105 protein-coding genes and 2 pseudogenes (2 of these 107 cut by a window edge) are annotated in these 114,859 nt (G+C 59.2%); 41 read left to right on the forward strand and 66 right to left on the reverse strand.

Annotated features, from left to right (window positions below):
- Positions 1-622, reverse strand: the 5' portion of a protein-coding gene (locus K4O48_RS11335) for a putative 2-dehydropantoate 2-reductase (RefSeq protein ID WP_222908324.1). The gene continues 329 nt to the left of window position 1, outside the view; the window shows 622 of its 951 coding nt (coding positions 1-622); the start codon lies at positions 620-622; the stop codon falls past the left edge of the window.
- A gap of 274 nt (positions 623-896) precedes the next feature.
- Between K4O48_RS11335 and K4O48_RS11340 the strand changes: the two genes are divergently transcribed.
- Positions 897-1,973, forward strand: a complete 1,077-nt coding sequence (locus tag K4O48_RS11340; RefSeq protein ID WP_222908325.1) for a 3-deoxy-7-phosphoheptulonate synthase — start codon at positions 897-899, stop codon at positions 1,971-1,973.
- Positions 1,974-2,014: 41 nt separating this feature from the next.
- Here the strand turns inward: K4O48_RS11340 and K4O48_RS11345 are convergent, their stop codons facing one another.
- On the reverse strand, positions 2,015-2,305 hold the full coding sequence (locus K4O48_RS11345) for a GNAT family N-acetyltransferase (RefSeq protein WP_222908326.1): 291 nt from the start codon (positions 2,303-2,305) through the stop codon (positions 2,015-2,017).
- 417 nt (positions 2,306-2,722) lie between these two features.
- Between K4O48_RS11345 and K4O48_RS11350 the strand changes: the two genes are divergently transcribed.
- Positions 2,723-2,977, forward strand: coding sequence for an Lpp/OprI family alanine-zipper lipoprotein (locus K4O48_RS11350; RefSeq protein ID WP_168424042.1), 255 nt, complete (start codon positions 2,723-2,725; stop codon positions 2,975-2,977).
- A gap of 79 nt (positions 2,978-3,056) precedes the next feature.
- Here the strand turns inward: K4O48_RS11350 and K4O48_RS11355 are convergent, their stop codons facing one another.
- The 3 genes from K4O48_RS11355 to K4O48_RS11365 all read right to left on the reverse strand — a co-directional run bounded on the left by K4O48_RS11355 (position 3,057) and on the right by K4O48_RS11365 (position 5,018).
- Positions 3,057-4,019 (reverse strand): L,D-transpeptidase family protein, encoded by a 963-nt coding sequence (locus K4O48_RS11355; protein WP_222908327.1) that lies wholly within the window; start codon positions 4,017-4,019, stop codon positions 3,057-3,059.
- 67 nt (positions 4,020-4,086) lie between these two features.
- The gene (locus tag K4O48_RS11360) at positions 4,087-4,368 is read right to left on the reverse strand and encodes a hypothetical protein (protein ID WP_222908328.1); all 282 of its coding nucleotides are present in this window, start codon (positions 4,366-4,368) and stop codon (positions 4,087-4,089) included.
- A gap of 44 nt (positions 4,369-4,412) precedes the next feature.
- Positions 4,413-5,018: an arylesterase gene (locus K4O48_RS11365; RefSeq protein WP_222908329.1), complete on the reverse strand. Its 606-nt coding sequence runs from the start codon at positions 5,016-5,018 to the stop codon at positions 4,413-4,415.
- Positions 5,019-5,028: 10 nt separating this feature from the next.
- Here K4O48_RS11365 and K4O48_RS11370 point away from each other — a divergent pair, with 10 nt between their 5' ends.
- The 5 genes from K4O48_RS11370 to K4O48_RS11390 all read left to right on the forward strand — a co-directional run bounded on the left by K4O48_RS11370 (position 5,029) and on the right by K4O48_RS11390 (position 11,082).
- Positions 5,029-5,715 carry an ABC transporter ATP-binding protein gene (locus K4O48_RS11370; RefSeq protein ID WP_222908330.1) on the forward strand — a complete coding sequence of 229 codons (687 nt, stop codon included), beginning with the start codon at positions 5,029-5,031 and terminating at the stop codon, positions 5,713-5,715.
- The gene (locus K4O48_RS11375; RefSeq protein ID WP_222908331.1) at positions 5,712-8,213 is read left to right on the forward strand and encodes an ABC transporter permease; all 2,502 of its coding nucleotides are present in this window, start codon (positions 5,712-5,714) and stop codon (positions 8,211-8,213) included. Before K4O48_RS11370 ends, K4O48_RS11375 begins: the two co-directional genes overlap by 4 nt.
- 58 nt (positions 8,214-8,271) lie before the next feature.
- Complete coding sequence (gene greB, locus K4O48_RS11380) at positions 8,272-8,784, forward strand: transcription elongation factor GreB (RefSeq protein WP_222908332.1); 513 nt, start codon at positions 8,272-8,274, stop codon at positions 8,782-8,784.
- 287 nt (positions 8,785-9,071) lie between these two features.
- Complete coding sequence (locus K4O48_RS11385; protein WP_222908333.1) at positions 9,072-10,013, forward strand: triacylglycerol lipase; 942 nt, start codon at positions 9,072-9,074, stop codon at positions 10,011-10,013.
- A gap of 49 nt (positions 10,014-10,062) precedes the next feature.
- Positions 10,063-11,082 carry a lipase secretion chaperone gene (locus tag K4O48_RS11390; RefSeq protein ID WP_222908334.1) on the forward strand — a complete coding sequence of 340 codons (1,020 nt, stop codon included), beginning with the start codon at positions 10,063-10,065 and terminating at the stop codon, positions 11,080-11,082.
- Positions 11,083-11,086: 4 nt separating this feature from the next.
- Here the strand turns inward: K4O48_RS11390 and K4O48_RS11395 are convergent, their stop codons facing one another.
- Entirely contained in the window at positions 11,087-12,496 is a 1,410-nt protein-coding gene (locus K4O48_RS11395) for a transglycosylase SLT domain-containing protein (protein WP_222908335.1), read from the reverse strand.
- 174 nt (positions 12,497-12,670) lie between these two features.
- Here K4O48_RS11395 and K4O48_RS11400 point away from each other — a divergent pair, with 174 nt between their 5' ends.
- A complete protein-coding gene (locus K4O48_RS11400; protein WP_222908336.1) occupies positions 12,671-13,483 on the forward strand; it encodes a TatD family hydrolase in 813 nt (270 codons plus the stop codon).
- A gap of 106 nt (positions 13,484-13,589) precedes the next feature.
- Positions 13,590-15,062: a methyl-accepting chemotaxis protein gene (locus K4O48_RS11405; RefSeq protein WP_222908337.1), complete on the forward strand. Its 1,473-nt coding sequence runs from the start codon at positions 13,590-13,592 to the stop codon at positions 15,060-15,062.
- A 56-nt stretch (positions 15,063-15,118) separates the two neighbouring features.
- Here the strand turns inward: K4O48_RS11405 and K4O48_RS11410 are convergent, their stop codons facing one another.
- The 7 genes from K4O48_RS11410 to selD all read right to left on the reverse strand — a co-directional run bounded on the left by K4O48_RS11410 (position 15,119) and on the right by selD (position 22,736).
- Positions 15,119-15,916 carry an acyl-CoA thioesterase gene (locus tag K4O48_RS11410; protein WP_222908338.1) on the reverse strand — a complete coding sequence of 266 codons (798 nt, stop codon included), beginning with the start codon at positions 15,914-15,916 and terminating at the stop codon, positions 15,119-15,121.
- Positions 15,917-16,014: 98 nt separating this feature from the next.
- Positions 16,015-18,036, reverse strand: coding sequence for a DUF3488 and DUF4129 domain-containing transglutaminase family protein (locus K4O48_RS11415; protein ID WP_222908339.1), 2,022 nt, complete (start codon positions 18,034-18,036; stop codon positions 16,015-16,017).
- Positions 18,029-18,994: a DUF58 domain-containing protein gene (locus tag K4O48_RS11420; protein ID WP_222908340.1), complete on the reverse strand. Its 966-nt coding sequence runs from the start codon at positions 18,992-18,994 to the stop codon at positions 18,029-18,031. Before K4O48_RS11420 ends, K4O48_RS11415 begins: the two co-directional genes overlap by 8 nt.
- 34 nt (positions 18,995-19,028) lie before the next feature.
- On the reverse strand, positions 19,029-19,946 hold the full coding sequence (locus K4O48_RS11425; protein WP_222908341.1) for a MoxR family ATPase: 918 nt from the start codon (positions 19,944-19,946) through the stop codon (positions 19,029-19,031).
- Between the two features lie 342 nt (positions 19,947-20,288).
- Positions 20,289-20,567, reverse strand: a complete 279-nt coding sequence (locus tag K4O48_RS11430; RefSeq protein WP_222908342.1) for a hypothetical protein — start codon at positions 20,565-20,567, stop codon at positions 20,289-20,291.
- Between the two features lie 28 nt (positions 20,568-20,595).
- Positions 20,596-21,702, reverse strand: coding sequence for a tRNA 2-selenouridine(34) synthase MnmH (gene mnmH / locus K4O48_RS11435; protein WP_222908343.1), 1,107 nt, complete (start codon positions 21,700-21,702; stop codon positions 20,596-20,598).
- Entirely contained in the window at positions 21,702-22,736 is a 1,035-nt protein-coding gene (gene selD, locus K4O48_RS11440) for a selenide, water dikinase SelD (RefSeq protein ID WP_222908344.1), read from the reverse strand. Before selD ends, mnmH begins: the two co-directional genes overlap by 1 nt.
- A gap of 193 nt (positions 22,737-22,929) precedes the next feature.
- Here selD and K4O48_RS11445 point away from each other — a divergent pair, with 193 nt between their 5' ends.
- On the forward strand, positions 22,930-23,916 hold the full coding sequence (locus tag K4O48_RS11445) for a patatin-like phospholipase family protein (RefSeq protein ID WP_222908345.1): 987 nt from the start codon (positions 22,930-22,932) through the stop codon (positions 23,914-23,916).
- A gap of 16 nt (positions 23,917-23,932) precedes the next feature.
- On the opposite strand, the gene K4O48_RS11450 is transcribed toward K4O48_RS11445, so the two are convergent.
- The 8 genes from K4O48_RS11450 to K4O48_RS11485 form a co-directional block, all read right to left on the reverse strand.
- On the reverse strand, positions 23,933-25,024 hold the full coding sequence (locus tag K4O48_RS11450; protein ID WP_222908346.1) for an AI-2E family transporter: 1,092 nt from the start codon (positions 25,022-25,024) through the stop codon (positions 23,933-23,935).
- 84 nt (positions 25,025-25,108) lie between these two features.
- Positions 25,109-25,912 carry a DUF4892 domain-containing protein gene (locus K4O48_RS11455; RefSeq protein WP_222908347.1) on the reverse strand — a complete coding sequence of 268 codons (804 nt, stop codon included), beginning with the start codon at positions 25,910-25,912 and terminating at the stop codon, positions 25,109-25,111.
- Between the two features lie 168 nt (positions 25,913-26,080).
- Positions 26,081-26,938 carry an alpha/beta fold hydrolase gene (locus K4O48_RS11460; RefSeq protein ID WP_222908348.1) on the reverse strand — a complete coding sequence of 286 codons (858 nt, stop codon included), beginning with the start codon at positions 26,936-26,938 and terminating at the stop codon, positions 26,081-26,083.
- A complete protein-coding gene (locus tag K4O48_RS11465; protein ID WP_222908349.1) occupies positions 26,935-27,741 on the reverse strand; it encodes an alpha/beta fold hydrolase in 807 nt (268 codons plus the stop codon). The genes K4O48_RS11460 and K4O48_RS11465 overlap by 4 nt, the downstream gene beginning before the upstream one ends.
- 104 nt (positions 27,742-27,845) lie before the next feature.
- Positions 27,846-28,301, reverse strand: a complete 456-nt coding sequence (locus tag K4O48_RS11470) for a hotdog fold thioesterase (protein WP_222908350.1) — start codon at positions 28,299-28,301, stop codon at positions 27,846-27,848.
- 37 nt (positions 28,302-28,338) lie between these two features.
- The gene (gene sixA / locus K4O48_RS11475; RefSeq protein WP_222908351.1) at positions 28,339-28,830 is read right to left on the reverse strand and encodes a phosphohistidine phosphatase SixA; all 492 of its coding nucleotides are present in this window, start codon (positions 28,828-28,830) and stop codon (positions 28,339-28,341) included.
- Positions 28,827-29,165, reverse strand: a complete 339-nt coding sequence (locus K4O48_RS11480; RefSeq protein ID WP_222908352.1) for a DUF4389 domain-containing protein — start codon at positions 29,163-29,165, stop codon at positions 28,827-28,829. Before K4O48_RS11480 ends, sixA begins: the two co-directional genes overlap by 4 nt.
- Before the next feature lie 19 nt (positions 29,166-29,184).
- Positions 29,185-30,207 (reverse strand): NAD(P)H-dependent glycerol-3-phosphate dehydrogenase, encoded by a 1,023-nt coding sequence (locus K4O48_RS11485; protein ID WP_222908353.1) that lies wholly within the window; start codon positions 30,205-30,207, stop codon positions 29,185-29,187.
- A 425-nt stretch (positions 30,208-30,632) separates the two neighbouring features.
- Between K4O48_RS11485 and fabA the strand changes: the two genes are divergently transcribed.
- Positions 30,633-31,148 (forward strand): 3-hydroxyacyl-[acyl-carrier-protein] dehydratase FabA, encoded by a 516-nt coding sequence (fabA, locus tag K4O48_RS11490; protein WP_045426348.1) that lies wholly within the window; start codon positions 30,633-30,635, stop codon positions 31,146-31,148.
- An 11-nt stretch (positions 31,149-31,159) separates the two neighbouring features.
- Positions 31,160-32,377 (forward strand): beta-ketoacyl-ACP synthase I, encoded by a 1,218-nt coding sequence (gene fabB / locus K4O48_RS11495; protein WP_222908354.1) that lies wholly within the window; start codon positions 31,160-31,162, stop codon positions 32,375-32,377.
- A 160-nt stretch (positions 32,378-32,537) separates the two neighbouring features.
- On the opposite strand, the gene sstT is transcribed toward fabB, so the two are convergent.
- The 19 genes from sstT to sdhC form a co-directional block, all read right to left on the reverse strand.
- The gene (gene sstT, locus K4O48_RS11500; RefSeq protein WP_222908355.1) at positions 32,538-33,773 is read right to left on the reverse strand and encodes a serine/threonine transporter SstT; all 1,236 of its coding nucleotides are present in this window, start codon (positions 33,771-33,773) and stop codon (positions 32,538-32,540) included.
- A 198-nt stretch (positions 33,774-33,971) separates the two neighbouring features.
- Positions 33,972-35,030 carry a methyl-accepting chemotaxis protein gene (locus K4O48_RS11505; RefSeq protein ID WP_409518948.1) on the reverse strand — a complete coding sequence of 353 codons (1,059 nt, stop codon included), beginning with the start codon at positions 35,028-35,030 and terminating at the stop codon, positions 33,972-33,974.
- A gap of 222 nt (positions 35,031-35,252) precedes the next feature.
- The gene (locus K4O48_RS20740; RefSeq protein ID WP_409518901.1) at positions 35,253-35,594 is read right to left on the reverse strand and encodes an MCP four helix bundle domain-containing protein; all 342 of its coding nucleotides are present in this window, start codon (positions 35,592-35,594) and stop codon (positions 35,253-35,255) included.
- Between the two features lie 170 nt (positions 35,595-35,764).
- Positions 35,765-36,787: an amidohydrolase family protein gene (locus K4O48_RS11510; RefSeq protein WP_222908356.1), complete on the reverse strand. Its 1,023-nt coding sequence runs from the start codon at positions 36,785-36,787 to the stop codon at positions 35,765-35,767.
- 219 nt (positions 36,788-37,006) lie between these two features.
- Entirely contained in the window at positions 37,007-38,914 is a 1,908-nt protein-coding gene (htpG, locus tag K4O48_RS11515; RefSeq protein ID WP_222908357.1) for a molecular chaperone HtpG, read from the reverse strand.
- A gap of 140 nt (positions 38,915-39,054) precedes the next feature.
- A complete protein-coding gene (locus K4O48_RS11520) occupies positions 39,055-40,305 on the reverse strand; it encodes an MFS transporter (protein ID WP_222908358.1) in 1,251 nt (416 codons plus the stop codon).
- 41 nt (positions 40,306-40,346) lie between these two features.
- On the reverse strand, positions 40,347-40,793 hold the full coding sequence (locus tag K4O48_RS11525) for a PaaI family thioesterase (protein WP_222908359.1): 447 nt from the start codon (positions 40,791-40,793) through the stop codon (positions 40,347-40,349).
- Entirely contained in the window at positions 40,790-41,251 is a 462-nt protein-coding gene (locus tag K4O48_RS11530) for a PaaI family thioesterase (protein ID WP_222908360.1), read from the reverse strand. Before K4O48_RS11530 ends, K4O48_RS11525 begins: the two co-directional genes overlap by 4 nt.
- A gap of 54 nt (positions 41,252-41,305) precedes the next feature.
- Positions 41,306-42,031 (reverse strand): DUF599 domain-containing protein, encoded by a 726-nt coding sequence (locus K4O48_RS11535; RefSeq protein WP_222908361.1) that lies wholly within the window; start codon positions 42,029-42,031, stop codon positions 41,306-41,308.
- Positions 42,032-42,104: 73 nt separating this feature from the next.
- Positions 42,105-43,415 (reverse strand): branched-chain amino acid transport system II carrier protein, encoded by a 1,311-nt coding sequence (gene brnQ / locus K4O48_RS11540; RefSeq protein WP_222908362.1) that lies wholly within the window; start codon positions 43,413-43,415, stop codon positions 42,105-42,107.
- A 247-nt stretch (positions 43,416-43,662) separates the two neighbouring features.
- Positions 43,663-44,550, reverse strand: coding sequence for a succinate--CoA ligase subunit alpha (gene sucD, locus K4O48_RS11545; RefSeq protein ID WP_222908363.1), 888 nt, complete (start codon positions 44,548-44,550; stop codon positions 43,663-43,665).
- Positions 44,550-45,716, reverse strand: a complete 1,167-nt coding sequence (gene sucC, locus K4O48_RS11550; protein WP_222908364.1) for an ADP-forming succinate--CoA ligase subunit beta — start codon at positions 45,714-45,716, stop codon at positions 44,550-44,552. The genes sucD and sucC overlap by 1 nt, the downstream gene beginning before the upstream one ends.
- A gap of 178 nt (positions 45,717-45,894) precedes the next feature.
- The gene (gene lpdA, locus K4O48_RS11555; RefSeq protein WP_222908365.1) at positions 45,895-47,331 is read right to left on the reverse strand and encodes a dihydrolipoyl dehydrogenase; all 1,437 of its coding nucleotides are present in this window, start codon (positions 47,329-47,331) and stop codon (positions 45,895-45,897) included.
- 95 nt (positions 47,332-47,426) lie between these two features.
- Complete coding sequence (odhB, locus tag K4O48_RS11560; protein ID WP_222908366.1) at positions 47,427-48,650, reverse strand: 2-oxoglutarate dehydrogenase complex dihydrolipoyllysine-residue succinyltransferase; 1,224 nt, start codon at positions 48,648-48,650, stop codon at positions 47,427-47,429.
- Positions 48,651-48,718: 68 nt separating this feature from the next.
- Entirely contained in the window at positions 48,719-51,550 is a 2,832-nt protein-coding gene (locus tag K4O48_RS11565; protein WP_222908367.1) for a 2-oxoglutarate dehydrogenase E1 component, read from the reverse strand.
- A gap of 290 nt (positions 51,551-51,840) precedes the next feature.
- On the reverse strand, positions 51,841-52,545 hold the full coding sequence (locus tag K4O48_RS11570; RefSeq protein WP_168423915.1) for a succinate dehydrogenase iron-sulfur subunit: 705 nt from the start codon (positions 52,543-52,545) through the stop codon (positions 51,841-51,843).
- 10 nt (positions 52,546-52,555) lie between these two features.
- On the reverse strand, positions 52,556-54,328 hold the full coding sequence (sdhA, locus tag K4O48_RS11575) for a succinate dehydrogenase flavoprotein subunit (protein ID WP_222908368.1): 1,773 nt from the start codon (positions 54,326-54,328) through the stop codon (positions 52,556-52,558).
- 3 nt (positions 54,329-54,331) lie between these two features.
- The gene (sdhD, locus tag K4O48_RS11580; RefSeq protein ID WP_222908369.1) at positions 54,332-54,700 is read right to left on the reverse strand and encodes a succinate dehydrogenase, hydrophobic membrane anchor protein; all 369 of its coding nucleotides are present in this window, start codon (positions 54,698-54,700) and stop codon (positions 54,332-54,334) included.
- Complete coding sequence (sdhC, locus tag K4O48_RS11585; RefSeq protein ID WP_222908371.1) at positions 54,694-55,068, reverse strand: succinate dehydrogenase, cytochrome b556 subunit; 375 nt, start codon at positions 55,066-55,068, stop codon at positions 54,694-54,696. Before sdhC ends, sdhD begins: the two co-directional genes overlap by 7 nt.
- Before the next feature lie 363 nt (positions 55,069-55,431).
- Here sdhC and gltA point away from each other — a divergent pair, with 363 nt between their 5' ends.
- Positions 55,432-56,703 (forward strand): citrate synthase, encoded by a 1,272-nt coding sequence (gltA, locus tag K4O48_RS11590; protein WP_222908373.1) that lies wholly within the window; start codon positions 55,432-55,434, stop codon positions 56,701-56,703.
- A 545-nt stretch (positions 56,704-57,248) separates the two neighbouring features.
- Here gltA and K4O48_RS20490 read toward each other — a convergent pair.
- Complete coding sequence (locus tag K4O48_RS20490; protein ID WP_090519741.1) at positions 57,249-57,500, reverse strand: YkgJ family cysteine cluster protein; 252 nt, start codon at positions 57,498-57,500, stop codon at positions 57,249-57,251.
- 143 nt (positions 57,501-57,643) lie between these two features.
- Here K4O48_RS20490 and K4O48_RS11595 point away from each other — a divergent pair, with 143 nt between their 5' ends.
- Positions 57,644-57,985, forward strand: a complete 342-nt coding sequence (locus tag K4O48_RS11595) for a DMT family protein (protein WP_090519739.1) — start codon at positions 57,644-57,646, stop codon at positions 57,983-57,985.
- A gap of 118 nt (positions 57,986-58,103) precedes the next feature.
- Positions 58,104-58,385 carry a pyrimidine/purine nucleoside phosphorylase gene (locus K4O48_RS11600; RefSeq protein ID WP_222908375.1) on the forward strand — a complete coding sequence of 94 codons (282 nt, stop codon included), beginning with the start codon at positions 58,104-58,106 and terminating at the stop codon, positions 58,383-58,385.
- Positions 58,386-58,595: 210 nt separating this feature from the next.
- Here K4O48_RS11600 and K4O48_RS11605 read toward each other — a convergent pair whose 3' ends face one another.
- From K4O48_RS11605 to moaA, 9 genes are all read right to left on the reverse strand, one after another.
- A complete protein-coding gene (locus tag K4O48_RS11605; RefSeq protein WP_222908377.1) occupies positions 58,596-58,889 on the reverse strand; it encodes a flagellar protein FliT in 294 nt (97 codons plus the stop codon).
- A 68-nt stretch (positions 58,890-58,957) separates the two neighbouring features.
- Positions 58,958-59,344, reverse strand: a complete 387-nt coding sequence (gene fliS / locus K4O48_RS11610) for a flagellar export chaperone FliS (RefSeq protein ID WP_222908378.1) — start codon at positions 59,342-59,344, stop codon at positions 58,958-58,960.
- A gap of 405 nt (positions 59,345-59,749) precedes the next feature.
- Complete coding sequence (fliD, locus tag K4O48_RS11615; protein WP_222908379.1) at positions 59,750-61,237, reverse strand: flagellar filament capping protein FliD; 1,488 nt, start codon at positions 61,235-61,237, stop codon at positions 59,750-59,752.
- 56 nt (positions 61,238-61,293) lie between these two features.
- Complete coding sequence (locus K4O48_RS11620) at positions 61,294-61,656, reverse strand: flagellar protein FlaG (RefSeq protein WP_260523614.1); 363 nt, start codon at positions 61,654-61,656, stop codon at positions 61,294-61,296.
- A gap of 69 nt (positions 61,657-61,725) precedes the next feature.
- On the reverse strand, positions 61,726-63,102 hold the full coding sequence (locus tag K4O48_RS11625; RefSeq protein ID WP_222908380.1) for a flagellin: 1,377 nt from the start codon (positions 63,100-63,102) through the stop codon (positions 61,726-61,728).
- A gap of 522 nt (positions 63,103-63,624) precedes the next feature.
- Positions 63,625-65,991, reverse strand: a complete 2,367-nt coding sequence (ligA, locus tag K4O48_RS11630) for an NAD-dependent DNA ligase LigA (RefSeq protein ID WP_222912077.1) — start codon at positions 65,989-65,991, stop codon at positions 63,625-63,627.
- Between the two features lie 440 nt (positions 65,992-66,431).
- On the reverse strand, positions 66,432-67,256 hold the full coding sequence (gene zipA / locus K4O48_RS11635; protein WP_222908381.1) for a cell division protein ZipA: 825 nt from the start codon (positions 67,254-67,256) through the stop codon (positions 66,432-66,434).
- Between the two features lie 181 nt (positions 67,257-67,437).
- Entirely contained in the window at positions 67,438-70,923 is a 3,486-nt protein-coding gene (gene smc / locus K4O48_RS11640; RefSeq protein WP_222908382.1) for a chromosome segregation protein SMC, read from the reverse strand.
- A 469-nt stretch (positions 70,924-71,392) separates the two neighbouring features.
- Entirely contained in the window at positions 71,393-72,388 is a 996-nt protein-coding gene (moaA, locus tag K4O48_RS11645; protein WP_222908383.1) for a GTP 3',8-cyclase MoaA, read from the reverse strand.
- A gap of 242 nt (positions 72,389-72,630) precedes the next feature.
- Between moaA and K4O48_RS11650 the strand changes: the two genes are divergently transcribed.
- Positions 72,631-73,482 (forward strand): ion transporter, encoded by an 852-nt coding sequence (locus K4O48_RS11650; RefSeq protein ID WP_222908385.1) that lies wholly within the window; start codon positions 72,631-72,633, stop codon positions 73,480-73,482.
- A 121-nt stretch (positions 73,483-73,603) separates the two neighbouring features.
- Positions 73,604-74,017, forward strand: coding sequence for a CopD family protein (locus tag K4O48_RS11655; RefSeq protein WP_222908387.1), 414 nt, complete (start codon positions 73,604-73,606; stop codon positions 74,015-74,017).
- A gap of 70 nt (positions 74,018-74,087) precedes the next feature.
- Here K4O48_RS11655 and K4O48_RS11660 read toward each other — a convergent pair whose 3' ends face one another.
- Positions 74,088-74,552, reverse strand: coding sequence for a DUF2231 domain-containing protein (locus K4O48_RS11660; protein ID WP_222908389.1), 465 nt, complete (start codon positions 74,550-74,552; stop codon positions 74,088-74,090).
- A gap of 147 nt (positions 74,553-74,699) precedes the next feature.
- On the opposite strand from K4O48_RS11660, the gene coxB reads away from it, so the two are divergent.
- Genes coxB through K4O48_RS11675 form a run of 3 tightly spaced genes read left to right on the forward strand, consistent with a single transcriptional unit; the run spans position 74,700 to position 78,480 of the window.
- The gene (gene coxB, locus K4O48_RS11665) at positions 74,700-75,593 is read left to right on the forward strand and encodes a cytochrome c oxidase subunit II (RefSeq protein ID WP_222912078.1); all 894 of its coding nucleotides are present in this window, start codon (positions 74,700-74,702) and stop codon (positions 75,591-75,593) included.
- On the forward strand, positions 75,590-78,121 hold the full coding sequence (ctaD, locus tag K4O48_RS11670; RefSeq protein ID WP_222908391.1) for a cytochrome c oxidase subunit I: 2,532 nt from the start codon (positions 75,590-75,592) through the stop codon (positions 78,119-78,121). The genes coxB and ctaD overlap by 4 nt, the downstream gene beginning before the upstream one ends.
- Positions 78,121-78,480, forward strand: coding sequence for a hypothetical protein (locus K4O48_RS11675; protein ID WP_222908392.1), 360 nt, complete (start codon positions 78,121-78,123; stop codon positions 78,478-78,480). The genes ctaD and K4O48_RS11675 overlap by 1 nt, the downstream gene beginning before the upstream one ends.
- Positions 78,481-78,541: 61 nt before the next feature.
- Here the strand turns inward: K4O48_RS11675 and tusA are convergent, their stop codons facing one another.
- Together tusA and rlmM are read right to left on the reverse strand one after the other, a co-directional pair.
- Complete coding sequence (gene tusA / locus K4O48_RS11680) at positions 78,542-78,793, reverse strand: sulfurtransferase TusA (protein WP_222908393.1); 252 nt, start codon at positions 78,791-78,793, stop codon at positions 78,542-78,544.
- A gap of 65 nt (positions 78,794-78,858) precedes the next feature.
- The gene (gene rlmM / locus K4O48_RS11685; RefSeq protein ID WP_222908394.1) at positions 78,859-79,908 is read right to left on the reverse strand and encodes a 23S rRNA (cytidine(2498)-2'-O)-methyltransferase RlmM; all 1,050 of its coding nucleotides are present in this window, start codon (positions 79,906-79,908) and stop codon (positions 78,859-78,861) included.
- Between the two features lie 286 nt (positions 79,909-80,194).
- Here rlmM and acnA point away from each other — a divergent pair, with 286 nt between their 5' ends.
- The 3 genes and pseudogenes from acnA to K4O48_RS20750 all read left to right on the forward strand — a co-directional run.
- The gene (gene acnA, locus K4O48_RS11690; RefSeq protein WP_222908395.1) at positions 80,195-82,870 is read left to right on the forward strand and encodes an aconitate hydratase AcnA; all 2,676 of its coding nucleotides are present in this window, start codon (positions 80,195-80,197) and stop codon (positions 82,868-82,870) included.
- A gap of 188 nt (positions 82,871-83,058) precedes the next feature.
- A pseudogene (locus tag K4O48_RS20745) lies at positions 83,059-83,343 on the forward strand (PAS domain-containing protein); the annotation flags it as partial.
- A 744-nt stretch (positions 83,344-84,087) separates the two neighbouring features.
- Positions 84,088-84,627: pseudogene (locus K4O48_RS20750) on the forward strand (methyl-accepting chemotaxis protein); the annotation flags it as partial.
- A gap of 78 nt (positions 84,628-84,705) precedes the next feature.
- Here K4O48_RS20750 and K4O48_RS11700 read toward each other — a convergent pair.
- Positions 84,706-85,389, reverse strand: coding sequence for an alpha/beta family hydrolase (locus K4O48_RS11700; protein ID WP_222908398.1), 684 nt, complete (start codon positions 85,387-85,389; stop codon positions 84,706-84,708).
- Positions 85,390-85,472: 83 nt separating this feature from the next.
- Between K4O48_RS11700 and ccoN (K4O48_RS11705) the strand changes: the two genes are divergently transcribed.
- The 12 genes from ccoN (K4O48_RS11705) (at position 85,473) to K4O48_RS11760 (ending at position 97,556) form a co-directional block, all read left to right on the forward strand.
- Complete coding sequence (gene ccoN / locus K4O48_RS11705) at positions 85,473-86,897, forward strand: cytochrome-c oxidase, cbb3-type subunit I (RefSeq protein ID WP_222908400.1); 1,425 nt, start codon at positions 85,473-85,475, stop codon at positions 86,895-86,897.
- A gap of 11 nt (positions 86,898-86,908) precedes the next feature.
- Positions 86,909-87,520 (forward strand): cytochrome-c oxidase, cbb3-type subunit II, encoded by a 612-nt coding sequence (gene ccoO, locus K4O48_RS11710; RefSeq protein ID WP_222908402.1) that lies wholly within the window; start codon positions 86,909-86,911, stop codon positions 87,518-87,520.
- A gap of 99 nt (positions 87,521-87,619) precedes the next feature.
- Positions 87,620-88,555 (forward strand): cytochrome-c oxidase, cbb3-type subunit III, encoded by a 936-nt coding sequence (gene ccoP, locus K4O48_RS11715; RefSeq protein WP_222908404.1) that lies wholly within the window; start codon positions 87,620-87,622, stop codon positions 88,553-88,555.
- Between the two features lie 346 nt (positions 88,556-88,901).
- The gene (gene ccoN, locus K4O48_RS11720) at positions 88,902-90,329 is read left to right on the forward strand and encodes a cytochrome-c oxidase, cbb3-type subunit I (protein WP_073300109.1); all 1,428 of its coding nucleotides are present in this window, start codon (positions 88,902-88,904) and stop codon (positions 90,327-90,329) included.
- A 12-nt stretch (positions 90,330-90,341) separates the two neighbouring features.
- Positions 90,342-90,953, forward strand: a complete 612-nt coding sequence (ccoO, locus tag K4O48_RS11725) for a cytochrome-c oxidase, cbb3-type subunit II (RefSeq protein ID WP_222908406.1) — start codon at positions 90,342-90,344, stop codon at positions 90,951-90,953.
- A gap of 6 nt (positions 90,954-90,959) precedes the next feature.
- The gene (locus tag K4O48_RS11730; protein WP_222908407.1) at positions 90,960-91,142 is read left to right on the forward strand and encodes a cbb3-type cytochrome oxidase subunit 3; all 183 of its coding nucleotides are present in this window, start codon (positions 90,960-90,962) and stop codon (positions 91,140-91,142) included.
- Positions 91,143-92,060 carry a cytochrome-c oxidase, cbb3-type subunit III gene (gene ccoP / locus K4O48_RS11735; protein ID WP_222908409.1) on the forward strand — a complete coding sequence of 306 codons (918 nt, stop codon included), beginning with the start codon at positions 91,143-91,145 and terminating at the stop codon, positions 92,058-92,060. It begins immediately after the preceding gene.
- A 137-nt stretch (positions 92,061-92,197) separates the two neighbouring features.
- On the forward strand, positions 92,198-93,610 hold the full coding sequence (gene ccoG, locus K4O48_RS11740; RefSeq protein ID WP_222908411.1) for a cytochrome c oxidase accessory protein CcoG: 1,413 nt from the start codon (positions 92,198-92,200) through the stop codon (positions 93,608-93,610).
- Positions 93,611-93,621: 11 nt separating this feature from the next.
- Positions 93,622-94,125 (forward strand): FixH family protein, encoded by a 504-nt coding sequence (locus K4O48_RS11745; RefSeq protein ID WP_222908412.1) that lies wholly within the window; start codon positions 93,622-93,624, stop codon positions 94,123-94,125.
- Between the two features lie 7 nt (positions 94,126-94,132).
- Positions 94,133-96,577, forward strand: coding sequence for a heavy metal translocating P-type ATPase (locus tag K4O48_RS11750; RefSeq protein ID WP_222908413.1), 2,445 nt, complete (start codon positions 94,133-94,135; stop codon positions 96,575-96,577).
- Between the two features lie 51 nt (positions 96,578-96,628).
- Positions 96,629-96,838 carry a cbb3-type cytochrome oxidase assembly protein CcoS gene (ccoS, locus tag K4O48_RS11755; RefSeq protein WP_222908414.1) on the forward strand — a complete coding sequence of 70 codons (210 nt, stop codon included), beginning with the start codon at positions 96,629-96,631 and terminating at the stop codon, positions 96,836-96,838.
- Positions 96,831-97,556 carry a sulfite exporter TauE/SafE family protein gene (locus K4O48_RS11760; RefSeq protein WP_222908415.1) on the forward strand — a complete coding sequence of 242 codons (726 nt, stop codon included), beginning with the start codon at positions 96,831-96,833 and terminating at the stop codon, positions 97,554-97,556. The genes ccoS and K4O48_RS11760 overlap by 8 nt, the downstream gene beginning before the upstream one ends.
- 61 nt (positions 97,557-97,617) lie before the next feature.
- On the opposite strand, the gene nadE is transcribed toward K4O48_RS11760, so the two are convergent.
- Positions 97,618-98,445 (reverse strand): ammonia-dependent NAD(+) synthetase, encoded by an 828-nt coding sequence (gene nadE / locus K4O48_RS11765; protein WP_222908423.1) that lies wholly within the window; start codon positions 98,443-98,445, stop codon positions 97,618-97,620.
- A gap of 205 nt (positions 98,446-98,650) precedes the next feature.
- Here nadE and hemN point away from each other — a divergent pair, with 205 nt between their 5' ends.
- The 4 genes from hemN (at position 98,651) to K4O48_RS11785 (ending at position 102,069) form a co-directional block, all read left to right on the forward strand.
- Complete coding sequence (gene hemN / locus K4O48_RS11770; RefSeq protein ID WP_222908425.1) at positions 98,651-100,033, forward strand: oxygen-independent coproporphyrinogen III oxidase; 1,383 nt, start codon at positions 98,651-98,653, stop codon at positions 100,031-100,033.
- Between the two features lie 106 nt (positions 100,034-100,139).
- Complete coding sequence (fnr, locus tag K4O48_RS11775; protein ID WP_222908426.1) at positions 100,140-100,874, forward strand: fumarate/nitrate reduction transcriptional regulator Fnr; 735 nt, start codon at positions 100,140-100,142, stop codon at positions 100,872-100,874.
- A gap of 17 nt (positions 100,875-100,891) precedes the next feature.
- Positions 100,892-101,440, forward strand: coding sequence for an adenine phosphoribosyltransferase (locus tag K4O48_RS11780; RefSeq protein ID WP_222908431.1), 549 nt, complete (start codon positions 100,892-100,894; stop codon positions 101,438-101,440).
- Positions 101,441-101,487: 47 nt separating this feature from the next.
- The gene (locus tag K4O48_RS11785; RefSeq protein ID WP_222912079.1) at positions 101,488-102,069 is read left to right on the forward strand and encodes an SCO family protein; all 582 of its coding nucleotides are present in this window, start codon (positions 101,488-101,490) and stop codon (positions 102,067-102,069) included.
- Between the two features lie 51 nt (positions 102,070-102,120).
- On the opposite strand, the gene K4O48_RS11790 is transcribed toward K4O48_RS11785, so the two are convergent.
- The 8 genes from K4O48_RS11790 to pdxB all read right to left on the reverse strand — a co-directional run bounded on the left by K4O48_RS11790 (position 102,121) and on the right by pdxB (position 110,042).
- Positions 102,121-102,825, reverse strand: a complete 705-nt coding sequence (locus K4O48_RS11790) for a transporter substrate-binding domain-containing protein (protein WP_222908433.1) — start codon at positions 102,823-102,825, stop codon at positions 102,121-102,123.
- A 13-nt stretch (positions 102,826-102,838) separates the two neighbouring features.
- Entirely contained in the window at positions 102,839-103,612 is a 774-nt protein-coding gene (locus K4O48_RS11795; protein WP_222908435.1) for an ABC transporter permease, read from the reverse strand.
- Complete coding sequence (locus K4O48_RS11800; protein WP_222908438.1) at positions 103,612-104,355, reverse strand: ABC transporter ATP-binding protein; 744 nt, start codon at positions 104,353-104,355, stop codon at positions 103,612-103,614. Before K4O48_RS11800 ends, K4O48_RS11795 begins: the two co-directional genes overlap by 1 nt.
- 97 nt (positions 104,356-104,452) lie before the next feature.
- A complete protein-coding gene (locus K4O48_RS11805; RefSeq protein WP_222908440.1) occupies positions 104,453-105,442 on the reverse strand; it encodes an ABC transporter substrate-binding protein in 990 nt (329 codons plus the stop codon).
- A 190-nt stretch (positions 105,443-105,632) separates the two neighbouring features.
- A complete protein-coding gene (gene recR, locus K4O48_RS11810) occupies positions 105,633-106,232 on the reverse strand; it encodes a recombination mediator RecR (RefSeq protein ID WP_222908442.1) in 600 nt (199 codons plus the stop codon).
- Positions 106,233-106,376: 144 nt separating this feature from the next.
- Complete coding sequence (locus K4O48_RS11815; RefSeq protein WP_025241324.1) at positions 106,377-106,703, reverse strand: YbaB/EbfC family nucleoid-associated protein; 327 nt, start codon at positions 106,701-106,703, stop codon at positions 106,377-106,379.
- A gap of 15 nt (positions 106,704-106,718) precedes the next feature.
- Positions 106,719-108,782, reverse strand: a complete 2,064-nt coding sequence (gene dnaX, locus K4O48_RS11820; protein WP_222908443.1) for a DNA polymerase III subunit gamma/tau — start codon at positions 108,780-108,782, stop codon at positions 106,719-106,721.
- 114 nt (positions 108,783-108,896) lie between these two features.
- Positions 108,897-110,042 carry a 4-phosphoerythronate dehydrogenase PdxB gene (pdxB, locus tag K4O48_RS11825; protein WP_222908444.1) on the reverse strand — a complete coding sequence of 382 codons (1,146 nt, stop codon included), beginning with the start codon at positions 110,040-110,042 and terminating at the stop codon, positions 108,897-108,899.
- Between the two features lie 122 nt (positions 110,043-110,164).
- Between pdxB and K4O48_RS11830 the strand changes: the two genes are divergently transcribed.
- A complete protein-coding gene (locus K4O48_RS11830; RefSeq protein WP_222908446.1) occupies positions 110,165-111,553 on the forward strand; it encodes an MATE family efflux transporter in 1,389 nt (462 codons plus the stop codon).
- A gap of 19 nt (positions 111,554-111,572) precedes the next feature.
- Here K4O48_RS11830 and K4O48_RS11835 read toward each other — a convergent pair whose 3' ends face one another.
- Positions 111,573-112,328, reverse strand: coding sequence for a sulfite exporter TauE/SafE family protein (locus tag K4O48_RS11835; RefSeq protein ID WP_222908448.1), 756 nt, complete (start codon positions 112,326-112,328; stop codon positions 111,573-111,575).
- A 104-nt stretch (positions 112,329-112,432) separates the two neighbouring features.
- Between K4O48_RS11835 and K4O48_RS11840 the strand changes: the two genes are divergently transcribed.
- The gene (locus tag K4O48_RS11840) at positions 112,433-113,389 is read left to right on the forward strand and encodes a LysR family transcriptional regulator (protein WP_222908450.1); all 957 of its coding nucleotides are present in this window, start codon (positions 112,433-112,435) and stop codon (positions 113,387-113,389) included.
- 10 nt (positions 113,390-113,399) lie between these two features.
- On the opposite strand, the gene K4O48_RS11845 is transcribed toward K4O48_RS11840, so the two are convergent.
- Entirely contained in the window at positions 113,400-113,741 is a 342-nt protein-coding gene (locus K4O48_RS11845) for a ribonuclease E inhibitor RraB (RefSeq protein ID WP_222908452.1), read from the reverse strand.
- A 381-nt stretch (positions 113,742-114,122) separates the two neighbouring features.
- Positions 114,123-114,859, reverse strand: the 3' portion of a protein-coding gene (speE, locus tag K4O48_RS11850; protein WP_222908454.1) for a polyamine aminopropyltransferase. Its footprint extends 124 nt past the window's final position; only the last 737 of its 861 coding nucleotides appear in the window; its start codon lies beyond the right edge, outside the window; the stop codon is at positions 114,123-114,125.

Below are 114,859 nucleotides of genomic sequence, written 5' to 3' on the forward strand. Positions count from 1 at the left end.
ATAGCCCGTTGTACGGCATATTCCACACCAGCTTTTGCCAACGTGCCTGGGCGAGATTGGCAGCCGCGCTTGAGTCGACGCCCGCCGCGCGAAACATCGCAACGCCCTCCTCAACCAGCGCTTGCTGCTGTTCCGACGTCTCTGCCGAGCCCGAGTGATAGCCAAGGTTGACGCCTCCCAGCGCCTGATGCTCGACCACACCCAGCGCCGAACGGTGCGCGCAGATGAAACAGAGCCCACCAAGCAAATGAAGGGTGTCTGGGAGTACCTGTCGCAGGTCCTCCTCAATGCCCAAGCCGTTCTGCAACACCACGACTTTGGCGTTATCTCCCGCCGCCTCGGCGATCAGCGGGGCCAGGTCCGAGTTGCTCGTGCTCTTGGCACCTACCAGCAACCAATCACACTTCGGCATGTCCGCGGCACTGTGATAAGCCTGCACCTCATTGAGATGCAGTGGGCCGTGCACTGCACTGTTGACTTGCAGCCCATTGCGCTTGACCGCCTCGTACTCGCTGCGAAGAAGAAAATGCACATCGTAGCCGGCCCGCGCGAGCATCAGCCCATAAAAGCCGCCGATAGCGCCACTGCCAATGACTCCGATACGAGGGTTAGGTGCGGTCATGCAAGAACTCCAGCTTCAGATCAGTAAACGCCGCGTGAGGGCGCGCTCGAAGCGCCACATTAGCAGCGTCCCAAGGCGGCGCCCAGCCACCACGCCCCCTTGGATCGTGGACGTTACCTGTGTTGTGCCGCGCGATGCCGGCATCCGGCTTTATGGTCATTGTGGAGGCCACGCAATACACGATAAGGTTCCGCTTTCCCGCTGCGCCCTCAAGCCCTGCTCCGCCGCACCGGGATGGCTGGCGGACGGCATCCGTGACCCTGACGAGAACACGATGGCTGATTTACCGATCGATGACCTTAACGTTGCTTCCAACGAGACACTTATCACGCCGGAACAGCTGAAGCGCGAGATACCGCTGACGCCTACCGCACTGAAAACCGTCTCAGAAGGACGCCAGGTAGTACGCAACATTCTCGACGGCAAGGACCATCGCTTGTTTGTGGTGATAGGCCCCTGCTCGATTCACGATCTGAAGGCTGCTCATGAATATGCCGAGCGTCTGAAGGTCCTGGCCGAACAGGTTTCGGACAGCCTGTATCTCGTCATGCGCGTGTATTTCGAGAAGCCCCGTACAACCGTAGGCTGGAAGGGTCTGATCAACGACCCGTTCATGGACGACTCATTCAAGATCCAGGACGGACTGCATATTGGCCGGCAGCTTCTGCTGGATCTGGCCGAGATGGGCCTGCCGACAGCCACCGAGGCACTGGACCCTATCTCGCCGCAATATCTACAGGATTTGATCAGCTGGTCGGCCATTGGCGCGCGCACGACTGAATCCCAAACACATCGGGAGATGGCATCGGGTCTGTCGTCCGCCGTCGGATTCAAAAATGGTACCGACGGCAGCCTCACCGTAGCCATCAACGCACTGCAATCGGTTTCCAGCCCGCACCGTTTCCTCGGTATCAACCAATCGGGTGGCGTCTCGATCGTCACCACCAAGGGCAATGCGTATGGCCATGTCGTACTGCGCGGCGGCAACGGCAAGCCCAACTACGACTCGGTCAGCGTGGCGGTATGCGAACAGGAACTGAACAAAGCCGGCATCTCCCCGAACATCATGGTCGACTGCAGCCACGCGAACTCCAATAAGGACCCAGCGCTGCAGCCGTTGGTGATGGACAACGTGGCGAATCAGATACTGGAGGGCAACAACTCTATCGTCGGCTTGATGGTGGAAAGCCACTTGGGGTGGGGCAGCCAACCGATTCCCAAGGATCTCGCGGACCTGAAATATGGTGTGTCCATCACCGATGCCTGTATCGATTGGGATGCGACGGAAAAAGCTATTCTCAACATGCATGGCAAGCTGAAGGACGTACTACCCAGGCGCGCTCGCGGTTGATCGCGAACTGAAAAAGAAACGCCGCTCGCGGCGTTTCTTTTTTATTCGCTGTCGATACCGCCCGTGGTCTTGCCTTGTCGCTCGATATACCGCTCGACATAGGAACATGATGGAATCACGGTGTAGCCTTCACGCTCGGCGTAGTCCAATGCATGCTGAGCCAACACAGCCGCCACACCCCGACCGCGCAGTGCATCCGGAACAAAGGTCCGGTAAAAATCCAAGGTCTGTTTACCTAGATCCACATAAGCCAGATAGGCGCGATAGCCGTCCACGGTAGTTTCGAACTGATGCCCCGTTCGATCATGGTGAATGGTTAGCTTGTCGGTCATCTCGCCTCCTCAGCAGGCTTGCCCTGCCCCTTCGACTTGGAGGGTTCATGCGGAGCCCGCACATTCCCCATTTTTCTTGTTAGTGGACAGTGCATGCTACCGCTATGTAAGACTCCGCTTCAATTGCTTAAAAGTTGGCCAGCCGGACTGCAGGTGCGCCTGCTACTGCATCGCCTTCGTAAACGTCCGAAGTGCAACTTTTCGACGTTGGCGTTGGTCCATGTAGCGAGTGCAACGGCTGGCCCTGATTGTTTTTTAATCAACCTGTCCAGCGGGCGCCATGAAGAGAATGAGCGTGCAGAAAAATGTGGTAGCAGCTGCTCGCCTCAGTTTACTTAGCGCAACTAATCGGTAGTATGTGCGCGCCAACTTTCCATAACGGAAGTTGCCATGGATTTCATCCTTAAGGGGAACACGATGAACAACGTTCTGAAATTTTCTGCTCTGGCTTTCGCCGCAGTTCTGGCTACTGGTTGCAGCAACAGCATGACCAAGGAAAGCGAAGCTCGCCTGACCGCGACCGAAGATTCCGCTGCCCGCGCCCAGGCTCGCGCTGACGAAGCGTACAGCAAGGCCGATGAGGCTCTGCAGGCTGCTCAGAAGGCTCAGCAAACTGCTGACGAAGCCAACGAGCGTGCACTGCGTATGCTGGAACGCGCCAGCCGCAAGTAAGCTTCAGGCGATAAAAAAAGCCGACCTACAGGTCGGCTTTTTTGTGGGTGCTTAATAGCTGCCATGTATCGGGCAGGTGTTAAAAGATGTGCTCTTCCTGACTGGCCAGCGCCTGCCCTTGCTCAGCGATCTGAATCGGCAAGCCATCTTCCCCGGCGATGATCTCCCGGATCATTTCCCAGTCCAACTGTAAGACACCCGCCGCCTCGTCACGCTTGAGCAATGTATTGATCACAACGGCATGCTTGTCCATCAGCGTCATGTGCTTGTCTTCGTCCTGCAGCGGCGTATGCGCCTCCAGGTAGATCTTGCCTTCGCTGACACCAAACTTATAAGGCTCATCGATAATCCGTACCGGGGTGCCGACTTTGACCAGCCCCGACAATTCCAGCACGTTGTGATTGAGCATCCGGAAACACCCGTGACTCACACGCATGCCAATACCAAACTTCTTGTTCGAGCCATGGATGAGATAACCGGGCAATGCCAGGGTCATTTTGTAAGGGCCAAGCGGGTTATCCGGTCCTGGCGGCACGACCTTCGGGAGCGGATCACCCTCGGCGGCGTGCTCATCTCGAATCGATTGCGGTGGGTACCAAGCCGGATTGTTGGTCATGGCCGTGATCCGGGTGTTGCCCACCGGTGACCCCCACCCCTCACGCCCGATTCCAAGCGGAAAGGTATGCACAACATCCTTACCCTCAGGGAAATAGTACAGGCGATACTCAGCCAAGTTGATCACGACGCCCTCGCGTGGTCCCGGCGGCAGAATGTAGCGTGTCGGCAGGATGATGTCCGTGCCTTCGCCGGGCAGCCAGGGATCCACGCCAGGGTTGGCTGCAACCAGCTCCAGATAACCCAGATCATGCGTCTCGCCTAGCGCTGCGAATGTGTCCTCGTACTTGGCCTTGATTACCTGGATCTGCCCAACCACGTCCTCGTCTTCCGGGGGTAGCGGTAGTTCCAGCGCCGCGGCCTGACCAGCCAATATCAAAGCAGCGAATGACGCACAGGAGGCGACTGCAGACGCACGCGAGAGCATTCAAGGTTTCCTTGGAAATAGAGGATCAAGTTGAGCGATTGTACGCGAAGCAACTGCGCCCGCCGAGCTACCAGGCGTTGACGGCAGACGGAAGGCCTTTGCGTTGCGCGCTAAGCGCGTCGCGACACGCCGGACAGAGCCGGCGATCCTTGAGCGCGGTACGTTCAAGGTCCTGCCAGCGCGGTTGGGCAGGCAAAAATCCGCCACAGAGGGTGCGGTCGCCTCGGCTATTGAGCTCCAGTTGCCGTAGCGCCAGATGCAGACGATTTTCGCGGCAGGCGAACAGGTCGAACTGCTCGTCCGGCACGATAAGGCGATAGGCAAATAGGGTCCAGGCTGGGCGCGGCATCGGAGGCTCCAATCGAGGGGCGCGACAGTAGCGGTGGGCACTGCTCAAAGCAAGGGTTCGAGCACGGGCCAGACGTTGTCGAGCAGCCTTTGCTGCGCACCGGCGGTGGGATGGATGCGATCGGGCTGCATCATACCCTCGACCCCGCCAACACCCTCCAGAAAGAACGGTACGTACGGCAGCTTGTTATCCTCGGCAAGGGTATCGAATACCTGAGCAAACGCCGTCGTGTAGCGCTGCCCCAGGTTCGGCGGCAGCCGCATGCCAAGCAACACCACCTCAGCGCCCGCCTCGCGGGATTGCTCAATCATCGCCTCAAGATTGTCTTTGAGCTGCGCCGGCGACTGGCCGCGCAAACCATCATTGCCACCGAGTTCGAGAATGACCACCTCGGGCGCATGCTCCTCCAAAAGCATAGGCAACCTGGCAAGCCCACCGGCGCTCGTGTCGCCACTGATCGAGGCATTCACGACCTGATGATCGATCCCTTCTGTATCAAGGCGTTGCTGGAGCAGGTGTACCCACCCCTGGCTGGTTTCCAGGCCGAAAGCGGCGCTGATACTATCCCCAACGACCAGCAACGTCCCCGCCGCGGCTCCCTGAGTCCAGCAAAGCAGTACCAGGACCCCACTTCTTAGCCACTTTCGCATCGGAATCTCCATGACCGCCAGCATTCTGTACGCCCGGAACCTTAGCAAAGCGGTACCCAGCGCGGAAGGCGAGCTGGCGATTCTCGACGATGTATCGCTGGAATTGAACAAGGGCGAGAGCCTGGCCATCATCGGCACCTCTGGTTCTGGCAAGTCGACCCTGCTCGGCCTGCTGGCCGGCCTAGACCTGCCGAGCGCGGGCGAGGTGCACCTAGCCGGTCATCTGCTCGGCGCATTGGATGAAGACCAGCGCGCCAGGGTCAGGGCGGAACACGTAGGCTTCGTCTTCCAGTCATTCCAGCTACTCGACAGTCTCAATGCGCTGGAAAACGTCATGCTGCCGCTCGAGCTGCATGGCCGTCGTGATGCGCAGGCGAAAGCCACCGAACTGCTTGGACGCGTTGGTCTGGGTGCTCGCTTGCATCACTATCCACGACAGCTCTCGGGCGGCGAACAACAGCGTGTCGCGGTCGCACGTGCGTTCGCCGCCGAACCTTCAGTGCTCTTCGCCGATGAACCCACCGGCAATCTCGATAGCCATACCGGTGCAAACATCACGGAACTGCTGTTTGAACTTAACCGTGAACGCGGCACGACCCTGGTACTGGTCACGCATGACGAGCGGCTGGCCCAGCGCTGCCAACACCTGCTTCGCCTGGAAGGCGGTCGCCAACTTCTAGATGAGCAGACCCGATGAAGCGCGTGCCCTTCCCCCGTCTGGCTAGCCTGGCGCTGCGCCAGCTGCTGCGCGATGCGCGCGGCGGCGAGCTCCGCGTTCTGTTTGGTGCACTGTTGATTGCCGTAGCGGCCAGTACAGCCATCGGCTATTTCGGTGCACGTCTAAACGATGCCATGTTGCTGCGGGCCACCGAATTTCTCGGAGCCGATCTTGTGTTGCGTGGCAGCGCACCCGCCGAGTCCGAACAGATCGCGGCAGGCGCCCGATTACAGCTTGATCATGCCCGGGTTGTTGAATTTTCCAGCGTCGTCGCCACGGACGAAAATCTGCAACTAACGAGTGTCAAGGCAGCCGACGACCATTACCCGCTGCGTGGTGAGTTGCGTAGCGCTCCCGCCCCGTACCAGCCAGAACACGCCGGACCGGGACCAAAACCTGGCGAAGCCTGGGCCGAAGCCCGCCTCTTCGCCGCGCTCGATCTTCAAGTCGGCGATCACATCGAAGTGGGTAACAAGCGGCTGCAGTTGACCCGCGTATTGACCTACGAGCCCGATCGGGTGGGCGATTTCTACAGCCTGACGCCACGGGTACTGATGCATCTCGATGATCTGGACGCCACCGGCGTGGTGCAGCCTGGCAGTCGTGTGCGCTATCGAGAACTTTGGCGTGGGGAACCGGCGCAACTGCAGGCTTATGAAGAAGCCATCAAACCCAACCTGCAACCGCATCAGCGCATCGAAACCGCCAAGGACGGCAATCGCCAGATTGGCGGTGCGCTTGGGCGCGCCGAACGCTACCTCAACCTTGCCAGCCTGGCCGCAGTGCTTCTCGCGGGCGTTGCGGTGGCGCTTTCAGCCGCGCGTTTCGCCGCACGCCGCTTCGATGCCAGCGCTCTGCTGCGCTGCCTGGGACTGTCACGACGCGAGGCACTGCTGCTTTACACGTTGCAGCTCGGCTGCCTGGGCATAGCAGCGAGCGTGGTGGGCGCACTGTTGGGCTGGGCAGCACAACACGGGCTGTTCTTCCTGCTGCGCGAGTTGGTTGTGAGCGAGGTCCCGCCGGCCACCCTCTGGCCTGCATTGGCAGGCATCGCAACCGGGCTCGTGGCGCTGGCCGGCTTTGCGTTGCCGCCATTGGCTGCATTGGGGCGCGTACCGCCACTACGGGTACTACGCCGAGATATCCTACCGGTCCCGCCAAGCACCTGGCTGGTATACGGCACCGCGGTGGCCGCCCTTGGCCTGATCATGTGGCGCCTTAGCCTGGACTTGAAAATCACGCTTGCGCTGCTGGGTGGAGGCCTGATCGCGACCCTGGTCCTCGGCGGGCTCTTGTTGCTGGCACTGCGGGGCTTGCGCCGCGCGCTATCGGGCGCTTCGCTGACATGGCGCTTGGGTCTTGGCCAGCTGCTTCGTCACCCGCTTGCGGCCGCAGGTCAGTCGCTGGCCTTCGGCCTGATATTACTGGCGATGGCCCTGATTGCGCTGCTGCGCGGCGAGTTGCTGGATACCTGGCAGAACCAGCTCCCGGACGATGCACCTAACCATTTCGTGCTCAACGTGTTACCCGCTGATCGGGACGCTTTTGCGCAGCGTATCGAGGCATTGTCGGATCATGCCGCGCCGCTGTACCCCGTCGTACCGGGACGGCTGGTCGCCATCAATGGGGAGCCGGTACGTCAGGCGGTCAGCAAGGATAGTCAAGGCGAGCGGGCGATACGCCGTGACCTGAGCCTGACCTGGGCGCAGGATATCCCTTCCGACAATCGCCTCACCGCTGGCCAGTGGTGGGACGACGCGCCAAGCGAATTACCGGGCGTATCGGTGGAAGCCGAGTTGGCCGAGAGCCTTCAGGTCAAACTGGGCGACCAACTTAGCTTCACGGTCGGCGGGCTGACCCGCGATGTCAGCGTGACCAGTCTGCGTGAGGTGAACTGGGACAGTTTCCAGCCGAACTTCTACATGATCTTCGAGCCTGAAACCCTACAAGACGTGCCGACTACCTACATGACCAGCTTCCACCTGCCCGACGGCAAGGATCGCGAACTGGTGCAACTGGCGCGAGACTTCCCATCCGCAACGATACTGCAGGTCGAGGCCTTGCTCAGCCAGCTGCGTAGCATCCTGGCGCAGGTCTCGCTAGCGGTCGAGTACGTGCTGATGTTCGTGCTGGCCGCTGGTCTGACCGTATTGTTTGCTGGTCTCCAGGCGACACTGGACGAGCGCATCCGCCAAGGCGCTCTGTTGCGGGCATTGGGCGCTGAGCGCAATTTGTTACTCAAGGCCAGGCGGGCAGAATTCGGTGTGCTCGGCGCGGCCAGCGGCCTGCTCGCCGCGCTAGGCTGCGAACTGGTCAGCGCGCTGCTCTATCACTTTGTCTTCGACTTACGCTGGCAACCGCACCCTTGGCTGCTCCTGCTGCCGCTGATCGGCGCGCTGCTGGTTGGAGCCGCGGGGGTAATCGGTACGCGCCGAGCGCTCAATGCCAGCCCGCTCAATGTACTCCGCGAGAACTGAAGCCAGATCAAGACAAGTAACTTTAGAATAGGCACCCTTCAGCCACCTCGGATGATTCATGAGCCGTTATCGCCCGCCCCGCCCCGCTGGTACACCCCTGATAACACCGGAAGGTGAGGCACGGCTGCGCGCGGAGCTACACGAGTTGTGGCATGTCAGGCGCCCGCAGGTCACCCAGTCGGTCAGCGAAGCCGCCGCGCAAGGCGATCGTTCTGAAAACGCCGAGTACACCTACGGTAAGAAAATGCTGCGAGAGATTGATAGCCGTGTCCGATTTCTCACCAAGCGGCTGGAGAAGCTCAAGGTCGTCAGCGACAAACCGACCGATCCGGGCAAGGTGTACTTTGGCGCATGGGTGACGGTCGAAGACGAAGACGGTGATCAAGCTCGCTATCGCATCGTTGGGCCCGACGAACTTGACCTTCGCCAAGGCCTGATCAGTATCGACTCGCCGCTGGCCAGAGCATTGGTCGGCAAACCGCTGGATGCGGAAGTTCAGGTTCAAACGCCCACTGGGGCAAAGCTGTGGTACATCGTGGCGATTGAGTACATTGACCCAGCGGTTGCTTAGTGACCAATAAGTCACCATCGTCGCCGATCAGGTTGCTAACGTTGCGGATCACGCGGGGCTAGCACTTTCCTTCCCACCACCCTGTTCCGTCCGGTAACAAGGGCTTACCCAGCAGCCGCTCATGTAGAGCGCAAAGCCGCAGGCGATACGGCGGGCTAGAGCATCCGCTTATCCGCTGTACGGGGCTTGGCACGAATGCTGCGCTGATTGAAGCCGTTGTACGCGCAGCGCGCGGTGAATGGCGATGGACTGCCAACGTCCTGTTCACCCTTTGAACGAGTGCATACATGAATAACAACAAAACAATGCTGGCCCTTTGCGTCGGTGCTGCCCTGGTGTTTTCTAGCCAGGTACAGGCCGGATTATTCAGCTCCAATGGCTATACCCAGACGCGTTACCCCATCGTGCTGGCGCACGGCATGCTTGGCTTCGACAGCATGCTTGGCATCGATTACTGGTACGGCATTCCGCAGGCACTGAGACGGGATGGCGCTCAGGTCTATGTGACGGAGGTAAGCCAGCTCAACACCTCAGAGTTGCGCGGCGAAGAGCTGTTGCAGCAGGTCGAGGAGATTGTGGCAATCAGCGGAAAGCCGAAGGTCAACCTGATCGGCCATAGCCATGGTGGGCCAACCGTGCGCTATGTCGCTGCCGTTCGTCCCGATCTGATCGCGTCTGTCACCAGTGTCGGCGCGCCCCATAAGGGCTCTGACGTGGCCGATCTCATCCGTAAGATACCGGAGGGCTCCGGTGGGGAGGCCATCGTTTCTGGCCTCGTCAATGGGATGGGCGCGTTGATCCATTTCCTGTCGGGGAGTCCGAGCACCGAGCCGCAGAACTCTCTCGGTTCGCTTGAATCACTCAACAGTGAAGGCGCGGCGCGATTCAACGCGAAATATCCACAGGGCGTCCCCACCAGCGCATGCGGCGAGGGCGCGTACAAGGTCAACGGCGTTCGCTACTACTCATGGAGCGGCACCAGCCCTCTCACCAACCCGCTGGACGTGAGCGATGCCATGATGGGGGCCGGCTCGCTTGCATTTGACGAGGCCAATGACGGGTTGGTCGGGCGTTGCAGTTCGCACCTGGGGATGGTCATCCGTGACAACTACCGGATGAATCACCTGGACGAGGTCAATCAGGTGCTTGGTCTGACCAGCCTGTTCGAAACGGATCCCGTAACTGTTTACCGCCAGCACGCCAACCGGCTCAAAAACGCGGGCCTCTGAGATTCAGGCGGGGCCAGCAGGCCCCGCTTTCTGACCATAAGGCACCCCAATGAAACTGATCGCCGCCCTCTTCCTGCTGAGCGCCACCGTTAGCATTGCCCTGTACTGGCGTGGCCTGTCCGACCCCACACCAGCGGCGACGCACGCAACCGAGCCCCAAGCACATACGGGTCCCGTCCATGCAGACCTGCAAAAAGTGACCACAGTCAAGCGACCTCCGCGCAACGGCAATCTTAGCCACCTGCCGGCCTCCTTCACGGGCACCCAGGTAGACGGTCGCCTACATGCAGATGCGGCTGGAAACCTTGTGATCGACGCAGGTGTTCGCCACCTCTTCGATTATTTTCTCGCCTCCATCGGCGAGGAGTCTCTGGAGACGAGTATCGCTCGGCTGCACCGCTACATCGAAACGCAACTTCCCCAGCCTGCTGAGGGCCATGCCATTCGATTATTGAGCCAGTACCTGGATTACAAACGCCAGCTCCTGGTGCTCGAACAGGACCATACGCGTCAACCGGACCTCGATGCGATGCGCGCCCGCTTAGCGGCCGTTCAGGAGCTGCGTGCCGGTCTGTTCGATGACATGACCCGTCGAGCCTTCTTCGGCCTGGATGAAGCAGCTGACCGCTTCACGCTGGATCGACTGGTGATACGTCATAACTCATCGCTCAACGCTTCAGAGAAGGGAGCGGCGCTGGACAGATTGCGCAACAACCTGCCACCGGAGCTGCAGGATTCGCTGGCAGCCCAGCTGCAAATCGAACTGCGCGAGCAGACGAAAGCACTGCAGGCCAGCGGCGGCAGCCTTTCAGACCTGAAGCAATTACGTCAGCAGTTGGTAGGCAACGCAGCCGCCGCCCGCTTGGAAAACCTCGATGCCAGACGCCAGGAATGGGAAGCGCGCGTCATGGCCTATCGAGAGGAGAAGACTCGCATTGAGGCAAGTCGTGGTCTAGGCGAGGCGGACAAACGCGCCGCGATTGCGCGGCTGAGCGCCGAACGCTTTGACGAAAGTGAACGGCAACGCCTGGATGCCGCCGAGCAGTTACTCGCGGCCACAAAGCGTTAGGCGTTCAATTGGCGGCACTCTGCGGACCACCTTCGAGCAGGTAACGTTCGCGGGTGTACGCCAGGTAATACTTGTTTACGGCATTGACGTAGCTGACCACGCCCATTCCCATGGTCGACATCGCGACGCGCTCTACTTGGAAGAACCACTGATCCGGATTGAGGCCCCGACGGCGCGCCTCTGCACGAAGGCTCTGAACGCGCTGCGGCCCGAGGTTATAAGCGGCTAATACAAACGCCATGCGTTCGCGCTCATTCAGCCTAGGGCTGGCGAAAAACGTGCGGCGGATGCTCGTCAGGTACTTCGCACTGGCAAGAACATTGTTATCCAACCGCCCGATGTCGCTCACGCCCATGCTGCGAGCAGTGGCTGGCGTCACTTGCATGAGACCGGTGGCACCGGACGCCCCCCGAGCCGCCGGGTTGAGCGTCGACTCCTTGAACGCCAGCGCTGCGAGGTTGAGCCAGTCGATATCCTGCTGCTGTGCATGTCGCTGCAGGGTCGGTCTCACTTTCTCCAGGCGCTGCCGCCCGATGCGATCCAGCGGATATTGCACGCGGTAAAGCCTACGGTAGACGCGGACAAACGCTGCATCCTGGTCATCCGGCGCGCTGTAGTTCTGCAGAAAACGATCGACGCTCGCACGCAGCATGCTGGCGTCCTTTCGGGTAAACCAATGCATGTCCGCGGAATCGCCCAAGGTTAGCTGCGGCTCGATACGTAGTTTGGGCAACACCTTTGCCCAACGTTCCGCAATGGTTCGCTCGACCACAGTCGCTGGGTAAACACCGGCTTGCACCATCTCCAGCACGTCTTCCACGGCCAACGTCGGGTCGACCCATTCGACCGCAATCGGCGCGCGTCCAGCCTGCATCAGCCCTCGATTGATTTCTTCCAAGGCGGAGCCCGCCGCGCTACCTGCAGATAACGCCACGCTGCGACCGGATAGTTGCTGGTAGTTTTTATAACGCACGCCACCCTGGCGGCTTACCAGCACCATCGCGACCTGAGGGACCACCGCGCGGCTGCGACTTATCTGGCGCGTCGCGCCCTGTGGCAATAGCTCTCCAGGCGCAACCAGATCGCCCTCGCCTCTCTGCAACGCACCAAGCAACTGGTCCTTCGCTTTTGGAATCAGCTTCAGCGTGATCGGAGGGCCTTTGGAGCCGCGATTAAGGAACTGCTCAAATGCCCGCAAGCGAACGGACTCCACACCGATGGCTTCGCCTTTCACTTCCCCCGAACTGTTGCGGCTCTGATTGACCAACACTCTCAGGACACCACTTCGGCGCACCTCTGCCAGATCACGGACGGCATCCCCTGACTGCCACGCTTGAGGTCCCATCACCCGCGCAGCGGCTGGCCAGGCGGCAAACATCAGCACACTCAGCAGCAAGGAGATTAGTCGGATCATTTACGGGTATCGGCTCGAATGAGACAAAATGCAGCGCGGTCACGCGGCTGCAGGGTGGCGAAGATTCTCACAGCCAATATTTAACCGCCAGCGAGTCTTCCAGACTTACATTAGATAACAACGCCATATCGCTGATTATTAACGTTATATTTTGATTTCATAAGCGAGACCTCCATGCAGCTAATCGACATTGGCGTGAACCTGACCCACCCAACATTTGCGCGCGACCCACGCGCGGTATTGGATCGCGCCTACGCAGCAGGCGTTGCTCAACTGTTACTGACCGGCACCAGCCTCAATGAAAGCGAAGCTGCGCTCGCCCTCTGCCGCGAGCTGGATGAAACCGGAAAACGACTGTTTTGCACCGCGGGCATTCACCCGCATGACGCGCGCCAATGGACGTCCGAGACAGCGGCTCAGCTCAAGGGCTTGCTTGCCGAGCCCGAGGTTCGCGCAGTCGGCGAATGCGGACTGGATTTCAACCGGGACCTGTCTCCGCGCGCCCAGCAAGAACGCGTGCTTGAAGAGCATTTGCAGTTGGCAGTGGAAACGGGGCTTCCTGTGTTTCTTCATGAACGCGACGCTGACCAGCGCATGGTGGAGATACTGAAGCCGTTCCGTGACCGGCTCAGCGCTGCGGTCGTGCACTGTTTCACCGGGGAAAAGCGTGCCCTTTATGCTTACCTGGACCTCGACCTGCATATCGGCATCACTGGCTGGATCTGCGATGAGCGACGCGGCACGCACCTCCAATCGCTCGTTCGGGAGATCCCCGCGTCACGATTGATGCTCGAAAGCGATGCGCCCTATCTACTGCCGCGCACGCTGCGACCCAAGCCAAAAGGAGGCCAAAACGAGCCGGCTTTCCTTCCAGAAGTCCTGCGCGAAGTCGCGAAACACCGCGAGATAAACGAAGAGGCGCTTGCACAGAGCACGACGCGCTGTGCTCAGGCGTTTTTTCGAATCGAACCGTTGATGCAATCCTGATTCACTCAAGCCGCGCAGCCTGCTGCCGTTAAACCGATCACGTTCACAAAAAACGCGAACTACCACCCTGACGACCCCTTCGTAAACGGCTTAAGAAGATCACTTAATGGCTTTATGGATTCGCGACTTGTCCCTGAAATACAAGTTCTGGGCGCTGAATATGGTGGCCTTCGCTACCACGTTGCTGTTAGTGCTTTTCGCACTGCAGCTCGAACAGCAATCGCGAAGCCAGGACGCCCAGAGCAAAGCGCAGCAGCTGGGCTCACTGCTCCAAGCCTGGCCCACGAGTATTCCACTGCCTCACCATCCGGATATCCAGACGTTTCCATCCGGCGAGGCGCTGGTGATCGACGGCCGCTCTGTCACGGCACGCCAAGGATGGGTGGCATTGGACCACAACCGGTTGCTGGACTCGCACCCTGCGGTGGGTGCCCAGATTGTCCCCAATTCTGACGGTGAACACCTGGCCATCCTGGCCCGAGCGCCAAGTGTCCGAGAACTGCTCATCGAACATTTCTTCAGCTACGCGATTGCCGTAGCCGTGTTGATGCTGATGTTGCTGGGCGCGTCTCAGCTATTGATACGTTTTCTGCTCAGCCATCTCAATACCCTCAAAGACGTGATGGTCCACGTCGAGCACAGCGGTGACCTGACCCGCCGGGTGCCGCTTGATAGCCGCGATGAAGTCGGCCAGATGGCCTCAGCGTTCAATGCCATGCAGGCCGGTTACCAGCGCATCGTCGGCACCGTCACCGAGGCTGCAGCTCGGCTGGACGTAGACGCTGGCCGATTGGCCTCCAGCATGAGCAACGTCCGTCAGGGCATGCTCGATCAGCAGAGTGAAACCGATCAGGCTGCGACTGCGATCAATGAAATGACGGCTACGGTCCATCACATCGCCGAACATGCCAGGGAGACCCGTGATCAATCGCAGCAGGCCGACCGCCTGGCGAGCGAGGGGCATAACGTCGTTGCCCGAGTGGAGCGCTCGATCGCCAATCTTTCGCTGGGCGTTCAGCAAACGTCCGAGACGATCGGCAAGCTTGCCGAGGATAGCCAGAAGATCAACGGTGTTGTTGGCGTTATCCATGGCATCGCCGAACAAACCAATTTGCTGGCGTTGAACGCGGCGATCGAAGCCGCGCGCGCTGGCGAAATGGGCAGAGGCTTTGCGGTGGTTGCGGATGAGGTGCGCAATCTCGCCAAACGTGTACAGCTATCGACCGACGAGATCACCCAGATGGTCACTGGCCTGCAAGCGATGACCCGGGACGCAGTCGAGTTCATGCAGGACAGCTCGCTCAAGGCTGATGATTGCGTACATGAAGCAGGCGAGGCGCGGGCTGCTCTGGAGGCCATTACAACGGCGGTTGCGCAGATGCGCGAGAGCAACACGCAGATCGCGGTCGCCGCTGATCAACAGAGCGCGGTAGCCGAGGAGCTTAATCGGTCGGTTACCGGCATTCGCGATGTCACCGAGCAGACCGTCCAGCAAACCGGCGCATCGGCAACCACCAGTGCAGCGCTGGCCGCGCTTTCCGGCGAGCTCAGCAAGGCAATCCATCAGTTCAAGCTGTGATAAAGCCTGCATGAGCGAGACATGGCTACGCGCTACGCGTAGCCATGTCGGTTCGGTTAGCCGAAGACCGTCACCGTCTGGCGACTCAGTGCGACGAGCTCTCCCCCGCCAGTCCATAGCGCGGCAGCGCAGTGACCGTAACCATCCTGAGCATGTTCGATAATCGCCCGATACCGGCACCATTCATGTGTGTCCAGCAACGGCAGCGGCTGCACGAACTCAATCGTCCAGGTGAGCGAGCTTCCCGGGGCGAAACTGTTCAGATGCGGCAATACTGCCGGCGGCCAGGCATCTACCAGCGCCAAGAGATGCGAAACGGTCACTGGCTCTCGGTCAACGTCCCCACGCTGGCGAACCCAGCCGCCCATCTCACGCGACGTATTGCCGGAGAACGGAAGGCCACCGATTCCCCAGCGCATGGACAAGTGCTGCGTAAACTCGGGCGTGGCACCGCGGATATAAGGCAGCTCCTGGCACACCTCCACCGGCGGAAGCTCAGGCGCCGGTTCGGCCTCCACCCGAACGGCGGAGACACGCGATGCACCGAAGCTGCCCTGTACCAAGGTCACCACCTGGCCGTTCTGAACGGCGCGACCGAGCACCTGGCTAACGGCCTTACCCTCACGCAGCACCTCTGCCTCGAAGCTGACCGGCGTATCGGTCGCAAGCGGCCCGACAAACGTAATGGCCAGCGACCGAACGGGACGGTCACTCGGCACCTTGGCCTGCATTGCCTCGAACACCAGCGCTGCGGCCAGTCCGCCAAAACCGGCCCGCCCTTGGCCCCAGCTTGACGGGACTACGACCTGCTCGGGGTTGTCACGCACGGCTTGTATCAATTCGGACAGGGTCATGCCCACCTCGACTTCGTTGGATAGCGGTTGATCTTATCGCTGCGCAACGCGTTAACGTCCTGCTTAGTCCTTTGGTGATAACTCGCTATCGCGCGCAGCTATGGGTGGTCGGCCTTGTTGTCATCCCTGGAAGCGATGGCAACGCCGCGCCACGGCAGCTGGCGTCGCAAGTTGGCCAAAGCTGTCTGCACTGCCGCCCGGTCCAGCGGCTGGCCCGCATAGCGCGCCCGTTCGTAAAGATCGGCAAAATGCGTAATGGCGTCCGCTGCGGCCGGTAGCGCTTGTGCCGCGCGCTGAGCGAAATCTCGAGCGCCTTCGCCCGATTGCCGAACGATACCGTGACGCACCAGTAGCCGCTCAAAGCGATGGAACTGACGCAGCTGTGAGTCCCGTTCACGACGCCAAGGCTTGAGCAGAACAATCGCCAGCAGCGCAATCAGGAAGCCGCCGACGCCAACCATCAGCAAACCAAGCTTACGACCGTCGAGTTTCCCAAACAGCCCTTGCAACACCTCCAGCTGACGCTCGCCCTGGTAGTTCAGGACCCACCGCTGCCAGCCGTAATTGAGGCTATCCCAGCCAAGACGCAAATCGTTTAGCCAGCCAACATCTCGATAGCTTCTCAGATCCATCATGTTGCCTTCGATCAGGTCCTGCTCGTCCGCCAGCGCCTCTTCCAGCCCCAACTCGATACGCTCCGGTGCGACCTGAAAAGTCGGGTCCACGCTGATCCAGCCCCTTTCAGCGTCCCAGTATTCGATCCAGGCGTGCGCGTCGAGCTGGCGCACTGACAGATAATTGCCGGACGGATTGAACTCACCACCCTGATAGCCGGCAACGACCCGAGCCGGGATCCCGGCGGAGCGGAGCACGAAGGTCATTGCGCCCGCGTAGTGAATGCAGAATCCTTTGAGCGTCTCGAACAGAAAATCGTCGACGATATCGGCGCCGACCGGTGGTGGGCGCAAGGTGTATCCATAGGGCTGTTGGTTGAAATGACTCAGCAGTGCCTGCACGGTCGCCTCGGGCGTTCGATGCTCGCGACGCAAGGCCCTCGCCCACGCCCGGCTGCGGGGATTGCCGTCCTCCGGCAGCTGCAACGCACGCTCCAGTGTTGCCGCTGCTGCGCCAGGCTCGCGCAACGATTCGGTCCAAGACGTCGCCTGGTACATGAGTGGCTTGTCGACAGGGCGAGACCGCTCCAGGTGGAAGTCAGCCATCAGCCGGACGTCACCGGCCTCGACTTGCGCTACATCCAACGCGTACAACCAGGGCCTGCCACTGGGCTGCATAACGATGCTGTATTCGATCGGCTCGCCCCGTGGCGTCCATTCAGGTGCGCGAGGCAGCTGCGACGAAAGTGACTGGGACCAACGTCTGCCGTCGAAACGCTCAAAGGTGACTGCGCGCCAATACAACTGGTCACGCGCTGGAATCGGCCCGTCGAAACTGGCGCGGAAGGCCAGTGCACTCGAGCGGCTCAACTCCGCTATGTCGCCGGGCGTCATGCTGTCCGCCAGCCCGGTCACGCCGCGATCACTTGGCTGAGGCAAGGACCAGAGCGGCCCAAGCCGCGGAAACAGGACGAAAAGCACCAGCATCAGCGGTATCGCCTGTAGCAGTAACGATCCGGCCAGCCGTAGCGTGGGCCAGGGATGGGTATCGGTGGCGCTCTGTTGCAAACCGATCATCGCCGCGAGTAACGCAATGATGGGCGCCAAGCTGTAAAGCCCAGCGAGCAGACTGTCATTGAACAGGTAGCTGGTTACCACCGCAAAAAAGCCGAGGAAGACCAGAACCAGCGCATCTCGACGGCTGCGCATTTCAACCAGCTTGAGGATGAACGCGGCGATCAACAGCACCACTCCGGCGTCGAGCCCGATGAGTCCGCCCCGCGAGAAATAGACGCCAATGGCAGCGCCTAACATCATCAACGCTTTTGCCCAAGCCCGCGGATACCGAGCGCGCATGCGGAAAATCTGCACGCGCCAGGCTGCACAACCAAGCCAGAGCCCAACGATCCACAGCGGCAGATGGCTCAAATGCGGCAGGATGACCAGCACCTGCGCGACCAGCAGCCAGACCAAGCCATTGCGCGGGATGGGTTGGACGCTACTCATCGCCCACCTCAGGCGGAAGCCCGAAGAGCGCGAGCGCTTTCAGGCAGCGGCTGCGATGTTCGTCGCCCGTCGCCACGTCTATGGTCGTTCCCGCGAGCGACATGGCAAAGGACTGTTGACCGGCCGATAACGTCACGGCCCAGTAGCAGAGCAAGGACAACCGGGATTCGAGATCGCCATCTAGCGCATCGAAATCCAGCAATGGATCGTCGCCCGCGAGCGCTCTGAAATCCTTCACCAGCAAACCCTGCCCTCGCGAGTAGGCTTTCCAGTTCAACCGTTTAGTTGAGTCACCCGGCTGCCACGGTTTCAAGCCCTGATAATCGTCGATGCCGCTGCCCTGCGCGCGGGTCCCGTTGTCACCGGCTTCGGCGAAACCACTAGCAAGTGGTAGTTCGCCCTCAAGCGGACGGGGATATACGAGCGCCGATAGCTGCAGATCGATCCAGCTCCAGGCGACGAGAATACCCAGAGGGAACCGGCTTTCGACCCGTAACCGCCCCGGCCGCAGCCAGCCGCGCCGCTCGGCGGGCAGACTCAGTTCAACCTCGCAGGTGCCACCTGCAGGCACGTCGACTTGTTGCAAACCACTCTGCGGCCAGCCAACCGAAACGGCCTGATACAGACGCCCTCTACTCTCCAGGCGCACACGCAAACGCGCCCGCTCACCGACGAAGGCCGCGTCCGCACCGCCAGCTTGTAGCTCAAGACCGGCTAGATTTCGCCAGGTATGTAGAATCGCCACGACGAATACCGATCCCAGCAGGAACGTCAGCGCGTACGCCAAGCTGTTCTGGTAGTTGATCGCCGCAAGCAGCATCAACAACAGCGCAAGCAAAAAGCTCATCCCCACGGCCGTTGGCATGATGAAGATGCGCCGTTGATCGAGCCGCACGCTGGGGCCTGGCGGTATGCGCTTGAGCAGCCAGCGATCGCGCAACCTGGGTAGCAGTCGCATGGAGGTTTCTCCCGTCAGCCCAAGCGAGGCAGTGTCATAGCGCTGGGACTTCGCGCAGCAACCACTGCACCAGTGCGCCACCGCCATGCCCCGTCGCATCGGAGCGCTCGCGCAACCGATGGCCAACCACGGAAGGCAGTACCGCCTGCACGTCCTCTGGAATGACATAGTCGCGCCCATCGAGGAATGCCCAGGCGCGGGCTGCTGCAAGCAATGCCAGACTGCCACGTGGCGACAATCCCCACGCGAACTGCGGTTGCGTACGGGTGGCCTCGACCAGTCGCAGCACGTAGTCGACCAATGCGTCACTGACCCGAACCTGAGCCACTGCATCCTGGATTTCAGACAGCGCGGAGCGATCGAGCAATGGCTCCAGGCGCACCAGCAACTGGCGGCGCGAATCGCCCATCAACAGGGCTTTCTCGGCAGCTTTCGCTGGATAGCCGAGTGATAACCGCATAAGGAAGCGATCCAGCTGTGATTCCGGCAGGGAAAACGTGCCCCCGGAGCTGACCGGGTTCTGTGTAGCGACCACGAAAAATGGATCGGGCAAAGGTCGGGTAGCGCCCTCTATGGTGACCTGCCCTTCCTCCATGGCTTCTAGCAGTGCGCTCTGGCTCTTTGGCGTAGCCCGGTTAATTTCGTCCGCCAGGACTAGCTCCGCGAAGATTGGGCCTGGATGGAAGACGAACTGACCGCTGTCCTTGTCGAATACCGACGTACCCAGGATATCGCCGGGCAAAAGATCCGAGGTGAACTGGACCCGCTGAAAATCCAACCCCATGACCTTCGCTAGCGCATGACTTAGGGTGGTCTTGCCCATGCCCGGCAGATCCTCAATGAGCAAATGCCCTCTCGCCAGCAGGCAAGCCATGGCCAATCGCACCTGTGATTGCTTGCCGAGCAGAACTTCATTAACCGCTCGCAGACAGACATCCAATCTTGCACGCATGCGACTCTCCTTCGCTGGAATCGCTCGATCCTACTGATCCGTAAGCGTCGGGCAAAGCACTAAGACGTTGAGACGTATCGGTTGATTGAAGTGTGGCTGTCGACCTGTGGTCTTTGTCGCAATGTTCTCGCTCGACCAATGAAGCAAAAAGGCACATACAACATCGCCCCACAAAACCCTCAGTGCTGAGATGAGCTGACTGTGAGCAGCCCTTACATTCGGGGAAGGCGGAGCTGCGCTAGATGCTTATCGCAAAGGGCATGATGGCCAGGAGGTCTGCGGCCAGACGGCCTAAGCCAGTGTGGGACGGCAGCACCCGGGCGGGCGCTGCCGGAGGGGCTATCAACGGCCGGCACGCGACTCGCGCAGGTAAAAACGAGCCTTCTTGGCCTTCTCGACGCAGCCCTGATAAGCCTCAAATTGCTGCTGTGTTTTAGCACCTGTCAGCAGCGCCATCGCCTTGGAATAGCTAACGGTTCCCGCAAATCCCTCAGCTTCAGCGAGGCTCTGCTCCTCCCACGCGGCATTCAACTGCGACGCACAGCTGTCTCGGTAAGCGGTTTTCGCGGCGCAGCCTGTCAAAACCAGCGCCAGCATGGACAAACAGATCAGACTTTTCATCGATACATCCCTCTTTTTCGAGACCTGCTTAGTGTTGCTTGCCTGAGGCACGTTCGCGCAGGAATTCGACCACGGCGTTCTGCTCACCCGCGAACTCGATACGGGATGCCTTGCTCTCCCGCTGATACGCATACATCGGATCGTAATACTGCTTGAGCAACGCCTCGATCCAACCGCGGTGCAGGTCGACCGAGCCGGTGTTTTCCTGCTCGGTCAGCGCCTGATCCATGATCGCAGCCAGGCGCGCATAACACTCGCCACCGAGCCGCTTGCTGATATTGACCAGACTTTGCTGCAAACGCTCAGAGAACGCCGCAAAACCATTCTCGCCTTGCTCCGCGCTGAACTCGGCGGCGAGATCAATCACGTAATCCTTGAGAATGCGATCGACACGGCCCTCGAAGCTATCTTCCAGCCAGACCAGCGGATAATGCTGCATGCCCTGAAACAATGGCAGCGGAATCGAGCAGCGACCCACTAGTCGCGCTTCATCTTCAAGCACGAACTGACGAGCGCCGGCATGCTGCATTTTCAGCAATCGAATCGCCAACGCATTCTCAAAGTCGATCTGTACCGGCTGTGGTGTGGCGCGCTTGCCGAAGCTTGAGCCTCGGTGGTTGGCTATGCCCTCCAGATCGACACTGTCGTCCAGACGCGCCAGCACCTCGGTTTTACCCGTGCCGGTCATGCCGCCAACCAACACGAAGTCATCCTGCGCTGCCGCGTGCTCGATGATTTCCAGCAAGAAATGGCGCATGGCCTTGTATCCGCCGGTCACGCGCCGATAGTCGATCCCCGCTTCTGTCTTCAGCCACTGCTGAACCAGTTGAGACCGTAGCCCACCGCGAAAACAGTAGATGTAGCCGTGCGGGTGGTTCCGCGCGAAATCAGCCCAAGCCTGGATACGTTCGGCCTTGAGCTGGCCGCTGACCAGCCGGTGACCCAGCTCAATGGCTGCTTGCTGCCCGTGCTGCTTGTAGCACGTACCCACCTTCTGCCGCTCGAGATCATCCATCAGTGGCAGGTTGACCACGCCAGGAAACGCGCCCTTGGCGAACTCGACAGGTGCGCGGGCATCCATCATCGGAACGTCGTTGAGAAACAGCTCACGGTACTGCTCGGTATCACCGCGCATCAACGGACCTCGACAGCAAAGGCACCGGCTTCGACCAGTTCGCCGATCGGCTCGAGCGTCAGACCAAGTTCGGCCGCGACCGCGAGAAATTCCGCTTCGCCCTCTGGCGCTACCGCCACCAGCAAGCCACCACTGGTTTGCGGGTCGCAAAGCAATTGTTTGTGGGCCTCATCGAGCGAAGCGATACGTTCACCGTAGCTTTCGAAGTTTCGTACGGTACCGCCGGGTACGCAGCCCAGCTCCAGGTAATATTCCACGCCGTCCAGGCGCGGCACGCGGGCGTAATCGATGCGCGCGGTCACTTTGCTACCGTCCGCCATTTCCACCAGATGCCCGAGCAACCCAAAGCCGGTTACATCGGTCATCGCACGCACGCCTTCAAGCTTGCCGAAGCGGCTACCGGGCGTGTTCAAGGTACACATCCAGTCCCGAGCCCGACCGACGTCCTCAGCCCGCAGCTTGGCCTTCTTTTCGGCCGTCGTGAAAATTCCGATACCCAGTGGCTTGGTCAGGTAGAGCGTGCAGCCCACTGTCGCCGTATCGTTCCGTTTCATCTGGGCTTTGCTCACCAGACCAGTCACCGCCAGGCCGAAAATGGGCTCGGGCGCATCGATCGAATGGCCACCAGCCAGCGGAATGCCCGCCGCATCGCATACTGCCCGCCCGCCCGCAATGACCTCGCGCGCTACTTCCGGCGGCAGCACATTGACGGGCCAACCCAGAATGGCGATCGCCATCAACGGATCGCCGCCCATGGCGTAGATGTCACTGATGGCATTGGTCGCAGCAATGCGTCCGAAATCGAACGGATCGTCGACGATGGGCATGAAGAAATCGGTGGTCGATACTACGCCACGCTCGTCATCGATACCGTATACCGCCGCATCATCACGCGAGGCATTGCCGACCCACAGGCGCGGGTCGAGATTCTGTGCACCGCTGCCGGCGAGGATGACATCCAGCACCTTAGGTGAAATCTTGCAGCCGCAACCGGCACCGTGGCTGTATTGGGTGAGGCGGATGGGTTCGCTCATCTGATAGCTCTCGTGACGCAGGCAAAACGGGCGCCGATTGTAGCAAGGCTGACGCCTGGCGGCATCGCGCTGCCTGCTCAGATTCAGCGACGCAGGGCGCGGCAGGCGCAAGGTTGCCACGTTATACCCATGCAGGGCTTGAAGCCGGCCGCGTGAGGCTTGAAGCTATCGCCCCTGCCAAAGGGAGAATCGCATGGGCAACAAGGTCGCATTGGTATTAGGCTCAGGGGGGGCGCGTGGTTATGCGCACATCGGAGTCATCGAGGAACTCACCGCTCGCGGCTACGAGATCAACTGCATCGCAGGCTGCTCCATGGGCGCCGTTGTCGGCGGAATCTACGCTGCAGGTAAGCTGGAAGAGTACCGGGAGTGGATTGAGAGTCTGGATTACTTCGACATGCTGCGGCTGGTGGACCCGAGCTTCAGTCTCGGCGCGATTCGCGGTGAAAAGATCTTCGGCCGCATCCGTGACATGTTGGGCTCAATCAATATTGAAGATTTGCCGATTCCCTTCACGGCCGTTGCGGCCGACCTCACGAACCAGCAGGAAATCTGGTTTCAGGAAGGCAACCTGGAACTGGCCATGCGTGCTTCCGCCGCCATTCCCAGTTTGTTCACGCCTGTCATGCAAGGTAACCGGATGCTGGTCGACGGCGGCATTCTCAACCCATTGCCGATAGTGCCCGTCGTGTCCAGCCACAGCGACATCATCATCGCGGTCAACCTCAACGCCAATAATCACCGGCAATATCCGCTGCCCGAGGTACTTCGGCCCGGCCGCTTCGATGCCATGGTCAGTTCGATCAGCTCGCACATACCGTTCTGGCGCAACAAGGGACTGGAAGAACACATCGCCGAGCTTCAAGCCGCTGACGGGGCCGGACACGACCAGCCACCAGCCGCACCCTCTGGCCAGAGCGCACCGAAATCAGCCGAGGGCTCGATGGTAGTCGACGTGGGCGGTCCCGCTTCTCTACTGGAACTGATCAACCAGAGCTTCGAGGTCATGCAGTCCTCGCTGACCCAGTACAAAATCGCGGGTTATCCACCCAACGTGTTGATCAATATTCCCAAGCGAGCGTGCCGGTTCTACGAGTTCTACAAGGCGCCTGAGCTGATCAAGCTGGGGCAGATCATCGCGAAAGATGCGCTCGATAAATACGAGGAAGAACAGAACTAATCGCCGCGAAAGCGCCTCACGCGGGCGGGTTTTGTTCGAATCGTCCACCCGGTAATTTCTCCAGGTGGACGGCCTCTGGAACCTCCTTGATCAACCAATCCCCCAGCAGGCTATAGGCGACTGCCAAGAGTGTCGGGCCGAGAAACAGCCCCATGAAACCGAACGCCAACACACCACCAAACACACCCAACAGCACTACCACCAACGGTAAGTTGCCACCGCGACTGATCAAGTAGGGCTTCAACACGTTATCTACGCCGCTGATGATGAACATGCCCCACGCGCCGAGAAAAATCGCCATGCCGTACTGACCCTGCCAGGCGAGCCAGGCCACTGCCGGCCCCCAAATCAATGGCGGAACCATCAAAAAGCTGAACGCAAAAGTCAGCAACCCAAGGATCAGCGCGCCGGGAATGCCGGCAATACTGAAGCCGACATAGGCCAGAATCGCTTGAGCGGCAGCCGTACCGATCACGCCATTGACAACTCGCTGCACTGTTCCGGCAACCAGTTCCAGATAGTGATCGGCACGATCACCGATCAAACGATGCAGGAGACTGTGGACGAACGCCGCCAGCTTCGGCCCATCGCGATAGAAAAAGAAGACCAGCACCAGGCTGAGCGCAAGCTCCAGCATTCCGCCGCCAATACGGGCGCTTCGCACCAGCAACCAGTTCCCGACCTGCCCTATATAAGGCCGAATGGTGGCAAAGAAGGCGGTGCCCTGCTCGTCAAGGGTGCTCCAGAGGTCCAGCAGACGATCGCCTATCAGAGGTAACTCACCCAGCCATTCCGGCGGGGCCGGCAGCCCCTGCACCTGAAGGCTGTGCACCAGCACGTTAACCTCACGGATCTGATCAGCAATGTTGAACCCCAACCACACCAAAGGCACCGCCACCAGGACCATCCAACCAAAGGTCAGCAGGGTTGCGGCAAGGGTTGAGTTTCCTTTTAGCCAGCGGGTCAATACACGCATGACGGGCCAGCTGGCGAACGCCAGTACCGCCGCCCAAAATAGTGCGGAGGCGAACGGGGCCAGCACCCACACACAGGCACCGAGCAGCACCAGGAGCAGAATCTGCACCAGCAGACGATCGTTGTTCAGCATCGAGTTAACCTAAAAGAAAAACACGGCGCGCCTGTGAACCAAGCGCACCAGAGAGGGTGCTCTATTGCAGACTGAAATGCGGTCTTAACGCAACAGTTTGATATACAGACCTGGCTCGTCAGTCGCCTCAGCTTCAATCCGCCGCGCCGCGACCCGCTCCTGCGTCAATGCCTCATACCAGCCAGCAGCCCCCTTGCCTTGCAGGAGGACCCGGGTGGTGCTGTCGAGCCGCATCACATTTGCAAGCAAGGCGCCCCACTCCGCCGTGGGCTCCTGAGGCAGTCGAGGGAGCCGAAGCAGGCCGGTATGTTTCAACTGGCGCAGCAATGTTGCGGGGTTCGGCAGGATGATGCCGAGCGCTTCATCGGGATTGAATTCTTCAACATGCAGATAGGGGCGGCCATTGCCCCGCGTGACGCCATAAATGGCCATCAACTGATCGGCTTCGCCGGGCAAGCGTGCCAACAGGAAAGCCTGTCTGGCCTCGGGACCGTACAGGGTTGCCCGCTGGAATATCTCATTAGCCCATAAGCTGCTTGATCCACACTCCCGCCCTTCGCACCAGAACAGCAGTTCGGCGCCGCCATCCAGCAGGCGATTGCGAGCCCGCTCGAACGCCTCGATACCGGTATGAACCTCCGGAAGCAAGTAGGTAACGGCTGTCAGCTGCCCGCTTGCGCTGATTTGATCACTCATCCGTAGCCGGCCGCTAATACGACGAATCGAGTCCAGCGGATAGGTTCGCTCCAATACCTGTTGTTCCTTGAAGGCAACGATCCGCGACTGCGGGTAGCGCGGAAGCGAGTCGAAATCTCGGCTGCCCGGCAAGTCAGCCGCCAACGACGCGTTGCCGAGCGTGGCCAGTATCGCTATCCCTAGCAGGCGCATACGGCACCTCAACGGATCACCGCCGGCATTCCGTTGGGTGAGGCGGCGGTATGGCGTTCAATCATCGAGATGGTCCTGTCAAAGCGGTACACCAGCCTCACCAGTTGGCAAAAGCAAGTCAAGCGGGGCTTTGCGACAGATTCTTGCGCGGCCGACCTGCCGCCTGACTCACGTCTCAAAAAACTGATTGAAAACCGCTGCCACCGCTTCCGCACCCGATTGATCATCCAGGTGCAGATGATGGCCGCCGGCCAGTCGATGCAGTTGAAACGGCAGGGATTTGCAGTAGTTGAGCATTTCCGTTTGGGTCATTAGCCCTTGCTCGGCCAAAATCAGGCTCGCCGGGCATGCTATGCGATCCACAAATGCCCGCGCATGGGCGCGGCTCAGGCGCATCGGCGAAGGCAGCATGAGGCGGGCATCCGTGCGCCATGTGTAACCTCCAGGAACTGGCATCAGTCCCCGTTGTGCAAGTCGCTCCGCCGCGTCGTGACTCACGGCGCCAACACCCTTCATACGCGCCGCAACAGCGTCCTCAAAAGTGGAATAGACCGGCTTGCGCTTGTTGTCGACCGAGAGCAGGGCTTGCAATGACTCACCGAGCTTTTGCGGCGCGGTGTCGGCCTCCCCGGTATAGGGGATCACACCATCGATCAATGCCAGCCGCTCGATCCGTTCAGGCATCGCACCCGCCAGCAGTACCGACGCAATTGCGCCCATGGAATGGCCAAGCAGTGAAAACTTCTTCCAGCCGAATTGTTCAGCCGTCTGCAGCACGTCGTGGGCGTAATCCCAGATGTTATAGGCCGCGCCGACCGGGCGGTGGTCTGAATGACCGTGCCCCGGCAGGTCCAGCGCCACGATACGTATGCCTTCCAAGAGCGGCGCCAAACGGGAGAAGGTCGCTGCGTTGTCCAGCCACCCGTGCAGCGCGATGACCGGGATTCCGTCCTCTGGCCCGTATAGGTGCGCCGCGACTTCTATATGGGGCAGGCTCAAGCGGATCTCTTCGAACGCTACACTCATGCGGCACCTCGTTGTTCCAACGCGCTCCAGCGGCTAAATAGCTGTTTGAGCAGATTGGCAGTGTCACACGGGTGCTCAAGCGGAAACATATGCCCGCCGGGCATTGTATGGGCTTCACCATGGGTAACCAGCCGCAGCAGGTAAGCATGATGGGGAAGCACGACTCGACTCTGGCTGCCACGTACTACGGCGAGCGGTATCTTCAACGCATGCGGCCAGCCCGGCGTTACGTGCGGCACGCTGCGGTAGATTCGTATCTCGGTTTCAGGATCGAAACGCAGGCGGAGGCCGTGGGGAGTCGGCTCCAGGCCATGTTCAACATAGGCGTCAAGGCAGTCAGGATCGAAGGTACGAAACAACGCTTTGCTGGCGAAATACTGCCGTGCTTCCTCTGCGCAACTGAACTGATTGCGGCGACCCAAGGTACGCCCGGCGGGTGTCAGGCGGTCAATGAAGCCGAAACGCTTCGCCGCCCAGATCAGCGACTGGTCCAGCCAGGTCGTCATCGGTGAATCCAGCATGACCACTCCGCGATACCGCTCCGGCCGTTGCAGCGCGGCATGATAGTGAAGCATTCCGCCCAGCGAATGGCCAACACCCCAGACCGGTTCGCCTAGTGTCTCGAGTTGTTCGAGGAGTTCTTGCACAAGGTTTTGCCAGTTGTCATCAACCGGAAAGCGCGGATCGTGGCCATGCTGATCGAGGTGAGTCACCACATACTCAGGCGCCAGCGAGTCGAAAAGCTTGCCATAGGTCGCGGATGGAAAACCGTTGGCGTGGGCGAAGAAAATGCGTTGCGTCATAGGTTCGATGCGGCAGGAGAAAGGCAACTATTGTCTGGCCCCCTTCCCCTTCCGGCAATCGGCCTGAGCGGCAGAACCAACGGCAGTCCTGCCAAACAAGGCATCTAGGAGGCCTGTTTGGCGCTGGGGCTGTTCTCGCTTACTGGAACTACCGCGACAGTCAGCCTTGAGATGCAGCTCAGCTTGCCGTCCTCGCCACTCAAGCGAATATCCCAGACGTGGCTTGAGCGCCCGAGGTGAACGGGGCGGCAGACGGCAGTAACGCGTCCGCTGCGCAGCGCTCGAATGTGGTTGGCGTTGACTTCAAGGCCAACACAGTAAAAACGGCTTGGGTCGATGCACTGATAGCTCGCGGTTGAGCCGACCGTTTCGGCGAGCACTACCGAAGCGCCGCCGTGCAATAGTCCATACGGCTGATGGGTGCGGGAGTCGACCACCATGCTCGCCGTAAGGGAATCGTCATCGACCGCTTCGAAACGGATATCGAGCAGTTCGAGAATAGTGTTCTGGCGATTTGCATTGAGTTGTTCAAGCTGCGGAAGACGATGCCAAATACTCAAGTTGCTCTCCATTCTTATTTTGTGTTTTCAGAATTTGCTATGTACTGCTTTTTTTGGAAGAAGGCAGCGACTGTTCTGCATGCCGCAGCGCGATGAGACGCATCAGTCCGGCTGCCAGATAGTCGCCTTCCAGCTCGGCCAGACTGGCGGTAGCCATCGGTAGCGGCGCATTGCGATGACCGCCAATCAGCCATCCGCCGAACACACCGACAAAGGGCTGGTGGGTCACGAGCAAAATATCTTGCTCGGTACGGCGATCGAGATAGAGCAATGCGTCAGTCGGGTCGGTCTCAGGCGTGAGCCATGGCACCGTCTCGACCGGTCCAGCGAAGCCAAGCGCCTGCCGAATGATCTCGGCAGTCTGCTGGGCGCGCTGGTAAGGGCTAGCGAGAATTGCCTGGAGCGGTTGTTCCTGCAGATAAGTGGCGGCACGTTCCACCTCGACTCGCCCCTTACCTGTCAGATTCCGTTCCGCGTCGGTACGGGCCTTGGGTTCAGCCTCGCCATGACGCAGCAGCCACAACTTCATGGCTGCGGCTCCTGCTCTGGCGGGGTTGGCGTCACGGGCGCAACCGTTTCGGTATCAGCTGGACGCGGCTTAGGCCAATCAGACATCGGCCAGGGCTTGCGATCGGTATTAAACGTGCCGAAACGCCCTATTTGCGCGACGTACTGACTGAGGCTGTCCCCAAGCTCTTGCAGGCTTACGTTGGCCTTACCATTCACCGCATGCAGAACCAGCTGCGCGACCACGATAACCAGGAGCACGAGCTCGGCCACCTGCCAGACAAAAAAGAAAACCAGCATCCAGAGGGCGCGCAAGATCAGCGACTCACGATCCGCGCTGCGTTGTGATGTATTCATCCACGTCTCCTTATCGTTCTCAGAAGCCGTCGGTGGAAATAAAATCCACGTCGGTCTTCGGCTCGCCGCGCATTAGCAGCCCAATGACCTGCTCAAGCGTACGCCCCTCGTACAGGATGGCATGTAGCCCAGTGACCAGCGGCATATAGACCTGAAGTTCCTCAGCCTTACTCTTTAGTACCTTGATGGTATTGACCCCTTCAGCGACCTCCCCGAGGCGCGATACGGCTTGCTCAAGCGTCAAACCCTCGCCGAGCGCGTAGCCGACCTGAAAGTTGCGACTTTTCGCTGAGGTGCAAGTAACGATCAAATCTCCGACCCCCGCCAGCCCCAGGAATGTCATGGGATTGGCCCCTAATCTCACGGCGAAACGGGTCATTTCGGCGAGCGCACGTGTAATTAACATGCTGCGCGTGTTTTCGCCCATGCCCATCGCGGCGGCCATGCCGGCCATGATTGCGTAGACATTTTTCAACGCCCCTCCGAGCTCCACACCAAACCGGTCGGCGCTGGCATAGACTCGAAACGTTCGGCCATGCAGAGCCTGTTGAACGCTTAAGCATAGTGCCTCGTCGGCGCTGGCAACCACGGTCGCGGTGAGTGCATGCTCGGCGACCTCACGCGCCAGATTAGGCCCGGAGATCACGCCAATGCGGGCCAGCGGTGCGATCTCTTCAAGAATCTGACTCATCAGCATGAAGCCGTGAGCCTCGATGCCCTTCGTCGTACTCACCAGCATTTTTCCCGCTAATTGCTGGGTGAAAGGAGACAAAGCCTGGCGCAGCGCACTGGACGGCAACGCCACGAAAACCAGATCGCAGTCCGTCAGCGTCAACGCCAGATCAGTAACCGGCTGGACCTCAGGGAGCACCGTCACACCCTTGAGATAACGAGGATTCTGTCGCTGGGTACGAATGCTTTCAGCCTGCTCGGGATCACGCATCCATAACCGGACGCTGTGGCCGTTCTCGGCGAGTAGATTGGCGATAGCGGTACCAAAGCTACCGCCGCCTAGCACCGCTATGGGTTGCTGTTCAGTCATGGGCTATCCGTTTGAGCCACCGAGGGCAATGATCGGCATTATACGTAGCGTTCGAAGCACAGCCAGTGCAACCCAACCGCCATTGGAATCATCAGGTTACAGTTTTTGCGGACCAGAAGATCAGCGAAGCGTCCGTGTGCTGACCTCGCCCAGGGCACCGCATCGCAACAGATCCCCCTATCGTCTATAACCGGACAAGACGTCACATGGTCGTTGTCGCGGGCCAGGAGTGTTAAAGTATCGGCCCGTTTCTACTACGGCCTTCTCGAAGTAGCCTGGAACGAGCAGTTATCCATGTCCGCTGCCCTGTGACTTTCGGCGCAAGGTGGCAGTCTACGATTAGACTTTATGATCGGACTCTCCGTTTTTTTTGAGTCAGATAGAAAGCAGCAAGCCCTCCATAAAGGGACCATTGAGGAATACGCATGACCAAACAACAGGCCTTTACTCGGGAAGATCTGCTCCGTTGCAGCCGCGGCGAGCTGTTCGGGCCCGGTAATGCGCAACTGCCCGCACCGAATATGCTGATGGTCGATCGCATCGTTCATATCAGCGAAGTGGGCGGCAAGTACGGCAAGGGCGAGTTGGTCGCCGAGCTGGATATCAATCCTGATCTCTGGTTCTTTGCCTGCCATTTCGAGGGTGATCCGGTCATGCCCGGCTGCCTTGGTCTTGATGCCATGTGGCAGCTGGTCGGCTTCTACCTCGGCTGGCAGGGCAACCCTGGCCGTGGTCGTGCGCTGGGCTCTGGCGAAGTGAAGTTCTTTGGCCAGGTTCTGCCGACCGCCAAGAAGGTCACCTACAACATTCATATCAAACGCACCATTAGTCGCTCATTGGTTCTCGGCATTGCCGACGGAACCGTCAGCGTTGATGGGCGCGAGATCTACAGCGCCGAAGGCTTACGCGTCGGCCTGTTTACATCTACCGATAGCTTTTGAAGGACTTCCGCATGCGTCGCGTCGTGATTACCGGCCTGGGTATCGTTTCCTGCCTCGGCAATGACAAAGACACTGTCTCCGCCAACCTGCGCGCTAGCCGCCCAGGCATTCGCTTTAACCAGGCCTATGCGGATATGGGTCTACGCAGCCAGGTTTCAGGCTCAGTCGACCTGAACCTCGAAGAGCTGATTGACCGTAAGGTGCTGCGTTTCATGGGCGATGCTGCGGCTTATGCGTATCTGGCCATGCAGCAGGCACTGGAAGATTCTGGCCTCAGCGCCGAAGATATCTCCAACCCTCGCATCGGGCTGATCGCCGGTTCGGGTGGTGCATCGACCATCAACCAGATGGAAGCCATCGACATCCTGCGCGACAAAGGCGTCAAGCGCATCGGCCCGTATCGCGTACCGCGCACCATGAGCAGCACGGTTTCCGCGTGCCTCGCCACACCTTTCCGTATCAAGGGCATCAACTACTCCATCGCTTCGGCTTGCGCCACCAGCGCGCATTGCATTGGTCACGCGATGGAGCAGATCCAGATGGGCAAGCAGGACGTTGTGTTTGCCGGTGGTGGTGAAGAAGAACATTGGAGCCAGAGCTGCCTGTTCGATGCCATGGGCGCACTTTCGAGCCAGTACAACGAGACGCCGGAAAAAGCCTCTCGCGCCTACGACGCCAAGCGTGACGGTTTCGTCATCGCTGGCGGTGGCGGCATGGTGGTAGTAGAAGAGCTGGAGCATGCGCTCAAGCGCGGCGCGAAGATTTACGCGGAAATCGTCGGCTACGGCGCTACTTCCGACGGTTATGACATGGTTGCTCCGAGTGGTGAAGGCGCGCTGCGCTGCATGCAGCAAGCGATGGCAACGGTCGACGGCGACATCGACTACCTCAACACCCACGGCACTTCCACCCCTGTGGGAGACGTCGCTGAGAGCAAGGCCGTACGCAACATGTTTGGCGACAAGATCCCGGCCATCAGCTCGACCAAGAGCCTGTCTGGTCACTCGCTGGGCGCCGCCGGCGTTCATGAGGCGATCTATTGCATGCTGATGATGCAGGGCAACTTCATCGCTGGCTCTGCGAACATTGATGAGCTGGACTCGGAAGTTGCTGACATGCCGATCGTTCGCGAGACCCGCAACGATGCCAAGATCGATCTGGTCATGAGCAACAGCTTCGGCTTTGGCGGCACCAACGCAACGCTGGTACTCAAGCGCTGGAAAGGCTGATCAGCCACAGTCACATCACAACAACGGCGCCTTAGGGCGCCGTTGTTGTTTATGGACTGTTTGGGTATCCGGCTGAACGATCCACCTCAGCCTGCGCCGCGGCAGATCGTTGGGTGCTGTCGCCAGATCAAGGCGTGGTTGCGGCGCACCGGAATGACGCTCAGACCGGTACCTCTTCCGTTACGTCGCCATGGGCGATACAGGACGCGGCAGTGAAGAGTGCGTCTGTAGATGAATTCAGCGCTGTCTCGGTCGAATCCTGCACCACTCCAATGATGAAACCGACCGCCACGACCTGCATCGCCAGATCATTGGAAATTCCGAACAAGCTGCACGCCAGCGGGATCAGTAACAACGAACCACCTGCCACACCGGACGCACCACAGGCGCAGATAGCGGCCAGCAGGCTGAGCAGAATCGCCGTCGGGATATCCACGACGATGCCCAGCGTATTGGCGGCCGCCAGGGTCAGTACGGTAATGGTAATCGCCGCACCACCCATGTTGATCGTTGCACCCAGGGGGATCGACACCGAATAGGTGTCCTTATGCAATCCGAGACGCTCGCAGAGCTGCATGTTGACCGGAATATTGGCTGCCGAACTTCGCGTGAAGAACGCGGTGATGCCGCTTTCTCGCAAGCACGTGAAGACAAGTGGATAAGGATTTCGGCGGATCTGCCAGAACACGATCAGCGGGTTCATCACCAATGCCATAAAGACCATGCTACCGACGAGAACCAGCAGCAAACGCAAGTAACCCGCGAGCGCCGAGAAACCCGACTCGGCAAGTGTCCCGGCAACCAGACCGAAAATCCCTAGCGGCGCGAAGCGGATCACGACTTTGACGATCAACGTGACGCCCTCGGAGATGTCCGCAATCAGGTCACGCGTACTTTCCCGCGAATGACGAAAGGCAATACCCAAGCCTATCGCCCATGCCAGGATGCCGATGAAGTTGCCCTCGATGAGCGCATGAACAGGGTTATCAACAATATTGAACAGCAGCGTTTGCAGGACGGCGCCGACGCCCGAGGGCGGCACCACATCACTCGCCTGGCTGATCAATGTGAGGCTCGTGGGAAATAGCGTACTGGCAATGACGGCAACCGCAGCCGCACTCAAGGTACCTAACGCGTAAAGCACCAGAATCGGTCGGATATGGGTCGGCTGTCCGCGCTTATGGTTGGCCAGCGAGGCGGTTACCAATACGAAAACCAAGATAGGCGCGACAGCTTTCAGTCCCGACACGAACAGATCGCCCAGCAAACTGAATGATGTCGCGGTTTGGGGTGAAAGCCATGCGAGCAGGCAACCGGCGGCAAGTCCAATAACAATCTGCGTCACCAGGCTGACACGGTTATAGGCTCTGAAAAGGCGACTTGAGAGGTTGGACATCACGGAGTCTCGGCGTAAGAGGCGGGACCGGGCATACGCGTCGACGCTATGAGCGCGGCGGCAGCGCCAGACTAAAAACGCCGAATGGTACGCATCTCAGCCCGTTCTGCCCAGCTCTGAGACCAACACGACGGTGCCAGATCATCGCGAGACATTGATTAACGACGCCCCGCCGGATGGGGGCGTCGCCGTGCGACGTCAGATGCGGAAGCGTGCCACCAACTCGTTCAGATCAATCGCTAGTCGCGCCAACTCCTGACTGGCTGCGCTGGTCTGGTTGGCGCCCGCAGAAGACTGCAATGACAGGTCGCGGATATTGACCAGGTTGCGGTCAACCTCACGGGCGACCTGAGCCTGCTCTTCCGAGGCGCTAGCGATGACGAGATTGCGCTCACTGATCTGGCTGATCGCACGCGCGATGTCGTCCAGCGCATCACCGGCGGTGCGTGCTACATCGAGCGTAGTACGGGCACGCTCGTTACTCGTCTGCATAGCGAGTACAGCCTTGTCGGTGCCTTGGTGAACATCGCCAATCATCTGTTCGATTTCCTGCGTGGACTGCTGCGTGCGATGCGCCAGCGCCCTCACCTCGTCTGCCACGACGGCAAACCCGCGCCCGGCATCACCTGCGCGCGCAGCCTCGATTGCGGCGTTGAGCGCCAGCAGATTGGTCTGCTCGGCAATCGAGCGAATCACATCCAGGACCTTGCTGATGTCACGAACCTGCCCGGCCAATTGCTCAACCTGCGTTGCGGTGGTCGTCACGTCATTCGCGAGCAGCCCTATCGAGTCGACTGTTTTGATGACCTGCTGACGGCCGTGCTGTGCGGTGGCGTCCGACTCACGGGAAGCCTCGGATGTGGCGACTGCATTACGCGCGACCTCGTCCACCGCTGCGGTCATCTCATTAACTGCCGTAGCGGCCTGCTCGATCTCGTGGTTCTGCTGATGCAATCCCCGACTCGAGTCTTCAGTAACCGCATTGAGCTCCTCCGCCGCTGACGCCAGCTGGTTGGAGGAGTCCGAAATACCCTGAATCGTGCGCCGCAAACTGAGCTGCATGGTCTTCAGTGCAGCAAGCAGACGTGCTGGTTCGTCTTTACCGTCAATCACGAACTCTTGCGTAAGGTCCCCGGAAGCGACTGTTTCAGCGACCGTCAATGCTTGGTTCAACGGACGAACGATACTGCGCGTGAACATTAGCGCCAGGATGACCGTTGCGATGGCAGCAAGAGCAATCGTGATCACTACCCACATGAGCGCGCTCTCGTACACGGCCACTGAGCGTTCCGCTGCGGAGCCTGCTTCATCGCTGTTGATACGCTGAAGGTCAAGCAGGGCACGCGTCATGTCATCCGCGTGACTATTAATCGCTCCCCCCATGAGAACAATCGCCTGATCTAGCGCGCCCTGCCTGACTAAGCTCGCTATTTTGCCTTGCTCCGAGAAATAGAGTTTTTGTGCGCTGGCAAATCTTTCTTAGGCAGCCTTCTCTTCAGGAATAGTGATGCGCTTTTCGTAAGCCGAGTTTAGCGTGCCGATTTCACCAACGAGCTTAGTCAGCGATTGATCAGTCGCGGAAATAGCCTCTCCGTCCACAAGCATCAACCGCATAGTCAATGCGCGAATCCGCAGCATGGAAGCGTTTAGATCGCCTAGGCTTACGATGCTCGGCAACCAATTTTGATCAACCTGACTCGACTCCTCGCGCATCTCAGCCATCTGATTCAACGAGAACAAGCCAAGCACAAGCACGATCAGACCAATCAGGCCAAATCCGGCAGCGGAACGGATGGATACACTCATATTACGGATCGACATGGGAATTCCTGCTCCATGGGTACGCTGCGGTGCCAGCGTTTGACCAATCAGCTATCGGAACGGGTCAGGCGAAACTTGAGTGTTTTGACGCCAAAAAACAGACAACACGACGCGGCGCCCGACGAGCGGCTTTAACGCCATAACGTGCCACTGAAATGCCACCTAGCACATCATTGAAGCTCGGACTGCCGTTTTCGCGGCAGGACAGCAAGGAAGTTATCGCGTGCCACCTGACGCGCTATATCTGCTGGTAACGCATCGAGAAACGGATCGAACGCGCGCATACCCTCACCCAGCCCGTCAAACCGGCCGACCACGTCAGAGCCGATCATGAACCGCGTCGGATGCTGCTCGATCAAAGAAACCCAACCGGTATCAGGCTTACCTGCGTCATCCAGCAGGTAGGGACGAAGCATGGTCCAAGAGAGATCGATGTACAGATTGGGATAATCGGTCAGCAGGCGTTTCACGGTCGGCAGCAAAAAATCGAGCTTTTCTTGATGCCGATGCAGCTCCATGCTCGTTCCCGCATGAGCCCAAATGAAGCGCGTATGCGGATGATTGCGCAGGGCCTCCTCTAGCTCGGTCAGGTATAGCGGATTGCGCTCGCGCTTGGAGGTGATGTTCGAATGCAACATCACCGGCAGGTCAAACTCGGCAGCCAAGTGATAGACGCGTGTCAATGCCTCGTTATTTGCGCGTGGCGTATCGCCTTCGGTCAGCGCCGTCACATCATCGTGACGTGTGAATACCTCGCCTAGACCCTGCCAGAGACCTGGGTCGAGGTCGAGCATCCGCCGAATATGCGCGTCAGCATTCTTGTCATTGGGGTTGAAACCAGAGAGAAACGGATGAAAGCGGCTTCGCTGCTCCTCGTCCAGCTCCTTTAGTGCGGCCGCAACGACGACATCGGTTGCGCTATACCAATACACGGGGGCGTCATCACCGGCGTAATAGCGGGGTCGCTTGGGCTCGTTTTCATGCCATTTCTTAGCGACCGGAATGCCGCTGATCATGACGTGATCAATGTCGCCCGCATCCATTGCCTCGAGCAGCTTGCTCATTCCATCGCTTTCTTGAAAGAAATCAACAAAATGAAGATGCGCATCGCTGTAGTGGTAGTCGCGTGCATATACCGGTGCGATCGAGGTGATCAGGCACAGCGCGGCGAAACAGTTTCGTAAATTAAACAACCAGTGACCTCCAGATAACCATGCGGATAGACCGCCCTGTAGCACTGCGGTTCATAGTTGCCGGTCGTTTCGCTCGTTGATGAGGCGCGTCCGCCGTCGGCTAGTTATCAAGCGCTCCCATGCCGCAGGACGTCCGTCAGCTTACGAAGAAGCACCCCCACACCCAGCAAAACAAAAAAAGGCCCGTCAGTGACGGGCCTTTTTCGTTCCGGTTGCGAGTTAAGCCGAAAGCTCAATCAACAACTTGTTCAGACGCTGTACGTAGGCTGCCGGATCTTTGAGGCTGTCCCCGGCCGCAAGCGCGGCTTGATCAAACAGGATGTGTGACAAATCAGCGAAGCGATCCTCGTCAGGTTCCGCGTCCAGCTTTTCGATCAGGGGATGCTGCGGATTGATTTCGAAGATCGGCTTGGCGTCTGGCACCTTCTGCCCGCTGGCCTCAAGGATCTGGCGCATCTGCAATCCAAGATCCTGCTCACCGATCGCAAGGATCGCTGGCGAATCGGTGAGGCGGTGCGAGACACGCACCTCAGCCACAGCATCACCCAACGCAGTCTTGAGACGCTCGACCAGCCCTTCTTTAGTCTTGGCAATTTCTTCCTGGGCTTTCTTATCCTCTTCAGAGTCCAGCTTGCCAAGGTCCAGATCACCGCGGGCAACATCAACGAACTGCTTGCCATCGAACTCGGTGAGGTAGCTCATCAGCCACTCGTCGATGCGATCGGTCAGCAGCAGCACCTCGATGCCCTTCTTGCGGAAGACCTCGAGGTGCGGGCTGTTCTTGACCTGAGCGTAGCTCTCCCCCGTGAGGAAGTAGATCTTGTCCTGTCCTTCTTTGACCCGCCCGAGGTAATCGGCCAACGACACGCTTTGCTCACCCGAGGCATCCTGGGTAGAGGCGAAACGCAGGAGGCCGGCAATCTTCTCCTTGTTGGCGAAATCTTCAGCCGGACCTTCCTTGAGCACCTGGCCGAATTGCTTCCAGAAGTTCTTGTAGTCTTCCGGTTTGTCCTTGGCCAATTTTTCAAGCATGTCCAGGACGCGCTTGGTGAGCGCCGACTTCATCGAATCGATGACCGGATCCTTCTGCAGGATCTCCCGCGAGACGTTCAGCGACAGGTCGTTAGAATCGACCACACCCTTAATGAACCGCAGGTACAGCGGCAAAAACTCGTCCGCCTGATCCATGATGAACACGCGCTGCACGTACAGCTTCAGCCCCTTGGGCGCTTCCCGCTGATAAAGATCAAACGGTGCGCGGCCCGGAACATAGAGCAATGAGGTGTACTCGAGTTTTCCTTCTACTTTGTTGTGGCTCCAGGCCAGCGGGTTTTCAAAGTCGTGCCCGACGTGCTTATAAAACTCCTGATACTCCTCGTCCTTGATCTCGGTACGGGCACGCGTCCAGAGCGCGCTGGCGCGGTTGACAGTTTCCCACTCGGGCTCGGCGGGCTTGTCGTTCTCCTCACCGTGGACCTCTTTCGGTAGCTCGATCGGCAGGGCGATATGGTCGGAGTACTTCTTGATGATGTTGCGTAGGCGCCAGCCATCGGCGAACTCTTCCTCGCCCGATTTCAAATGCAGCACGATGCGAGTACCGCGCTCAGGCTTGTCAATCGTGGCGACCTCGAACTCGCCCTCGCCTTTTGATGACCAGTACACGCCTTCGCCAGCAGGTGTGCCTGCGCGGCGGCTGAAGACCTCAACCTGATCGGCGACGATGAATGCGGAATAGAAGCCCACACCAAACTGCCCAATCAGGTGCGAGTCCTTTTTCTGATCGCCCGTCAGGTGCTTCATGAAATCAGCCGTACCTGATTTGGCGATCGTGCCGAGATGGGTGATAACGTCATCACGGTTCATCCCAATGCCGTTGTCATCGAGGGTGACCGTTTTGGCGTCCTTATCGAAGCTCACGCGAATCTTCAGATCAGACCCGCCCTCGAGCAATTCGGGCTTTGCCAGCGCCTCGAAGCGCAGCTTGTCAGCGGCATCCGAAGCGTTTGAAATCAATTCTCGAAGGAAGATTTCCTTGTTCGAATAAAGAGAATGAATCATCAGGTGAAGCAGTTGCTTCACTTCGGTCTGGAAGCCCAGGGTTTCTTTGTTTTGAGTCTCCACACTCATGGTCTTGCAAACTCCCACATCGTCAATGGCACGGGCCGCGGCTGCGGCGATGACAAGCAGATGGGGGCACGATGCAAGAATTCAAGTACCAGGCTCATCCGTCAGCACCCTGCGCCGACCTGCACCTGCCGTTAGGGACGCTATGGCTCGAGCAGTTCAAGGAGGACGATATCGGCGGGGGCTAGGTTGTAGACCGCTTCTCCCGGCCCCTTCAGCTGTCGTCGGATTGCAACGTTGCCGTCTCGATCGATACCCGCGAAGCGCCCCTCTGCCATCCCGCCACGCTCTGTATGAGCACGCATCAACAGATGCTCGTAGCGCGTCGGATTGCGCAGCAGCAGCGCCAAAGAAAACCGTGGACGGCGATCGATGCGAGGCGGTGGCACAACCTCCGCGAGCGGCATCGCTTGGACGGCCTCGCCTTCAGGCGGCGTATCCGCTTCTGCAGCTAATGCTGGATAGGCATCGTCATTGACCTCCCACCCCCGGTTACCCTTGTGAAGGCCTAGTTCGTAACGAGCGGCAGTACCCTTTACGTCCGCGCGTACGGCGATCACCATCTCTGATGCAGGAAAACTGACCGGCTCCAACGATTCGACGGTCACTGCTCGCGTCTCGAAACGACGCTGCAAATAATCTTTCGCCAAATAAGCGAGCGTATCCGCAGAGTCGTAGTTCATGTCCACCCGACCCGCGATATAGCGCAGGTCATCGGTGAATACTTCGACATGGCCGCTGAGACTCGTGCGGTAGCTGGCCGGCAGGACCAGGTGGAAATCTCCCGCCAGCTTGTTTGGCGGCACCGGCTGTAGATTCAAGTGCAGTGTGTAACCGCTCTGGACCCGGCGCGCTTCTGGCAGCTCCTGCTCGGGTCGCAACCAACTGATTTCTACCTCAGCCCCTGGGCTGGCGTCCTGGGGAAGCACATCAACTTCAAGTGCGCCAGGCGAGGTCGCGCCGAGGCGAATGCGCACTTCCTGTCGGGCAAACAGACCGTCCCCCTCACGCAGTGTCAGAACGCCATTAATGAACCTGCCAACGCGAGGTTTGAAGGCACGACCGTCAAGCTGACCATTGAGCTGCATCGTCAGCCGGTCGCTCTGCTCTTGTTCGTTCGGCTCAAGCCATTTCAAACTGGTGATCGCGGCCATCCGCTCCGGGTCATGGCTGGCGAGAAGTGTGAAGCCGACTACCAGCGGAATGACTCCCAGCGCTGACAGGCCGACGGCCTTACGCGCAACTCTCCAATGCATGAGCGCGTAAAGCGCAGTAACCGGCGGCAGCAGACTGCCTACGCCCCACAACAGCCCCGTACCGAAGGCCAACATAATCAACCAGACGAGACCAAGTGCAATCAGCAGCAACCCACCCAGGATCAGCAACGCATCCATTCATCACCTTTGAGACATCTTGATGGCAGCCGCGGGGTGTATCAGGGCTCGTTGACCTTGAAGTGACAACGGGCGGTGGCGATGGGCTCGGCCTGATTCGTTTGCCAGGCCGTAATGGCGACGTTGGCTACGCGGCGCCCCTGGCGCCAGACCTGGCAAGCGGCAAAGGTGTCACGATAGTGACCCGCCCGAAGATAATCTATCGAGAAGTCGATGATTTTGGGCAAATGTGGCGCGCCCATGAACATAAGCAAATGGAGCATCGCGGCGTGCTCCATGAAGCCGGCGATCACCCCACCATGAATAGCCGGCAATGTGGGGTTTCCAATGTTGTCCTCGCTTTTAGGCAACCGAAACACCATCTCGTCACCCAGCCGCAGACATTCGATGCCGATGAGCCTCGCATAGGGCACCATCTGCAGGAGTGCATCGTAATTGTTACTGGCGTGAGCCTCACTGACCAACGCATCAAGATCCAGCCGGCTCATTGGCGCACCTCAGGTGCATTCTCGACTGTGCTTTTGCCGCCCATGCGCATGAACGCACCTACCACGTGCGCGATCGGCTCATTGATGTCGCGCTGATAGGCAACACCGCGGGTGAAGATCACCGTAGGCGTGACTCGGTAGCATTCAGCGAAGCCGAATACGTCATGATTCGGCTCCGCGGGGTGCATGTAATCGATCCGCAAATCCAGGGTGGGGCAGATTTCGAGCTCGGGTAATGCGCATGCAGTCGAGATACCGCAGGTCGTGTCCATCAGCGTAGTGATCGCCCCACCGTGGACAAGCCCGGTTTCCGGATTGCTGACAATTTTCTCACTGTAGGGAAGGCGCAGCGTGAGCCCAATGGCGTCAGCGTGCTCGACGTTCATGCCGAGAACCTGGCAGTGCCTCAACATGGAAAGAAAGCGTTGAGTACGCTCCAGTATCAATTTATCGCTCATGCGAACTCTCAATCGAATCAAGCCGAGCAGTTTAACCTGCTCGATGGTCGCGCCCTATTCCTTAGCGCTGTCGATCGGCAAGGTTGGCGTAAACACAATTACCTCAAGTACGTCCGAGTGAAATTCTCGCCGGTACAAGATCAGCACGACTCCAGCAGTAACGAGCATGAAAAACCAGGGATGAACGAACCAGGCCAGAATCGCCATACCGAAGTAATACGCACGAAGACCAAAATTGAACTGGTTGGCGGCCATTGAAATGACGCGTGCAGCGCGTTCCGCAAAGGACTTGCGCTCCAGATCGCTGACGTTCCGTTCACCGGCCATAGGGGCAGACGCCACTAACACCGCGGAGAAGTTGTATTGCCGCATGCACCAGCTGAACGTGAAGAAGGCATAGACGAAAACAACCGCCAATGCGAGCAGCTTGATCTCGGAGAGCCCACGGCTTACCGGCTGAGCGAATGGCAGATCAGCTAACAGTGAGACCGCTCTATCGGAGGCGCCCAATGCGGTAAGAATACCGGCGAGGATAATCAGCGTGCTGGAAGCGAAGAAGCTGGCATTGCGCTCCAGGTTGCCGATTACATTCGCATCGGCGATCCGGTTGTCTCGCAACAGGAGCCGCCGCATCCAGTCCTCTCGATACAAATGCAAGACGCTAGCCAGGCAAGCCGTATCCCGTCCGCGCCAGCTCGCGTATCGCGTGTACCCCGCCCAGCAAAGAATGAACCAGACGACAGCGATCAGATGCGGCAGAAGATGACCCGGAATCGACATAGTAGCCCCCTGGAACCCGCGCCTGATTATAGTCCGTGAATGGTTACGTCTCAGCGTTCAGAGCGCGCCGCTGTCAGCCTCTGTTCGATGCGTTGGCCAGCAGCCGGTCGATGACAAACGCGATCAACAGAGTCACCAGGACCGGCACCAACCAGCCCATGCTTTGCGCAGCCAACGGTAACGCGGTGAATAACTCCGGCACCAAAGTCGTGAAACCGGCAGCCGAGAGACCATCCACAACCCCGAATACAAGCGTCACCGCCATTACCGGAACAAAAACGCGGCTCGGCGAGACCCAGCAACGATCAAGCAGACTCAGCGCAACCAGCATGATCGCCAAAGGATAGAGCCCGACGAGAACCGGCACGGACACACTGATCAGCTGGGTCAATCCCTGATTCGCGACGGCAAGGCTGAACAGGGTGAAGACAATCACCACCGCTCGATAGCTAACGGGAAGCAAACTGCTGAAGAACTCCCCACAGGCAGTCGTCAGGCCAACCGCCGTGGTTAGACACGCCAACGTGATAACCACGGCGAGTAACAGGCTGCCCGTGGTGCCGAAGGTATGCTGAACATAAGTCGTCAGGATCTGTACGCCATTCTGGGCGTCACCGGCGATGCCTTGACTGGTGGCGCCAAGATAGAACAGGGCCAGATAGACGAGTGAAAGCCCTATGGCCGCGATGGCACCCGCAATCATTGAGTAACGTGTAACAAGCGTAGGCTCCGACACCCCTCGATCACGAATGGCGGTAGCGATCACGATGCCGAACACCAACGCACCGAGCGTATCCATCGTCAGGTAGCCTTCAAGAAAGCCCTTCAACAGAGGAGTGCTGCGGTAGCTTTCAGCGGTCGCGCCAATCTCTCCCGCGGGTGCGAAAAGAGCCGCCCCACCCAGTACCAGCAAGGCGGCCAGCAATACCGGCGTAATGAACTTGCCCACTCGATTGACCAGCTGTCCGGGGTTTAGGACGAGAAACAAGGTCGCAGCGAAGAACACCACGGTATACACAACGAGCGAGGTTGCCGACTGCCCGCTAAATGGCGCCACACCCATTTCAAAGGAAACAACGGCGGTGCGCGGCGTCGCAAATAACGGGCCGATGGCAAGATACACCGCCACAGCCAACAGCGTGCCGGCTACGCGACCCAGTGGCGCGGTCAGCCTGTCCATCCCACCCCCGACGCGCGCCAGGGCCACCACCGTCAGCAGCGGCAAGCCGACGCCGGTCAACAGAAAGCCCGCTGCAGCGGGCCAAATGGATTGCCCAGCAGCCATTCCGGCGCTCGGCGGGAAAATGATGTTGCCTGCGCCTAGAAAAAGCGCAAATGTCATGAATCCAAGGGCCAGCAGATCCAGGCCTTTCAGTCGAGTCATCGTGTCACCACTGCAAGAGGGTTCAGGCACGTAACGCACCCGGGCGTGTGTCCCAGACGCGATCCGTGCGGACCGGCTGAGAAAAAAGGACGAACCTTAAAGGAAATCCCGCTCTAGGGCGAGGCTTGGCGGGCAGCCTGTACAGAGAAATGACGTCGTCTTAGCCCGCGTGGTGAAAGACCCAGACGTCAGAAACAAAAATGCCAGTCAGACAAGCTGACTGGCATTCTTTACAGCAAGCGACACATTAGCCTTGCTTGACTTCCCAACCGGTCAACTCTGCAAGCGCTTTGCCGATATCTGCAAGCGAACGCACAGTCTTGACGCCGGCATCCTGTAGCGCAGCGAATTTCTCGTCCGCGGTACCCTTGCCGCCGGAAATGATCGCACCGGCGTGGCCCATGCGCTTGCCAGCAGGCGCCGTCACGCCGGCAATATAGGAGACAACTGGCTTGGTCACGTTCGCCTTGATGTACGCCGCGGCTTCTTCCTCAGCCGAACCACCGATCTCACCGATCATCACGATCGCTTCGGTCTGCGGGTCTTCCTGGAAGAGTTTGAGGATATCAATGAAGGTCGATCCCGGGATCGGATCGCCACCAATACCGACGCAGGTGGACTGACCGAATCCGGCATCAGTGGTCTGCTTGACCGCTTCATAGGTCAGCGTACCGGAACGCGACACGATACCCACCTTGCCAGGCAAGTGGATATGGCCAGGCTGAATGCCGATCTTGCACTCGCCGGGGGTGATCACGCCTGGGCAGTTCGGGCCAATCAGGCGCACACCCAACTCGTCGCACTTGATCTTCACTTCAAGCATGTCGAGGGTCGGAATGCCTTCAGTGATACAGACGATCAGCTTGATGCCACTGAATGCGGCCTCAAGGATGGAGTCCTTGCAAAACGGTGCAGGCACATAGATAACGGATGCGTCCGCACCGGTCGCTTCCACCGCTTCTTTTACGGTGTTGAAAACGGGCAGACCGAGGTGCACGGTGCCGCCCTTACCCGGCGTAACACCACCGACCATCTGGGTGCCGTATTCGATAGCCTGCTCGGAGTGGAAGGTTCCCTGAGAGCCTGTGAAGCCCTGGCAGATGACCTTAGTGTCTTTATTGATCAGAACGCTCATTATTTGCCCTCCGCGGCTTTGACGACTTGAATGGCCGCATCGGTCAGGCTGGTCGCACCGATGATGTTCAGACCACTTTCACCCAGCATTTTCGCGCCAAGCTCAGCATTGTTGCCTTCCAGACGAACAACAACCGGCACCTTTACGCCGACTTCCTTGACCGCACCGATGATGCCTTCGGCAATCATGTCGCAACGGACGATGCCACCGAAGATGTTGACCAGTACAGCGGCGACATTTTCATCGGATAGGATGATCTTGAACGCTTCGGTGACGCGCTCTTCGGTTGCACCGCCGCCGACATCAAGGAAGTTGGCTGGCTTGCCACCGTGCAGATTGACGATGTCCATGGTGCCCATCGCCAGGCCCGCACCGTTAACCATGCAACCGATGTTGCCATCCAGCGCCACATAGTTCAGTTCCCACTTCGCCGCGTGGGCTTCGCGCGGGTCGTCCTGAGAAGGATCCTGCATGCCGCGCAGCTTGGGCTGACGGTAGATAGCGTTGCTGTCGATGTTCAGCTTGGCATCCAGGCAATGCAGGTTGCCGTCTTTCTTGATGACCAGCGGGTTGACTTCCAGTAGCGCCAGATCGTAATCGACGAAGAGCTTGCCCAGCCCAACGAAGATATGCACGAACTGCTTAACCTGATCACCTTTCAAGCCAAGTTTGAAAGCCAGCTCGCGGCCTTGGAACGGTTGAGCACCCACCAGCGGATCGATCGTCGCCTTGAGAATTTTCTCAGGCGTGTCGTGAGCCACCTTCTCGATGTCCACGCCGCCCTCGGTGGATGCCATGAACACAACCCGGCGAGTAGCGCGATCGACCACCGCACCCAGGTACAGCTCCTTCTCGATATCGGTGCAGGCTTCTACGAGGATCCGGCTTACCGGCTGACCGTTGGCGTCGGTCTGGTAGGTCACCAGACGCTTATCCAGCCACTGCTCAGCGAAAGCGCGAGCCTCATCCTTGCTACGAACCAGTTTGACGCCACCCGCTTTGCCGCGACCGCCAGCATGAACCTGAGCTTTAACCACCCACTCAGTCCCGCCAATTCGATCACAGGCCTCTGCCGCTTCCTTTGGACTGTCGACTGCGTAGCCTTTGGAAACTGGCAACCCGTACTCGGCAAACAGTTGCTTACCCTGATATTCGTGAAGATTCATCTTAGCTACCGTTCGGTTTGATGTGCATCAGACGTTGCATGTATGCCGCGTCGCCTCAAGTCGCTGAAAACTATCGAAAACACCTTTCAGAGACCTGTCATACCTTGCGTATGAAGGTATAACGGCTTGCGACGTCCTCTGAAAGAACAACGCAAGCCGTCTTTTTACCGCAGCGTTGTTAGCGCTTCTTGCGGTTGGCAATGTGGATGGCGTGGCCATTCACTGCCAGTGCTGCTTCGTGCAGCGCTTCGGACATGGTCGGATGTGAGAAGACCATCATTCCGAGGTCTTCAGCACTGGTGCCGAATTCCATGCCGATCGCGCCTTGCTGAACCAGTTCGGCTGCAGCCGGCCCCATCACGTGGACGCCCAAGACACGGTCCGTCTTGGCATCGGCGATGACTTTGACCAAACCGGCGGTGTCGTTAGCTGCCATGGCGCGACCGCTGGCGGCGAACGGGAAGGTACCGACGTTGATTTCAACGCCCTCGCCTTTCAGCGCCTGCTCGGTCTTGCCGACCCACGCGATTTCCGGGTGGGTATAGATGACCGACGGAACCAGGTCGTAGTTCATTTGGGATTTGTGGCCCGCGATGCGCTCAGCGACCATTACACCCTCTTCCGAGGCCTTGTGGGCGAGCATGGCGCCGCGTACCACGTCACCGATGGCGTACACGCCCGGGACGCTGGTAGCACAGTAGTCATCAACGTAGATAAAACCACGCTCGTCCATATCAACGCCCGCGTCAGCTGCGAGCAGATCGGTGGTCACTGGGCGACGGCCAACCGCAACGATCAACTTGTCGAAGGTCTGCTGCTGCTCGCCTTCAGCATTAGTGAAGTTGACAGTGACCTGTTCACCCTTCACTTCTGAGCCAGTCACGCGCGCACCCAGCAGTATTTTCAGCCCTTGCTTACTGAGGACCTTGAACGCTTCCTTGGAGATCTGCTCATCCGCGGCTGGCAGGAACTTGTCCATTGCTTCCAGAACGGTGACCTCAGCCCCCAGGCGCGCCCATACCGAACCCAGCTCCAGACCAATAACGCCGGCGCCGATTACGCCCAGCTTGGCCGGAACGCTTTGGAAATCCAGCGCGCCAGTGGAGTCGACGATAATGTTCTGATCGACCGGAGCCGGCGGGATGTCCACCGGCTTTGAGCCGGAAGCCAGAATCACATTTTCGGCACCCAGCACCTGCGCATTGCCGTCCAGGCCAGTAACCTCGACCTGCTTGCCGCTGAGCAGCTTGCCGTGGCCTTCGAACACCGTCACACCGTTGGCCTTCATCAGGCCAGCAACGCCGCCGGTGAGGTTCTTAACGATCTGATCCTTACGGGCGACCATGGTCGGAACATCCATGGCCACTTCGCCAGTGGAGATCCCGTGCACCTTGAAGCTCTCATGCGCTTCGTGGAATTTATAAGAGCTGTCCAGCAGCGCCTTGGACGGGATGCAACCGACGTTCAGGCAGGTGCCTCCAAGGGCGGTCTTGCCTTCCTTACCCTGATATTTTTCGATGCAAGCGGTCTTAAGACCCAGTTGCGCTGCGCGAATGGCTGCTACATAGCCACCGGGGCCGGCACCGATGACGACAACGTCGAATTTCTGGCTCATTGCGAATCCTCTTGAGTGCAAGCAGCAAAGTCAAAAGGCCGCAATCGGCAAGCCCGGCATATGCCTAGCCTGCTGAGTGCAGCCCGTGACGCTTGTTAGATATCCAGCAGCAGACGGGCCGGATCTTCCAGCAGGTTCTTGATGGTCACCAGGAAGCTAACCGCTTCCTTGCCATCGATCAGACGATGATCGTAGGACAGCGCGAGGTACATCATCGGACGGATGACCACCTGGCCATTGATCGCCATAGGGCGCTGAATAATGTTGTGCATACCCAGGATGGCTGCCTGAGGCGGGTTGACAATCGGAGTCGACATCATCGAGCCGAAGGTACCACCGTTGGTGATGGTGAAGGTGCCGCCAGTCATCTCGTCGATCGACAGTTTCCCATCGCGTGCCTTTTTACCAAAGGTGGCAATGCCGCTCTCGACTTCGGCCAGGTTCATCAGCTCAGCGTTGCGCAGGACCGGAACAACCAGGCCACGATCGCTGGAGACCGCGACGCCGATGTCTTGATAGCCGTGGTAGACGATGTCGGTGCCGTCAATCGATGCGTTGACAGCTGGGAAGCGCTTCAGCGCCTCAACAGAAGCCTTGACGAAGAAAGACATGAAGCCAAGACGCACGCCATTGTGAGTCTTTTCGAACAGGTCTTTGTACTTCGAACGCAGCGCCATGATTTCGGTCATGTCAACTTCGTTGAAGGTGGTCAGCATCGCCATGTTCGACTGTGCTTCGACCAGACGCTCGGCAACCTTCGCGCGCAAGCGGGTCATCGGTACGCGCTTTTCAGTACGATCACCGGCAGCGGTAACCACAGGCGCAGCAGCAGTCGCAGCAGGCTTGGCTGCAGCCGGGGCCGACTTCTTGGCCTCGATCGCAGCAACCAAGTCTTCCTTAGTCACCCGGCCATCCTTGCCAGTGCCCTTTACGCTGTTCGGGTCGATACCATTTTCTTCAGCCAGCTTGCGGGCGGCAGGCGCCAGGATGGCGTCTTCACCGCTTGTTGCAGCGGGCGCAGCAGCGGCTGCAGCTGTAGTCTCAGCTGGGGCTGCAGCAGGCGCAGAAGCGGAAGCTGTACCGCCTGCCTCCAACTTACCGAGTAGCTCGCCGCTCAGCACGGTGTCGCCTTCATCCTTGACGATTTCAGTCAGTACGCCATCCGCTTCGGCCAGTACTTCCATCACGACTTTATCGGTTTCGATGTCAACGATGAGCTCGTCGCGCTTAACCGCTTCGCCCGGCTGCTTGTGCCAAGTGGCGACAGTGCCGTCAGCGACCGATTCCGGAAATTGGGGGGCTTTGATCTCGATAGCCATTAGCTGGGGTCCTATTTGATTCGGTTCTACATCGAGGCCGCGTTGTCGCGGCCCCTTGCAAGAATGATTTAAACGGTGAACGCATCCTGCAGCAGCTTTTCTTGCTGCTCCGCATGCATGGAGGCATAGCCGACCGCAGGTGCAGCGGATGCATCACGCCCCGCGTACTGCAGGAACAGCTCCTTCTTGTGCGCCACCGCAACACGACGCATATGGTGCTGACTGCAATACCACGCGCCCTGGTTCATCGGCTCTTCCTGACACCAGACGATGCTCTTGAGGTTTTGGTACGGTGCGAGCACTTCGGCCAAATCCTCTTCCGGGAACGGGTACAGCTGCTCGAGACGAATGATCGCGATATCCTCGCGGCCTTCGTTGCGACGTTTATCCAGTAGATCGTAGTAGACCTTACCGCTGCACATGATCAGACGTTCGACCTTGCTCGGCTCGATCTGATCGATTTCCGGAATGACCGTCAGGAACGACCCCTGAGTCAGCTCTTCTAGCGTGGAAGTCGCCAGCTTATGACGCAGCAACGACTTAGGCGTCAGGGCTACAAGCGGCTTACGCAGCGGCCGGATCGCCTGACGACGCAGCATGTGATAGACCTGCGCCGGCGTGGTCGGCACACAAACCTGGATGTTGTGCTCTGCACAAAGCTGCAGATAACGCTCAAGGCGGGCGGACGAGTGCTCCGGCCCCTGCCCTTCGTAGCCGTGCGGTAGCAACATGGTCAGACCGCAAAGGCGGCCCCACTTATGCTCACCACTGGTGATGAACTGATCGATGACGACCTGAGCACCGTTGGCAAAGTCACCGAACTGAGCCTCCCAGACTACCAGAGCATTGGGCATGGTAGTGGCATAGCCGTATTCGAACGCCAGTACGGCTTCTTCCGATAGGAAGGAGTCATACAGATCGAAACGTGGCTGCCCTTCGTAAAGGTGCTGCAGCGGTATGTAGGTACTACCGTCCTTCTGATTGTGCAGCGCGGCATGGCGGTGCGAGAAGGTCCCGCGTCCCACATCCTGACCACTGATTCGTACCGGATGGCCTTCGAACAACAAGGTCGCGTAAGCCAGTGTCTCGGCGTACCCCCAGTTGATCGCCAACGCACCGGCACCCATCTTCTGCCGGTCTTCAAGTATCTTCGATACCTGACGCTGAACCACGAAGCCTTCCGGAACGGCCAACATTTTGTTGGACAGCTCCTGCAGGGCCTTCAGTTCGAAACGCGTATCGTGACGGGCGGTCCAGGCGTGCCCAAGGTAAGGCCGCCAATCAACGAAGAGCTCCTTGTTGGGCTCCTTCACCAAGCTCTTGACCACATGTAGGCCGTTGTCGAGAGCGGTTCGGTACTCGTCGATCTTCGCCTGGACCTGCGCGTCTTCCAGTACGTTCGACTGGATCAGCGAGTCCGCATACAGCTCACGAGTGGTGCGCTGCTTGGCAATCTTCTGATACATGAGCGGCTGGGTGCCGCTCGGCTCGTCGGCCTCATTATGGCCACGGCGACGGTAGCAGATGAGATCGATGACGATGTCACGCTTGAACTGCATGCGGTAATCGACAGCCAGCTGCGTGACAAAGAGAACGGCTTCCGGATCGTCCGCGTTCACGTGGAAAATCGGCGCCTGAATCATCTTAGCGACGTCGGTCGCGTACTCGGTGGAGCGCGCGTCTTCCTGCTTGTTGGTAGTGAAGCCGACCTGATTGTTGATCACGATGCGGATGGTGCCACCAGTCCGATAGGCTCGGGTCTGGGACATCTGGAAGGTTTCCATCACCACACCTTGCCCAGCAACCGCGGCGTCGCCATGGATGGTCACAGGCAGAACCTTGTCACCAACCGGGTCACAACGACGGTCCTGACGGGCACGAACGGAACCCTCTACTACTGGCGAAACGATTTCCAGGTGAGACGGGTTGAACGCCATCGCAAGATGGATTTCGCCGCCCGGGCTCATCACGTTCGACGAGAACCCTTGGTGATACTTAACGTCACCGGAGCTGAGCCCTTCTACCTTCTTGCCTTCGAACTCGTCGAAGAGGTCACGAGGGTTCTTGCCGAAGGTATTCACCAGCACGTTCAAGCGGCCGCGGTGGGCCATGCCGATAACGATTTCCTTGGTGCCGTACGAACCGGAACGCTGGATGATTTCATCAAGCAGGGGAATCAGACTCTCACCGCCCTCCAGACCAAAGCGCTTGGTGCCGGGGTACTTGGTGCCCAGATACTTTTCCAGACCTTCGGCAGCAGTCAGTCGCTCGAGGAGATGGCTCTTGATCTCTGGCGAGAAGGTCGGGCGCCCACGAACGCTTTCCAAGCGCTGGATAAACCAGTTGCGCTGATCCGAATCGACGATATGCGTAAACTCAGCGCCGATCGTGCGGCAGTAAGTCTCCTGCAGCGCCTGCTGAATCTCGCGAAGAGTCGCCTGATCCTTGCCCATTGCCAGGTCGCCGGTACGGAACACCGTATCCAGGTCAGCATCTGTCAAACCGTAATTATTGACAGACAGATCAGCAGGAGCCGGGCGCTGTTGCAAGCCGAGCGGATCGAGCTGTGCGGCCTGATGGCCACGCATCCGGTACGCCTGAATCAGACGCAGGACTTCGACCTGCTTCTTTTCGTGCTCGCTACTGACGCTACCTGCCGAAACAGGCTGCGCGCGACGCTGGTTTTTGGCCAGCAAGACGAAGTGATCGCGGATTGTCGAATGCGAAACATCGGCCGAAGCGCCGCCACTGACGGGCAGTTTCTGGAAGTAGGTGCGCCACTCTTCGGGCACAGCGTTGGGATCGTGCAGGTAGAGCTCATAAAGCTCTTCCACATAGGCAGCGTTACCACCGGATAGGTGGGCACTGTCCCACATGCGCTGCATTACGCTTTCTTGCATGTCTGGTCACCTTCGATAAGGAGACACCACCAGCGTGGAGACCGCAGCATAACTTCCCAAGTTCTGAAGCAGCGACTCAGGTAAAGCCACTACGGACCGCGCAGATAGTTTCCGAGAACCACCCCGGATGCTCCTGCTGGTCATCAAATTTTCAGATCGAAAACCCGGCTTTGTGAGCTGGGATTCCTACTAAGACTACGGCGCCGAGTTCGAACTCTGGCGCCGTAGGTGTCGCGGTGAAACATTACCGGCCTGTAGTTATGTCAATAACCTCAGACACCCGAACCGCATCAGGTTGCGCTCTGCAGCAGCATGTTGCGCACATGACCGATTGCTTTGGTCGGGTTCAGCCCTTTCGGGCAAACGCTTACGCAGTTCATGATGCCACGGCAACGGAACACACTGAACGGATCGTCCAACGCGGCCAGACGGTTCTCAGTCTCGGTGTCGCGACTGTCGGCCAGGAAACGATAGGCCTGAAGCAACGCAGCGGGACCAAGGAACTTGTCAGGGTTCCACCAGAAGGACGGGCAGCTGGTCGAGCAGCAAGCACATAGGATGCACTCGTACAGACCGTCCAGCTTCTCGCGATCTTCCGGACTTTGCAGACGTTCGATAGCCGGAGCAGGCGTATCGTTCATCAGATAAGGCCGAACCTTCTCGTACTGCTTATAGAAGATGCCCATATCGACGGCCAAGTCACGAATAACTGGCAAACCAGGTAGCGGACGCACCACCAACTTGTTGCCTTTGACGACGGACGACAGCGGCGTGATGCAGGCCAAGCCATTTTTGCCGTTCAGGTTCATGCCATCGGAACCGCAAACACCTTCGCGGCAGGAGCGACGGTAGGAGAATCCCTCATCCTGCTCTTTGATCAGAGCCAACACGTCCAGAACCATCAGGTCTTTACCATCGGTATTGACCTGGAAATCCTGCATGTACGGCTTTTCGTCTTTATCCGGGTTATAGCGATAAACGCTTACTTGCAACATATCGGCGACCTCAGTATGTCCGGACCTTAGGTTCGAAAGTCGGAACTGTCTTCGGAGAGAAGTTCACGGCCCGCTTGGCTACGCGCTTCTCACCCGGGAAGTACAGGGTGTGGCAAAGCCAATTTTCATCATCACGCTCTTCGAAGTCTTCACGGGCATGTGCGCCGCGTGACTCCTTGCGGTTTTCAGCAGCAATCGCAGTGGCCTCAGCCACTTCCAAGAGGTTCTGAAGCTCCAGCGCTTCGATCCGCGCTGTATTGAACGCCTGGCTCTTGTCAGAGATTTTCACGGTAGCGATGCGCTGACGCAGATCGGCAAGCTGAGCGATGCCCTTCTGCATGTACTCGCCAGTACGGAACACACCGAAGTAGTTCTGCATGCAGCTCTGCAGCTCTTTGCGCAGCGAGGCGACGTCTTCCCCAGCAGTCCGCTCGTTCAGCGAGGCCAGGCGATTCAGGGCCAGGTCCAGGTCAGTTTCGGTAGCACCGCGATGCTCGATACCGTCCTTCAGTGCTTTCTCAAGATGCAGACCGGCCGCGCGACCGAACACCACCAGATCCAGCAGCGAGTTGCCGCCAAGACGGTTGGCACCATGCACGGATACGCATGCCACTTCACCGACCGCGAACAGTCCGTCGATGATTTTGTCGTTGCCGTTGGCGTCCTGAGTCATGGCCTGACCATGAATGTTCGTGGCGATACCACCCATCATGTAGTGGCACGTCGGAACTACCGGCACTGGAGCGGTGACAGGATCGACATGGGCAAATGTCTTGGACAGCTCGCAGATACCGGGTAGACGGCTATGCAGCACTTCTTCACCCAGGTGATCGAGCTTCAGCATTACATGATCGCCATCCGGACCGCAGCCATTGCCCGCCAGGATTTCCTTGACCATGGAACGAGCGACCACATCGCGACCCGCCAGGTCTTTCGCGTTCGGAGCATAACGCTCCATGAAACGCTCGCCGTGCTTGTTGATCAGGTAGCCACCTTCACCGCGGCAACCTTCGGTTACCAGCACGCCAGCGCCTGCGATGCCGGTTGGGTGGAACTGCCACATTTCGATGTCCTGAACCGGCACACCCGCACGCAGCGCCATGCCGATACCGTCTCCGGTATTGATCAGGGCATTCGTCGTCGAAGCGTAGATACGACCTGCGCCGCCGGTAGCGAGCACGACAGCCTTGGAACGGATATAGACGGTTTCGCCGTTTTCAATGCAGATGGCGATGATGCCGACAATGGCGCCATCCTGATTCTTCACCAGATCCACGCCGTACCATTCGTTCAGGAAGGACGTGCCCGCCTTCAGGTTGGCCTGATAAAGGGTGTGCAACAGCGCATGACCCGTACGGTCGGCAGCGGCACATGTACGTGCGGCCTGCCCGCCCTTGCCATAGTCCTTTGACTGACCACCGAACGGACGCTGATAAATGCGGCCTTGCTCGGTGCGCGAGAACGGCAAGCCCATGTGCTCCAGCTCGAAAACGGCTTCCGGCCCGACAGAGCACATGTATTCGATAGCGTCCTGGTCACCGATGTAGTCGGAGCCTTTGACGGTATCGTACATATGCCAGCGCCAATCATCGTTCGGATCAGCCGAGGCGATGGCGCACGTGATACCACCCTGAGCGGAAACGGTGTGCGAGCGGGTCGGGAAAACCTTGGTGACCACCGCAGTTTTATGGCCGCCCTGGGCCAGCTGCAGCGCAGCACGCATGCCAGCGCCGCCGCCACCGATAATGATGGCGTCATAAGAAAGAGTACGAATGCTAGCCATGAATCAGATACCCCAAAGAATCTGCACGCCCCAGACGAAGAATGTGAACATGGCGATGCCACACACTGCCTGGAAGAGGAAACGCACACCGGTAGCCCACTTACCGATTGCCATATTGGTCAGGTAGTCAGTGGAAATCGTCCACATACCAACCCATGCATGCACACTCAGGGCGACCAGCGCCAGAAGGCTGAAGATGCGCATCCAGGTGGACGAGAACAGCGCCTGCCACTGGACATATTCCAGCCCTGGATTCGCGACCAGATACCCGATCAGGAAGAGAAAATAAGCCGCTAGCACAACCGCAGAAACGCGTTGAGCCATCCAGTCGTAGAGACCCGAACGCGAAAAGTTCGTGACGTTGGTTACCATATCCACACTCCAGCCAACACGATCAGCACCGCCGAAACGGCCAGAACGATTTTCGAGCCCAGCTTGCCGCCTTCCAGCGTCTCACCATGCCCCGTGTCCATGATCAGGTGACGAACACCGGCCACCAGGTGATACAGCAATGCAGACAGCAACACCCAGACCACCAGTTTCGCCAGCGGACTGCTGATGTACGCCTTAACCTCAGCAAAGCCTTCGGCAGAAGAAAGCGATGCATCGAGCGCGAGCAGCAGGATCGCCACACCTACAAACAGAACCACGCCAGACACGCGGTGGAGAATTGAGGTGTAAGCAGTGATGGGGAGTTTTATTGTCCTAAGATCTAGGTTTACAGGTCGTTGGCTTTTCACGGCTTTTTATCACACTTGAGAGCCCCGAAAACGCAGGGCAAAGTTGTTGGGAAGAGCACGCAGCGGTACCCGCCACCCACGAGTGACAACCCACAGGAAACTGCCTGTTAGGCCCCTGCCGGTCGGTCGTCGAGTATAAACAGTTAGGTCGCTAATGACAATGTGGTGAAGTGCCACTAAAGGCGCATGGCGCGCCCGTTTGTAAATGCCGTAAATAGGCTTTTGTATGTCGCGAATTCACCCCAAAAACCCCTCTGCAGCAGGCGGCCCGCGCAAATTGACTTTGAGATTTATCTCACTATAGTGATGCGGGCCCTGCGTGGGGGGCCATGATGATTCCAAGCATAAAACAGGAGGCCATACATGGCTGACAACAAAGCGCAGTTGATCATCGAAGGCGCAGACGCCATCGAACTGCCCGTTCTAACCGGCACCGTAGGGCCTGACGTAATCGATGTACGAGGCTTGACCTCCACGGGTCGCTTCACTTTCGACCCCGGCTTCATGTCCACCGCCTCTTGCGAATCGCAAATCACCTACATTGATGGTGACCAGGGGATTCTGCTGCATCGCGGCTATCCGATCGAACAGTTGGCCGAAAAATCCGATTACCTCGAGACCTGTTATCTGCTGCTGAACGGCGAACTGCCGACCGCCGAAGAAAAGGCGAAGTTCATTAGCACGGTGAAGAACCACACGATGGTTCACGAGCAGCTCAAGTCGTTCCTCAACGGCTTCCGCCGTGATGCGCACCCGATGGCCATTATGTGCGGCGTTGTAGGCGCGCTATCGGCGTTCTATCACGACTCACTGGACATCAACGACCCGCACCACCGCGAGATTTCTGCGGTGCGCCTGGTTGCCAAGATGCCGACCCTCGCCGCCATGGTTTATAAGTACTCCATGGGTCAGCCGATGATGTATCCGCGCAATGACCTGAACTACGCTGAAAACTTCTTGCACATGATGTTCAACACACCTTGTGAAGTGAAGCCGATCAGCCCCGTTCTCGCCAAGGCAATGGACCGCATTTTCATTCTGCACGCAGACCACGAGCAGAACGCGTCCACGTCCACTGTCCGCCTGGCCGGCTCTACCGGCGCCAACCCGTTCGCTTGTATCGCTGCAGGCATCGCCGCACTCTGGGGACCGGCACACGGTGGCGCAAACGAAGCCGTGCTCACCATGCTGGACGAGATCGGCGATGTTTCGAATATTGAAAAATTCCTTGAGAAGGCCAAAGACAAGAACGATCCGTTCAAGCTCATGGGCTTCGGTCATCGCGTCTACAAGAACTTCGATCCTCGCGCCAAGGTGATGAAGCAGACTTGCGACGAAGTGCTCGGCGAGCTGGGTATCAATGACCCACAGCTGGAGCTGGCAATGAAGCTGGAAGAGATCGCGCTGAACGATCCCTACTTCGCTGAGCGCAACCTGTACCCGAACGTCGACTTCTACTCTGGCATCATCCTCAAGGCGATCGGTATTCCGACCAGCATGTTCACCGTGATCTTCGCCCTGGCGCGGACCGTGGGCTGGATTTCGCACTGGAAGGAAATGATCGCTTCAGGCCAGAAGATCGGCCGTCCGCGTCAGCTGTACACCGGCCATCCGCAGCGCGACCTGCCAAGCTGAGCTTTAGCCGAAACGAAGAAGGCTGCCCAAGAGGCAGCCTTTTTTGTGTCTAACGCCACGACCCGAATAAAACCAACCGAAACCTGCAGACTCTGTAGGGCTGGTAAAACCCACTGAAATCGCGCCTCACGATAGCGCCGTGGCAATGCCGAGCATCCAAGACACCGCCACTTGGAAATAAACCGTTTTGCTGTGCTATCGAGACTCCATGAGCCGACACTATGCCGCTCTATGGGGCTGATTTGTTGCTGGCCGACCGCGGGGCGAAGCTTGTCCCAGCGAGTAACATTCCATTCGCCAACCACAGCCTGCGTAAGATCAACTGAACCCCACAATCGTTACTTGGAGAGGTGAAAGAGGCCGAAAGTGCGGTCGGTACAACGCAGCGGCAATACCTAACGTCCAATACGCCACGACACTACCCAGAGAGTGCCATCGGGCCGCTTCGCATCGACTCAGGACTCAGGTTTGCCACCAAGAAACCATGTGCATCTATGACTGCCACCGCCGTCGGCCGTGCCTTAATCTGCACGCCAATCCCGACATCACGCGGTCGCTTGCTCCAACCACCCGAGCAATCGAATAGCATCCTGACGGCTATCACCACAGACCGAGTGATCCGCCTGGAACGCGGTACAGACAGCAGGCCGCGAGGGCTGGCCAAACAATCCGCATAGATTGCGTTCCGAAAGATGCAAGCAACGCTCACCCGCCGGCTTGCCATAAGGCATGCCTGGAATCGGCGAGCTGATCGAAGGGGCAATACAACAGGCACCGCAACCGGGACGGCAACTCATTTCCAATCGTCCGAATGAAAAACGGGGCGGCGATAATAATGAGTGTTCGCGCAAAAGGCACTAGCGCCAACGGGCGCCTTTCGGGCACTTGCGAGGCAGGTGACGAATCAATAGGATCCGCCATCGTCCCGGAGTATCACCCCATGCCCATCTGGCTACAGACTGCTGCCCTGCTCTGCTTTTCGAACCTGTTTATGACCTTCGCCTGGTACGGTCATCTCAAAACGCTTAATGGCAAGCCTTGGGTAATCGCGGCACTGATCAGCTGGGGCATCGCGCTTTTCGAGTATTTGATCATGGTGCCTGCCAACCGCATCGGCTACACCGAGCTTTCGATCGGCCAGCTGAAGATCATGCAGGAGGTGATCACTCTGATGATCTTCGTGCCGTTTAGCGTGTTGTACATGCAGCAGCCCTTGAAACTCGACTACCTGTGGGCCGGGCTGTGCCTGCTGGGTGCGGTGTATTTCATCTTCCGCTCATGAGCGTGGCCGCATCAGCACTCGGAGCTAGCAGCCTCACTCGATACGCCAGCGACCTGATGACGCCATCGAGCCGCTTCGGCATACTGGCCGCCCTTTACCGCACCCTTAGAGGTTTCGAATGTTCAAGGTCAACGAGTATTTCGACGGCACCGTCAAATCCATCGCGTTCGACATGGCCGCCGGACCGGCGACGATCGGCGTCATGGCGCCAGGCAACTATGAGTTCGGCACCAACCAGTTGGAAGTTATGCATGTGGTCGCCGGTAGCCTGAACGTGAAATTGCCCGGCAACGAAAACTACGAAACGTTCGGCGCTGGCACCCAGTTCACCGTGCCGGCGAATAGCAAGTTTCAGCTGAAGGTGGCGGAGGCGACTGCTTACCTGTGCGAGTATCGATAAGCGCTTTGATACCTGGCAATCAGAACCGGTGTCATGGTGGATGGATGAAGCGTCATCCACCCTACGTCACGACGACACCCGTAGGGTGGGCTTCAGCCCACCAACCTGCCCAACAACCTGTTCAGCCATGGCTCCAAAGGCTTAGCCGGAAAACGCTTCCGACCGAGGCGTGCTTAATTTCCAATCCGCGGATGTCGCCGTAACCCCGCCCTACCCCAGCGGTTTATAGGCTCGGTTAACCTGCTTCGACTGATTCAACCGAGTCAATTCGCCCGCCAAGCGCTCTCGTTCCGCGCGGCCGACTTGCTGAAGGTCGTCGTACAAACGCAACAGCTCCGCGAGTTGCTCGCGTAAGCCAGCATCAAACGCATCTTCATCGCGCAAGGTGGCTACGAGGGTGCGGCACTCTTCATCCAGCACCGCTATGGCTTCCCAGTCACCTGCCGCCAGTGCATCGCGCAGCCTGTCGGCCAGCGTAGCGAACGCTTGTTTGCGTGACTGCATGAATGCCCTCAAAACTATTCAACTTGTGCGAAGAACAACGAACTCACTGTATCCGTCGCGTCAGACGATTATACCTTCGGCGCGATCTGATCCCAGGCCAGCTTGATCTCGCCCAACAGTTTGCCAACTTCGTTCAGCTTGTCGATATCGTTGTGCCGGCTCGCCTCGAACAGGCGCATCGTCATGTATTCGTAGAGTCGGTCGAGGTTTTCTGCCAACTCACCGCCAACACTCTTATCGAGCCCGTCGCGCAAGCCACCGATGATATTAATGGCCTTGCCAACAAGCACGCCCTTTTCGGCGAAGGCTTCCCGCTCCATGGCGCCTTTAGCCTGCGCGATGCGATCCAGGCCACCCTGCATCAGCATCTGGATCAAGCGGTGCGGATCAGCTTCGTTGACCTGAACCTTAACGCCAACCTGCTGATACTGCTTCATTGCTGTCATTGCGTTCATCTGGATAAGCCCCTTGCCACATCAAGTTTGCATGTACAGCTTATCGGTCGAGGTCGCTCAAGCTTGAGAGCAGTTGGATAAATCACAGTAATAAAAAACCGCCTCGGCGGCGGATTGAAAATTAGTGAAGAGTTTCACCAGCTTGGAGGACCGGACCATTCTTCGCTGATCACCGGAGTAAGGATTGGCAATTCCGTGCGCCGCTGGCTGCGTTTCCGAGGTATGCGCACCGAGACCAGAACGGTAGGCGTCACGCTTCAAGAGTCCGTTATCGGAGACCAGCGCTAGCCGTTTGAGACAGGTCGTGTGGCGCTCCGCTGGTGGGCTGAAGCCCACCCTACAGGTGGGGTGTTGTCAAAACGTAGGGTGGGCTTCAGCCCACCACATTGGCCGACCAACGCAACTTTATCTTTTGGAATTACTCGCCGCCCACGGTAGGTTTTCCAGCGAAGCAATAAGGCTGCTTGACGTGTTGGACAACTGCCCAACCAGCAGATCCATCGCATTGAACTGCTTGTAGAGCCGGTCCTGCAGCGAGGTGATGCGCCGGGTGAGATCTTCTTTTTGCTTGTCGATACCGGAGATAGTCTCCGTCATCTGTTTATTGCGTTGCTCGAGAATACCGCCGGTTTCGGTATAGGGCTTCAGCTTTCCATCCAGCCGTGTCGCCAGGCCTTTCTCGCCAGTAAACAATGCAGGCAGCTCGGTAAAGTTGCTGTCCATTACCTTGCTCAACTTGGCATCGTCGATCTTCAGCGTGCCGTCTTTCTGCGTGGTAATGCCTAAGTCAGCCAGCGCACGGAGCGCGCCGTCACCCTGTACATTGGTCAACTCGCCGCGGATCGTCCCCAACAACGTTCGTGCCGTGGCATCACCCACCAGAGCGCCGGTAACAGGCGCCTTGCCGTCACCCACGCTTGTAACCTTGGTCTGCGCGTTGATCACCCCGATCAGTTTGTTGTAGCTGTCGACAAAAGACTGAATCTGCTTTTTAACGCCCGCCTTGTCTTCTGCAACACTGATGGTAAGCGGTTCGTTGTCTGCCGTTTTAACCTTGAGATCGAGCGTGACGCCATCGATGGCGCCTTCGATCTTATTGGTCTTGCTGGTCACCACCATGCCATCGACGGTTATCTGGGCACTTTGAGCCATTTGCAGCATCTTCGGCCCTGGGTTTGCCGCATACGCAGCCAGAGCATCTTGATACTGCGCCGCGGTCAAGCCGTCCGCTTCGGGTTTCTGAACTAGCGCGCTGGTTTCGAGATCAGTCAAATCGAAACGGCCCGCAGCAGGATCTGACGACGTGGCCTGAACGGTAATATCCTCACCCTTGCCCGTTGCTGTACTGCTCAGCACAAGTCGAGCACCGGTGTCATCCGTAACAATAGTGGCAGACACGCCAAGTTCTACGCCGGCCTTGTTGATCGCATCGCGAATACCGGCCAAGGTGTTGTTGCTTTCGTCGACGTCGATGTTCAGGGCCTTGTCCTGCTGGCCCACCTTTACCGTCAGCGTCCCGCTGCCGAAAGTAGCCGGCTGATCCACCGAGTTCTCAAACGACTGCAATGCGACCTTGCTGCTCGTCGCTAAGCTTTTCACCTCAACCTGATAGCTACCCGCACCAGCCGTGGTACTGGCAGTAACGCCCACCAGATCGGATTTGCTGGAAGTGGCCGAGCGAGCCTGGAACAGCTCCGGCTTGTTCAACCCGCCGAGCGCCGTTTGGAAATCGCTAATGGCACTTTTCAATGCGCCAACAGCTGTAATTTGAGTGGTGGTCTTCTTTTCGAGGTTGGCGAGCTGCGACTCTTTTGGTGCGCGCTCGGCAGCGACCATGCTCTTTACGATGCTGTCGATGTCGATGCCTGAACCAATACCTGTTACGCCAGCCATAGCCTTACCTCGTCAAGAAATTGTTAGCCGGAACGCCCAATACAATAATCGTACCGTCACGCTTTGGCTTCGAATAACAAACTACGCATCTCATCCAACCGCTCGGTAAGGCGAAGAATTTCCTCCGACGGTATCTGCCGAACGATCTTGCCTGATTCGCCGTCGATCACACGAACAACCACGTCGCCCGTAGAATCGTCGACGCTGAAGCTCAGATCACGCTGGATATCTTGCATCTGCGACCGAAGCTTTTCGACCAGATCAGCGGTGCTTTCCTGCTCTTCGCCTTTTACGGAAGCCGTTACTGGCTGAATCGTATCGGACGCAGAAAACCCAGCCTCTTTGCGGAGGCTGGGTGGCGAGCCAGCTGTCATCTGTGTTTGCGGTGCGGTTCCGCCAGAAACTTTTCCGACGTCCATTGATTCACCTCTCATGAATCAATGAGGGTAGAGCACAGCCCTACCCTCATCATTAACGCCTTCTGCTTATTACTGCAGCAGACTCAGAACTGCCTGCGGCAGCTGCTTGGCCTGGGCCAGGATTGCAGTACCAGCCTGTTGCAGGATCTGGTTCTTGCTCAGGTTGGCGGTTTCGGCTGCGAAGTCGGTGTCTTCGATACGGCCACGTGCAGCGGAGACGTTTTCGGAAATGCTCTGCAGGTTGGAAATGGTGTTGTCGAAGCGGTTCTGTACAGCACCGAGGTCAGCACGCTGGGAGTCGATGGCCTTGATGGCATCATCAATCAGCAGAATCGATTCTTGTGCTTTCTGAGCAGTACTAACGTCGACGTCTGCAACATTGGTCATGGACGACGCAGTTGAGTCAATAGTTGCATCAGCAACCGAAGCATCCGCTAAAATTGAGCTTGCGACATTGGTAGATAGCTTGACTTCGTCCTTAGAGACCAAAGTCATGCCAGTGCCAGCAGTATCCTTGAACACACCGACGCCGATATTCGCATCGTTGATTGCTGTGATGGTGTCGTCGAGGCTACTTCCTGCCGCCACCTTTACGTCTTTGGAGCTTTCGGTGCCGTCCTCTGCGGTGAATGCGAAGGTGTAAGTGATATCCCCTACTTCGGCGCTAATTAGAGCGCTTGGATCCTCAGCAGCAGCCGCAGCTTCCGCAGCCGCCGTAGCAGCCGTAGCAGCTGCTGTGGCAGCAGCAGTTGCATCCGTGAGGGTCTTTTGTTTGACCGCCAAGGCATCAGCATCAGTGCCGTCGTCGTCGGTTACCGCAGTTTGCGCCGTGACAACCGCTGCGTCAGCCACTGTTTTCGCACCAGCCGCAGCCGTAGCCGCATCGGTATAACTAACCGGGGTAATCCCCGCAACATTGGTAACGTTACTCTTTCCAGACAGCGATTCGGTACTCATCTCTCCGATATTTACGCTGATCATCTCGTTTGCGCTGCTACCCACTTGGAACGTAGTAGTACCGAACGACCCATCCAACAGCTTCCGACCACCGAAGGTTGTGGTGTTGCTGATACGGTCTAGTTCTTTCTTAAGCTCACCAACTTCCGAATTTAGCGCTTCACGTTCGGAGCTGCTGTTCGAGCCGTTGGCTGACTGGAGCGACAGGTCACGCATACGCTGAAGAATGTTAGTGGACTGCTGCAATGCGCCTTCAGCAGTTTGCGCCAACGAAATACCATCGTTGGCGTTTCGAACGGCTACACCAAGGCCATTGATCTGGCTGGTTAAACGGTTCGCGATTTGCAGGCCGGCGGCATCATCTTTGGCGCTGTTGATGCGGCTACCGGTGGACAGACGCTCCATGGAGGTGGCGAGTGCGTTGGACGACGACTGCAGGTTGCGCTGAGTATTTAGCGACGGGATGTTTGTATTGACTGTAAGAGCCATGATGTGCCTCCAAGGGCGCTAGTTACTTTGGTTGCCTGAGCTTGCGACTCCGGGCCGGCTTCTGCCCAGGCACCCATTGAGTTCGCATTCGATTAGCTTATCGGCGTCGTTTCGGTGAGCTTTAGGAGGCAGTCGAAAATAATTTTGCAAGCCCCGAAAACAACCTGTACGACACCGGCGAATCCGCAAACACGCGAGCCCGCCTGCGAAGGTTTTCGGACGTTGGGTGGAAATCTTTAATGTATGAACAGAAGGCCGCGAGGTGGACGGCAGGCCCGTGCGGGAGTGTTTGTTTTAAGAGTGCCTGGAAGCCCTTTTCACCGCGAGGGAGCGCTGCCTAATAAAACTGGAGTCAAACCGCTGCTCTTGTAGAAGGGCTGCCCTCTGCGCGAAGCTTTGCTTTGCACAGGGAAAGTCCATTTCGCCGCGGGACGCACCTCCCACGAGAAGCAGGCCGTAGCCGCCCGTGACCTGGGGTAGGTGACACGTCTTCGGTGCGAAGCCGACTAGCTGATGTTTGAGTTAATGCTCAAGTTCAGCAAGCCGTTCCAGGAAGGCATCCTCGTCGTTGACCGCCAAGCCCAGCTCGTTGGCCTTTGCCAGCTTCGACCCAGCTCCTGGGCCAGCTACCACTACGCTGGTCTTGGCTGAAACGGATCCGGAAACCTTTGCCCCTAACGCCTCCAGCCTCGCCTTGGCTTCGTCGCGACTCATGCTTTCCAGCGTGCCGGTGAGCACCCAGGTTTGCCCCGCTAGCGGCAAGCTATCCGCAGCCTTCCGTTCGCTTTGCCAGTGCATGCCGAATTCGCGCAGCTGGGCCTCGATGGCGCGAGCTCGGTCTGCGTTGGCTGACTCGTCGAAATAATCCCGCAGTGCGCGGGCCGCCTTTTCGTTAAGGCGTTCGACCTGACGCAAATCCAGCCAGTCGGCTTCAATGATGACGTCAAGACTACCGAAGCGGTCGGCGAGGCGTTGGGCACCGGTGGTGGCGATGAAGGGAATGTTCAGCTTGTCGAGCAGCTCAGCCAATGTTGCGCAGGCGGCGAACTCGGGATGAACCTCACCCTCTTCCTGCAGCTGCACGCCACGCTCGCGCAGCTGCTTAATGACGAGTTGGTTATGGTCATCTTCGAAGAAACTGTGGATCTCGTGCGCGACCTCCAATCCGATATCAGGCAGGTAAACCAGCACATCTGGCAAAGCCCGGCTAATGCGATCGAGCGAACCCAACGCACGCGCGAGCAGCTTCGCAGTGCCCTCCCCGACGTCAGGAATGCCCAGCGCATAGATGAAGCGCGCCAGGGACGGTGTGCGGCTGGCGTCAATTGAGTTGAGCAGGTTGCGACTGGATACTTCGGCGAAGCCTTCAAGCGCCAGCACCTGATCGAACGTCAGGCTATACAGATCGGCCGGGGAACTGACCAATCCGGTATCCACCAGTTGCTCGACGATTTTGTCGCCCAGACCGTCGATATCCATGGCCCGGCGCGAGACGAAATGGATGATCGCCTGTTTGAGCTGGGCCTGGCAGGCCAGACGGCCGACGCAACGGTATATAGAGCCTTCGCTGACCGACTCCCTCCCCTTGCTGCGCTTGATCAATTGGGTGCGTTCAACATCCGAGCCACAGACCGGGCAATGCTCAGGCACTTGGACGTTCCGTGCGTTCTCTGGGCGGCGCTCAGGGATGACGCCAAGAATCTGCGGAATAACGTCGCCGGCGCGGCGAACAATAACCGTATCGCCGATCATCACGCCCAGGCGCGCAACCTCATCCATGTTATGCAGCGTGGCGTTCGAAACCGTCACGCCGGCGACCTGCACGGGCTTCAGCCGCGCGACCGGCGTAATGGCGCCGGTGCGCCCCACCTGAAACTCCACGTCCAGCAGCTCGGTCACTTCTTCGCGAGCCGGAAACTTGTGCGCGATGGCCCACCGCGGCTCGCGAGCACGGAAGCCCAGCTCTCGCTGTTGCGCGGTTGAATTGACCTTGAATACGACACCGTCGATTTCGTAAGGTAGCGCGTCGCGCTTTTCGCCAATCGCGTGATAGTAGTCGCGGCACTCCTGCACGCCCTTCGCCAGCTTGAGCTCGCGACTGATAGGCAGGCCCCACGTTTTAAGCGCTTCGAGGATGCCGATGTGAGTGCCCGGTAGATCACCGTCACTGCGGCCAACGCCGTAGGCACAGAGCTCCAGCGGTCGGCTGGCGGTTATCTTCGAATCCAGCTGGCGCAGGCTGCCAGCGGCGGCGTTGCGCGGATTGGCGAAGGGCTTGCCGCCCGCCTCCAGCTGACGTGCATTGAGCGCCTCGAAGCCCGCTTTGGGCATGTAGATTTCTCCACGCACTTCCAGCACTGCCGGCCAGCCGGTGCCGTGCAGCTTCAGTGGAATATTACGAATGGTGCGTACGTTGGCGCTGATGTCTTCGCCGGTGCTGCCGTCCCCGCGGGTAGCGCCGCGTACCAGCTGGCCGTTTTCGTAGAGCAGGCTTACGGCAAGACCGTCTAGCTTCGGTTCGCAGCTGTATTCCAACTCAGCGCCATCACCAAACAGATCGCCTGCCGGAAGATCCAGCCCTTCGCGGGCGCGGCGGTCGAAATCTATCAAGTCCTGTTCCTCAAAGGCGTTACCCAGACTCAGCATCGGCACTTCATGGCGCACCTGACCGAAAGCTGCCAATGCCGCACCACCGACGCGCTGCGTGGGCGAATCCGGGGTGACCAGCTCGGGATGCTCGCCCTCAAGGGCCTTGAGCTCGTTGAAGAGGCGATCGTACTCGGCGTCTGGAACGCTGGGCTCGTCGAGCACGTAGTAGCGATAGTTGTGGGCGTCGATTTCGCTGCGCAGTTCGGCGATGCGTTCTGCGGCGGTCTGGGCGGACGTCATGGTATGCGGGGCCATATCAGCAGGCCGGACCGAGCGCGCGTGTCAGCACGCCGGAGTGCCTTAAGTTGATGTTCTGGCCGGAATTTTAGCGTGTTTGGGGAGTGGCATGGGTATAGAGGATGGAGCGGATGGGGAGGCGGTTCAGTTCGATCATGGGATGAGAGCTTTCGATAGAAGCGTGTTGATGAAGGCAAGTTCTTGGTGGGCTGAAGCCCACCCTACATGTATGAAGCCATTCCGACGGGCCGCTTAGGTTTCATAGCAGTGAGATGGGCCCTAACGTCAGAATCAGGTGGACTGGGCCTCTTTCGGTTTCGCGCAATCACAGATCTGCCAGGCGCACTGTGAGGTCCCGGTGGGCTGAAGCCCACCCTACAGATGGGCGTCGGCGCGTACCCCGGTCAGACACAAAAAAACCGCTCCGAAGAGCGGTTTTGGTGTCAGCGTTTGGTGGTGGTCATCTGCCGGCGTTCGTAGTCGGCGATGCGCTGGCGGTAGTGCTCAATGGTTTGAGCGGTCAGGACGCTGCGCTGATCATCCTTGAGTTCGCCGTTCAGTTCTTGCGACAGCTTGCGGGCGGCGGCGACCATCACGTCAAAGGCTTGTTTCGGATGGCGCGGGCCGGGCAAGCCAAGGAAAAAGCTCACAGCCGGCGTGGTGAAATGGTCGATGTCGTCGAGATCGAAGGTCCCTGGCTTGACCGCATTGGCCATGGAGAACAGCACTTCGCCATTCCCCGCCATGCTTTCGTGGCGGTGGAAGATGTCCATTTCGCCAAACCGTAGGCCACTCTCCAGGATATTCTGCAACAGAGCCGGGCCGCGAAAGCCGTGCGTGTCACGCGATATGACGTTGATCACCAGTACTTCTTCGACGGGAGGCAGGTCGTGATCAGACTCGGTCGCGTTGTCCGCTTCCTCACCGGCTACCGGGTCGAGCAGGGTGGGAACGGGCGCGTCGTCATTGGAGAAGCGCAGGTCGCCTTGCTGAGGCTCACTGGTGCGGCGCTTGCCTGACTCGCGAGCACTCATGGGAGGAAGGTCAGTTTCGTCCAGCGAGGGTTCGTTGTTGCGGCTCACAACACGTGGCGGACCAAGCAGTTCGGTGGGTTCATCGTCGTCTGGAAGGGTGCTCGCAATATTGCGGTCCAGCTTGAATTTCAACTTGCCCTTGCTACCGCGCATCCGCCGCCAGCCATCGAAAAGAATGCCGGCGATAACAATGATGCCGATGACGATCAGCCACTCGCGCAGACCGATATCCATTAATGCTTAAACCCCTGAAATCGATGATAAAGACGCAGAGTCACAGCCGCTGAACAGGCTCATCTGCGCATCGTAAAAATTGCGCTCTAAACTAGCACGACGAACGGTAGATGTGCACCGCCCGACATGGCTCTTTTATTAGTCTCCATTTCACTCACCGTCGCCCCGAAACGGCCGTCACTCACGCTTCTACAAGCGCTACCGCCTGCTCTACGTCGACCGCTACCAGCCTGGAGCAACCCGGCTCGTGCATGGTTACGCCCATCAACTGATCGGCCATTTCCATCGCGATTTTGTTATGCGTGATGTAAATGAATTGCACCTTTTCGGACATCTCCTTGACCAGCCGCGCATAGCGCCCAACGTTCGCGTCGTCCAAGGGCGCATCCACTTCATCGAGCATGCAGAACGGCGCCGGATTGAGCTGGAATATCGCAAACACCAGCGCCAGAGCCGTCAGCGCCTTTTCTCCACCCGACAGCAGGTGGATGGTGCTGTTTTTCTTGCCCGGCGGACGCGCCATGATCGCCACCCCGGTATCGAGTAGATCTTCCCCGGTAAGTTCCAGATAAGCGTTGCCGCCGCCGAAAACCTTGGGGAAAAGCGCCTGCAAGCCGCCATTTATCTGGTCGAAGGTCTCCTTGAAGCGGTTGCGCGTTTCCTTGTCGATTTTGCGGATAACGTTTTCCAGCGTATCCAGCGCCTCGGCGAGATCGTCGTTCTGAGCATCGAGATAGCGTTTGCGTTCCGATTGCTGCTGATATTCGTCGATTGCGGCAAGGTTGATCGGCCCGAGGCGCTGAATCCGCGCGCCCAAACGCTCAAGCTCGGCTTCCCACTCAGGCTCGCTGGCTCCGCCAGGTAGGGTCGCGAGCACGCCGTGCAAATCAAAGCCGTCCTCGTGCAGCTGATCCTGCAGTGCTTTCCGGCGCACGCTAAGCGCTTGCCATTCCATCCGCTGCTGCTCAAGTTGCCCGCGTAAGAGTTGCGCCTGCTGCTCAGCCTGCGTGCGACGTTTCTCGGCGTCGCGCAATTCGCGATCGGCATCTTCAAGCGCCAGACGCGCCAGCTTGAGCTCGTCCTCGACACCCATGCGCCGCTCCAGCAGCTCTTCGAGCTTCATGCGCAACTCTTCGAGTGGTGCCTCGCCCTCCTCCAGGTTCAGGTTGAGCTGCTCGCGTCGCTCCACTGCTCGCTCGAACTGCTGTTCCAACCGCTCAAGTGCCTGGCGTGTTGAATCATGCTGTGCTTTCAACGACCCCACGCGCACGGCCAACTGGTGCGCATGGTCCTTCTGCTGCCGCGCTTCCTGACGGACGCGGTCCAACTGTTCGCGAATGCCGTCGCGGCTCGCCAGGAGCGTTTCTCGCTGCTCGGTGTCCAGCGCCATGGCATCGAGCGCATCCTGCAAGTGAAGACGCGCCTCGCCCAGCTGCTCGGTTTCCAGAGCGCGCTGCTCCGCCAGCTCGGCCAATTCTTCCGCCAGCCGTCGACGGCGCAGGCTCAGCTGTTCGAGCTTGGCTTGGCTGGCAGACAGATGCGCATTCAGTTCGCCCAGCTGGCGTGAAATATCCTGATGCTCCCGGCGCTGCTGCTCGCGGCGCGCTTCCTGTTCGCGCTGCGCTTCGCGAAGCTGGGCAAGCCGCTCGCTCAGAAGCTCCAGGCTCGCTTCGTGCTCATTACGCTCGGACTGCAGCCGCTCCAGTTCCTGACCGCGAGCGAGCAAACCCGACTCAGCCTCCCCAGCCCGGCGGACACGAAGGAAATGTCGACTGACCCAATACCCATCGCGGCTGATCAGGCTTTCGCCATCACCCAGCGAAGCCCGGCCTGCCAGTGCCTGCTCAAGATCATCCACCGGCCGCACACGGCTTAGCCAAGGTGAGAGGTCTGTGGTCGATTCGACCTTGTCCAGCAAGCCGTTAACTATTGCCGCCGAAGATGCTGGGCTGACGAGTCGCAGATCGCCGTGCTCGAAATCGGTCATGTCGAGATCATCGAAGCTGTCGAGCAATACCGCCTGCAGATCAGCGCCCAGTACAGTCTCGACCGCCAACTCCCAACCCGGCTGCACGCGAAGCCCTTCGGCCAAGCGTGGTCGCTGCGCCAGGCCTTGTTCTTGCAACCATTGCGAAACGCCTTTGCCTGGGTCCATCGCGGCCTGCTGCAGGGCTTCCAGCGACGCGATGCGGCCGTTGAGTCGCTGCAGCTCACCCTGCGCGTGCTGCTCGGCACGGCTCGCCTGCTGGAGCTGCTCGCGAAGTTCCTCCAACTGCTGATCGGTCTGCTCCTGCGCCGCAGCGAGTTCTTCCAGGCTCAGCTCGCCAACCGCGAGCTGCTCGGTCAACTCCGCTACGGCCGCATCTTCCGGATCGCCGTCGAGCGAGGCGCGTTCATCATCCAGACGGCGCTGACGCTCAAGCAGTCGCTCAAGGCTGTGTTCCAGTTGTTGAATGCGCGACTGCTGCACCTCGGACGCTCGCCTTGGCTCAGCACTCTGCTGATTAAAACGCTCCCACTTTTCCTGCCAGCTCTGCATCGCTGATTCGGCGTCTTCGAGCTGTGCCGCGGTTTCCTCCGCGGCCGCACCCGCGATGTCCTGTTCAGGCTCGAGCATCGCCAGCTCCTCGCCAAGCGTGGCGAGCAAGGTGCGGTCGTGACCCAGATGCGACTCGGTCTCCAGGCGTGCCTGTTCGGCTTCGCGCAAGTCATCCTGCAGCTGGCGTAGACGTTGCTGGCCGTGCTGAATGCTCTGCTCGACCCGGGCGATATCGCCGCCGACTGAATAGAATCGCCCTTGCACCAGATTGAATCGCTCGGACAGCTCATGATGGCCGTCGCGCAGGCGCTCGATGCTGGCGTCGGCGTTGCGCTGTTCGGCCACCAGCGCTTCGAAACCGACTTCTTGGTCACCGATTACCTGCTCGCGCTGCCCGACCTGATCATTCAGTGCCTGCCAACGCAGCGCCGACAGCTGCGCCTTCAATTGGCGCTCCTCGGCTTTGTACTCCTGATACTTCTCGGCGGACTGAGCTTGGCGGTGCAATCGCTCAAGCTGGCGCTCGAGTTCTTCACGCAGGTCCGTCAGGCGGGCGAGGTTCTCATGGGTCCGGCGGATGCGGTTCTCGGTTTCGCGCCGACGCTCCTTGTACTTGGAGATCCCGGCCGCCTCTTCGATGAAATTTCGCAGGTCTTCCGGCTTGGCTTCGATCAGCTTGGAGATCATCCCCTGCTCGATGATCGAGTAGCTACGGGGACCAAGGCCGGTGCCGAGGAAGATATCGGTGATATCGCGGCGACGGCATTTCACGCTGTTTAGGAAGTAGGTGTTTTGCGCGTCGCGCGTGACCCGGCGGCGGATGGAGATCTCGGCGAAGGCCGCGTACTCGCCAGTCAGGGTGCCGTCTGAGTTGTCGAAAATTAGCTCGATACTGGCCTGAGTTACCGGCTTGCGGGTGTTGGAGCCATTGAAGATGACGTCCGTCATCGATTCGCCGCGCAAGTTCTTTGCCGAGCTTTCGCCCATGACCCAGCGCACGGCGTCGATGATATTGGATTTCCCGCAGCCATTCGGCCCGACCACGGCCGCCATGTTGCTCGGAAAGCTCACGGTGGTGGGGTCGACAAAAGATTTGAAGCCGGCGAGCTTGATGCTTTTCAGTCGCATGAGGGCCTATCCGTGGCAGTCGGCGTGAAGATGTACAAGCAGAGTCGCCGTGGACATCGAGATTCCTGGCATCGAGTGGGTGCTGCGCGAAAACGGCGGAGTTTATCACGCCGTCTTGCAGCCATCGCGGGGACGGATAGGCAGTATTTCAAGCAGTTGTCGAATGTGTATGGACGACGGACGAACCAGCACGATATCCGTCTAGGGCCCGCTGAAATCCGCCGGCGCCGGAGGCAAGGCGCTGTTCAAGCAGCCACGGACTGATGGGCTGAAGCGGAACGCCGTCCGGCCAAACTACAGGATCGCTAAAAGGATGGCTGGCGGGTTGAAACGGAACGCTGGCTCGATACCCCGTAGGGTGGGCTTCAGCCCACCGCTGATCAAGGCACGCCCGCGCGCGAGGCCGAGCGGTTGAAGCGGAACCCCGTCCCGCCCACCCTACCGGACTGTCCGGCCACGATAGACCGGTTCAACCCCCGGTCATGCTCATAAAGCGCACCACCTGAACCTGCTCATCGGTACGAAACTCGTGCTTTTCCGGCTTGAGCTGAAGCGCGTCCACCAGCGCCTCACGCAGACGCTCGCTATCACCCGGGTAGCGACGCATCAGTGTCTTCAGGTCCAGCGCGCCTTCATGCCCAAGGCAGAGCACCAGCTTGCCTTCAGCCGTGACGCGCACGCGATTGCAGCTTCCGCAGAAATTGTTGCTGTGAGGCGAAATGAATCCCACCTGAGTATCGCTGCCGGCCACCTGCCAATAGCGCGACGGACCGCCCGTGGTGTGGCTGCTGCGTATCAACTGATGGCCCGCTTCGATACGCTCACGCACCTCGTCGCTGGAGCAGAAGGTAATTTCACGCTCATGGCTGGAGATATTGCCCAGCGGCATTTCCTCGATGAAGCTGATATCCAGCCCCCGCTCGACGGCGAAATTCACCAGGTCCAGCACTTCGTCGTCATTACGGCCTTTCTGAATCACGCTATTTAGCTTGATTCGCTGGAAACCGGCGTTCCGCGCCGCATCGATGCCTTGGATGACCTGGTCAAACTTGTCACGACGTGTGAGCTCAGCGAATCGCTCGCGTTTGAGGGAATCGAGACTGATATTCAGGCGCTTGACGCCCGCATCGCGCAGTACCGGTGCGAGCGTCGGCAGCTGCGAACCGTTGGTGGTAATCGCCAGATCTTCCAGTTCTTCCCGCGCACCCAGACGACTCAGCAAGCTCGGCAGCCCCTTACGCACCAGCGGTTCGCCACCCGTCACGCGGATTCGCTTGACGCCCAGGCTGATGAACGCATCGGCCACGGCGTAAAGTTCTTCCAACGTGAGTATCTGCGCACGCGGCGCGAACACCATGTCTTCGCTCATGCAGTAGGTGCAGCGAAAATCGCAACGGTCGGTGACCGACAGTCTGAGGTAGGTGATACGTCGGCCGAAGGGATCGACCAACTGAGAATCTGGCATGTCGCTCTCCAAGGCTTGATGCGCACACGTAAGACTATGTCGGAACGTGACGCGAGGCAAAGTGCGGGGCTGAATGGTCCGGGTAAGCGGGATCGATACATCACCTCCGACCCCGACGTTTCGTCACGCAATCGGCGCGCAATGCACCGACGTTGCCGTCACGCCGGCCGCAACCATGTTTTGCGGCGACGAGTCGAACACTGGGATACTCGCGTTCACCGATAGACCTGGAGCTTACGCAAATGGACAACGACGCCCTCCGATCGATGGGCTGGCGCGAGCGCCTGTACGTGATCATCTTCTTCACCAACACCCCGGCGGGAAAGCGGTTTGACACCTGGCTGCTGGTCGTCATCTTCGCCAGCCTCGTGGTGGTAATGTTCGACAGCGTGGCGCTCTACAGCGAGCGTCACGGCGTCTTGCTGGACGGGCTGGAATGGCTGTTCACGATCATCTTTCTGGTCGAATACCTGGTGCGCATCTATTGCCACCCGGAACCTCGGAAATACGTCTTCAGCTTCTATGGCGCGATCGATCTGCTCTCAGTGGTACCGGCGTTTATCGCACTGCTGTTGCCGGACGCCGAATATCTTCTCGTAGTGCGCGCGATTCGCATGCTGCGCGTGTTCCGTGTACTCAAGCTGACGCAGTACCTCAGCCAGGCCAACTTCCTGCTGGTTGCGCTGCGTGGCAGCAAGCAGAAGATCATCGTATTCCTGCTCAGCGTGACAACCATGGTGCTGATCTACGGCACGCTGATGTATGTCATCGAGGGGCCCGCGAATGGCTTCACCAGCATCCCGATGAGCATCTACTGGGCAGTGGTCACGATCACCACGGTCGGCTTCGGCGACATCGTTCCGCATACGCCGCTGGGTAAAGCCGTCGCGACGATGGTGATGATCACCGGTTACTCGATCATCGCGGTGCCCACCGGCATTTTCACCGCGGAACTGGCAACGGCGATGCGTGCCGATAGCTTGCAGCACCGCTGCCCGAGTTGCGAAAAGCTCAGCCACGAGCCCAACGCTTCGTTCTGCAGTCGCTGTGGCAGCCAGTTGTTCAAGCGCGCCGAACCCGACGCCGAAGCCTGACGCCTCGCCACCACGGCCGTTGGAGGCGGCCGCGCCCTCACACCTCCGCGTTTAGCTCCGAACCGCCTCGGCACAGGGTTGTCACAACCACTGACTTGCCGCGGGCCGGACGGAGACGCGAATGCCCCTGCTCAAACTTCTGCACTTCGCGGCCCTGCTGTGTTGGTGCGGCACACTTTTGTATCTGCCAGCGCTGATTGCCGCAGGTACTCGACGTTCAGATCCGCTTTTTTATCGGGACCATGCCCACCTCACTCGCATGGTGTTCAACCTCGTCGGCACGCCGGCCGCGCTCATTGCCATCGGGTCGGGGACCGCCCTGTTTCTGCGCGACGGCATCATGGCGGGCTGGCTGATCGTCAAACTCAGTACTGTGGCCGGCATGGTGCTGTGCCATGCCTTGTGCGGTGTGCTGGTGCTGCACATCGAACGCTCACCGGAACAGAGCGTGAGCATTCGTTGCCGCTTTCTCGGCGTGGCGATCGCGACGTTCATCACCGCGACGCTCTGGCTGGTATTGGCCAAGCCGTTCTAGACCTCAAACCGCTCGATCGAACCGAATAGCGCCCATGACCGAACGATTCAAGCCTCATCCACAGCCCGGGTCAGACCTTGTCCAGATCGACCCCAACGGCATGTTCGTAGACCAATCGCCCCCCGAGATAGGCGGCAAGGGAGATCAGCCCGGCCGTGATCGCAGACAGGTACAGCGCCCAGAGGTGCATGTTGTCTCCCTCGTTCTGATAGCGCAGCAACCAGTTGAGCGAAGCCAACGAGAGCATCATCACGGCGAGGATCGCATGGCACCAGGCCGTGATCTTCTGACGAATCTCGCGCACGGTGAGCAGATCGATCAGCCCGAAGATGCTCGCCACCCAACCACCCAGCGCCCCAACGCCAGCCAGCCACAGCCCCGCACGCCACCAGAAGTCATCCAGCGTCCAGATATGAGCAAGGTCAACGGGCAGCAAGCCAGTCAGCGCTGCCACCGGAAAGTGGATCAGCATGGGGTGCAGGGGATGCCCGGCGATTGCGGCGCGGCTGTGAATGGAATCTCGGTTATTGGCCATCCGGCACTCCAGGAGCAGAAAGGGAAACGGACTACGCAAACGATCGAACGAGTCGGCAGCCTCTTGAAATGGACCACGCTGGCGCTGTCAGTTCCTTTGTTGGCTGCCTGTGGCGGGCCGCTTTCCAGTCTCAACCCAGCCAGCCCCATGGCACGCCAGGTGGCGAACGTGTGGTGGGGCATGTTCGCCTTCGCCACGCTGGTGTTGATAGTGGTCAGTGTGCTGTGGGTCTACGCATTGGCGCGCAAGCCACGCGAGACCAGCGATGAGCAAGCGATACGAATCAATCGCCGCTGGGTCATCGGTGGCGGCATCGTGCTGCCGAGTGTCAGCATTATCGTGCTGCTGATCTTCGGTATCCCTACGGGCCGCAGCATGATGCCGCTCCCCGTTGAGGGCGAGCAGCCGTTAAAGGTCGAAGTCACCGGGCACCAGTGGTGGTGGGAGGTGCATTACCCGGACAGCGGCGTCACCACGGCCAATCAACTGATCATGCCAGCCGGCCGGCTGATAGACGTGCATGTCACCAGCGCTGACGTGATCCATTCGTTCTGGATACCGCGGCTCGGCGGAAAAATGGACATGGTGCCGGGGCGTACCAATGTCATTCGGCTCGAGGCCGGGCACACCGGTGTCTTTCATGGACAGTGCTCCGAGTTCTGCGGCCTGCAGCACACACACATGAAGCTTCATGTCGAAGCGCTGGACGAAGGTGGTTTCAACGAATGGATTGCCGCCCGGGAAAACCACAGCGTTGGGCAGCGCGCTCCAGGTGAAGCCGGCCAGGTTTTCGAGGAACGCTGCGGCCAGTGCCACCGCGTGGCAGGCATCAGCAATGGCGACCGGGCGCCGGATCTGACCGACCTGGCGACACGCCCCACCTTGGGCGCCGGCGTCATCGAGAACGACAGCGAAGGACTGCGTCGCTGGCTGCGTGAACACAAAGACCTCAAGTTCGGCAACGGCATGCCGGCGCATGACGACGTACCGCCGGAAACCCTTGACCAGATTGCCGCTTGGCTGGAGACGCTCGCGCCATGAATGCTTCGTTCAGGGGCAGCGCCCCTTCTACCGACCCGGATCAACTGCACGATCAGTTCAATGACGTCTGGGGCAATCCTCGAGGCTGGCGCGCGCTGACGATCGTCAACCACACCAGTATCGGCCTGCGCTTCCTAATCACCGGTGGTGTGTTCTTTCTGATCGGCGGGCTGATGGCCATGCTGATCCGCACTCAGCTAGCGTTGCCCGGCTATGTGCTGATGGAGCCGGAGGTTTACAACCAGGTCTTCACCATGCACGGCTCGGTGATGATGTTCCTGTTTGCGGTGCCGATGATGGAGGGCCTGGCCGTCTACCTCATCCCGAAGATGATCGGCGCGCGCGACCTGATTTTTCCGCGTCTGTCGTCGCTCGGTTACTTCTGTTATTTGTTCGGCGGGATCATCCTGCTGTCCAGCGTGTTTCTCGGCGTCGCGCCCAAAGCCGGCTGGTTCATGTACACACCGCTGTCCAGCTCATCGCACATGCCCGGCGTGAATTCGGACTTCTGGCTGCTGGGCATCACCTTCGTCGAGATTTCTGCCGTGAGCGCCGGCGTTGAGCTGGTCGTTTCAATTCTGCGCACCCGCACCAACGGCATGGCACTGCACAAGATGCCGCTGTATGCGTGGTACATCCTGGTGATGGCGCTGATGATCGTGTTCGGGTTTCCACCGCTGATCCTCGGCAGTATCTTGCTGGAGCTGGAGCGCGCGGCCGGACTGCCGTTCTTCGATACGGCCAAGGGTGGCGATCCCGTGCTCTGGCAGCATCTGTTCTGGCTGTTCGGCCACCCCGAGGTGTACATCATCTTTCTACCCGGCGCAGGCATCGTCTCGACGTTGCTACCGGTGTTCTGCCAGCGGCCGCTGGTGGGCTATCGCTGGGTGGTTCTCGGTGTGCTGACCACAGGCTTTCTGAGCTTCGGTCTCTGGGTCCACCACATGTTCACGGTGGGCATTCCGGCGCTGGCGCTGGGCTTCTTTTCCGCGGCGAGCATGCTGGTGGCGATCCCGACGGGTGTGCAAATCTTCGCCTGGATTGCCACCTTGTGGCTGGGCAAACCGGTGTATCACGTCCCAATGCTCTGGCTGGTGGGCTTCCTGATCGTCTTTGTCTGCGGCGGCCTGACCGGCGTGATGGTCGCGCTGGTGCCCTTTGACTGGCAGGTTCACGACACGCATTTCGTCGTCGCGCACATGCATTACGTGCTGGTGGGCGGCATGTTCTTTCCGCTGATGGCCGGGCTGTATTACTGGCTGCCGCACTTCTCCGGCCGCATGCCTTCGGTACGTCTCGGGCGCTGGGGCTTCTGGCTGGTTTTCATTGGGTTCAACACCACCTTCCTGATCATGCACTGGACCGGCCTGATGGGTATGCCCCGCCGGGTTTACACCTACGACACGGGCCTAGGCTGGGACCTTCCAAACCTGATCTCGTCGATCGGCAGCTTCATCATGGCCATCGGCATCGGCACGATTCTGCTGGATATCGTCCTGCACTTTCGCTTCGGCCAGCCGGCAAAAACCAACCCCTGGAATGCCGATACCTTGGAGTGGGCGACTGCCCTGCCGCCAAGCGCGTATAACTTCGTCAGCCTGCCAGACGTCACCGACCGGCACCCCCTGTGGAAGGATCCAAACCTTCCCGAAAGCATCGCGCGGGGCGAGCATGCGCTGACCACGATCAATCACGGCCGGAGGGAAACCTGGGGCTCCGACCCGCTGACGGGCAAGGTTCGCGAGATCATTCACCTGCCCGGTAACAGCTGGTTGCCCTTTATCGCATCGGTATTTCTCGCCGTACTCTGCCTGAGCCTACTGAACAAGGTGTACTGGCTGGCCCTGGTGGCCACCATCGCGACGTTGATCGTGCTGTTCCGCTGGTCATGGGAAAACGGCGCGCACCCCGCCGCCGCGCCAGATGCGCACACGCAGCCGGGCGAACCTCCCCTGCACTCGCGCACGTTCGACGGCCCCGGATTGTGGGGCATGGGCGTCACGCTGCTGGCCAATGCCACCCTGTATCTGTCGCTGCTGTTCGGCTGGTTCTATCTGTGGACCGTTTCACCCGAATGGCAGGTACCGGCACAGTCCGATCTGAACGGCTGGCTGATGCTGGCGAGCGCGATCGTGTTGACCATCGCTACGTTGTGGATGCGTGTCATCCCGGCGCGGCTTCGCCGCGGCAACCATGCGGGGCTGATAGGCAATCTCAGCATTGTTTCAGCGCTCGGCCTCGTTCAATTCGCTGCGCTGCTGTGGGTATTGCTGAGCGCGAACCTGGCGATCACCGAAACCGCGCATGATGCGGTGATCTTCGTGATCCTGGCCTACAGCCTGATCCATTGCGGGCTCGCCACGGTCTGCACCGTGCTGCAGGTGCTCCGGGTACATTTCGGTTATGTGGGGAAGCTGGCGCCGTATGAACCGGTGGTCGTCGAGCAGCTCTGGTACTACAACCTAGGCGTCGTCTGGAGTGCGTACGCCGCGATCGTGCTGTTCCCATCGGCTTGGGGAGGTGCCTGATGAAGTACCGCCGCACGTCAGTCTTCCACCCGGTTCAGATCCCGTTCGGGCTGACCATCTGGAGCCTGTGGTTCGCCACGATGTATGGCTCGCACGCGGTGGTTTGCTCGATCGCTCCGCCCGATCCCGCTCAGGGGATCTTCAACTGGCTGAATGCCAGCTTCGGCGCGTTCACCTTGCTGGTGGTGGCCCTGCTGCTTTGGCTGGGCCGCCGCTCTTGGAAGCTATCGCGGCCGCCGCATGATCTGAACGAACGCCAGGTGTTCGTGACGAAAGTCGCGTCAGGGATCCACTTTATCGCCGCGCTGGCGACGGTATTCGTCGGTCTGCAGCTGGCCTTTCTGCCGCCCTGCGTTTGAACGACTGCCCGACTCATCTCGCGTCGAAGCAGCGCGACGCTGGCATTGGCGGAATGGCGTTTCAGTCGTTCTTTTTGCGAATCCAGTAGAAGTACGTCCCCTCGTCGGCCTGTTGGCCCACTAGCTCATGGCCGAGAAATACGCAGAACTTGGGAATATCGCGCTGGGTCGAGGGATCGGTGGCGATCACCTTGAGCAGCTCGCCGCCGCCGAGCGCACGGACTTTGTTGTGCAGCATCATGACCGGCTCAGGGCAGTTCAAGCCGCTGGCATCGAGCACCGCGTCGGCGGACAGTTCAGCAGGGTGGGACATTGTGGGCTCCTAAAAACAGGTCGGCATTGTCACTCAGGAAGATCCTCCGGTCACTCGCCAGCGGGTCATAACCGGCGCAAATGACAGGTCACTTCCTCGCGGTCGTGGTACAGCTGCTTGCAACCGATGCTCGCCTTCACGCCCCGTTCGGCAAGTCCGTCAGCGATACGTTCCAGCAGGCGCTTCACCTCCGCGTAGCGCTGTTTCATTGGCAGTTTGAGATTCACCACCGCCTCGCGACACAAGCCTTCGCCGATCCAGGTTTCCAGCAAGGCCGCATTCTTCGCAGGCTTTTCGACGATATCGCAGACCATCCAGTCCACCGCCCGCTTCGGACGGAAGGCGAAACCATCGGCGCGGTAATGGCCGACCAGACCTGACTCGAGCAATTCCTCGTTCATGGGGCCGTTGTCGACCGCCATGACTTCGATATCCCGGTTGACCAACTGCCAGGTCCAACCGCCGGGCGAGGCGCCGAGATCGACCGCGGTCATGCCGGATGCCAATCGGGTGTCCCACTGCTCACGTGGAATGAAGTGATGCCAGGCTTCTTCCAGCTTCAGCGTCGAGCGGCTCGGCGCCTGACGCGGGAATTTCAATCGCGGAATGCCCATCGGCCACATGGCGCTGTTATCGGCGTCGGCGACGCCAACAAAGACTTCCCGACCGCTCTTGAACGTGAGTAACAGACGCGGACCGTTGGCGCTTTCCTTCAGCTTTCCGGCCTTGATCAGCGCCTTGCGCAGCGGGGCTTCGAACTTTCGACAGAAGTTCGACAACTCCTTGCCGTCATTGGTATCCAGCACTTCCAGCCAAAGACTGCTACAGACCGGGTACGCGGCGAGCTGTTCGAGCAACACGCCAATGCGGTCAGTTTCGGGCAGCGCCAGGTAGTCGCCACGCGCCCATTGCCGCGCAAAGATCAGCCGGGAAAAGCGGATACCTCGCATCAACCGCTCCGTACCCTCCGATTCAGTGCAGACGAACTCGGCACACGCGCTGTTCGGTTTCGCTTTGGCGTAGCCGGCCACGTCCAGGCGAGCAGCCTGATCGCTGATCTCGGCGCAGACTTCGTTCTCGAAGCCCGGTCGGCAATGCAGCAGCAGTGTTTTCATCTATGAACCCTATCGTCAGCGCAAGCCGGTCGCGCCGAAGCGCTCTGCGACCAAAGCCGCACATGATAGCCGACTAGGGAACCCCAGACTCCGTGCTCCGGTCCAGTGAACAGTCAGCTCGGAGAAACGGGCGCGAAACTGCATCCGACACCTGCGAAACACCGAAGCTGCGCCGCCGATGCCGATCGGCGGCCCGTTTCATGGCGAAACACTTCGCCAGGGGCTAGTTTCAACATAACGCTCCCCACTTCAGTCAGCCCGACCGTGCGGGTACAAGGAGAGACGAATGCCATCCCTGGACAGTTTGAACTGCCGTAGAAGCCTAGACGTCAACGGCAAAACCTATCACTACTACAGCCTGCCCGAAGCGGCGAAACAGCTGGGCGACATCAGCCGGCTACCGACTTCACTGAAGGTCCTGCTTGAAAACCTGCTGCGCTGGGAAGATGACGTCACGGTGCGTGCCGATGACTTCAACTCGCTCGCGGTATGGCTGAAAACCCACACGTCCGAGCGCGAAATTCAGTACCGCCCCGCGCGCGTGCTGATGCAGGACTTTACCGGCGTGCCGGCGGTGGTTGACCTGACCGCCATGCGCGACGCGGTGTCCCGGGCGGGCGGTGACCCTCAGCGCATCAATCCGCTGTCACCGGTCGATCTGGTGATCGACCACTCCGTGATGGTCGACCGTTTTGGCACCGACCAGGCATTCGGACAGAACGTCGACATCGAAATGCAGCGCAACGGCGAACGCTACGAGTTCCTGCGCTGGGGTCAGCAGGCCTTCGACAATTTCCGCGTCGTGCCGCCAGGCACCGGCATCTGTCACCAGGTCAATCTCGAATACCTGGGGCAAGTGGTCTGGACGAAGGACGAAGACGGCGAAACGATTGCCTACCCGGACACGCTGGTCGGCACTGACTCCCACACCACCATGATCAACGGCCTCGGCGTTTTGGGCTGGGGCGTAGGCGGTATCGAGGCCGAAGCGGCCATGCTCGGCCAGCCCGTGTCGATGCTGCTTCCCGAAGTGATCGGCATGCGCCTGACCGGCAAGCTCAATGAAGGCGTGACCGCGACCGATCTGGTTCTCACTGTAACGCAGATGCTGCGCAAGCATGGCGTGGTGGGCAAGTTCGTGGAATTCTTCGGTCCGGGCCTGGACCACCTGCCCCTCGCCGACCGCGCGACGATCGGCAACATGGCACCGGAATATGGCGCCACGTGCGGCTTCTTCCCGGTAGATCAGGTCACCATTGACTACCTGCGCCTGACCGGGCGCGACGAGGACCGCATCGCCCTGGTCGAGGCTTATAGCAAGGCGCAGGGCATGTGGCGCGACACAAACTCGCCGGACCCGGTATTTACCGCCACCCTTGAACTGGATCTAAGCCAGGTTCAACCCTCGCTTGCCGGCCCCAAACGTCCGCAAGATCGCGTGTCGCTGGGTGATATCGGCGCCAACTTCGATCTATTGCTCGAAACCAGCGGCAAGGCTCAGCAGTCCGGCACCTCTGTCCCCGTGGCTGGCGAGGAGTTCGGACTCAAACATGGCGCCGTGGTCATCGCGGCGATTACATCCTGTACCAACACCTCCAACCCGAACGTGCTGATGGCAGCCGGTCTGGTGGCGAAGAAAGCACTGGAGCGCGGCTTAAAGCGGGCGCCCTGGGTGAAGTCCTCGCTGGCACCGGGCTCCAAAGTGGTAACCGACTACCTGGAGCGCGCCGGACTGACGACCTATCTGGATCAGCTGGGCTTCAATCTGGTCGGTTATGGTTGCACCACTTGCATCGGCAACTCAGGCCCGCTGCCCGACGCCATCGGCCAGGCGATCACCGATAACGACCTCATCGTTTCGTCGGTGCTCTCGGGCAACCGCAACTTTGAAGGCCGGGTGCATCCCCTCGTCAAAGCCAACTGGCTGGCTTCGCCGCCGCTTGTGGTCGCCTTCGCCTTGGCAGGTACCACACGGATCAACATGGACAAGGACCCGCTGGGCTACGACCAGCAGAACCAGCCGGTGTATCTGAAAGACATCTGGCCGACCAGCGCCGAAGTGAACGAGGCGGTCAGCAATATCGACGGCCAAATGTTCCGAACTCGCTACGCAGACGTCTTCAGCGGCGACGAACACTGGCAATCCATCGCCGTCACGGCCGGCGACACCTACAAGTGGAACAACCAGTCCAGTTACGTGCAGAACCCGCCGTTCTTCGAAGACATCGGTCAGCCGTTGGTGCCGCCAAGTGACGTCGAGAACGCGCGAATCCTGGCGCTGTTCGGTGACTCGATCACCACCGACCACATCTCCCCTGCCGGCAACATCAAAGCCAGTTCGCCAGCTGGACTCTACCTGCAGCAACTGGGTGTGAAGCCCGAGGACTTCAACTCCTACGGCTCGCGTCGTGGCAACCATGAAGTAATGATGCGCGGCACCTTTGCCAACATCCGTATCAAGAACGAAATGCTTGGCGGCGAAGAAGGCGGCGAGACGCTGCATCAACCCAGCGGCGAGCGGCTGTCCATCTACGACGCGGCGATGCGTTATCAGAACGAGGGTGTGCCGCTGGTGGTAGTGGCCGGAAAGGAATACGGCACCGGTTCCAGCCGTGACTGGGCAGCCAAGGGGACCAACCTGCTGGGCGTCAAGGCGGTTATCGCAGAGAGCTTCGAGCGGATTCACCGCTCCAACCTCATCGGCATGGGTGTGCTGGCGCTGCAGTTCGTCGGCGATCAAACCCGCCAGTCACTGGGACTGAAGGGGGACGAGAAGCTGTCGATTCGCGGTCTCGGTGCTGATATCAAACCACGTCAGCTCTTGACCGTAGACGTGGAGCGAGCCGATGGCTCTCGAGACAATTTCCAGGTGCTCTGCCGCATCGATACCCTTAACGAAGTGCAGTACTTCAAGGCCGGAGGCATCCTCCATTTCGTATTGCGTCAGCTAATCGACAGCTAATTCATCGCTTGGCTTTACAGCGCCCGCTGCAGCATGGCTGCTGCGGGCGCTGTGCGTTTCGGTGTACGCCCATCCGTCGATAATCGTTCAACTAATTGATTTGGCTGCCGTTAACAGCGCTGATAAGGACGACCGGTCCGCTATAAGAATCGCGCTTCAAGCCACTATTCAATTGCCAGGCGTATCTCATGCGAAATAACCAGCCCATCACCCAACGCGAGTATGCGTTTCCCGACCAGCAGCGGCTGATTTCCACGACGGACCTGAAAGGACAGATCAGCTACTGCAACGACATCTTTGCCGAAGTCAGCGGCTTCGATCGGAGCGAGCTCATCGGCGCGCCGCACAACCTGATCCGTCATCCCGACGTACCCACCGCCGTGTTCGGCCATATGTGGGCGACCCTCAAAGACGGCAAACCGTGGATGGGCATCGTCAAGAATCGGCGCAAGAACGGCGACCACTATTGGGTCAATGCCTACGTGACGCCTGTGCTCGACCTGCAACGCAAGGTCATCGGCTATGAGTCGGTCCGCACCAAGCCGACCCGCGAGCAGATTGAACGAGCCCAAGCACTCTATGCGCGCCTCAACGCAGGTAAGAGCGGCGTGCCTCGGCGGGACAAATGGCTGCCCGTCGCCGTTAACTGGCTGCCATTCATCCTCACCAGCCAGATCGGCTTCATGGTCGGCTACTGGCTCGATCACATGTGGGGCTTTGCATTGGCTGCACTGCTGTCGGTACCCCTGGGAGTTGCTGGGCGGCACTGGCAGATGCGGGGCATGAACCGGTTGTTGAACCTGGCCAAACAATCGACCAGCGATCCGCTGATTGCTCAGATGTATACCGATAGCCACGGTGTTGAGGCGCAATTGGAAATGGCGATGCTCAGCGAGCATGCCCGGCTGAAAACCTGCCTTACGCGACTACAGGACAGCGCCGTGCAACTGCAGCAGCAGGCCAAACGGGCCGATGAGCTGGCGCACAGCTGCTCAGATGGGCTGGCGCGACAACACCATGAGACCGAGCAGGTCGCCACCGCCATCAATCAGATGGCCGCAACGACGCAGGAAGTGGCCAGCAATGTGGCCTTGGCGGCGGACGCCACGGAGCAGGCCAATCAGTTGGCTACCGAGGGTCAGGAGATCGGTGCCCAGACGCGCAAGGCCATTGAGCTGCTGGCACGTGCCGTAACGGAAACCGGCGACGCCGTGTCCGCGCTGGCGCAGAACAGCGAAGAAATCGGCACCGTAGTTGACGTGATCAAAAGCATTGCCGATCAGACCAACCTGCTCGCCCTGAACGCTGCCATTGAAGCGGCCCGTGCGGGCGAAAGCGGACGGGGTTTCGCGGTTGTTGCCGACGAAGTTCGGCAACTGGCGCAGCGCACCGCGGCGGCCACCGGCCAGATTCACCAACTGATTGAAAAGCTTCAGCTGCAGGCACGGCAAGCCGTCGAGACAACCGAGCAGGGGCGCGCTCAAGCCAGTCAGGGAGTGGAGCGTATGGTCGATGCGGACAAAGCGCTCGTAGGGATCAGTGACGCGGTCGGACGCATCATCGACATGACCTCGCAGATCGCGTCGGCAACCGAACAGCAGAGCTCGGTCGCCGAAGAAATCAGCCACAACGTCATCAATATCGCCCGTCTCGCTGATCAGACATCGGGAGATGCTCAGAGCTCGGCGTTGCTCTCGGAAGATCTGGCGGCGACCGCGCAATCGCAGTACACCCTGGTCGAGCGGTTCAATCGCTGAATCGACGCTGACGTCGGTAAAAACGCCCGCTCGCAGCATTCGCCGCAGCGGGCGTTTTACGTTATCAAGGACCGACCTTCACACCTTCCGCAAGAAGGTCGCGACGGCATCCGCGGCGCTATCGAGGTGCTGCTCGTGGGTCAGTCCCGTCCGTTTCAACGGCTTCAGATCATGGTCTGCGGCGGCGAGCCAATGCAGGTAAATCGCCGGTGACAACCTGTACGCAGTAACCGCGGTGCGATCGCCTAACGCATCGCGCTCACCCTGAACGATAAGTGTCGGTGTAGCCAGATCGGCGAGATGCGCTACACGCGGTTTTTCAGGCTTGCCTGTCGCATAGAACGGATAGCCCAGGCAGATCAGCGCATCGACCTCCAACTCGTCGGCCAACAGGCTGGCCATGCGCCCGCCCATGGACTTGCCGCCGATGGCCAGCGGACCTGCGGTTTGCTGTCGCACCGCCCCGTAGACTTCACGCCACTGCTGCAATAGCTGCGCCTGCGGGTTTGGCGGACGCTTGCGCCCTGTTGCACGCCGCTCAGCCATATAAGCGAACTCGAAGCGAAACACCGCAACACCGCGTTCTACCAGCCGTTCGGTCATCTGTTGCATGAACGGGCTATCCATCGGAGCGCCCGCGCCGTGGGCCAGTATCAGGCTGCTACCGGCCGTATTCACGGGCTGATCGACCCTGACGAGCGGGGTTTCGCCGCTCTGTGAGTATTGATCGGCGTCAATACCGGCCATTTGCCCTTTCCCCATTCTTGCCCCCGCTTTCGACTGAAAGAAAAAACCCGCTCGCCGCACAAAAAAACATGCTCACTACCGTGGATGGAAGCCCATACATGAACACAGCAACCAGTACCGCCTACGACTACAAGGTGGTCCGCCAATTCGCCATCATGACGGTGGTGTGGGGAATCGTCGGGATGGGGCTCGGCGTTTTCATCGCAGCGCAGTTGGCCTGGCCGTTCCTTAACTTCGACCTGCCCTGGACCAGCTTCGGCCGCCTGCGACCTTTGCACACCAACGCGGTGATCTTCGCCTTTGGTGGCTGCGCATTGTTCGCGACCTCCTATTACTCCGTCCAGCGCACCTGTCAGACCACGCTGTTCGCACCGAAGCTGGCCGCCTTCACCTTCTGGGGCTGGCAACTGGTGATTCTGTTGGCTGCGATCAGCCTGCCGCTGGGTTTCACCAGCTCCAAAGAGTACGCCGAGCTCGAATGGCCGATCGATATCCTGATCACCATCGTCTGGGTTTCCTACGCGATCGTGTTCTTCGGGACGCTTGCGACTCGCAAGGTTAAGCACATCTACGTGGGCAACTGGTTCTTCGGCGGTTTCATTCTGACCGTTGCCCTGCTCCATGTGGTCAACAACCTGGAAGTGCCGGTCACGGCGATGAAGTCCTACTCGCTCTATTCCGGCGCGACGGATGCAATGGTCCAGTGGTGGTACGGCCACAACGCCGTAGGCTTCTTCCTCACCGCGGGCTTCCTCGGGATCATGTACTACTTCGTGCCGAAGCAGGCCGAGCGTCCGGTGTATTCCTATCGCCTGTCGATTGTTCACTTCTGGGCGTTGATCACCGTCTACATCTGGGCTGGCCCGCACCACCTGCACTACACCGCGCTGCCAGACTGGGCGCAGAGCCTGGGCATGGTGATGTCGCTGATCCTGCTGGCGCCAAGCTGGGGTGGCATGATCAACGGCATGATGACCCTGTCGGGCGCCTGGCATAAGTTGCGCAGCGACCCGATCCTGCGCTTCCTGGTCGTGTCACTGGCGTTCTATGGCATGTCGACCTTCGAAGGTCCGATGATGGCCATCAAGACCGTCAACGCCCTCTCCCACTACACCGACTGGACCATCGGCCACGTTCACGCCGGCGCCCTCGGCTGGGTTGCCATGGTCTCGATCGGTGCGCTGTATCACCTGATCCCGAAAGTATTTGGCCGCGCCCAGATGCACAGCATCGGCCTGATCAACGCGCATTTCTGGCTGGCCACCATCGGCACCGTGCTCTACATCGCCTCCATGTGGGTCAACGGGATCGCCCAGGGCCTGATGTGGCGTGCGATCAACGAAGACGGCACCCTCACCTACTCCTTTGTCGAGGCGCTGGAAGCCAGCCACCCCGGCTTCGTAGTGCGGATGATCGGCGGTGCGATCTTCTTCGCCGGCATGTTGCTGATGGCATACAACACCTGGCGCACCGTACAGGCGGCCAAGCCGGCCGAATACGAAGCCGCTGCGCAGATCGCCTGAGGAGCTGACTGATGAAGAAGCACGAAATACTCGAAAAGAACGTCGGCCTGCTGACCCTGTTCATGATCCTGGCGGTGAGCATCGGTGGCCTGACCCAGATCGTCCCCCTGTTCTTCCAGGACGTGGTGAACGAGCCGGTGGAAGGCATGAAGCCCTACACCGCGCTCGAGCTGGAAGGCCGCGACATCTATATCCGTGAAGGTTGCGTGGGTTGCCACTCACAAATGATTCGCCCGTTCCGTGCCGAGACCGAGCGCTACGGTCACTACTCGGTAGCCGGTGAAAGCGTCTACGACCACCCCTTCCTGTGGGGTTCGAAGCGTACCGGCCCGGACCTCGCGCGCGTCGGCGGTCGCTACTCGGACGACTGGCACCGTGCGCATCTCTACAACCCGCGCAACGTCGTGCCTGAGTCGAAGATGCCGTCCTACCCCTGGCTGGTGGAGGACACCCTCAACGGCAAGGACACCGCCGCGAAGATGAAAGCGCTGCGCAGCGTAGGCGTGCCGTACAGCGATGACGACATTGCCGCTGCCGGTGAAGCCGTCAAGGGCAAAACCGAGATGGACGCGCTGGTGGCGTACCTGCAGGTACTCGGGACCGCACTTCAGAACAAGCGCTGAGACCGCGGCACGCTATCGAAAACGACGTGCTGCAGGGGCGGCCGTCAGCAAACCAACATCGCGGACAGCTCGAGCGTTTGGGCTGTCCAGGAGTAACAAATGAACGCTTTCTGGAGTGGATACATCGCCCTGCTGACGCTGGGTACCATTGTCGCTCTGTTCTGGCTGATCTTCGCCACTCGCAAAGGCGAGTCGCCAGGGACGACCGACAAGACCATGGGACATTCCTTCGACGGCATCGAGGAATATGACAACCCGCTGCCCCGCTGGTGGTTCCTGCTCTTCATCGGCACGCTGGTGTTCGGCCTTCTCTATCTGGTGCTGTACCCCGGCCTGGGCAACTGGAAAGGCGTGATGCCGGGCTATGAAGACGGCTGGACACAAGACAAGCAATGGCAACGCGAAGTCGATCAGGCTGACGAGAAGTTCGGCCCTATCTTCGCCAAGTACTCTGCCATGGGTGTCGCTCAGGTTGCACAGGACGAGCGCGCGCTTAAGATCGGTGGTCGTCTTTTCGCCAACTATTGCTCGGTTTGCCACGGCTCTGACGCCAAAGGCGCAGTTGGTTTCCCCAACCTTGCGGACAGTGACTGGCGCTGGGGCGGCGATGCTGAAACCATCAAGGCGTCGATTCTTCACGGCCGCGTTGCAGCGATGCCAGCCTGGGGGCAGGTCATCGGTGAAGCAGGCGTGAAGAACGTAGCGGCCTATGTCCGCAGCGATCTGGCCGGCCTACCGCTGCCCGAAGGGGCTGACGCGGATACCGCGGCGGGCGGTCAGGTTTATGCGCAAACCTGCGCGGTCTGTCATGGGGCGAACGGTGAAGGCATGGCGGCGATGGGTGCACCGAAGCTGACCAGTTCAGCTGGTTGGATCTACGGCTCTACTCTGCCTCAGTTGCAGCAGACCATTCGTCATGGCCGCAATGGCCAGATGCCCGCTCAGGAACAGTATCTGGGTAATGACAAGGTTCATCTGTTGGCCGCTTACGTCTATAGCCTGTCACAACAGCCAGAGCGTCTGGCGAAGCAGTAATCTCGTACAGGGCGGTGAGCACCACCGCCCTGTTTCGGGTCAAGTTTTAGCCCTATGCGACGCTCTGTCGCAGACCGTCCGACCCAACACCGCTTGGCCTGAAAACCCTCTCGCTTCTATATTGCTTCCCAACTCGCCGAACCCCCGCAGAACTACAAGGCGAACCCTCGATTCAGCACATCGGCCTGATGTGAAAAACGACCCTGCAAAGAGCACGGAATAGGCTTGGGATCAGGGTCCTAACGGCACGAGATGGCCCGGGCGTTGATTGCATTGCCCCCCTCCTTTCTCCATACTTGCCGCCGTTTTTGCCCCCTTGAAATGCCATTTAGCGTGGAAGCCTTGCATGAGCACAGCAATAAGTGAGACTGCATATAACTATAAGGTGGTTCGCCAATTCGCCATCATGACGGTGGTGTGGGGAATTATCGGAATGGGTCTGGGAGTGTTCATCGCCGCACAGCTCGTGTGGCCTGAACTCAACTTCGACCTGCCCTGGACCAGCTTTGGTCGTTTGCGCCCACTGCACACCAACGCGGTGATTTTCGCGTTCGGCGGCTGTGCGTTGATGGCTACGTCCTTCTACGTTGTTCAGCGGACCTCGCAGGCACGCCTGTTTTCCGACGGCCTCGCCGCGTTCACCTTCTGGGGTTGGCAGGCGGTCCTGGTTCTGGCTGTGATCACACTGCCGCAGGGCTTCACCAGCTCCAAGGAATACGCCGAGCTGGAATGGCCAATCGATATCCTGATTACCCTCGTCTGGGTCAGCTACGCCGTGGTGTTCTTCGGCACCATCATGAAGCGTAAGGCTGCCCACATTTATGTAGGGAACTGGTTCTTTGGCGGCTTCATCCTGGTTACGGCGATGCTGCACATCGTCAACAACCTTGAAGTACCGGTGACCTGGTTCAAGTCCTACTCGATCTACTCGGGTGCGACCGACGCGATGGTTCAGTGGTGGTACGGCCACAACGCCGTGGGCTTCTTCCTGACCACCGGCTTCCTGGGCATGATGTATTACTTCGTACCCAAGCAGGCTGGCCGCCCGGTTTACTCCTACCGCCTGTCCATTGTGCATTTCTGGGCGTTGATCACCCTCTACATCTGGGCCGGCCCGCACCACCTGCACTACACCGCGCTGCCGGAGTGGGCACAAAGCCTGGGCATGGTCATGTCCATCATTCTGCTGGCGCCGAGCTGGGGCGGCATGATCAACGGCATGATGACCCTGTCGGGCGCCTGGCATAAGCTGCGCACCGACCCGATCCTGCGCTTCCTGGTCGTCTCCCTGGCGTTCTATGGTATGTCGACCTTCGAAGGTCCGATGATGGCCATCAAGACCGTTAACGCCCTCTCTCACTACACCGACTGGACCATCGGTCACGTACACGCCGGCGCCCTCGGCTGGGTAGCGATGATCACCATCGGCTCCATGTACCACTTGATCCCGAAGGTTTTCGCTCGCGAGCAGATGCACAGCATCGGCCTGATCAACGCCCACTTCTGGTTGGCCACCATTGGCACCGTGCTCTACATCGCTTCGATGTGGGTCAACGGGATCACCCAGGGTCTGATGTGGCGTGCGATCAACGAAGACGGCACGCTCACCTACTCCTTCGTCGAAGCGCTGGAGGCAAGCCACCCGGGCTTCATCGTCCGTTGGCTCGGCGGTGTCTTCTTCCTCACCGGCATGCTGCTGATGGCTTACAACACCTGGCGCACCGTGCGTGCCGCCAAAGCGGCTGAATTCGAAGCCGCTGCGCAGATCGCCTGAGGGAACCGATAAATGAAGAATCACGAAATACTCGAAAAGAACGTCGGTCTGCTGACCCTGTTCATGATCCTTGCGGTGAGCATTGGTGGTCTGACCCAGATCGTTCCGCTGTTCTTCCAAGACGTTGTGAACGAGCCTGTGGAGGGGATGAAGCCCTACACCGCGCTGCAGCTCGAAGGGCGTGACCTATACATCCGTGAAGGCTGTGTCGGTTGCCACTCGCAGATGATCCGCCCGTTCCGCGCCGAGACCGAGCGCTACGGTCATTACTCGGTTGCCGGCGAGAGCGTTTACGATCACCCGTTCCTGTGGGGCTCCAAGCGCACCGGCCCGGATCTCGCACGCGTTGGCGGTCGATATTCAGACGATTGGCATCGTGCGCACCTCTACAACCCGCGCAACGTCGTGCCTGAATCGAAGATGCCCTCTTACCCCTGGCTGGTCGAGCATAGTCTTGACGGCAAAGACACCGCCAAAAAGATGGAAGCCTTGCGCAGCGTAGGCGTGCCTTACACCGAGGAAGACATCGCCGGTGCAAAGGACGCGGTCAAGGGCAAAACCGAAATGGATGCCCTCGTCGCCTACCTGCAAGTACTTGGCACTGCACTCACCAACAAACGGTAACGCACCATGGATATCGGGACTCTTCGCGGCCTGGGCACCATTCTTGTTTTTGTCGCCTTTATTGGCGTCGTGCTCTGGGCGTACAGCAGCAAGCGCAAGAAAAGCTTCGACGAAGCTGCCAATCTGCCCTTCGCAGACGAGCCCGACGCCAAGAAGCGTGAAGAAGAAGCTTCCAGGAGTAAGAAATAAATGACCTCGTTTTGGAGTTGGTACATCACCCTGCTGAGCCTGGGGACCATCGCAGCACTGGTCTGGCTGCTGCTCGCGACTCGCAAGGGACAACGCCACGACAGCACCGAAGAAACCGTCGGCCATTCCTATGACGGCATCGAGGAGTACGACAACCCGCTTCCGCGCTGGTGGTTCATGCTGTTTGTCGCCACAGTGATCTTTGCCCTGGGTTATCTCGTGCTGTACCCGGGCCTGGGCAACTGGAAAGGCGTACTGCCTGGCTACGAAGGTGGCTGGACGCAAGTCAAGGAATGGCAGCGTGAAGTGGACAAGGCGAACGAGCAGTACGGTCCGCTCTACGCCAAGTTTGCATCCATGCCGGTCGAACAAGTCGCCCAGGATCCGCAAGCGCTGAAAATGGGTGGTCGTCTGTTTGCATCCAACTGTTCCGTCTGCCACGGCTCTGATGCCAAAGGCGCGTATGGCTTCCCGAACCTGACCGACAATGACTGGCTGTGGGGCGGCGCGCCTGAGACGATCAAAACCACCATCATGGGTGGCCGTCAGGCTGCCATGCCTGCCTGGCGCGATGTGATCGGCGAGGACGGCATTCGCAACGTCTCCGGTTATGTACGGACCCTGGCTGGTCGCGACATTCCCGAAGGCATCAGTGCCGACATTGAGCAGGGTCAAAAGATCTTCGCAGCCAACTGTGTAGCCTGCCATGGGCCTGAAGGTAAAGGCACCGAAGCAATGGGCGCGCCGAACCTGACCGACAATGTCTGGCTTTACGGCTCGAGCTTCGGACAGATTCAGCAGACCCTCCGTTATGGTCGTAACGGCCGCATGCCAGCCCAGGAACACATCCTTGGCAATGACAAGGTGCACCTGCTCGCCGCTTATGTGTACAGCCTCTCCCAACAGCCGGAGAACTGATACAACCGGTGTCAGGCGCGACCCACGGTCGCACCTGACACCGGCTATCGAGGCGTACCATTCGCAGCAGGTCAGCTAAAGATCCCGGTCGGCACGCATCGGCCGGGACACTCACCCTCCGCCGTGGTACGTATTCGATGTCCGAGCAAATCCCTGTTCACGATGTAACCCCACCGGCCAAGGTCAATGCGTCATCCGACCTGTACGCCGCGCGTGAAAAAATCTATACCCGCTCCTTTACCGGCCTTTTTCGCAACCTGCGACTCGTAGGCGGCGCGCTGCTCTTCGTGCTCTATTTCGGCACCGTATGGTTGAACTGGAACGGTCGGCAAGCCGTCTGGTGGGATCTCCCTGAGCGTAAGTTCTATATCTTCGGTGCCACTTTCTGGCCCCAGGACTTCATCCTGCTTTCGGCACTGCTGATCATCTGCGCATTCGGACTGTTCTTCATCACCGTGTTCGCCGGTCGCGTCTGGTGCGGCTATACGTGCCCTCAGAGCGTGTTCACCTGGGTGTTCATGTGGGCGGAAAAAGTCACCGAGGGTGATCGCAACCAGCGCATGAAGCTGGATAAAGCACCGATGAGTGCTAACAAATTTTTCCGCAAGCTCGGCAAGCACGCGATCTGGCTCGCCGTCTCGCTCGCAATCGGCATAACCTTTGTTGGCTACTTCACGCCGATCCGTGACCTCGTACCTGATCTGCTGACCTTACAAGTTGGCGGCTGGGCGTTGTTCTGGGTCGGCTTCTTTACCCTTGCTACATACGGAAACGCAGGCTATCTGCGCGAGCAGGTGTGCATCTACATGTGCCCTTACGCTCGCTTCCAGAGCGTGATGTTCGATAAGGACACGCTGATTGTTTCCTACGACCCTCGCCGTGGTGAGCGTCGCGGCCCTCGCAAGAAGGACGCCGACTACAAAGCCATGGGTCTGGGCGACTGCATCGATTGCACCATGTGTGTACAGGTGTGCCCGACGGGTATCGATATCCGCGACGGGCTGCAGGTCGAGTGCATCGGTTGCGCCGCGTGCATCGACGCTTGCGACACGATCATGGACAAGATGAACTACCCGCGCGGGCTGATCAGCTACACCACAGAACACAATCTTTCCGGACAGAAAACCCGCCTGGCCCGGCCGCGTCTGATTGGTTACGCAGTGGCACTGATCGCGATGATGGGCGTGTTTGTATTCGCCGTCACCGACCGCTCACTGGTCAAGCTGGACGTACTCAAAGATCGCGTGCTCTACCGCGAGAACGAGCAAGGCAGAATCGAGAATGTCTACACGCTGAAGGTGATGAACAAGGCACAGAGCGACCAGACGTTCATCATCGAGGCCACTGGTCTTGAAGGTTTGAAGTATGAGGGGCGCAACGAGATCCGCGCCGAGGCAGGCGAGCTCGTCACCGTACCGGTAGAGCTCTCGGTCGCACCGGAACAACTGCCCTCGAGCACCAACGATATTGTCTTCCACATCAGATCGGCAGACGACCCGGCCATAGAAGATGAATCCGAGAGTCGATTCATCGGCCCCAGCATTCGCTAAACAGGTAGTACATGAGCAATTCCGAGCACGAAAACACCCGTTGGTACACCCAGTTCTGGGCCTGGTTCGTCATTGGCATCCTCTTGTTGTCCGTCATTCTCGGCACGTCGATGCTGACCATTGCGATTCGCAATGCCGATACGTTGGTGTCCGACAATTACTACGACGCCGGCAAAGGCATCAACCAGTCGTTGGAGCGGGAAAAGCTGGCCGAGCGCCTGCAGGTTCAGGCACAGCTGACGCTCAACGACGATCGCGGTTTGGCAGAAGTGCAACTGAGCGGTCATAGCGGACCCCAGCAGCTCGTTCTCAACCTGCTCTCACCCACCCAGCCAGAGCGTGATCGCCGCATTATTCTGCAGCCGCAAGGCAACGGCTTCTATCAGGGGCAGATGCAGGAACCCGTCACAGGCAGACGTTTCGTCGAGTTGCTTGGCCGGGAGGGTGATCAGGACTGGCGTCTGTTTGAGGAGAGGGAAATCGTCAGCGGGCAGACGCTCCAGCTAAGTTACTGACCGGCCGATGGCGAGCCCCGTCCCCTGCTATCACTGCGGCCTGCCGGTACCTGCCGGCAGCGCTTATAGCGCCCGCGTGCTCAACGAGCAGCGGGCGCTGTGCTGTCCAGGCTGCCAGGCGGTCGCAGAAGTGATCGTGCAAGGCGGCCTTGAAAGCTACTACCTGCATCGCAGCGAGACGTCCGCCAATCCCGGCGCGCTGCCACAGGCGCTCACCGAAGAACTGGCCCTGTATGACCGTCAGGATGTGCAGCAGCCGTTCGTAGAGCACGAAGGCGACCTGGCCAGTACGTCATTGATGATCGAAGGCATCAGCTGCGCCGCCTGTGGTTGGCTGATTGAAAAGCATCTGCGCGGCCTCGGTGAAGTCACTGAAGCCAACCTGAACCTGTCCAACCATCGGCTGCGGGTGCGCTGGAACGATGCGACGTTGCCTCTCAGCGAATTGCTCTCCGAGCTCCGGCGTATTGGTTACGCCGCGCACCCCTATCAGGCCGACCAGGCAGCCGAGCGTCTTGCGCGAGAAAACCGTCGCAGCATGCGGCAGCTGGGCGTGACCGGGCTTCTCTGGATGCAAGTCATGATGGCGACCATGGCGACCTGGCCGGAATTCAATATCGATCTCTCGCCAGGCATGGCCAGTATCCTGCGCTGGACCGCCTTATTGCTGACAACTCCCATTGTGTTCTATTGCTGCACCGATTTCTTCAAGGGCGCCGTCAGGGATCTGCGCACCCGTCACCTGACCATGGACGTGTCGGTCTCGTTGGCAATCGGCGGCGCCTACCTCGCCGGCGTCTGGTCAACCGTAACCGGTCAGGGCGAGCTGTATTTCGACGCTGTCGGCATGTTCGCACTGTTCTTGCTGGCCGGACGCTTTCTAGAGCGCCGCGCGCGTGAGCGCACCGCTGCCGCGACCGCTCAACTGGTCAATCTGTTGCCCGCGTCCTGTCTGAGGCTTAGCGAAGACGGGCAAACGGCACGCATCCTGCTCAGCGAACTACAGCTCGGCGATCGCGTGCTGGTGCACCCCGGCGCGCTGATTCCGGCTGATGGTCGGATCGTTGACGGGCAATCGAGCATCGACGAATCAGTCCTCACTGGCGAGTATCTGCCACAGGCGCGTCGCACAGGCGATGCCGTCACCGCCGGCACACTCAATGTCGAAGGCGCCTTGACGGTCAAGGTCGAAGCGCTCGGGGACAGTACGCGCTTGTCCGCCATTGTTGGCCTTTTGGAACGCGCGCAATCAGACAAACCACGTCTGGCCGAACTGGCGGATCGGGTTGCGCAATGGTTTCTGCTGATCGTGCTGTTAACAGCCGCTGTCGTCGGCACTGTCTGGTGGCAGATCGATCCGCAACGCGCCTTCTGGATCGTGCTCGCCTTGCTTGTTGCAACCTGCCCTTGCGCCCTTTCGCTGGCCACACCAACTGCATTGACCACCGCCACCGGGACGCTGCATAAGCTTGGGCTGCTGCTCACGCGCGGGCACGTCCTGGAAGGGCTGAATCACATTGACACAGTGATTTTTGACAAGACCGGCACATTGACCGAAGGGCGTCTCACCCTGGGTGAAGTACGTCCCCTGGGAGAACTCGATGCGAATGCCTGTCTGGAGCTCGCGGCTGCATTGGAGAATCGCTCCGAACATCCAATCGCCAGAGCGTTCGGGCGAGCGCCTCAAGCAGCTGACGCTGTGGATAGCGTCCCGGGGCTTGGCCTGCAGGGTTCAGTTGCCGGCCGTACCCTGCGCATTGGTCAGCCCAATTTCGTTGCGGCGGGCTATAGCGCTGCTGCGCCCGCCATTCCTGATGAGCAGGGTCAGTGGCTGCTATTAGGCGACGCTCAAGGGCCACTGGCCTGGCTGGTACTCAATGACAGGCTTCGCGACGACGCGCCTGCTCTGCTGCATGCCTGCAGGCGTCGTGGTTGGAAAACCCTGTTGCTGTCCGGCGACAGCTCCCCGATGGTGGGCGAGATCGCTCGGCAGCTAGGCATCGAAGACGCGTACGGGGGAATGACGCCGACGGACAAGCTCACCCACCTGCAACGCCTGCAAGCCGAAGGGCACAGAGTGCTGATGTTGGGTGACGGGGTTAATGACGCACCGGTGCTGGCCGCCGCAGACATCAGCGTGGCGATGGGCTCGGCAACCGATCTGGCAAAGACCAGTGCCGATGCGGTGTTGCTCAGCAACCGTCTCGACAGCTTGGTGCAGGCATTCGACGTGGCCCGGCGAAGCCGTCGTATCATCATCGAAAATCTGGCGTGGGCAAGCCTGTACAACGGCTTGATCCTGCCATTCGCCGCCATTGGCTGGGTCACGCCACTCTGGGCGGCGCTGGGCATGTCGGCCAGCTCGTTGCTGGTTGTGCTCAATGCACTGCGCTTAACTCGCTTGCCCCAAAGACCGGCGGCCCGACAGTCCTCGCTCCTTGGCGTAGGATAAAGCCACCCCACCACTCCGACTATGTCTTGCCGTACCGTTTCCGGAGGTCCTATGGCCGCGCTCTACATTCTGATTCCCGTCGCCGTGGTTCTGGTCGCGCTCGCCATTTGGGTTTTTTTCTGGGCGGTCGATAGCGGTCAGTACGATGACCTCGATGGGCCGGCCCATAGCATCTTGTTCGATGAAGAAGATCCTAAACATCGCGCCGGTATTGAAGAGGCGGACAGAGGAAAAGACGAGGGGAAGCCTGATCGTGGGTGAATTGCTCCCTCTGCTGCTGTCTGCACTGGTCCTTGGATTACTCGGCGGCGGGCACTGCCTGGGAATGTGCGGGGGATTGATGGGCGCGTTGACAATGGCGATCCCGCCGGAACAACGTGGACGACGCTTGCGCTTGTTGATTGCCTACAACCTGGGCCGGGTACTCAGCTATGCCGGAGCGGGACTGCTGATTGGTCTGGCGGGCTGGGCGGTTGCGAATAGTCCCGCCGCGATGGTGTTGCGGGTTATCGCTGCACTGCTATTGATCTGTATGGGGCTTTATCTGGCCGGTTGGTGGAGCGGGCTGACGCGCGTCGAGGCCGTGGGACGTGGCCTTTGGCGGCATATCCAGCCGTTCGCCAGTCGCCTGATGCCCGTCCGGAGCATCCCTCGCGCGCTGCTGCTCGGAGCGCTCTGGGGCTGGCTGCCTTGTGGCCTGGTCTACAGCACATTGCTGTGGGCGGCGAGCCAAGGGGATGCGCTGGACAGCGCGCTATTGATGCTGGCATTCGGCATTGGCACGTGGCCGGTACTTCTAGCGACCGGCCTGGCAGCCGAACGGTTGACCGCGATGCTACGCAAACGCGGCGTACGGGTACTCGGCGGCATGATGGTCATCCTGTTCGGCTTATGGACCCTCCCCGGGCCTCATCAGCAATGGCTCATGGGTCACGGCGGCGGAACGCCCGAGCACAACGAACCGACGCACATTCACTAGACCGGCGCTGAGGCGCACAGGCGGAACTCAAACGAGTCCCGACCAACGTTCATGCATGGTGTCAGGGTTCTTTAGGCAATTGGCGTTTGTGCGCCGAGTTGTCGTAGGTTGCAATGATGATGCGCGCGGCTTCATCAGGCACCGGCTTTCCTTGCAGGAAAGCGTCGATATGCTGATAGCTCACGCCGTGCGCATCTTCGTCTGGCTTCCCGGGCGTTAGCTCTTCAAGGTCGGCGGTCGGAACCTTTTTCACCAGCTGTTCGGGCGCACCTAACGCGGCGGCCAGCTCGCGAACCTGGTGCTTGACCAAGCCGGCCAGCGGGGTCAGGTCGCAAGCGCCGTCACCGAACTTGGTAAAGAACCCCATCACTGCCTCAGCTGCATGATCGGTGCCAATGACAAGCCCCTGGCGTGCGTTAGCAATGGTGTACTGAGCCACCATGCGCATCCGGGCCTTTGTGTTACCCAGTACGAAATCGCGCTTCTCCGCCGCCAGCGCGTCGAGCGCCTCGGTCGCGCGCGACAGCCCCTGAACAGCGGCGCCTATGTTGACGGTATGGCATTCATCCGGCTTGATCGTCTCGACCGCCAACTGCGCCTCGTCCTCGTCATGCTGAACCTGATACGGCAGCCGGACGGCGATGAACCGGTAGTCATCTCCCTCTCCCGCAGCTCGCATCCCTTCCACCGCACGTTGCGCGAGCAGACCGGCCGCGGTTGAATCGACACCACCGCTGATTCCCAGCACGAGCGTTTTCAAGCCGGAATCGCGCAGGCATGACTGAATGAAGCCCACGCGCTTGTCGATTTCGGCCTGCACTGACTCGGGACCGTCGAAGGGTGGACGAACGTTGAGTGCGGCGGCGATCTCTTGCTGGCGGCTGTGCATGGGTATCTCCTGTACGGATGAACGGTTCGATTCGATTCGAACCCTTAGTTGGACTATCGGACCACAATTCAGCGGATAAATCTCCGGGCAGCTACCAGCCATCCTGGAGCGTACTGCAGGGTCTGAACTCGCTTGATACAGGTCAAGTCTACGCAACCCCACGCGCCCTAGAATCCCGTCATCGCAGTCAACCCGAGACCGTAAGATGCTCGACGCCATTCGCTGGGACGCCGACCTGATCCATCGTTACGATCAGGCAGGGCCGCGCTATACGTCATATCCGACCGCCCTCCAGTTTGACGGCAAGATGGGTTCTTTCGATCTTCTGCATGCGCTTCGACGTAGCCGGCAGGCCGGCCGGACGCTTTCGCTGTACCTCCACCTGCCGTTTTGCTCAAGCGTCTGCTATCACTGCCGCAGCAACAAGGTCATCACCGCCGACCGTGGCCGCGCCTTTTCCTACCTGAAACAGCTGGAAAAGGAAATCGAGCTGGTCGCCTGTCATCTCGGCCCTGATCAAGTAGTCGAGCAACTGCACGTAGGCGGCGGAACACCAACCTTTGCTAGTCATGACCAGCTGCGCCAGCTAATGGCTCATCTGCGCAAGCATTTCACCTTGCAGGATGATGATCATGCCGACTTCGGTATAGACATTGACCCTCGCGAGACTGACTGGGCCACGATGGGCCTATTACGCGAGCTGGGTTTCAATAGGGTCAACATCAGCGTGCCGGATCTCGCTCCGACAGTGCAGAGCGCCATCAACCGAACGCAGACGCTAGAGCAGACCCAGACGATCATCGACGCCGCGAGAACCCTGCAATATCGCACCATAGACATCAACCTGATCTATGGGCTGCCGTTACAAACCCCGCCACATTTCGCGCGGACGGTCGATGCCGTCATCGCTCTACAGCCAGACCGGGTCTCAGTATCTAGCTATGAGCACTTACCTGAGCGGCACATGGCACAGAGGCGAATCAACGCGGCAGACCTTGCGGAATCAGCTAACAAGCTGAAAATGCTGCAAACCGGCGTGGAACAGCTCACTCACGCCGGTTACCGCTATATCGGAATGGATCATTTCGCACTGCCTGATGACGAACTCGCAGTCGCGCAGGAAGATGGCAGATTGCAACGCAACGTGCAGGGTTACACCACCCATGGATACTGCGACCTGATTGGCCTGGGCGTTTCGGCCATTAGCCAGATAGGTGATCTGTACTGCCAGAACAGCAGCGATGTCACGATCTACCAGCAAACGCTGAGCCAGGGCCAGCTCGCTACCGTTCGCGGCTTGCGCTGCAGCGAAGATGACCAGATCAGACGCCGTGTGATCCAGGCACTTCTGTGCGACTTCGAGCTGCGTTTCGATGAAGTCGAAAAGGACTATGGAATCGATTTCAGAACCTACTTCCAGAAAAGTTGGCCAGCCCTTAACCAGATGGCCGCCGACGGACTTATCCAACTGAACGACAACGCCATCTCCATTCAGCCATCGGGAAGACTGTTGGCTCACGCATTGTGTATGCAATTCGACCATTACCAGCCAGCATCGCCCGTTTCGCAGTTCTCCCGGGCCATCTGAGCAGAAAGGGCGCGCTGTTTCCGCCCTGCGACGCCTCTGCCAATTGGCCTAAGGTGGCCGCCTGGGTTAACCTTGCGCGTCCCGTAGGGTTTTTCAGGAACCGCCAATGTCCGAGTCGATCAAGGTCCGTAAGCAGCCGCAAGCACATTGCAAGGACTGCTCTCTCTCTGGCCTGTGCCTGCCGCTTTCATTGAACATGCAAGGCATGGAAGCGCTCGACGACATCGTTAAGCGCGGGCGGCCGCTGAAAAAGGGAGAAATGCTTTTCCGGCAGGGTGACACTTTCAGTTCCGTGTTCGCCATCCGCTCCGGAGCACTACGCACGTTCAGCGTCACCGACGCCGGTGAGGAGCAGATCACCGGCTTTCATTTGCCAAGTGAGATGGTCGGACTTTCTGGCATGGACACCGAAACCTATCCGGTATCCGCGCAGGCGCTGGAAACGACATCGGTTTGTGAAATCCCTTTCGATCGCCTCGACGAGCTCAGCGTGCTGCTGCCCCAGCTACGCCGTCAATTGATGCGCATCATGAGTCGCGAAATTCGCGATGATCAACAGATGATGATGTTGTTGTCGAAGAAGACCGCAGACGAGCGCATCGCGACGTTCCTGGTCAACCTCTCCGCGCGCTTCAGCGCCCGCGGCTTCTCTGCCAATCACTTCCGCCTACCCATGTCGCGCAATGAAATCGGCAGCTACCTGGGCTTGGCAGTCGAAACCGTCTCCCGTGTCTTCACTCGTTGCCAGGCGAACGGCCTGCTGGAAGCTGAAGGCAAGGAAGTACGTATTCTCGACTCCATTCGTCTATGCGCCCTGGCGGGCGGAAACATGGACGCCTGACGCGTCCGGAGCCCGTTATGATTTTCGACGAGTTTTCCATCAAGAAGCTGATACGCCCAGTTCCGGACTTCCCCAAGCCGGGCGTAGTTTTCCGAGATATCACACCGCTGCTGCAGTCACCCAAGGCGCTGCGCATGGTCGCGGATAGCATGATCCAGCGCTATGTCGAAACGGATTTCACACATGTCGGCGCGCTGGACGCCCGTGGCTTCATAATCGGCTCGATCATTGCCTACGAACTGAACAGGCCGCTCATTCTGTTCCGCAAGAAGGGCAAGCTCCCGGCCGATGTGTTGGCAGCGTCATACAGCACTGAGTATGGCGAAGCCTTCCTTGAAGTCCACGCGGACAGCCTCTGTGAGGGCGATTCGGTTTTGTTGCTGGATGATCTGATCGCAACGGGCGGAACACTGGTCGCCGCGGCTCAACTGGTTCGCCGGATGGGCGCGCATATCCACGAAGCCGCGGCAATCATCGACCTGCCTGAGCTTGGCGGATCACGCAAACTGCAGGACATGGGTATACCTACCTTCACCCTGACCGCGTTCGAACTGACCGAGCGCTAATCGTGTTTCACCGAAGCACGTGGCGGGAAACTCGCTACGCAGCAGCGCTGGTGTTACTGACGTGCTGGTCATCTTCGTTCGCCATCGACCGCAACGCCCTGCTTGACGAGGCGAACCTGCTACTGCTGCCACGCGAGCGGCAGCTGCCAAGCTTGACGCTAGTGGACGAACGGGGACGCAGTGTCACGACCGATTCGCTGCGTGGCCGCTGGCATCTGCTGTTTTTCGGCTTTACCGCTTGCCCCGACGTCTGCCCTACCACGTTAAGCGATATGCGCCGGCTGTTCAGCCAACTGCCACCTGCGGTCCGCGAGCAGCTACAGCTGGTGTTAGTCTCCGCCGACCCAGCGAGGGATACGCCCGATGCACTGCGCACCTATCTGGGATACTACCGGGCGAATTTCAAAGGCCTGACCGGCGAAATGGCGCAACTGCAAAAACTGTCCAAAGCAATCGGCCTCCCCTTCATCCCTGAGCCTGAGCCTGAGCCTGCGGGCAACTACAGTGTCAGCCACAGCGGCAACATCGCGATTGTCGGCCCCGACGGGACCTTGCGTGGACATATCCGCGCACCGTTCAAGCTGGACGGGCTGCGGCAAGCTCTGCCGGCGTTGATCGAAGCCGAGTGACTGCGACAGGCCGGTTCGTAGCTTTGCTAAAAATTGTTCAGCCTCAACGGTTCAATGGCAATCCAAGGTGTCGGCCAACACGTACGCTTGAAAAGCCACTTCATCGATCCAGTGCTGCGTGATTTCGGACAGCATCTTGCTGCCCCGATTGCTAGCCATGACCTCCTGAATTTGTTGTTGCAGTGTCGCGTCTTCAGCTTCGACCCGTAGCTCGACTGCGACATCATTCAATCCTGACAACATTCGATTGAATCGACGCCATTCCGGCAGCTCAGCGATCTGCTCCAACAGCAGACGATTATCGACGACCGCCTCGCACTCGCCGAGCTTCAGCCCGATCAGGGCTTGCGCCACACTTGGATAAACACGTGCGATAGCCCCAAAGCGGGACGTCACCGTAGTGAGGTGAGGGCTCCCCACCGTGACGCAGAACGCTTTACCGGCGAGCTCTGCCCATCCGGCCGGTCCCGTTTCAGCTGCCGTAAGCGCCGCGATTTCGCTGGAATAGTATGCAGGGCCGGATGCGGTCACTCCTATTCGCAGCTCGGATTGTGCGGGTGCGTCGTTTAACACGATATCCCGGCCCAGCTCTTTACCCAGACTCGCCAGCCAGACTGCCTCAAAGCCTTCCGCAAGCAGCTCCTGCTCGGCGGCTTTGAGCGGTCGATAATCGTCAACCGCTACGGCGGATAAAGGTGCTGCGAGCGTGCTCGCCGGCAGCAACAACGCGAGTATCGTTTGCAGCAGATATCGCATCACGGTGCCCTTCTCAGACGTACTGGTAGCGGAGCATCCGTTGCTTGAACTTCTCCAGCACCACCTGATCGATCATGGTTGCGAGAATCGCAATGACCAAGATGTTCATCATGACGCCAATCATGTCGGCGATTTCACCGGAATAGGCCAGTGAGCGTCCCAGCCCCTGCCCAAAACCAATCAGCATCTCCGCCGAGATAAGTGCGCGCCAGGCATTGCCGAAGGCCAGTTGCGCGCCGGTAATCAGTTCCGGCATGACCGCTGGCAAGTAGACTCGCCGCAGCAACTGCCAACGAGAGGCGCCCATCACCCGGGCGGCCGACACATGGACCGGCTGAACGCTTTCGGTCGCGTTCATTACTGAAAGCGCCATGGGGAAGAAGGCAGCCAATGCGACCACTACGATGATGGGTAGATTGCCGAAACCCATCACGATAAGAAACAGAGGCACCCAGGCAATCGACGGAATCGATTGAAGAATGACGATGGCGGAGCGAAGGATTTCGCGGAAGAAGAACAGCACGCCCCCCACCAGACCAAAACCGATACCGAACAGCAGTGCGAAGCTATAGCCGCTACCCAGCCGGCTCATGCTGCCATACAAACCCTCGCGGAACTCCGACTCCTGCACCGTGGCGAACAACCGTTCGAAAACGACCGGAATGCCCGGCATCAGAAACGCTGGAAGGCTCCACGCGGCGATCTGCCAGATCAACAGAATGAATAGAATCGCCAGAACCACAGCGAGGTATTTTTTCGGACCGGTAAGACGACGTCCCTGGCTCATCAGTGGCCTACCTCTGTCTTGATGCCCAACAAACGAAGAATCTCTCTCCGTTCCGCCGCAAATTCTGAAAGATCGTGGCTTTTGTCGCAGTGGGTGAAATTAAACGTCTTTAGCACGCGCGCGGGTCGCGCACTGAACACCAGAACGTGATCGGCCAGGTACAGCGCCTCGTCGACATCGTGGGTCACCAACAGAACGGTCGGTTGATGCTCGTCGATCAGCTCGCGCAACACGTCCTGCAATGCCATCCGTGTCAGTGCATCGAGCGCACCGAAAGGCTCATCAAGCAGCAGCACTTCAGGCTTGGCAATAAATGCGCGAGCCAATGCAGTCCGCTGCCGCATGCCGCCCGATACCTGATGCGGGTAGTAGTGCTCGAAACCATCCAGACTGACCCGGGCGAGCCACGCCTTCGCCTGCTCGAACGCGTCGGATTTGGCGGTCCCTTGTAGTTCCAGCGCCATGGCAACATTCGCTTGCAATGACAGCCAGGGGTACAACGCATGCTCTTGAAAGACCAGCGTACGCCGAGGACTAGGGCCTGGAATTGTTTTGCCATCGGCGAGAACGCGGCCTGCAGTCGGGTTCTCCAGCCCGGCGACAAGATGCAACAGCGTCGACTTGCCACAACCGGACGGCCCAACCAGCGCGACCAACTCTCCTTGAGCAAACTCGCCGCTGAAGCCTTTGATAACTTCAAGCTGACCGAAGTGCTTGTCTACTTCTTCAAACCTGAGCTGCATAACGCGATGAAGACCTCTGTATCTGCCCGTTGTTGGGCTGAATGACACTGCCCGGCGCTAAGGCCGGGCAGTGTATGAAGACGAATTGACGTAAAGATTAGAGCTCGCGCGCCTGCTGCCAGGACAGATCGAGAATCGCGCTGGTATCGAACGGCTTACCGTCGCGAGTCTTAAGCGAACCAAGCTCCTGAAGAATATCTGCCAACTCCTGGATGCGTGCCAGATCATCAGTGCCAAGCTTGGCACTGAACGTCTGAGTAGCGATGGCTTCTTCAATCACGACTTCGCGAGACAGCTCTCCGCGATTAAGCGTCTTCAGGGTCGGCTCGGCAATGAAGTAGTCAGCAATAAGCTTGGCTGCTTCTGCCGGCTGATTCTCCAGCAGTTCGATGGCGTCGCGCTGTGCATCCAGGGACTTCCAAACCTCATCCTTGCGCTTGTCCAAGGTTTCGCCGGAAGTGATCACCACCATGCACGGGAATGGCCAAACCTCACCGATCTCATAGATCTGCTTCACAGGCGCCACAAGCTGGGCGATACGGTCATAGGGCTCGAAGAGAAACGCCGCATCGGTACGGCCCGAGACGAGCGACTGCACAGCAACTGCTGGGCTGGTGCCCATGATGTTGACGTCACTCGGTGATATCCCGGCGTCCTTCAACGTAACGCCTCGAAGAACCGCGTCGGCCGTACTGCCTTCTTTTTGAGAGGCGAGGATTTTCCCTTTTAGATCGGCAATCTTCTCAATGCCGGTTCCTTCCCGGGCGACAATGGAGTGATAGCCTTGCTGGGCGCCACCAACCACCTTTAGGTCTGCACCCTTCGAAGCCCAGGCAACCGCGTTGGTAAAGCCGAGCACACCAGTGTCCAGCTGGCCGCCAATAATCGCTTTGATCAGATCGGTGCCGGAGCTGAACTCAACCAGCTCAACGTCCAAGCCGTGCTTTTTGTAGAACTCACCCTCGTAGGCAACCATGGCCTGCGCGTCGTCCATCACACGGATATAACCGACCTTGAATGTTTCCTGAGCCTGCGCGAAAGCGCTGAACAGCATTAGAGCGGGAACCAGCCAGTGTTTCGCCTTCATCATTGACCTCGAGTTCGTAGGCAGCGCCAAGCCATATAACCAAAGGTAAGCAGGTAATGCTATTCAGTTATAAGCTAATTAGTGCTTAGAACTTTACACGAAGTGTTTGCTGATCGGCACTGCTTTCCAGCCATAAGTCCAAAACTCGCCGTTATAAGGCGCTTTGGATTTTAGCTCTGCTCCTAACCGATCAAAGCGTAATGGTTTTCCGTCCAGCGAAGGCATGAGCGAGCGTACCGCCATCGACCAGATCGAGCTCACCGCCTAGCGGCACGCCATGGGCGATGCGGCTGAGCGTAAGCCCCTTCGGGATCAGGAGCTGAGCGATGTAATGTGCGGTTGCTTCACCTTCGACGGTGGGGTTAGTCGCAAGGATCGCCTCGCTGAAATTGCCTTCAGCCACCCGCACGAGCAGCTCAGGAATGCCGATCGCTTCGGGACCCAGGCCATCGAGCGGAGACAGGTGCCCCTTGAGCACAAAGTAGCGCCCGCGAAAACCCGTCTGCTCAACGGCAAAGACGTCGACAGGGCTTTGCACGATACAGAGCAACGAGTCGTCCCGTCGGGGATCGGCGCACTGCAGGCAAAGCTGATCCTCGGAAAGCGTACGACACTGACGGCAGTAGCCCACCTCTTCCATCGCTCGCGTAAGCGCCTGAGCCAACCGCAACCCACCGCTGCGGTCACGCTCGAGCATCTGCAGCGCCATGCGTTGGGCGGTCTTCTGACCTACACCGGGAAGAATCCGCAGTGCGTCGATAAGTTGGCGAATAAGCGGACTGAAAGACATGAATTCACCGGAGCGAGGCTGGAACGAAACGAATCTATGCGCGAGGGGATGCATTGAAGCTGTACCGCTAGGCCGTTAGTTAAAATCGGCTTCACGGCGTGTACGGGTGCGCCAATTGGGCGCCGATGACGGCGCCCGGAGCATTCAGAATGGCATCTTGAAACCCGGCGGCAACTGCATACCATCAGTCATGCCAGCCATTTTTTCCTTACTGTTCTGCTCGATTTTGCGCACCGCATCATTAACCGCAGCTGCAATCAGGTCCTCGAGGATCTCCTTGTCTTCCTGCATAAGACTGTCGTCGAGGCTTACACGTTTGACATCGTGTCGCCCGTTCATCACGACGCTCACCAAACCGGCACCGGATTGGCCGGTTACCTCAGCGTTGGCCAGCTCCTCCTGCATCTTCTGCATTTTTTCCTGCATCTGCTGCGCCTGCTTCATCAGCCCGGCCATGCCACCTTTCATCATGGGATCTACCTCGGATCAGGGTTCGGAGTGTTCTACGGGTTCGATGGTACCGTCACGAATGACGGCGGCGAATTGCTGCATCAATTGTTGCACGACGGGGTCGGCCTGAATCGACTGTTCAGCGGCTCGCTGCCTCTCACTGCGGCGCCGCGCAGCGGCTTGGGCTGGCGTTTCCTGCTGGGGTGTCTGGAGTTCGATGTCCAGCTGTAACACGCGACCATGGTACTGGTTCAACGCATCGTTCAAGCGCCGATGCTGTGTCGCATTAAATAGCGCGCTCTGTCCTGGGTCGAGGTGCATGAGCCAACGATCGCCTTCTACTGAGATCAGCGTGCAGTTGGCCGCGATGCTGCCGGTCAGACCTCCGAGGCCAAGCTTCAAATAGATATCAAGCCACTCAGCAGCCAGGCCTGTTGCAGGCTCGGCTGCGGGTGCGGGCTCAACGACCTGCGGTCCTGGCACTGGATCATCATCCAGCTCATCCATATAGGCTTCAGCCTGGGTTTCGACCTCGAAATAATCCTCGTCGGTCAGCGGCGGTTCGTCATCGTCCGGCTCGCTCACTGCAACGACTGCCGCATGATGCGCTGCCGCTTCGGCGGGCTCGGACCGGCGCTCCTGCGCCTCGCTCTCCACCGCGACAGGCGGCGTGTCAGGCGGCTCGTTCCAGGGGACGTCGACAACCGGGGGGACAGGCCCTGGCTTTGAAGCAGCCTTTGCATTAACCGGAGCGGCATCCGTGACGGGCTCCGATTGCGGAACAAAAGACGTCTCAGCCGTAACCGGATCTGGCTCTGGTTGTTTCGGGGGCAGCGCGTCAGCGGAGGCCAGCCGCGCCGGCGCCGGCGCGGGCGCGGGCGAAGGTGGAGCGGCGATCGGATCACGAACCGGCCGAGCCGACGTTGCTGGACCGGCCACGTTCGCTGTATCGGAATCAGTCGTGGCCGGACTGACTCCCAAGCTCTTTAATGTCGTTCGCGGCGCGCCTTCACTGTCCGCCGGCCTAAACGCAAGCATACGCAACAACACCATTTCGAAGCCGCTGCGAGGATCAGGCGCTAATGGAAGATCGCGCCGGCCGATCAGGCCCATCTGGTAATAGAACTGCACATCTTCGGCGGGTAACGCCTGCGCCAGCGCCAGCACTCTGTCGCGGTCACCCTGCCCGTTGTCCACTGCATCCGGCAACGCCTGCGCGATAGCGACACGATGCAGCACGTTGAGAATTTCTGCCAACACGCCCCCCCAGTCGGGGCCTTGCTCGGCGAGATGGCGCACCGCTTCGAGCAGCGCCCGGGCATCGCCTTCCAGCAGCGCATGCAGCACGCCATACACCTGCCCGTGATCGAGGGTGCCAAGCATGCTTCGAACATCCGCCGCCAGCACCTGGCCCTCGCCAAAGGCGATGGCCTGATCGGTCAGACTCATGGCATCGCGCATGGAACCATCGGCGGCGCGCCCGAGCAGCCAGAGCGCATCCTCTTCGAAAGGAACCTGCTCGACGCCAAGCACGTGGGTAAGGTGCTCGACTACACGCTCCGGCGGCATGTTTTTCAGCGAAAATTGCAGACAACGGGACAGAATGGTGACCGGCAGCTTCTGCGGATCCGTGGTAGCCAGTAGGAATTTAACGTGGGGTGGCGGCTCCTCAAGCGTTTTGAGCAGCGCGTTGAACGAGTGCGACGAAAGCATGTGCACTTCGTCGATCAGGTAGACCTTGTAGCGACCGCGGCTGGGTGCGTACTGCACGTTGTCCAGAAGCTCGCGCGTATCCTCGACCTTGGTGCGGCTCGCGGCGTCAACTTCGATCAAATCGACGAAACGACCCTCGTCGATCTCTCGACAAACCGAGCATTCACCGCATGGGGAGGAACTGATGCCGGTCTCGCAATTGAGGCACTTGGCGATGATCCGTGCAATGGTGGTTTTGCCAACACCTCGAGTACCCGTGAAGAGATAGGCGTGGTGCAGGCGTTGGCTGTCCAACGCATTGATCAGGGCCTTGAGCACATGCGTCTGCCCGACCATTTCGCGGAACGAGCGCGGACGCCATTTGCGGGCTAGTACCTGATAACTCATAACACCATCGCGGATAAAGCAGAGGACGGGTAATGCTAGCGGAGCAGGCCACAAATTGCATCCGGCCTGTCGTGCTCACTCCGAATGCATCTCAAAGGCGGACCCGCTGACCGATCAGGGTTTAACCACCGCACCCAGTGCTCGCACAAGCTGCTCCAACGAAGGCTGTGCGGCACTGATTGCAATTTCCAGACCCTCTATCTCGCGCCGTGGAGGGTACTGCTTGCGTAGCCGGTCGAAGCCAATTTGGCGCTGGTCCTCATCGTCGGTCAGGCTACGGCGAAACGCGGCATCGTCCCTGCGCGGGTCATAGACGGCTCGGCAAATCGTCGCCAGCATGTCCGCGGGCTTGACCGATGCGTCGAAAGAAAGGCCGCGTAGCGGCGCGATAGGCATCAACTCATTCAGCTCGACCTTAGGCTCCCACCCCTTGCTGGCACAGAACGCCTGATAAATCTGGGCGGTCCCACGCAGCTTGCCGTCCAGACTGTAACCGGCAATATGCGGCGTCGCGATCCAACATAGCGCCGCCAGCTCGATATCAACCTGCGGCTCCCCTTCCCAGACATCAAGCACTGCCTGAATATCGGGCCGTCTGGCCAACTGATCGCGCAGAGCCGCATTGTCGACCACCGCGCCGCGGGCCGCATTGATCAACCAGGTGCCGGGACGCAACTGTTCCAGCCGAGCGTTGTTCAACAGGTGAAATGTCGGGTGGTCGCCCTCCAGAATCAGCGGAGTATGCAGACTGATAACATCGCACTCGGTAAGGATCTCATCCAGCCCGACGAACTCACCAACCTCACGCGCCTGACGCGGCGGATCGCAAACGCGCACGTCACAGCCCAGGCCCCGCAGCACTTCCACTAACCTGCCACCGACCTCCCCGGCACCGACGATACCGTATCGACGCTCGCTTAGTTCAACCCCCTCACCTTCAGCAAGTGCTAGCAAGCTGCCGAGTACGTAGTCGACAACGCCGCGTGCGTTGCATCCTGGCGCACTCGCCCAGTCGATGCCTGCATCCTCGAGATACTCGAGATCCAGGTGATCCGTGCCGATGGTGCAGGTGCCGACGAAGCGTACCGTGCTGCCTTCGAGCAGCTCGCGATCGACACGGGTAACAGAGCGGACCAGCAAGACATCCGTCTGAGCGACCGCCGCTCTGTTAATACTCCGACCGGGCATGCGGCGAATATCGCCATGCTCTGAAAAAAAAGCGTCAACCAGCGGGATGTTTTCGTCGGCAAGAATGCGCATTGGCGGCCTCCGTCATTGATCCGCCCATTCTAGACCGGCGGACGCCGCTCTGCTGCCTTCCCGAGAGTGCCAGGTGCGGCGTAGACTAGGCTGCTTCCTGTATACAATCGGATAGCCCTGCAATGCCCACTGAGTTGAAGCTCAGGCGAGTTCGCGTCGAATTACGCACCCTGTTTGCCCTAGCTCTCCCGATGATGATCGCCCAACTGGCAAACACCGCGATGGGCTTCGTCGACACGCTGATGGCCGGCCGGGTTAGCCCTCATGATCTCGCGGCGGTCGCGTTGGGCAACTCAATCTGGGTTCCCGTATTCCTTCTGGTGACTGGGATCGTTCTGGCAACGACACCCAACGTTGCACAGCGTTTCGGTCGCGAACAGCACGAACAGATCGGCCCGCTGGTACGCCAGGCGCTGTGGGTGGGGCTTGGAATCGGATCGCTGTTCGCGCTGCTGATGTGGAATGCCGAACCGGTGCTGCATTGGATGCAGGTCGAGCCCGTGCTCATCGACCCCACCATGGCTTATTTGCGCGCAGTCGCCTGCGGTTTTCCAGCGGTAGCTCTGTATCAGGTGTTGCGCTGCTTCAGCGACGGCCTTGGCCACACCCGCCCGAGCATGGTGGTAGGCATCCTCGCGCTAACACTGAATATCCCTCTGAACTACATTTTCATCTACGGCAAGCTTGGTTTGCCTGCGATGGGCGGGGTCGGCTGCGGCTGGGCAACCGCTCTGGTCATGGTCTTCATGCTGTTAGCGATGCTGTTCTGGGTACGGCGCGCCGCCTACTACCAACCGAGCCAGCTGTTCGCCCGTTTCGATTGGCCGGAGTGGGCGATGATGAGCCGGCTGTTGTCCGTCGGCGTGCCGATTGGCGTTGCGGTGTTTGCCGAGGCCAGCATCTTTTCGGTCATCGCCCTGCTCATTGGCGGTTTGGGCGCCACTGTCGTAGCAGGGCATCAGATCGCGCTTAACTTTACTTCACTGATCTTCATGATCCCGCTATCGCTCGGTATGGCCATCACTATTCGCATCGGCCAGGCACTGGGTCGCGGGGCGCCGCGCGACGCACGCTTCGCCGCGGGCGTGGGAATTCTATCGAGCCTTGTTTATGCCTGCTTCTCTGCCGGCGCCATGCTGTTATTCAGTGAACAGATCGCCCGTATTTACACAACGGACCCGGCTGTCATCGCAGTCGCGGCCAGCCTGTTTTTCTACGCCGCGCTGTTCCAATTCTCTGACGTCGTACAGGTGACGGCCGCGGGCGCCCTTCGTGGGTACCAAGACACCCGCATGACGATGATCTTCACCCTGTTCGCTTACTGGGGCATCGGCCTGCCGATAGGCTATATGCTGGGCCTGACCGATCGCTTTGGTGAGCCGAGCGGCCCGGCCGGGCTCTGGCAGGGGCTGATTGCCGGTTTGAGCTGTGCGGCGATACTCCTGACCATCCGCCTGGTGCGCAGCGCCCGCCGGGAAATTCGCCGGCAGCCGAAGCCGGTCGCCGCGTAGCTTGCTCGTTACCGACGTCTCAAGCCTCGAGTGCCAGCATGACGGCACTCAGCAACAGGAAGCCGCTGAACAAGACGCGAAGAAGACGCTCCGGCAGCGCATGCGCGAGCTTCACGCCGAGGCTGATACTGAGCAACCCACCGATCGCAAGCGGCAATCCTAGCGCCCAATCAACCTGCTCATGAGCCGCATAGGTGAACAGCGTGACGGCCGTGCTGGGCGCTGCTAGGGACAGGGACAGCCCCTGCGCGACAACCTGGGACGTCCCGAATACGGTGGTAAGTATCGGCGTGGCAAGCACAGCGCCACCAACACCGAATAATCCCCCCAACGCACCCGCACCTGCGCCCAACACGCCAAGCCATGGCCAGGGGTGGCGTAGCTCGGTCCCGCCGGGTTGTAGGCGAAAGAAAACCCGCGATAGCGTGTAGACAGCCAAGGCGACAAGAAAACCGACGAAGGCGATGCGCATCCGCCCGGCATCCAGTGATACCGCGACCGCCGCACCGGCGATGGCGAAACAGAAACTGGCAACACCCAACGCTGCCGCGTGGCGCGGATCGATGCGGTTACGCTGGTGATACCGCCAGATCGCGAGCAGTACGTTGGGCACCACCATCACCAGCGCGGTGCCTTGCGCTAACTGCTGGTCCAGATCGAACAGCACGCCAAGTACCGGAATCGCTATCAGCCCACCGCCAATGCCGAACAGCCCTCCAAGCGTGCCCAGCACCAAGCCCAGCACTAGGTTCAGCCCGAAGCCGACAAGATCCATGATTGCGTCCCGACAAAAAACGCAATGCTACTGAACCGCCTCTAGCGGGTACATGCACAAGCACGCACAATGGCTTTGCGTTTTTAGCAAAGGCAGAGAACCAGATGGATACTACGGGCCTTACGGACCAGTTCAGGCTGTTCCTGGACGTGCTCGACAGCGGCAGCTTTTCTGCCGCGGCACGTCTGCATTCGCTAACGCCCTCTTCCGTTGCGCGACGCATCGACGCCCTGGAACGGTCACTGGATTGTCAGTTGGTCAGCCGCAGCACTCATGTCATCAAGCCCACACCGGCCGGACAGGCGTTCGCTGAGCGCGCAAGGCGCATCGTCCAGGAACTGCACTTGGCCCGGGCCGAGATGGCATCGCTGCAGAGCACACCGGAAGGCCGAATTCGTATCGACGCTCCAGCCCCTTTCGGCCGCCGACACTTGGCCCCGGCGGTGGCGGATTTCCTGCAGGCCTATCCAAGCGTCGACATTCAGTTGCGGTTGATTGATAGCTTTGTCGATCTGCAGGGAGAACATCTGGGGGAAGTCGACCTGGTGCTACGCATCGGTCCGTTGGCCGACACTCGCCTGGTGGCCACTCCGCTGGCACCGATGATTCGCATCGCCTGCGCAAGCCCGAGCTATTTGCAACGACGAGGTACACCCCAGACCGCAGCGGAGCTGCCGGACCATGATGGGCTGGACTGGGATGCACTGGCGCCTTCCCATGCGTGGCGGTTTGAGTATCAGGGGAAACGGCGATTGCTGCGACCTACGCGCCTGCGTATGGTCGCGAATAATGCCGAAGCGCTGCTCTGCGGTGCCTTGGCTGGCTTGGGGATAGCGCATCTCCCGACCTGGCTGATCAGCGAGCACTTGGTGCGCGGCGAGCTACTGCCTTTGTTTTGTGAAGGCGGCCTTCCAGAACCGGAACCTAGCGGAATCTACGCGCTACGCCTGACAAGGGAGGCCGATTCGCGCAGTAGATTGCTGCTGGAATTTCTCAAAACCCGCTTCGGCCCGATCCCACCCTGGGACCAGGCACTGCAAAGCGGACTCGGATTAGGCTAAGTGCAAGCAATCAGACTGAGCAGCCCGAAAGCTCCTGGGTAACACCCCAGCCGTCCACCACACCACCAAGCGGCTCGACCAGGTCCTCCAGATCTTGTTCGAAGTCGCCAATTCCGTCGAAGGTCGCATACATCACTTTACTTACCTGGAGATCCCAAGCGCCGTCGTCACGGGGGGCTATTTGAGCGTTAACGCACTCGCCGCGAAAATTGCTCGCGGCAGCGACTGCACGTTCACGATCGGGGAATACGGCGTAGAACTCTATCGGATGGACACGGGCGAAATCGAAACCGCCTTCTTTCATCCTCAACAGTACGTTGCCGCTTACATCCTCATGGAAGGTGGTACTCATAAAAACAACCTCCTCGCACTCATGGATGAACGATGTCCGGAATGAAAAACCTTTTACGTAGCCTCGCTGGTGAATAGAAATCGAATGTTCTACGTCCAAAGCCTGGATTCCTGGGCAGGAATACATGGCGATAATCAGTAGGCCTTTGCATCGCCAGCAAGTTCGATTCAGCTGCAATTACACGTTGCACCTGGAGCACCTCGCGCGGACTTCTGCTCAGGTTGTCGCGCTCGACACGCCGGGCCGCGACAGCTTGTGCGTGCCATTCGAACATACGGCGAATGCTTCGGCCCTGCAATGGAGGTTTTCAGCGCCGACGTAACAAAGGAGCCCGATCCAACCCGGCGCCACGCAACGAAGGGTCGCGAGGCGCCGAGCGGTTTAATCGTTGCTGGGCTTGCTGATGGCTTGGAGCACGTACTGAGGTAGCGCGAACGCGCCGAGGTGGATGTGCGGATTGTAGTAGCGCGTGACGATTCCGCTCCCGGCGAAGCGCTGACACAACGTCTCCAACGACAGCTTGCGAATGCTCGAGTCGCATGCGCCCCATGCGAAGGTCATGGCGCCGCCAATATAGGTCGGCACTGCGGCCTGATAGAAATGCCAGTCCGGAAACAGCCCAGTCATGCGCTTAGCAGTGGTCTGAGCTTCAGCCAGCTGCATGAAAGGCGTGCCGTTCTGCGTGACCAGGATGCCGCCGTCGTTGAGGCACCGACGGCACGCCTGATAAAAATTCTCCGAGAACAGCACTTCGCCCGGACCGATGGGGTCGGTGGAGTCAGAAATAATCACGTCGAATTTTTCTTCGGTCGTGGCGACGAAGCGCATGCCGTCATCGATAACCAAATTCAGCCGCGGGTCGTCGAACGCCCCTTTCGAGTGCTCCGGCAAAAACGTCTTGCACATTTCGACCACAGTGCCGTCAATCTCGACCATGGTGATGCTTTCGACATCCCGGTGCTTGGCTACTTCGCGCAGCATCCCGCCGTCGCCACCGCCGATGATCAGCACGCGCCGCGCCAGGCCATGAGCCAGAATCGGGACGTGAGTGAGCATCTCGTGATAGATGAACTCATCCGCTTCGGTGGTCTGGATCACGCCATCGAGCGCCATGACGC

Source organism: Pseudomonas sp. DNDY-54, from assembly GCF_019880365.1.
GTDB lineage: Bacteria > Pseudomonadota > Gammaproteobacteria > Pseudomonadales > Pseudomonadaceae > Stutzerimonas > Stutzerimonas stutzeri_P.

Coding starts and splice junctions, on each gene's coding strand:
- fabB (WP_222908354.1), top strand. CDS start 31,160: ATGCGTCGCGTCGTGATTACCGGCCTGGGTATCGTTTCCTGCCTCGGC.
- K4O48_RS11445 (WP_222908345.1), top strand. CDS start 22,930: ATGGGCAACAAGGTCGCATTGGTATTAGGCTCAGGGGGGGCGCGTGGT.
- fnr (WP_222908426.1), top strand. CDS start 100,140: ATGTCCGAGTCGATCAAGGTCCGTAAGCAGCCGCAAGCACATTGCAAG.
- K4O48_RS11805 (WP_222908440.1), bottom strand. CDS start 105,442: ATGAAGGCGAAACACTGGCTGGTTCCCGCTCTAATGCTGTTCAGCGCT.
- sdhA (WP_222908368.1), bottom strand. CDS start 54,328: ATGGCTAGCATTCGTACTCTTTCTTATGACGCCATCATTATCGGTGGC.
- coxB (WP_222912078.1), top strand. CDS start 74,700: ATGGCACGCCAGGTGGCGAACGTGTGGTGGGGCATGTTCGCCTTCGCC.
- tusA (WP_222908393.1), bottom strand. CDS start 78,793: ATGTCCCACCCTGCTGAACTGTCCGCCGACGCGGTGCTCGATGCCAGC.
- K4O48_RS11455 (WP_222908347.1), bottom strand. CDS start 25,912: ATGCGCCTGCTAGGGATAGCGATACTGGCCACGCTCGGCAACGCGTCG.
- K4O48_RS11405 (WP_222908337.1), top strand. CDS start 13,590: ATGGCTTTATGGATTCGCGACTTGTCCCTGAAATACAAGTTCTGGGCG.
- sucD (WP_222908363.1), bottom strand. CDS start 44,550: ATGAGCGTTCTGATCAATAAAGACACTAAGGTCATCTGCCAGGGCTTC.
- ligA (WP_222912077.1), bottom strand. CDS start 65,991: ATGACGTCCGCCCAGACCGCCGCAGAACGCATCGCCGAACTGCGCAGC.
- fliD (WP_222908379.1), bottom strand. CDS start 61,237: ATGGCTGGCGTAACAGGTATTGGTTCAGGCATCGACATCGACAGCATC.
- gltA (WP_222908373.1), top strand. CDS start 55,432: ATGGCTGACAACAAAGCGCAGTTGATCATCGAAGGCGCAGACGCCATC.
- K4O48_RS11530 (WP_222908360.1), bottom strand. CDS start 41,251: ATGAGCGATAAATTGATACTGGAGCGTACTCAACGCTTTCTTTCCATG.
- ccoG (WP_222908411.1), top strand. CDS start 92,198: ATGTCCGAGCAAATCCCTGTTCACGATGTAACCCCACCGGCCAAGGTC.
- K4O48_RS11450 (WP_222908346.1), bottom strand. CDS start 25,024: ATGCTGAACAACGATCGTCTGCTGGTGCAGATTCTGCTCCTGGTGCTG.
- rlmM (WP_222908394.1), bottom strand. CDS start 79,908: ATGAAAACACTGCTGCTGCATTGCCGACCGGGCTTCGAGAACGAAGTC.
- K4O48_RS11600 (WP_222908375.1), top strand. CDS start 58,104: ATGTTCAAGGTCAACGAGTATTTCGACGGCACCGTCAAATCCATCGCG.
- K4O48_RS11625 (WP_222908380.1), bottom strand. CDS start 63,102: ATGGCTCTTACAGTCAATACAAACATCCCGTCGCTAAATACTCAGCGC.
- odhB (WP_222908366.1), bottom strand. CDS start 48,650: ATGGCTATCGAGATCAAAGCCCCCCAATTTCCGGAATCGGTCGCTGAC.
- K4O48_RS11845 (WP_222908452.1), bottom strand. CDS start 113,741: ATGAGTACCACCTTCCATGAGGATGTAAGCGGCAACGTACTGTTGAGG.
- selD (WP_222908344.1), bottom strand. CDS start 22,736: ATGAGCGAACCCATCCGCCTCACCCAATACAGCCACGGTGCCGGTTGC.
- K4O48_RS11605 (WP_222908377.1), bottom strand. CDS start 58,889: ATGCAGTCACGCAAACAAGCGTTCGCTACGCTGGCCGACAGGCTGCGC.
- K4O48_RS11350 (WP_168424042.1), top strand. CDS start 2,723: ATGAACAACGTTCTGAAATTTTCTGCTCTGGCTTTCGCCGCAGTTCTG.
- lpdA (WP_222908365.1), bottom strand. CDS start 47,331: ATGAGCCAGAAATTCGACGTTGTCGTCATCGGTGCCGGCCCCGGTGGC.
- K4O48_RS20740 (WP_409518901.1), bottom strand. CDS start 35,594: ATGTCGATCCGTAATATGAGTGTATCCATCCGTTCCGCTGCCGGATTT.
- K4O48_RS11385 (WP_222908333.1), top strand. CDS start 9,072: ATGAATAACAACAAAACAATGCTGGCCCTTTGCGTCGGTGCTGCCCTG.
- K4O48_RS11565 (WP_222908367.1), bottom strand. CDS start 51,550: ATGCAAGAAAGCGTAATGCAGCGCATGTGGGACAGTGCCCACCTATCC.
- brnQ (WP_222908362.1), bottom strand. CDS start 43,415: ATGACTCGACTGAAAGGCCTGGATCTGCTGGCCCTTGGATTCATGACA.
- sixA (WP_222908351.1), bottom strand. CDS start 28,830: ATGAAGTTGTGGCTGCTGCGTCATGGCGAGGCTGAACCCAAGGCCCGT.
- K4O48_RS11420 (WP_222908340.1), bottom strand. CDS start 18,994: ATGCGACTGCTACCCAGGTTGCGCGATCGCTGGCTGCTCAAGCGCATA.
- K4O48_RS11505 (WP_409518948.1), bottom strand. CDS start 35,030: ATGTGGGTAGTGATCACGATTGCTCTTGCTGCCATCGCAACGGTCATC.
- greB (WP_222908332.1), top strand. CDS start 8,272: ATGAGCCGTTATCGCCCGCCCCGCCCCGCTGGTACACCCCTGATAACA.
- K4O48_RS11660 (WP_222908389.1), bottom strand. CDS start 74,552: ATGGCCAATAACCGAGATTCCATTCACAGCCGCGCCGCAATCGCCGGG.
- K4O48_RS20490 (WP_090519741.1), bottom strand. CDS start 57,500: ATGAGTTGCCGTCCCGGTTGCGGTGCCTGTTGTATTGCCCCTTCGATC.
- K4O48_RS11800 (WP_222908438.1), bottom strand. CDS start 104,355: ATGCAGCTCAGGTTTGAAGAAGTAGACAAGCACTTCGGTCAGCTTGAA.
- K4O48_RS11370 (WP_222908330.1), top strand. CDS start 5,029: ATGACCGCCAGCATTCTGTACGCCCGGAACCTTAGCAAAGCGGTACCC.
- K4O48_RS11375 (WP_222908331.1), top strand. CDS start 5,712: ATGAAGCGCGTGCCCTTCCCCCGTCTGGCTAGCCTGGCGCTGCGCCAG.
- K4O48_RS11520 (WP_222908358.1), bottom strand. CDS start 40,305: ATGGATGCGTTGCTGATCCTGGGTGGGTTGCTGCTGATTGCACTTGGT.
- K4O48_RS11390 (WP_222908334.1), top strand. CDS start 10,063: ATGAAACTGATCGCCGCCCTCTTCCTGCTGAGCGCCACCGTTAGCATT.
- ccoO (WP_222908406.1), top strand. CDS start 90,342: ATGAAGAATCACGAAATACTCGAAAAGAACGTCGGTCTGCTGACCCTG.
- K4O48_RS11355 (WP_222908327.1), bottom strand. CDS start 4,019: ATGCTCTCGCGTGCGTCTGCAGTCGCCTCCTGTGCGTCATTCGCTGCT.
- K4O48_RS11835 (WP_222908448.1), bottom strand. CDS start 112,328: ATGGATCTTGTCGGCTTCGGGCTGAACCTAGTGCTGGGCTTGGTGCTG.
- K4O48_RS11790 (WP_222908433.1), bottom strand. CDS start 102,825: ATGCGATATCTGCTGCAAACGATACTCGCGTTGTTGCTGCCGGCGAGC.
- K4O48_RS11480 (WP_222908352.1), bottom strand. CDS start 29,165: ATGAATACATCACAACGCAGCGCGGATCGTGAGTCGCTGATCTTGCGC.
- ccoN (WP_073300109.1), top strand. CDS start 88,902: ATGAGCACAGCAATAAGTGAGACTGCATATAACTATAAGGTGGTTCGC.
- ctaD (WP_222908391.1), top strand. CDS start 75,590: ATGAATGCTTCGTTCAGGGGCAGCGCCCCTTCTACCGACCCGGATCAA.
- K4O48_RS11745 (WP_222908412.1), top strand. CDS start 93,622: ATGAGCAATTCCGAGCACGAAAACACCCGTTGGTACACCCAGTTCTGG.
- mnmH (WP_222908343.1), bottom strand. CDS start 21,702: ATGCGCGGTGATACCGAGCAGTACCGTGAGCTGTTTCTCAACGACGTT.
- K4O48_RS11535 (WP_222908361.1), bottom strand. CDS start 42,031: ATGTCGATTCCGGGTCATCTTCTGCCGCATCTGATCGCTGTCGTCTGG.
- K4O48_RS11650 (WP_222908385.1), top strand. CDS start 72,631: ATGGACAACGACGCCCTCCGATCGATGGGCTGGCGCGAGCGCCTGTAC.
- K4O48_RS11830 (WP_222908446.1), top strand. CDS start 110,165: ATGCCCACTGAGTTGAAGCTCAGGCGAGTTCGCGTCGAATTACGCACC.
- fabA (WP_045426348.1), top strand. CDS start 30,633: ATGACCAAACAACAGGCCTTTACTCGGGAAGATCTGCTCCGTTGCAGC.
- K4O48_RS11400 (WP_222908336.1), top strand. CDS start 12,671: ATGCAGCTAATCGACATTGGCGTGAACCTGACCCACCCAACATTTGCG.
- K4O48_RS11340 (WP_222908325.1), top strand. CDS start 897: ATGGCTGATTTACCGATCGATGACCTTAACGTTGCTTCCAACGAGACA.
- fliS (WP_222908378.1), bottom strand. CDS start 59,344: ATGAACGCAATGACAGCAATGAAGCAGTATCAGCAGGTTGGCGTTAAG.
- K4O48_RS11570 (WP_168423915.1), bottom strand. CDS start 52,545: ATGTTGCAAGTAAGCGTTTATCGCTATAACCCGGATAAAGACGAAAAG.
- ccoO (WP_222908402.1), top strand. CDS start 86,909: ATGAAGAAGCACGAAATACTCGAAAAGAACGTCGGCCTGCTGACCCTG.
- smc (WP_222908382.1), bottom strand. CDS start 70,923: ATGCGACTGAAAAGCATCAAGCTCGCCGGCTTCAAATCTTTTGTCGAC.
- acnA (WP_222908395.1), top strand. CDS start 80,195: ATGCCATCCCTGGACAGTTTGAACTGCCGTAGAAGCCTAGACGTCAAC.
- K4O48_RS11675 (WP_222908392.1), top strand. CDS start 78,121: ATGAAGTACCGCCGCACGTCAGTCTTCCACCCGGTTCAGATCCCGTTC.
- moaA (WP_222908383.1), bottom strand. CDS start 72,388: ATGCCAGATTCTCAGTTGGTCGATCCCTTCGGCCGACGTATCACCTAC.
- K4O48_RS11620 (WP_260523614.1), bottom strand. CDS start 61,656: ATGGACGTCGGAAAAGTTTCTGGCGGAACCGCACCGCAAACACAGATG.
- K4O48_RS11425 (WP_222908341.1), bottom strand. CDS start 19,946: ATGCGTGCAAGATTGGATGTCTGTCTGCGAGCGGTTAATGAAGTTCTG.
- recR (WP_222908442.1), bottom strand. CDS start 106,232: ATGTCTTTCAGTCCGCTTATTCGCCAACTTATCGACGCACTGCGGATT.
- K4O48_RS11700 (WP_222908398.1), bottom strand. CDS start 85,389: ATGGGGAAAGGGCAAATGGCCGGTATTGACGCCGATCAATACTCACAG.
- K4O48_RS11360 (WP_222908328.1), bottom strand. CDS start 4,368: ATGCCGCGCCCAGCCTGGACCCTATTTGCCTATCGCCTTATCGTGCCG.
- K4O48_RS11410 (WP_222908338.1), bottom strand. CDS start 15,916: ATGACCCTGTCCGAATTGATACAAGCCGTGCGTGACAACCCCGAGCAG.
- K4O48_RS11730 (WP_222908407.1), top strand. CDS start 90,960: ATGGATATCGGGACTCTTCGCGGCCTGGGCACCATTCTTGTTTTTGTC.
- K4O48_RS11795 (WP_222908435.1), bottom strand. CDS start 103,612: ATGAGCCAGGGACGTCGTCTTACCGGTCCGAAAAAATACCTCGCTGTG.
- hemN (WP_222908425.1), top strand. CDS start 98,651: ATGCTCGACGCCATTCGCTGGGACGCCGACCTGATCCATCGTTACGAT.
- K4O48_RS11780 (WP_222908431.1), top strand. CDS start 100,892: ATGATTTTCGACGAGTTTTCCATCAAGAAGCTGATACGCCCAGTTCCG.
- dnaX (WP_222908443.1), bottom strand. CDS start 108,782: ATGAGTTATCAGGTACTAGCCCGCAAATGGCGTCCGCGCTCGTTCCGC.
- htpG (WP_222908357.1), bottom strand. CDS start 38,914: ATGAGTGTGGAGACTCAAAACAAAGAAACCCTGGGCTTCCAGACCGAA.
- K4O48_RS11750 (WP_222908413.1), top strand. CDS start 94,133: ATGGCGAGCCCCGTCCCCTGCTATCACTGCGGCCTGCCGGTACCTGCC.
- K4O48_RS11525 (WP_222908359.1), bottom strand. CDS start 40,793: ATGAGCCGGCTGGATCTTGATGCGTTGGTCAGTGAGGCTCACGCCAGT.
- ccoP (WP_222908409.1), top strand. CDS start 91,143: ATGACCTCGTTTTGGAGTTGGTACATCACCCTGCTGAGCCTGGGGACC.
- ccoN (WP_222908400.1), top strand. CDS start 85,473: ATGAACACAGCAACCAGTACCGCCTACGACTACAAGGTGGTCCGCCAA.
- K4O48_RS11460 (WP_222908348.1), bottom strand. CDS start 26,938: ATGAGTGTAGCGTTCGAAGAGATCCGCTTGAGCCTGCCCCATATAGAA.
- K4O48_RS11465 (WP_222908349.1), bottom strand. CDS start 27,741: ATGACGCAACGCATTTTCTTCGCCCACGCCAACGGTTTTCCATCCGCG.
- sdhD (WP_222908369.1), bottom strand. CDS start 54,700: ATGGTAACCAACGTCACGAACTTTTCGCGTTCGGGTCTCTACGACTGG.
- K4O48_RS11395 (WP_222908335.1), bottom strand. CDS start 12,496: ATGATCCGACTAATCTCCTTGCTGCTGAGTGTGCTGATGTTTGCCGCC.
- ccoP (WP_222908404.1), top strand. CDS start 87,620: ATGAACGCTTTCTGGAGTGGATACATCGCCCTGCTGACGCTGGGTACC.
- K4O48_RS11815 (WP_025241324.1), bottom strand. CDS start 106,703: ATGATGAAAGGTGGCATGGCCGGGCTGATGAAGCAGGCGCAGCAGATG.
- K4O48_RS11415 (WP_222908339.1), bottom strand. CDS start 18,036: ATGAGTAGCGTCCAACCCATCCCGCGCAATGGCTTGGTCTGGCTGCTG.
- nadE (WP_222908423.1), bottom strand. CDS start 98,445: ATGCACAGCCGCCAGCAAGAGATCGCCGCCGCACTCAACGTTCGTCCA.
- K4O48_RS11365 (WP_222908329.1), bottom strand. CDS start 5,018: ATGCGAAAGTGGCTAAGAAGTGGGGTCCTGGTACTGCTTTGCTGGACT.
- K4O48_RS11430 (WP_222908342.1), bottom strand. CDS start 20,567: ATGAAAAGTCTGATCTGTTTGTCCATGCTGGCGCTGGTTTTGACAGGC.
- K4O48_RS11655 (WP_222908387.1), top strand. CDS start 73,604: ATGCCCCTGCTCAAACTTCTGCACTTCGCGGCCCTGCTGTGTTGGTGC.
- K4O48_RS11840 (WP_222908450.1), top strand. CDS start 112,433: ATGGATACTACGGGCCTTACGGACCAGTTCAGGCTGTTCCTGGACGTG.
- zipA (WP_222908381.1), bottom strand. CDS start 67,256: ATGGATATCGGTCTGCGCGAGTGGCTGATCGTCATCGGCATCATTGTT.
- ccoS (WP_222908414.1), top strand. CDS start 96,629: ATGGCCGCGCTCTACATTCTGATTCCCGTCGCCGTGGTTCTGGTCGCG.
- sstT (WP_222908355.1), bottom strand. CDS start 33,773: ATGTCCAACCTCTCAAGTCGCCTTTTCAGAGCCTATAACCGTGTCAGC.
- sucC (WP_222908364.1), bottom strand. CDS start 45,716: ATGAATCTTCACGAATATCAGGGTAAGCAACTGTTTGCCGAGTACGGG.
- pdxB (WP_222908444.1), bottom strand. CDS start 110,042: ATGCGCATTCTTGCCGACGAAAACATCCCGCTGGTTGACGCTTTTTTT.
- K4O48_RS11345 (WP_222908326.1), bottom strand. CDS start 2,305: ATGACCGACAAGCTAACCATTCACCATGATCGAACGGGGCATCAGTTC.
- K4O48_RS11595 (WP_090519739.1), top strand. CDS start 57,644: ATGCCCATCTGGCTACAGACTGCTGCCCTGCTCTGCTTTTCGAACCTG.
- K4O48_RS11485 (WP_222908353.1), bottom strand. CDS start 30,207: ATGACTGAACAGCAACCCATAGCGGTGCTAGGCGGCGGTAGCTTTGGT.